Raw genomic sequence first — 110799 nt, 5'->3', positions numbered from 1 at the left:
TTCCGCCTCGATGCAGGCGGCGGTGGAGCAGACCTAGGCGATTTACTTGACGGCGCCGGCGGCAACGATACCATCCACGGCGGCAGTGGTAACGACACCATCTATGGCGGCGCCGGAGTGGATAGGCTCGAAGGCGGCGCAGACAGCGACATCTACTATGTCGACGGCAGCGACACAGTAATCGAGAGCACGGCTAATACCGGCCAGGACGAGGTTCGCGCAACGGAGTCGTTCACCTTGGGAGCTGGTCAAGCCGTGGAAGTCCTGCGGGCTTGGCCTGCTGACAGCGACACAGCTATCGACCTGACCGGCAATGAGCTCGCGCAGCGTCTGATCGGCAACGCCGGCGCTAACATTCTGAACGGTGGCGGTGGTGCGGACACGCTCGAGGGTGGTGCTGGCGACGACACCTATGTGGTTGACGGCGGCGACATCATTGTCGAAACGAATGACGATGGATCCGATACCGGCGGCCTCGATACGGTCCGGACTTCGTTGAACAACTATACGCTCGGTACGAACCTAGAAAATCTGGTCCTTCTCGGAACCGCCGCCATCAACGGCAATGGTAATGCCCTTGCCAACAACATCACCGGCAACGATGCGGCGAACTCCCTCTCCGGCGCTGAGGGCGTCGACACGCTCATTGGCGGAAGCGGTGCCGATACGCTCGATGGTGGAGATGGAGACGACAGCCTGGAAGGCGGGCTCGGGGATGACACCTACATCATCGATCAGAATGATGTCATCGGCGAGGAGGCCGGGGAAGGGATCGACACGATCAGGGCCACGCAGAGCTACACGCTCGGCGCCCATCTTGAGAACCTGACGCTTCTCGGCAGTGCCACGACTGGCACCGGCAACACTCTCGACAACATCATCGTCGGCAATGATGACGCCAACACCCTCGATGGCGTTTCCGGTCAGGATACGCTCGAAGGCGGCAAAGGCAGCGACATCTACTATGTTGATGGCAACGACACCGTGGTCGAGAGCGGCGCCGACAACGGTCAGGACCAAGTCCATACCTCAGGGTCTTTCAACCTGGGCATTGGTCAAGCCGTGGAACTGCTCGTGGCGACTGGCACAGATGACATCGATCTGACCGGCAATGCATTGGAGCAGACTCTCATCGGCAATGAGGGCGACAACCGCCTTGAGGGCCGTGGTGGTAGGGATACGCTCAAGGGTGGGGATGGTGACGACACCTATGTGGTGGACGGGAACGACGAGATCAGCGAGACGAATGCGCTTGGGGGCCCGACGAGCGGAATCGATACGGTCGTGACCACAACCACCTATGGCCTGTTCGCAAACCTGGAGAACCTGAGTCTTGAAGGGGGCGCGGCCATTGACGGCCTCGGCAACGAGCTGGCCAATCGCATCACCGGCAATAACGCGGCAAACTCCCTCCATGGAGAAGAGAACATCGACACCCTCATTGGTGGTGCTGGCGCCGATACGCTCAATGGCGGAACCGGAGCCGATGACCTGCAGGGCGGCAGCGGAAACGACACGTACCGGATCGACGATCCGAACGACGGGATCACCGAAGGTGCTGGCGGCGACATCGACACGCTCATCTCGAGCGTATCCTATACGCTTGCCGGAACCGCCCATGTGGAGATCCTCAGGGCTGACGGCACTGCCGCGATCAGCCTCACAGGCAACGGCTTCGCCAATACGTTCCACGGCAACGGCGCCAACAACACGTTCGATGGCAGAGGCGGTCAGGATAAGGTTGTCTTCACCGGTCAACGATCCGATTACGAGATCACGCTCAAAGACGAGGTTCTCACGATCAAGGACAAGCGCACCAATGGCGACGGCACCGACACGGTTACCGGAGCCGAGATCTTCAAGTTCTCCGACGGAGAGATAAGCTTTCAGAACATCCTCAATAATGCACCAAGCGCAATTAATCTGAATGGTGACGTGGTCGAGGAGAACAGCAAGACAGGGGATCGCATTGCCAAGCTCTCGGTCACGGATGAAGCCACTGACAAGCATCAATTCGCCCTCGACGACAATGCAGGCGGCCGGTTCTCGCTCGATGCGGATGGCACGCTCAGGGTGGCCAACGGCGTGCTGCTGGACTACGAGCAGGCGCAGAAGCACACGATTGCGGTGACCGTTACAGACTCGCTTGGTAAGAAGCATACCCAGCGCATCGATGTGACGGTTGGCGACTCGCAGGCGGAGCAAGCTGTCGGAAGTGCTCTCGCGGACGTCATCAAAGGCGGATACGGCAACGACATGCTGTCCGGCGTCGGCGGCGATGACGTGCTCAGCTCAGGCATCGGCAACGACCGGCTCATCGGTGGCCTCGGCAAGGATGCGCTGACCGGCGGCACCGGTCGAGACGTGTTCGTGTTCGACGATCGGGATACGGGCTCGTCCAAGACGAAAGCCGACACCATCACCGACTTCTCGGGCCGGCAGGGCGACAGGCTCGACCTGAAGCTGGTGGATGCCAACATGAGCAAGCGCGGCGACCAGAAGTTCAGCTTCATCGGCAAAAACGCCTTCAGCAAGGCCGGCGAGGTTCGTTACGAGAAGACCAAGAAGGACACTTACGTCTACCTGAACACGGATAACGACAAGGCGGCGGAAGCCGTCATCAAACTCAAGGGCAGCCTCGACCTGCAGAAGGGCTGGTTCGTGCTCTAGGGCTTTTTCGGCGACGTCGATCCGGTTCGCCGTCAGGAGATAGGGAGATGTCCCCACGCAGGCGGGAACATCCCTAGAGTTGCGATCCCTGCCCTTAAAGCAGGGCCCATCACACTGAGGCGGGCCTCCCATCGGGAGGCCCGTTGTGTTAGGCCAAGCCCTGAACAGGGGATTGCTCATGCGCACCTTCGAAGACCTGCCGGTCGGCTTCGCTCAAACCCTCGGGCCCCTTCATGTGTCGAAGGAGGACATCCTGGCCTTCGCACGGGAATACGATGCCCAGCCCTTCCATGTGGACGAGGCCGCCGCCAAGGACAGCTTCATCGGCACCCTGATCGCCTCGGGCTGGCACACCTGCAGCCTCAACATGCGCCTCGTGGCCGAAGGCTTGCTTCTGGATGCCTCCTCGATGGGTGCACCGGGGATCGAGGAGGTCAAATGGGTGAAGCCCGTCCTGCCGGGCGACACCTTGCGCTCCCGCATGACGGTTCTGGAAAGCCGGCCGTCCAAGAGCAGGCCGACCCTGGGTCTTGTGCGCTTTCACTTCGACATGATCAATCAGGCGGACGAGACCGTGCTGACCCAGACCAACTGGGTGATGTTCGCAACCCGCGACGCCGAGCCCTTCACGGGCGAGGATCGCACCATGTCGGCCGCTACGGATGCCCTACCCGCCTCCATGCCGCAGCGGGAGGCTCCGCCCGTCTCCGTCAACCCCTATTTCGAGGACCTCGTCATCGGCGAGACCGAGGAGCTGGGCGCCTACACCTTCCTGCCCGACGACATCATCGGCTTTGCCAGGCAGTTCGACCCGCAGCCGTTTCACGTGGATGCGGAGGCCGCCAAGCACAGCCTGTTCGGGGGGCTCTGCGCCTCGGGATGGCATACGGCGAGCGTGTGGATGAAGCATATGGTCGGCTACCGCGACCGCATCCGCGCCCATGCCCTAGCCCGCGGCGAACGGCCCGCCCGGCTCGGCCCTTCGCCGGGCTTCAGCAACCTGAAATGGCTGAAGCCTGTTTATGCGGGCGACACGATCACCTACCGCACCACCGTGACGGCCAAGCGCGCCTCCGCCTCGCGCCCAGGCTGGGGACTGGTGTTCCACCACAACACCGGCACGAACCAGCACGGCGAGGAGGTCTTTTCCTTCGACGGCATGGTGTTTTGGGAGCGGCGGGACTGAGCCGATCTTGGTCTGTTGTTCCCGGCGGCCGCAGGCCGGGGATGATCACCTCTGGACTCAATGCCCCTCGAAGCTCACGAGGCTGCGCACCTCGACGCCGAGGTCGCGCAGCTTCCGGGCACCGCCGAGATCCGGCAGGTCGATGATGAAGCAGGCGGCCACGATGTTGGCGCCCATCTGGCGCAGGAGCTGGGTGGCGGCGACCGCCGTGCCGCCGGTGGCGATGAGATCGTCCACGAGGACTACGCGCTCGCCCTGCCCGATGGCATCCGTGTGGATTTCCATTTCGTCGACGCCGTATTCGAGCGAATAGGCGATCCGAACCGTCTCGTGGGGCAGCTTGCCCTTCTTGCGGATCGGCACGAAGCCGGACGAGAGCTGGTGGGCGATGGCCCCGCCCAGGATGAACCCGCGAGCCTCGATGCCCGCCACCTTGTCGATGCGCCCGCCCGCGAAGGGATGAACGAGCTCGTCCACGGAGCGCCGGAAGGCCCGCGCGTCGCCGAGCAGGGTCGTGATGTCCCGGAAGACGATGCCGGGCTTCGGGTAATCCGGGATCGAGCGGATCGCAGCCTTCAAGTCGGTGAGGAGACGCTGGTCCATGGGTTCAAGCCTGCCTGAGTATTGATTGAAGATGGGTCTGTAGGGGCTGTGAGCGCAACTAGCCAGCGATCACCTTTTCAAAGGTTAAGCACCCGACCGGCCACCGCGTCCAACTTCTTCAGCAATTCGGGATCCTGCGCCGAAGGGGCAGTCATGATGGCGCCGTCGAGGGCCCGGTCGGACCGGACGGGGCATGGCTCATGCTCGGCCGGGAAGCTCTTGGCAACGCGGGCGATCAGGCGAGCGACCTTGGCGGCGTTCTGCTGCGCCACGGCGACGACGGCTGCCACGTCCACGTCCTCGTGGTCGGGATGCCAGCAATCGTAATCCGTCACCATGGCGATGGTCGCATAGGTGATCTCGGCCTCGCGGGCGAGCTTGGCCTCCGGCATCGCGGTCATGCCGATCACGTCGTAGCCGAGATGCTTGTAGGTGATCGACTCGGCATAGGTGGAAAATTGCGGGCCTTCGATGCACACCAGCGTGCCGCCCAGGGTGAACGGAATGCCCTCCGCCACGGCCGCGCTGGCGATGCGCTCCTGCAGCAGTGGGCCGACCGGGTGTGCCATGGGCACGTGGGCGACGCAGCCCCGGCCGAAGAAGGAGTTCTCACGCCTGTGGGTGCGGTCGACGTATTGGTCCACCAGCACGAAGAAGCCCGGATGGTACTCGTTCTTGAAGGAGCCGCAGGCGGAAACCGAGATCAGATCGGTGACGCCGGCCCGCTTCATCACGTCGATATTGGCCCTGTAGTTGATGTCTGAGGGCGATAGACGATGTCCGCGCCCATGGCGGGGCAGGAACGCAATGGGGGTGTCGCCGATGCGGCCGACGCGCAGCACGTCCGAGGGCTCGCCCCAGGGAGAGGCGACCCGCTCCTCGCGCATGTCCTCAAGCCCAGGGAGGTCGTAGACTCCCGATCCGCCGATAATGCCCAGAACCGCCTTCGTCATTTCGCCCTCGCCTGCCGGGTTCTCTCGGTTTCTCTTAGACGAGGAAGGGCCTGGCCCCAAGCCTCCCCTGGCCCCAAGCCTCCCCCGGTCCCACCATAAATCCGCGCTCCGGCCTCAGCCCAGCGGGATCGAAGCGATCTGGTCCGTCTCGAGGCAGGGGAAGAGCGTCTCGCGAACCAGCCTGATGCGCGACACCGGCGCCGTGATGGAAACGGGCAGGCTCTCGATGCGTTCGACCGCCTCCTTCGGGATTCGGGCCTTCGTCCGGTATCGTGCCAGGGTCGAGTGGATCAGATCGTAGATGAGCGGCTTGTGACCCGGAGGCGGGGGGATATCGCTGACGATCCTGCTGCGGATGGCTTCGATGAGATCTGTTTCGTCCGTTGCCGTCACGATGATGGCGGTATCGGTGACCTTGAGGCGGGAGAAGCGCAGCTCCAGGGGCCGGCGGCCGCGGCACAGTTCCTCCAGGAGGTTTTGGCTGGGCTGGGAGATGCGCCGCCAATAGGCCTCCTTGTCGAAATCTCCCTTCACGGGAACCAGCGGATAGACGGTCACATGCAGCCCGTGCTTGGGCCCCACATGCAAGGGCTCCGGCCACGCATCGGCAATGGCGCGCTGCACGCTCTCGAAGGCGTCCCGGGTTTCGGGATCCAGGCTGGGCTGGACATGATAGGCGAGACAGGGCTGGGCCCAGATGTCATCGGGGATCGTCTGCAACATGGCACCCACATAGGGCTGGCGTCACAGGGTGTCACCCGAAAAGAAAAAGGCCCCGGAGCGGGGCCTTGATCGTTTTACGGATTGTGGGTCATCGGAGGCGTGGCGTGGCCTTCGACCTCGCCACCCACGCGAGCCCAGATCTTCTTCTTGGTGAAGTAGAGCAGGCCTGCCAGAACGAGCAGGAACAGGATGACCTGGAAGCCGAGGCGCTTGCGGGCCTCGAGGTGCGGCTCCGCCGTCCAGGTGAGGAACGCCGTCACGTCGCGGGCATACTGGTCGACCGTCTCCGGCACCTGCGGCTGGCCGGCCTCGTTCTTCGGATACTCGACCTGACCGTCGCTCAGGGGCTTGGGCATCGCGATCACGTGGCCCGGATAGTACTCGTTGTAGTGGCCGCCGGCCGGAACCTGGAAGCCCTGCGGGGGCTCATGGTAGCCGTTGAGCAGGGCCACGAGGTAATCCGCGCCGTTCTCCGAATACTGACGGAACACGTCGGTGATGAACCAGGGGAAGCCGCGCTCGTAGGTGCGGGCCTTGGCCATCAGGGACAGGTCCGGCGGAGCCTTGCCGCCGTTTGCCGCCGCCGCCGCGTTCTCGTTGGGGAACGGGGACGGGAAGCGGTCGGCCGCGCGGCCGGGACGCTCGAACATGTCGCCCGCGTCGTTCGGGCCGTCCTGGATCTTGTATTCCGCCGCAAGCGCGCGAACCTGTGCCTCGGAGAATTCCGGGCCACCGGGCTGCGACAGGTTGCGGAAGGCGATGTAGCTCAGGCCGTGGCAGGAGGCGCAAACCTCCCGGTAAACTTTGAAGCCGCGCTGGAGCTGAGCCCGGTCGAAGGTGCCGAACGGGCCCTGGAAGCTCCACTTGAGCTGCGGCGGGACCGGGGTCTCGCCGGCGGCAAAAGCCGGAGCGGAGAGACCCAGGAGGGCAGCGGCGATGAGAAGAGTACGCTTCATCATAATGGTGTTCCTCAACGCTCGCTCTTAGCCCTTGGACTGCGGCTCGGCATTGGCGCCGGCCGGAATGCCGGCTCCGCCCTTCTGCACGCCCATGACGGATTCGAGGATCGAATTCGGCAGCGGCAGCGGACGCTCGACGAAGCCGAGCACCGGCAGCACGATCAGGAAGTGGGCGAAGTAGTAGACGGTGCAGATCTGGGCCGCGAGGGTGTAGTAGCCCTCCGCCGGCTTCGAGCCCAGCCATCCGAGCAGCACGCAGACGGCCACGAAGACCCAGAAGAACTGCTTGTAGAGCGGACGGTAGGCGGTGGAGCGCACCTTCGAGGTATCGAGCCAGGGCATGAAGACCCAGATTATGATGGCCGAGAACATCGCGATGACGCCGCCGAGCTTGTCCGGAATGGCGCGCAGGATGGCGTAGAAGGGCAGGAAGTACCACTCGGGCACGATATGCGCGGGGGTCACGGCAGGATTCGCCGGGATGTAGTTGTCCGCATGGCCGAGATAATTCGGGATGTAGAACACCCACCAGGCGAAGAAGATCATGAACACGACGACGGCGAAGATGTCCTTGATCGTGGCGTAGGGAGTGAACGGAACCGCGTCCTTGCCCGACTTGATCGGAATGCCGGTCGGGTTGTTCTGGCCCGGCACGTGCAGAGCCCAGATGTGCAGGATCACGACCCCCAGGGTCATGAAGGGCAGCAGGTAGTGCAGGGAGAAGAAGCGGTTCAGCGTCGGGTTGCCGACGGCGTAACCACCCCACAGGAAGCTCACGATGGTCTCGCCCACGAGCGGGATCGCCGAGAACAGGTTGGTGATCACGGTGGCGCCCCAGAAGCTCATCTGGCCCCAGGGAAGCACGTAGCCCATGAAGGCCGTCGACATCATGAGGATGAAGATGATCACGCCGAGGATGTACAGAACCTCACGGGGCGCCTTGTAGGAGCCGTAGTAGAAGTTCCGGAAGATGTGGAGGTAGACGGCGATGAAGAACATCGACGCGCCGTTGGCGTGCAGATACCGCAGCAGCCAGCCGTAGTTCACGTCGCGCATGATGTGCTCGACGGACTGGAAGGCCAGGTCGGCATTCGGCGTGTAGTACATGGCCAGGAACACGCCCGTCACGATCTGGGAGACGAGCATGAAGACCAGGATGGCGCCGAAGGTCCAGAAATAGGTCAGGTTCCGCGGCACCGGAAAGGCGATGAACGAGGAATGGACGAGACCTGCGATCGGCAGACGGCTCTCGAACCATTTGCCGAAGGCGCTCTGGGGAACGTAGGTGGTGGGATGTTGGCTCATGGATGTCGCCTGATCGCGGATGGTTACGCCGTGGCTTCTTCTTGACCGATAATGATCTTTGTATCGGACACGAAGGTATAGGAGGGGATCGGCAGGTTGGTCGGAGCCGGGCCGCCGCGGACGCGACCGGACGTATCGAAGACCGAGCCGTGGCAGGGGCAGAACCAGCCCTTGTATTCACCCTGCTGGCCCAGCGGCACGCAGCCCAGATGAGTGCAGTTGCCGTAGACGACGAGCCACTGGGCCTTGCCGTCCTTCACGCGCTCGGCGTCGGACTGGGGATCGCGCAGGGATGCAACATTCACATCTCCGGCAGACTTGACCTCGTCCGGGGTGCGGTGCCGGATGAAGATCAGCCTGCCGCGCCAGAAGACCTTGACGATCTGGCCTTCGGCGATCGGCGTCAGGTCGACCTCGACGGGAGCGCCGGCCGCCACCGTCGCCGCATCCGGCGCCAGGGACTGAACAAAGGGCCATACCAAGGTTGCCCCGCCGACAGCGGCAGCAGCGCCCGTGGCGATGTAAAGGAAATCTCGCCGTGTCGGCTCAGCGACATGAGTGGTGGTCTCGGCCACTTGGCTCTCCAGCATTGATCAAAAACGAGAACCGCGCGTCGGCAATGCCTTGGTAACCCAGACATTCGGCGCACAAGCTCCGATATGGAACGCGTCTACGCGCGCGCAATGCGACTGGGAGTCGCCGCGCGGTGGCTCTTTGGCACGGTCAAGCCCGCCTGTCCATAGCCGGATTGGAGTTGTTCCAGCCTGTGGCTCAAATTGCCGCTCCATCGCGGACGGCAGGACACCGGGGCTCAAGCCGCATAAGGGGTTGCGCCGGTCCTGCAGGGGAAGCGAACGCTCCCTTGACGGGAAGGCATATTGCCCCGATGACGGATTGCATGCCCCGACTTGCCATCTATCAGCCGGACATTCCGCAGAACACCGGCACCATGCTGCGGCTGGCCGCCTGCCTCGGCGTGCCGGTGGAGATCATCGAACCTGCGGCCTTCGACGTGTCCGACAGGAACCTTCGCCGCTCAGGCATGGATTATCTCAACCATGCGGCGATCGCCCGCCACATCTCCTGGCGCAGCTTCGAGGCCTGGCGCCAGGATGCCGGGGGCCGGCTGGTGCTGGCCACCACCAAGGGCGCGATCCCCTATGCGGACTTCGCCTATGAGCCTCAGGACATCATCCTGGTCGGGCGCGAATCCGCAGGGGTCCCGGACGAGGTCCACCAGGTGGCCGACGCGAGGGTCTTCATCCCCATGCAGGAGGGCATGCGGTCCCTCAACGTGGCGGTCACGGCCGCCATGATCCTCGGGGAGGCCCTGCGGCAGACCCGTTCGTTCCCCGCCCCAGCCCGTTCACAGATTTGACGCGAGACCATCATGACCGATCAAGACGCCGTCGAACGCCTGCAAAAAGAGGCGCCTGTCTGGTTTGCTCTCCTGCGCGACCGGATCTGCGCCGCCTTCGAGGCGCTGGAGGATGAGGTGACGGCTCCCCTCCCCCCGGAAGCCCAGGAGCCCGGCCGGTTCGAGCGCACCCCCTGGGAGCGCAAGGACCAAAGCGGCAATCCCGGCGGCGGGGGTGTCATGTCCATGATGCGGGGCCGGGTGTTCGAGAAGGTAGGCGTCCACGTCTCGACGGTGCATGGGGAGTTCGCGCCGGAGTTCCGCGGCCAGATCCCGGGCTCCGATCAGGACCCGCGCTTCTGGGCAGGCGGGATCTCGCTGATCGCCCATCCCTGGAATCCGAACGTTCCAACGGTCCACATGAACACCCGCTTCGTGGTGACCACCAAGCCGTGGTTCGGCGGCGGCGCGGACCTCACCCCCGTGCTCGACCGGAGGCGCACCCAGGACGATCCTGACACCGTCGCCTTCCACGGCGCCATGGAGGAGGCTTGCCGGGCTCATGCGCCGGAGGGCTCCTACGACCGTTATAAGAAGTGGTGCGACGAGTACTTCTTCTTGAAGCACCGCAACGAGCCGCGGGGCATCGGCGGCATCTTCTACGACTATCACTGGACGGGAAACCCTGACGAGGACTTCACCTTCACCCGCAACGTGGGCGAGGCCTTCCTCAAGATCTATCCGGATATCGTTCGGCGTAACGCCCCCAAGCCCTGGACGGAGGTGGACCGGATCGAGCAGCAGGTCCGCCGCGGACGTTACGTGGAGTTCAACCTGCTCTACGACCGGGGCACCATCTTCGGCCTGAAGACCGGAGGCAACATCGCCTCGATCCTCTCCTCCATGCCGCCGACGGTGAGGTGGCCATGAGAGGCCACGCTGTCACCCGACGCTGCCCCGCGTCCGGGATGGCGCCTTGAGGAGAACCTAAGCCTGCTCCAGAACCCGCCGGAGCAGTTCCCCTGCGTAGCCTTCATCCATCCGGCAGCCTTCCGCCAGCCAGGCCTGACGGGCCCGGGCGAGCAACTCGCCCACTTTAGGGCCTTTTGGAACCCCACTCTCAAGGAGATCGGCTCCCCGCAAGGGAAAGACCGGCAGAGGCTCGGCACCCTTGCGGAAAAGCTCGAGCGCCTCCCGAGCCTCCTCATGGACGATGGGCAATGGCTCCCTGGTCGTTGCCGCCAAAACGATGCCGAGAAGCTCAGGCCCATGCTCCGCCACGAGGCGGCGGATGGCCAAGGCGTTCAATGGCAGCCCCCATGTCTTGATAAGGCCGAGAAGCCGCCCATAGGCGGCGAGCTTCTTGTGCTCGTCGTTGGAGAGCCTCAGATGTTCCCGCAGCCGGTCTGCGTCCTCTGCGACCATCACCGCGAGCGCCGCCAAGCGCCAGACCGGCACAGGCCCGGTCTCGTCATCGGCGGCCACCCGGCTGAGGCGGCCGAATTCGGCCGCGCCGCCCAGAAGCCAGGTGAGGAAGCCGTGGTCGGCCAGAACCCCGATCGTGTCCTCTGCCCGGCGGGCCACGAGCAGCCTCATCAGCTCATGCCGAACTCTCTCCTTCGAGAGGATCGCAAGGCCGTGCCGCTCGGCGCCGGAGGCGGCAAGCCCCTCCGGGTCGGGATCGCCTTGCGCATATTCCGCATGGAAGCGGAAGAAGCGCATGATCCTCAAGTAATCCTCGCGGATGCGGGTGCGCGCCTCGCCGATGAAGCGCACGCGCCGGGCCGCCAGATCCGCCATGCCGTCGGTGTAGTCGTGGAGCCGCCCGTCGAGGCCGAGCGACAGGGCGTTGATGGTGAAGTCGCGCCGCTTGGCGTCGAGCACGAAGTCGCGGCCGAAATGCACCACCGCATGACGCCCGTCCGTTTCCACGTCCTCGCGCAGGGTGGTGATCTCGAAGGGCTCCCCGGCGACGATCACCGTGATCGTGCCATGCTCGATGCCGGTCGGAACGGCCTTGAAGCCGGCAGCCCTGGCCCGCTCCACCGTGGCTTCGGGAAGCATGGTGGTGGTGCAATCCACCTCCGTCACCGGCCGGCCCAGCAGGGCATTGCGCACGGCGCCGCCCACGATGCGGGTCTCTTCCCCGCCGCCATTGAAGGCCTCCAGAAGGCGGCGGAGTTGGGGGCGCTCGAGAAGGCTTGCGAGAGCCTGTCGGTCGAGGATGTCCATTACTCGAAGTGCCCTGGAATGACCCGTCCGTTTTCGACGCGCGTCGGCACGTATGCGCCGGTCTCATGCTCCGCCAGAAGGGCGGTGGCCACGAGGGACATGACGACGAAGCTCAAGCCCGCAATGGTGAGCCAGGTGGATTGGTCGCTCCAATGAGACCAGATCAGCGGATTGCGGCGGCGGATGACGAGATAAAGCGCAAAGAGAACGAAGGGCAGGAGGAACAGCGCCAAACCCTGAATGATCGCCCGTGTCATGGCGTGTAGAGCCTCTCGTACAGATTGCGGATGATGCCCGCCGTCACGCCCCAGATGTAGCGCCCCTCATAGGGCATTGCATAGTAGCGGCGAAGCCTGCCCTTCCATTCGCGGGAATGGAGCTCGTGGCGGGCCGGGTCCATGAGAAAACTGAGCGGCACCTCGAAGGTATCGGCGACCTCGTCCGCGTTCAGGTCGAGCGTGTAGGACGGGGAGACCCGCGCGACCACCGGCATCACCAGGTAGTTCGTGGTGGACAAGTACGCATCGAGATATCCGAGCAGGCCGATGAAGCGCCTGTCCAGGCCGATCTCCTCCTGGGCCTCGCGGCAGGCCGCCGCCAGGATGGAGGGATCCGTCGGATCGACCCGCCCGCCCGGAAAGGCGATCTGCCCCGAATGCTGGCGCAGCTGCGAGGAACGCTCGGTCAGGAGCAGGGTCGGCTGCTCGCGCATGACCACCGGGACCAGAACCGCCGCGGGCTTGGGCTGCAGGGGATGGGCGAGAGGCACATCGTCGAGGCTGTGGTCGCCGCGCGGATTGGCCAGGGCCTCGTCGGGATCCGGGGGCTCGGGCCGCAGGCGTTCCGCTGCCAGCGTCAGGAAATCCGGCATGTCGTGGAGGGCAAGCCGCATCAACGCTCGCCCAGCTCGGAGATGGAAGCGATGTGGAAGAACATGCCGTTTGATGTGACGCCGAAAGTGGCAGCACCTTCCACGTGCGTTTCCTCGCCCAACGCGATCAGATCGAGCGCAAGCGTGCGCGTCACCAGGGCCCAAAGTTCCCCCCGGACCTTCACATAAGGCTTCACGCCCCCATGGGCATCCTTGTCGAAGCGCAGCGGATGCTCCGGGCCAACCTGGACCAGATCGTCCACATTGGTGCGAAAGGCGATCTGGCGATCCCTTCCGTCACCTTCAACGGCCATTTCGACCGCCAGGAAAGGCGCGTCGTCGACGGCGATCCCGACCCTTTCGACGGGGGTGACGAGCACATGGCGCTCCGGGTCCTTGCGCAGGACCGTCGAGAACAGCCGGACGAGGGCGGGCCTGTTGATGGGCGAGCCCATGTAATGCCACGTGCCGTCGGCCGCGATGCGCATGTCGATCTCGCCGCAATAGGGCGGGTTCCAGCGCTCCACCGGCGGCGGCCCTTTTTGCTTGGCGTCGGCACCGAGCGCCTCCGTCAGGCGGGCCAGGGCGCTTCCAGGATGTGGGATTGAGGAATCGGTCATGACGCAAGCGTGAACACTATTTTCTAAATTGAGGATCGACGAACGGCGGGCAATTGCTACTTCCTAGAGAATAGAGTCCCTGGCTGTATCGTCCACTCCATATCGATCAAGTGCTGCGGCGCATCGACCCTTGCTTATCGACGCGGATCAAAGGCAGACTAGCTACCGGGGGCAATTGCGAAGAAGAGGGAGAATGACCTCATGACGGCCAGCATTGCTCAAGCGCCTACCGCCCTGGACGACGCGATCATCCGCAACGCGGAGGCAACGCTTGAGACTGTAGGCCGCGCCCGGGAGGCCATTCACACGGTCATCTTCGGCCAGGAGGACGTGGTCGACCTGACGCTCATCACGCTTCTCGCCGGCGGTCACGGGCTTCTCGTGGGCGTTCCGGGCCTGGCGAAGACCAAGCTCGTCGACACGCTCGGCACCGTGCTCGGGCTCGACGCCCGCCGCATCCAGTTCACCCCCGACCTGATGCCCTCCGACATCCTGGGCTCCGAGATTCTGGACGAGGGCGCCGACCGCCGCCGCTCCTTCCGCTTCGTGAAAGGCCCCGTCTTCGCCCAGCTTCTCATGGCGGACGAGATCAACCGTGCGAGCCCGCGTACCCAGTCGGCCCTGCTGCAGGCCATGCAGGAGCACCATGTGTCCGTGGGCGGCGAGCGGCACGACCTGCCCCAGCCCTTCCACGTGCTGGCAACCCAGAACCCCGTCGAGCAGGAGGGCACCTATCCGCTGCCCGAAGCCCAGCTCGACCGCTTTCTCCTTGAGATCGACGTGGGCTATCCGACCCGCGAAGCCGAGCGGCGCATCCTGATCGAGACCACGGGCGCGGAGGACCGCAAGCCCGTGACCGTGATGAATGCCGAGGCGCTCATGAACGCCCAGCGCCTGGTGCGCCGCCTGCCGGTCGGCGAAAGCGTGGTCGACGCGATCCTCGACCTCGTGCGCTCGGCCCGCCCAGAAGGCGACCGGGTGGACGGCGTCACCGACAAGGTCCTCTGGGGACCGGGCCCCCGCGCGAGCCAAGCCCTGATGCTGGCGGTGCGCGCCCGCGCGCTCATCGAAGGCCGCGTGGCGCCCTCGCTGGCCGATGTGGTGGCGCTGGCCGAGCCGGTGCTCAAGCACCGCATGGCGCTCACCTTCTCCGCCCGCGCCGATGGAGAAACGCTCAAGGGCGTCATCGGCCGGCTCACCTCGCGGCTGGCAGGCTAGGATTTTACATATGGCCCGTACCCGGGTCCTCCCCGAAAGCGCCCGCTCGCCGGGCCGCGTTGAGACGGAGAGCGCGCTCTCCCTGGCCAGCCGGATGCCGCGTCTCGTGCTGGAAGCCCGACGCGTCGCCGCAAATCTCGCCCACGGCATCCATGGCCGCCGCCGCGCCGGCACCGGCGAAAGCTTCTGGCAGTTCCGGCCCTTCGTGACCGGAGAGGCCGCGCAGCGCATCGACTGGCGCCGCTCGGGCCGGGACGACCGGCTCTATGTGCGCGAGCGGGAATGGGAAACCGCCCAGACCATCTGGTTCTGGATCGACCGCTCCGCCTCCATGGGCTACGCCTCGGACCTGGCGCAGGCTCCCAAGATCGAACGGGCCATCGTGCTCGGCTTTGCTCTCGCCGACACCTTCGTCGAGGCGGGGGAGCGGGTGGGGATGCTGGGCCTCATGGCGCCTCGCGCCACCCGGCGGATCGCGGAAACCATGGCCCAGACCCTGGTGGCCGACCGCACGTCCCTCGAGGAGAGCCTGCCCCCGCAGGCTCCCGTGGCGCCCCAGCACGAAGCCATCCTGGTCAGCGATTTTCTCTCTCCCGTGCGTGACATCGCCGCCATGGTCGAGGGCATCTCGTCCCGCGGGGCGCGAGGGCACCTCGTGATGATCGTCGATCCCGTCGAGGAGACCTTCCCGTTCCAGGGACAGGCGGTTCTGCACGATCTCGAAGACGGGGTTTCCCTGAGGATCGGCGACGCGGCGTCCTGGGGGCGCGCGTATCGGGCGCGCATCGAGCAGCACCGGGCGGAGCTCCAGGAACTGGCCCGCCGCCGCGGCTGGACGCTCACGATCCACCGGACCGACCGGCCTGCCAGCGAGGCGGCGCTTCGCATCATGACCCTCGTTTCCACCTCCCGCGGCACCAACACGGGAGCGCGCTAGGTCATGCTGGGCCTTCCCCTCACCTTCGCCGTCCCGCTCGTCCTGACGGCGCTCGCGGCCCTTCCGGCCATCTGGCTCCTGCTGCGCATCACGCCGCCGCAGCCCAAGCGGGTGGACTTCCCGCCCCTCAAGATCCTGGCCGACCTCCGGCCCGAGCAGGAGATGCCCGCCCGCACCCCCTGGTGGCTGCTGCTGCTCCGGCTGCTGCTGGCGGCGTTCCTGATCCTCGCCGCCGCGGGCCCGATCTGGAATCCCCTGGCGGAAGACAACAACCGCTCGCCGCTTCTCATCATCCTGGACAACGGCTTTGCCGCAGCCCACGACTGGCGCGACCGCATGAACCTCGCCTCCGAGCGGATCGAAGCGGCGGGACGCGACGGCCGCACCGTCGCCCTCATGGCAACGGCGGAAGTGCCTGCCGCCATCGAACCGGCGAGCCCGGCCGCCGCCCTGGAGCGCCTGCGCTCCCTGAAACCTCTGCCGCACCTGCAGGACCGTCAGGTCCACCTGGATTCCGTCAGGCGTTTTCTGGAATCCACGCCCGATGCCAACATCGTCTGGATCAGCGACGGGGTCGCGGGCGTTGACGGGCAAGGCTTCATCGATGGTTTGGCGCAGATGGCGAGCGGGCAGCGGATCACCGTTCTCAAAGCGGAGCGCGCTCCGGCCCTGGCCATCGCGGGCGTGGAGAACGCCAGCGGCCAGCTCAACGTCAGGCTCGTGCGGCCGGAGCCGAACGGGCGCGATGCGGGCCTCGTCCGCGCGCTCGACCTGAAGAGCCTGCCGCTGGCGGACATGCGCTTCTCCTTCGACCCGAACGCCACCGAGACCACGGTCGCCTTCGATCTGCCCACCGAGATCCGCAACGCCATCGCGCGCATCGAGATCATCGGGGAAGGCTCGGCCGGCGCAGTCCATCTTCTCGACGAACGCGGCAAGCGCCGCCGGGTCGGCCTCGTGTTCGGCGGCACCTCGGAACAGGCCCAGCCGCTCCTGTCGCCGCTCTACTACATCGAGCGGGCCCTTGCGCCCTATTCGGAGATCCGCACGGGCCGGGGCGGCGTCGCCGATGCGGTGAACCAGCTCATCGACGAGCAGGTTTCCATCCTGGTTCTGGCCGATGTGGGCGGGCTCGACCGGGAAACCCTCGGCAAGGTGTCCGCCTTCGTCGAACAGGGCGGGATGCTGCTGCGCTTTGCAGGCTCGAGGCTTGCGGCCGGCAACGACGATCTCGTGCCGGTGCGCCTGCGCCGCGGCGGACGCAGCCTGGGCGGAACTCTCTCCTGGGACACGCCGAAGACCTTCGCGGCCTTTACCCGCGAAAGCCCCTTCTTCGGCCTCGCCGTTCCGGAGGAAATCGGCATCCGCCGCCAGATCCTGGCCGAGCCGGACGGCGACCTGCCGGCCAAGACCTGGGCGTCGCTGGCCGACGGCACGCCCATCGTCACGGCGGACAAGCGCGGCGACGGGCTGGTCGTGCTCTTTCACGTGACCGCCGACACCACCTGGTCGAACCTGCCCCTGTCGGGCCTCTTCGTCGACATGCTGCGCCGAACCACCGCCCTTGCCGGTGCGTCGACCGACACGAACGCGGAGGCGCGCAACGCGGAGAACGAGACTGTGGCCCCACGACTGACGCTTGACGGCTACGGCATCTACATCTCGCCCCCGGCCACCGCCCGCGCGGTGACGCGCACCTATACGGAGCGGGCGCGCCTGGAGCATCCGCCGGGCTTCTACGGTCCGGTGGATTCGAGCCTTGCGGTCAACGCTCTCCTACAGAGCGACCGGCTGGCGCCCTTGAACTACGCCTCGCTCAATCCCCGGATCGCGCCGCTTGCCGGGGCGCAGACCATCGACCTGCGCATGCCGCTCTTCATGCTGGCCCTGCTGCTTCTCGTGGCCGACACCCTTGCGTCCCTCTGGCTGGGCGGCCATCTGGCGAACCTCTCCGGGCGCCTGCGCCGGGCAGGCGCTGCAGCCGCCATCGCGCTCACGGCGTTCCTGCTCTTCAACCCTGTCACGGATGCGAGCGCGCAGGACCGCCGGTCCTCCATGGCCATCGAGAGCGCCAATCCCGCTCTCGTGACGCGCCTGGCTTACGTGGTCACGGGAGACGCACAGGTCGACGAGACGAGCAAGGCGGGCCTGACCGGCCTGACGCAGGTTCTGGGCCAGCGCACGGCCCTGTCCCCGGGCGAGCCCATCGGCATCGATCCGGCCCGGGACGAGGTTGCCTTCTACCCGCTGATCTATTGGCCCATCGTGGCCAACCGGCCGATGCCGCCCGAGGCTGCCATCCGCCGCCTCGACGCCTTCATGAAGGGCGGCGGCACCGTGATCTTCGACACGCGCGACGCCTTCGGGAGCCGCCCCGACGGAGCCATGAGCGCCGAGGGCCAATACCTGCGCCGGATGCTGGCCGGACTCGACATCCCCGAGATCGAGCCCGTTCCTGCCGACCACGTGCTGACGAAAACCTTCTACATCCTCGACACATTCCCGGGCCGCTATGCCACGGGGCAGACCTGGGTCGAGGCCCTGCCGCCGCAGGCCGAGGGCGAGGAGAGCCGGCCGGCGCGCTCCGGCGACGGCGTCTCCCCGATCATCATCACGTCCAACGATCTCGCGGCCGCCTGGGCGGTGGGAGCGCGGGGCGAGTGGCTTTATCCCATCGTCGGCAGCGACCAGCGGCAGCGGGAGTTCTCGTATCGCAGCGGCGTCAACATCGTCATGTACGCGCTGACCGGCAACTACAAGGCCGATCAGGTGCATGTGCCGGCCCTGCTCGAACGGCTCGGGCAGTAGGCATGGGCATTTTCAAACAAGACTGGCTTTCGGTGGCTCGGGCCGAAGCAGGGTTTGTGATTCCCGGCCGAAGCGAAGCGAAGGTGAAGGGAATCCACGATCAGGCTCAGCGCTATAGATCCCCTTCCCTTGCTGCGCTCGCCGGGGATGACACCCCAAGTTCAACCTGAGCCACGCGCAGGAGATCGGTTTGCTTTCGATCAGTTTCTCACCGCTCATCCCCGATTACGCCCTCTGGGCGCTCGGCGCCGTCGTGGCCCTGCTGGCGATCCTGGCGCTCGCCTCCCGCGGACCCGTGGCGATCCTCCGGGCCGTGGCGCTTGGCCTCGTTCTCCTGGCGCTGGCCAATCCGGCGCTGGTGCAGGAGGACCGGGAAAAGGTGAAGGACATCGTGGCGGTGGTCATCGACCGCTCCAGCTCCCAAACGCTCGGCGACCGCTCCCCCATGACCGATCAGGTGCGGGCCGAGCTGGAGCGCCGCTTCGGGTCGCTGGCCGATGTGGATCCTCGCTTCATCAACGCGGACGACGGCAGCGGCGACGACGGGACGCGGCTGTTCGCGGCCCTGTCCAACGGGCTTGCGGACGTGCCGCCGGACCGGCTGGCCGGCGTGATCTTCGTGACCGACGGCGTGGTCCACGACATTCCGCCCTCCGTGGAGGGCCTTGGCTTCAAGGCGCCGCTTCATGCTCTCATCACGGGACGGCCTGACGAGCGCGACCGGCAGATCAAGCTGCTGGAGGCTCCGCGCTTCGGCATCGTCGGCAAGGATCAGACCATCCGGGCTCAGGTGATGGAGCGCGGCGGCACGGGCTCGGCGCTCCTGACGGTGCGCCGGGACGGTCAGGTGCTCAGCCGCCAGCAGGTGCGGGCCGACACCCCCTTCTCGCTTCAGGTGCGCATCGAGCATGGCGGCACCAACGTGGTCGAGCTGGAAGTCGAAGGCCTGCCCAACGAGCTGACCCAGGCCAACAACCGGGCCGTCGTTCCCATCGAGGGCATCCGCGAGAAGCTGCGCGTCCTCCTGGTTTCGGGCGAGCCGCATGCGGGCGAGCGCACCTGGCGCAATCTCCTGAAATCGGATGCCAATGTGGACCTCGTCCACTTCACGATCCTGCGTCCGCCGGAGAAGCAGGACGGCACGCCGATCAACGAGCTCTCGCTGATCGCCTTCCCGACCCGCGAGCTGTTCCAGCAGAAGATCAAGGAATTCGACCTGATCATCTTCGACCGCTACGCCAACCAGAGCATCCTGCCCTCCAGCTATTTCGAGAACATCGTGCGCTATGTGCGCGAAGGCGGCGCGATCCTCGTGGCGGCGGGCCCGGAATTCGCAAGCTACGGCAGCCTCGCCCAGACGCGCCTTGCCCCCATCATCCCCGGCCAGCCCAACGGCAGCATCATTGAGCAGCCCTACAAGGCCGAGATCACCGACACGGGCGAGCGCCACCCGGTCACCCGCGACCTTCCGGGCTCCGAGCAATCGCCCCCGGCCTGGGGCGAGTGGCTGCGCATCATCGGCTCCCAGGTGCAATCGGGCTCGACCCTGATGTCGGGCGCCAACGAGTTGCCGCTCCTCGTGCTGCGGCGGGAGGACAAGGGTCGCGTGGCGCTCCTGCTCTCCGATCATGCCTGGCTCTGGGCGCGCGGCTATCAGGAGGGCGGGCCCCATCTCGACCTCCTGCGCCGGCTCGCCCATTGGCTCATGAAGGAGCCTGCCCTCGAAGAGGAGGCGCTGCGCGCCAGCGCTCAAGGCAGGGACATCCGCATCGAGCGGCAGACCATGCAGGAGACGGCCGCGCCTGCGACCCTCGTGGCGCCGAGCGGGGCCGAGAGCAGCATCCCGCTCAACGAGACGCGCCCCGGCCTGTTCACGGCTCAGGTAGCAAGCCGCGAGCTTGGGCTGCACACGGTGCGCTCGGGCGATCTCATCACCTTCGTGAGCATCGGACCGGCGAACCCGCGCGAGCTGATGGAGGTGTTCAGCAACACGGAGGCGCTCGCCCCTATCGCCGAGGCCACAGGCGGATCCGTGCGGCGGGTGGCGATGGCGGGCGATCAGAGCATCACGGTGCCGCGCTTGCTCGCGGTGCATTCCGGCACGCGCTTCTCCGGCGGCGACTGGATCGGCATCAAGCCCAGCGACAGCGCCATCGTGCGCGGCGTCTCGGTCTTCCCGATGGCGCTGGGTTTCGTGGGGCTTGTGCTCCTGATCGGCTCGACGCTCGCCGCCTGGCTGATCGAGGGACGGCGCAGGGCGTAAAGCACTTCCGAATGTCGGGCACGCGCGTGTTTCCCTCCCGCTAGCGAGGGTGGGGCCAGCCGCAGAGCTGATTCCAGCTATTCGCTTGAAACGGGCAGCGGGCTCACCAGACCTCTCGCCCGGGACAGCGCGCCCTCGGCCAGTTCCAGAGCCAGGAAGCGGGCGGGGTTAACCGGGCCCGGCAGCTGCAATTGCTGCGGCGGGATGCGCTTGAAGCCGAAGCGGCTGTAATAGGGCTCGTCGCCCACGAGCAGGACCAGGGTGTGCCCCTTCGCCCTGGCGGCATCGAGGGAGCGCCCCATGAGGGCCGCGCCGATGCCGCGGCTCTCGAAGGCGGGCTCGACGGTCAGCGGACCCAGCATCAGGGCAGGCTCCTCACCCGCCATCACGGGGGTCAGGCGAACCGAGCCCACGAGCAGGGTGCCCACCATTGCGGTAAACGACAGATCGAGCAGGTGGGACGCCCCTTCCCTCAGGCGGGAGGCCGTGCGGGCAAAGCGGCCCGGGCCGAAGGCGCGCTCGTGCAGGCGCTCGATGGCCTCGGAATCGATGGGTTGCTCGGTGCGGATCAGGAGCGAGAGCTCGGTCATGAAGGAACTCAGACGTAAGACGAGAAAGACAAGGGCGGCGGGACGAATGTCAGCCGTGTCGTCGTCGCTGGGTCCGGGTGATGCTCATGGGCTCGAGGTTTCCTTGGATGCTCCTGGCCATAGCAGCGCCGGGAACGCGGCGCAAACCCTTCTCACCAGTTCACGGACGGAGGCTGCCCTTCGAGGATCTCGGCGAGCCTGCGGCGGGTCGCCGACGTGGTTCCTTCCGGAAGCCGGTCCAAGGGGAAGAAGCCCGCCTCGGCGATCTCCTGATCCGGCTGCTTGACCTCCAGCACCGTGAAGCGCCGGATCACGTAAACCAGCACGTGGTCGCGCCGGGAGATCCTTCGGTTGAAGAACACGCCCACGAGAGCCGGAGCCTCGTCCATGGCGATGCAGGCTTCCTCGCGCAGCTCGCGGTCGAGGGCCTCCAGAGCCGTCTCGCCGGTTTCCACCCCGCCTCCGGGCAGGTGCCAGCCGGGAACATAGGTGTGCCTGATCAGGAAAACCCGGTTGTGCTCATCGAGCACAGCGCCGCGGACGCCAAGGGTCATGCCGCGCGAGAAGCGCCAATAGGTGTGGAGCCCCCAGGAGAGGAGGCGCGATGTCTTGCGCGGCGAGGTGTCAGACATCGGTCGAAGCAATCACAGCCAGGTTACGGGAACGTGAACGTAAGCATTCATGCACTGCATAGCTGTTGCACCAAATTGGCGCGTGACCCGCATTATACAAAGGTCTAACAAAGGGCCAACCAAAGGTGTTCCAATGTTTCTCGCGTTCATTCTCTCCCGCCTCAACCGCTCGGCCCGCTTTTCCTGGACTCCGGCCCTCAACCTTGAGGACCGTTCGGTCTACTCGACCCTGATCCCGGGTACGCAGTACTGAGCATCCGCCCACGCCCTCCCGTCTCCAATGGAGGGCTGGCCAAAGAGGCAGATCCTGCTTAGAATTATTCTAAACAGGATCTGCCATGAAGTCTCTGTCCGAACTGTCCGAGCGCGATGTCGTTGCCCTGGCGATTGCCAGCGAAGAAGAAGACTCGCGGATCTACCAGCATTTCGCCGATCGGCTCCGTCCCGACTTTCCGGCCTCCGCCGAAATCTTCGACGGGATGGCCGAGGAGGAGCGCGAGCACCGCAACTCCCTTTATGGCTTCTACCGCTCCCGTTTCGGGGAGCACCTCCCTCCCATCCGCCGGGAGGACGTGCGCGGCTTCCTGAAGCGCCGTGCCGTCTGGTGGAGCCCCCATCTCGATCTCGACAGGATGCGCCGCGAGGCGGAAGTGATGGAGCTGCAGGCGGCAAGCTTCTACGAGAAGGCCGCCCAGCAGACCCTCGACGTTTCCATGCGGGAGCTTTTCACGAAGCTCGCGGAGGTCGAGCGCGGCCACGAACGCAAGGCGGGCGAACTGCACGCGGCCCATCTGACGGACAACGCGGAAGCCGCCGAGGAGCATGCGCGCCGCAGGCTCTTCGTGCTGCAATACGTGCAGCCGGGCCTCGCCGGCCTGATCGACGGATCGGTCTCGACCCTCGCTCCCTTGTTTGCCGCCGCCTTCGCCACCCAGAACAACTGGGAGACCTTTCTGGTCGGCCTTGCGGCCTCGGTCGGCGCGGGGATCAGCATGGGCCTGACCGAGGCCCTGTCCGACGACGGGGAGATCACGGGCCGCGGCTCCCCCTGGCTGCGCGGTCTGGTGTGCGGCCTCATGACGGCAGCCGGCGGCATCGGCCATACCCTGCCCTATCTGGTGCCCGACTCCTGGCCCAACGCCTTCATGCTGGCGACCGGGATCGCCGCCGTCGTGGTTGCCGTCGAGTTGGTCGCCATCTCGTGGATTCGGACCCGGTACATGGAAACTCCGTTCTGGAGCGCCACCTATCAGGTGGTCGTCGGAGGCGTTCTGGTGCTACTGGCCGGTATCTTCATCGGCAGCGCTTGACGGAGCGGGCGGCGCGCACGAACTCTCGCTTCCACTCGCAACAATCGGCAGCCATGTTCCGCATCGCTCATCTGACGGACCCCCATGTGGGCCCTCTCCCCCGCCCCCGCCTGAAGCAGCTTTTGAGCAAGCGCCTGACCGGTTGGTACAACTGGCATCGCAACCGGCATGATCTTCACGACATGGAGATCCTGGCGGATCTGGTGGCCGACATTCACGCTCAAAAGCCCGACCACATCGCCTGCACGGGCGACACCTGCAACATCGGTCTGCCCGACGAGTGGAAGACCTCGCGGGTTTTCATGGAAGTGCTGGGCGATCCGGCCCGCGTCACCTTCGTGCCCGGCAATCACGATGCCTATGTTCGCGGCTCCCTCGAAGGCCTGCTGAAAGAACTGGCTCCCTGGACGCGCGGCGACAACGGCACCGAGGCCGTCTTCCCTTATCTGCGCCGGTACGGAAATGTGGCGATCGTGGGCCTGTCCTCCGCCATCCCGACCCTTCCGTTCGTGGCAACGGGTCGGGTCGGCTCGAAGCAGATGAAGGCCGTGGAGCAGATCCTTGGCGATCTCGGGCGGGATCCCTCATGCTTTCGCGTCGTGCTGATCCACCACCCGCCCCATGTGGGCGGCGCGGAGTCCGGCCGCAATCTCACCGACGCCCGCCGGTTCGAGGCCATGATCGGACGGGTCGGGGCGGAACTCGTGCTTCACGGCCACAACCATGTCGGCTCGCTGGCCCATCTCGACGGCCCGCGAGGGCCCGTGCCGGTTATCGGCGCCCCATCGGCGTCGGCCCGGGGCGGAACGCTGACGCACAAGGCAGGCTATCATCTCTTCACGATCGGCCAGGATGAAACAGGCTTCTTCCTTAAAGCCGAACTGCGCGGATTGCGGCCGGACGGCACCGTGGGCGGCATGGGGATGCTGTCCCTCGGGCGGATCAGGCAACCTGAAGAAAAGTCTTGAGCACCGCTCTGCTGAAGATCGCCAAGCTTAGATCAGGGACGAAAGGTCAAGCTTGCGTTCCGACAAGACAGATGGAAGATTAAACCTATCCTATGTTAGCTTCCTAAGCTCGGATGCACATGGCGGAAACCATGGTTTTGTGCCCATTCCAGTCCCGTCAAGCACATATATTCTTCTTTTCTGGAACCGCTTAGATCGCTTCTCGTTGAAGGGATGCTGCAGCCACCCATGAACTTTGCAAGCCTGTTGAGCTTCGAGCGGTGTTCTGCGACCCGAAAACAGGAGTTCATCTCATGAAGAAATATGTAGCCCTTGCGGCCCTGCTTGCATCCGTTTCGGCCGCTCCGGCCTATGCCCAGATGATGGCCCCGGCTGGAGGCGCCATGGTCCTGGACAGCCGGACCTATCGCATGATGGCAGCCCAGTCCGATGCCTTCGAGATTGCCTCGAGCCAGCTCGCTCTCGAACGTTCCCGCAATCCGGCGGTCCGTCGTTACGCCCAGAACATGATCCAGGATCATGCCATGACGAGCCAGGCCCTCAACGGCGGCCGCGCGGTCTATTCCGCATCCGGTGAGTTCATCGGCGGCTCCTTGAGCGGCACTCTTGCCGGCGCCGGCATCGGCGCCCTGGTCGGCGGCCCCGTGGGTGCGGCCGTGGGCGCCGGCATCGGCGCAACGGCAGGCGCGACGGCGGGTGCCGCATCGAGCGGTTCCCCGAGCGCGGCCGGCGGCACGGCCACGGGCGCTCTGGCAGGAGCCGGCGTCGGCGCCCTGGTCGGCGGACCGGTGGGTGCGGCCGTCGGCGCGGGCATCGGCGCGACGACGGGCTCCGCCGCCGGCGCTGCGAGCGACGTGCAGGCAACGGGTTCGGTCACCCCGATCCGTCTCGGCGTTCCGCTGAGCCCGGAAAAGACCGCCATGCTGAACCAGCTCGCCTCCACCTCGGGACCGCAGTTCGACCGTCTCTACGGTCAGGCCCAGCGCATGTCTCACCAGGAGGCCCTGGCTCTGCATTCGACCTATGCTCAGGCCGGCAACGAGCCGTCGCTTCGCCAGTTCGCGGCTTCAGTGGTTCCCCACATCGAGCATCACCTTGAAGACTCCCAGCGTCTTCCGGGCGGCACGGTGAGCCGCCGTCGCCGCTAAGCGACTTCAGCTCACAGCGTCTTTGCGGCGGGTCCTTTCGGGCCCGCCGTTTTCATTGCGGCAGGACGCTTGCAACGACCTTGCCGGGATTGAGGATGTTCTGCGGATCGAGCGCCCGTTTGAGGCTGCGCATGAGGTCGAGGGCGACCGGATCCTTGTAGAGGACCAACTCGTCGCGCTTGATGAGGCCGATCCCGTGCTCCGCCGAGATGGAGCCGTTCATCCCATGCACGATGTCGTGCACGATCCGGTTGAAGCGCTCCCAATGCGCCAGGAAGGCAGCCTTGTCCATGCCCACCGGCTGGGACAGGTTGAAGTGGATGTTGCCGTCGCCGAAATGCCCGAAGGCGCAGACGCGCACGTCCGGCATCTGTGCCTCGCAGGCTCTCGCCGCGGTCTCGATGAACTCGGCCACCCGCGAGACGGGCACGGCCACATCGTGCTTGATCGAACCGCCTTCGAGCCGCTGCACCTCGGACAGGCTTTCGCGCAAAGCCCAGAGACCCTGGCTTTGTGCATCGCTTGCGCTGATCGCGGCATCCTGCACCAGCCCATCCTCCAGGGCCGTGCCGAGGATCGCCTCCAGCTGCCCCTGAAGGTCCGTGTCCTGCTGCGGCGCGGTGAGCTCGATCAAGCCATAGGCCGCATGGCGCTCCGCAAGCGGGCGAACCGCGCCGGGCCTGTGTTTCAGGACGATCTCGAGCCCGAAATCGGGCATGTACTCGAAGGCGGTGAGATGATCGCCCGCCTGCTCGCGCAATCGCCCGAAGAGCTGAAGCGCCGCGTGCGCGGAGGCGCAGCCGACGAAGGCGGTCACCCGCGCTTTCGGCTCAGGAAAAAGCTTCAGCACCGCCGCCGTGATGATGCCGAGGGTTCCCTCCGAGCCGATGAACAGGTTTTTCAGGTCATAGCCCGTGTTGTCCTTGCGCAAGCCCTTGAGGCCGTCCCAGATCCGGCCGTCGGCCAGCACCACTTCGAGGCCGAGCGTCAGCTCCCGCATGTTGCCGTAGCGCAGGACGGCGGTGCCCCCCGCATTGGTGGCGAGGTTGCCGCCGATGCGGCACGAGCCCTCGGAGGCGAGAGACAGCGGAAACAGGTATCCGGCGGCGCTCGCCGCATCCTGAACGGCTTTCAGGATGCAGCCGGCTTCGACCGTGATGGTGGCATTCACGGGGTCGAGGTCCCGGATGCGGTCGAGACGGGCCAGGGAGAGCACGATGCCGCCGGAGGGCACGCCGCCGCCGACAAGCCCCGTGTTGCCCCCTTGCGGAACCACGGGCACCCCGGCTCGCGCGCATTCCTGAAGAACGACGGCAACCTCGTCCCGGTCGCGCGGGCGCACCACGGCCAGGGCCTCGCCGCGATAGAGCCCCCGGGTCTCCACGAGGTAGCCTTCGATGTCGCTGCCCAGGGTGAGGACGGAGCCCTCCCCCAACCTCGCCGTCAAGGCTTCAACGAGAGCGGTGTTCTGTGCGGTCATCCCTGGTCCTCGGCTGGAGCCTTCGTTCATTACGGCTTGTGATGGGAACCGCAAGGTGTAGGAAGAAGCAGGACGATCCTGCCCAACCCCCACGTTTCGCGAGCTTCCATGGCCTACGTCATTCCCGCGCCCTCGATCCCCGCCCTTCCCGTTGCCGGCACCGGCGAGCTGTTTCCCGTTCGGCGCGTCTACTGCGTCGGGCGCAACTACGCGGCCCATGCCCGCGAGATGGGCGGCGACCCCACCCGCGAGCCGCCTTTCTTCTTCATGAAGCCGGCCGATGCGCTCCAGCCGGTGGCGCAAGGGGCGACCGCCGACCATCCCTACCCGCCGAAAACCGGCAACTATCATTTCGAGATCGAGATGGTGGTGGCGCTTGCCAAGGGTGGACGGGACATTCCCGTCGAGGGGGCTCTCGACCACGTGTTCGGCTACGCGGTCGGCCTCGACATGACCCGCCGGGACCTGCAGGACGAGGCCAAGCAGCTCCGTCGCCCATGGGAGCTTGGAAAGGCGGCGGACCGCTCGGGTCCGGTCGGGCCGATCCATCCGGCCTCCCAGGTCGGACACCCCTCCGGCGGCTCGATTTCCCTGTCGGTCGACGGCAGCACGAAGCAGACGGCGGACCTGTCGGACATGATCTGGTCGGTGGCGGAGCAGATCGCCTATCTGTCCTCCTATTTCGAGCTTTTCCCCGGCGACGTGATCTTCTCCGGCACCCCGGACGGCGTGGGCGCGGTGGCGAAAGGCCAGACCATGGTCGGGGCCATCGAAGGCCTGGGCGAGATCCGGCTGAGGGTTGTGTAAGGCCTGCCTGCCTCCCCTTGCCTTTTTTGCCGGTTTGACCGTTACTGCGTCACAGCGCGGTCCTCGGGATCGCGATGAAGCCAGGCTCCGGCTCGAACCGGAGCCCATAAACTAAGGGAACGACAATGAAATTCATGAAATCCATCGGCTTGGCTCTTCTCGGTTCGGCGCTTGCCATCGGTGGAGCGGCCGCGCAGGAGAAGACCGTCAAGATCGCCACGGAAGGCGCCTACGCCCCCTGGAACTTCACGGGCGCGGGCGGCAAGCTCGAAGGCTTCGAGATCGATCTGGCCAACGATCTGTGCGGCCGCATGAAGGTCAAGTGCGAGATCGTGGCCCAGGACTGGGACGGCATCATCCCGGCGCTCACGGCCAAGAAGTACGACGCCATCATGGCCGGCATGAGCATCACGGACGAGCGCAAGAAGACCATCGACTTCGCGGGTCCCTACGCCAATTCCCCGAACGGCCTTCTGGTGGCGAAGAACTCGGACCTCGCCAAGATCCCCGGCACGGGCCAGGCTTTCAATCTGGGCTCGCAGCAGGCTGCGGCCGAGAAGGCGATCGAGGCCTACAAGCCCATGCTGAAGGGCAAGACCGTCGGCGTTCAGACCTCGACGATCCACTCCAATTTCGCCGACAAGTACCTGAAGGGCACGGCCGAGATCCGCGAGTACAAGACCACCGAGGCTCATGATCTCGACCTCGCCGCGGGCCGCATCGATGCGGTTCTGGCCGACTCGACCAACATCATCGGCACCCTCGAGAAGCCCGAGTTCAAGGACTACGTCATGGTCGGCCCGTCCATCACCGGCGGCCTGCTCGGCGCCGGCGTGGGCGTGGGCCTGCGCCAGGGCGACACGGAGCTCAAGAAGAGCTTCGACGAAGCGATCCAGGGCGCCATCAAGGACGGCACGATCAAGAAGCTGTCCGAGAAGTGGTTCAAGATCGACACCACCCCGCGCTCCTGATCCTTTTGCACAGCACATTCAAGGCGCAGCTCCGGCTGCGCCTTTTTTGTATGAATCCATCCCAGCTGCGACCGAAATTGCCAGTCTGGCCGCTTTATTCATCATGTTTAGGGCTTGCGCAGGCTTGGCGTTTGAATGTTAGCTCTCAAAGGTGGATGACAGGCTGCGGCCAGCATCCGGACAACAGGATCAGTCAAAACTGACCAAGGGAACGACGATGAAATTGCTCAAGGCTTTAGGTCTCGGCCTGCTTGCCTCTTCTCTCGCCATGGGCGGAGCGGCCGCGCAGGAGAGGACCGTCAAGATCGCCACGGAAGGCGCCTACGCCCCCTGGAACTTCACGGGTGCGGGCGGCAAGCTCGAAGGCTTCGAGATCGATCTGGCCAACGATCTGTGCGGCCGCATGAAGGTCAAGTGCGAGATCGTGGCTCAGGACTGGGACGGCATCATTCCGGCGCTCCAGGCCAAGAAGTACGACGCCATCATGGCCGGCATGAACATCACCGACAAGCGTCTTGAGACGATCAGCTTCTCCCGTCCCTATGCGTCCGGTCTCCATGGCTGGGGCGCGATGAAGGACTCTCCCCTCGCGAAGCTTGCCGGCGAAGGCAGGCGGTTCAGCCTCGACAAGGATGCGGACGCCGCAAAGGCGATGATCGAGCAGTGGAAGCCGCTCCTGAAGGGAAAAACCATCGGGGTCCAGACCGCGACCGTGAACTCCCAGTTCCTGGAAAAGTATCTCAAGGACACCATCACCATCCGTGAATACAAGACCACGGAGCAGCACGACCTCGATCTCTCCGCAGGCCGTGTCGATGCGATCTTCGCGGCCCATTCGTCCCTGAAGGCGACGACGGAGAAGCCGGAGTTCAAGGATATGGTGATCGCCGGCGGCGGAGTGAGCGGCGACGTGCTCGGGCGCGGCGTGGCGGTCGGCCTGCGCAAGGACGATGCCGAGCTCAAAGCCATGTTCGACAAGGCCGTCCAGGCCGCCATCGCGGACGGAACCGTCCAGAAGCTCACGCAGCAATGGTTCAAGGTCGACATGACGCCGCAAAGCTGACAAGAGCGTGCCCATCCGGCGCGGCGACAGCCGCGCCGGATGGGGCCGTGAGCGTGAACGGCACCGGATATGACAGATAGCGGGCTCGTCCTCCGCCGCGCGGAAGGTAGGCCATTCAGGAAAGTTGAGACGCGTGCAGCAGCTGAGCTATTTCGAACTCGTCGGGTTCGGCCCCCAGGGGTGGGGATGGGCTCTTCTCACCGCGACAGGCATGACGATTGCGGTCGCCATATGCGGCTTCCTTGCGGGCTCCGTCGTCGGAACCCTGGTGGCCTGGGGGAAGATCGGGGGTAACGTCGTCATCCGCAGCATAGCCGACGGGTACACCACGGTTCTTCGCGGCATTCCCGATCTGCTCGTCATCTACCTGTTCTATTTCGGGGGCAGCGCGGCGCTCGGCGCCATCGGCAGCCTTTTCGGCGCCGACGGCTTCATCGGAGTGCCAGCCTTCGCCACGGGCGCCATGGCCATTGGGATCGTGTCCGGCGCCTATCAGGCGGAGGTTTTCCGCGGCGCCTACCAGGTGGTCAGCCGCGGCGAGCTGGAAGCCGCCCGCTCGGTCGGCATGCACCGCTGGCTTATGTTCCGCCGCATCATCGCCCCGCAGGTTCTGCGCTACGCCATTCCGGGCCTCGGCAACACCTGGCAGCTCGTGCTGAAGGAATCGGCCTTGATCTCCGTGACGGGCCTCGTCGAGCTCCTGCGCCAGTCGCACATCGCGGCAGGCTCCACGCGCCGCCCCTTCGACTTCTACCTCACGGCGGCGGTGCTCTACCTGCTCATCACCTGGGTTTCGACCTATCTGTTCCAGCGCGCGGAGACCCACTCGCTGCGTGGCATGCGGAGGGCTTCCTGATGGACTTCGCCTTCATGCGGGATGCCTTCCTGACCCTCATGGCCGGGGTTCCGCTGACCCTGAACCTGGCCCTCACGTCCATCGTGTTCGGCGCGATCTTCGCCATGCTGCTGGCCGTGATGCGCATGTCGGGGCTCAAGATCCTCGACTGGCCGGCGCAGGCCTATGTGTTCGTGTTTCGCGGCACCCCGCTGCTCGTGCAGATCTTCCTGATCTATTACGGCCTCGGGCAGTTTCGCCCGACCTTGCAGGAATGGGGCCTGTGGACCTTTTTCCGCGAGCCCTTCTGGTGCGCCGTTCTGGCGCTCACCCTCAACACGGCGGCCTACGGCAGCGAGATCATTCGCGGCGGATTGCAATCCGTGCCGCACAATCAGGTCGAAGCGGCGCGGGCCTGCGGCATGTCGGGCTTTCTGCTCTTCCGGCGCGTCATCTTCCCCATCGCGGTCCGCCAGGCCCTTCCGGCCTATGGCAGCGAGATCATCCTCATGGTGAAGGCCACGTCGCTGGCCTCGATCATCACCATGATGGAAGTGACGGGTCTTGCGGCCAAACTGATCTCGCAGACCTTCCGCGCCGTCGAGGTCTTCATCGTCGCGGGCCTGATCTACCTCGTGCTCAACTTCATCATCACGCGCATCATCATGGCCATCGAATGGTGGCTCTCGCCTCACCTGCGCCGCCCGCCGGCCGTGGAGCCGCGCCTGGAGGCTGCCCATGTCTAACGGAGTTGCATCCTTGTCGCCCCAATCCGCTCCCGCCGTCTCGGTTCACAATCTCCGCAAGAGCTTCGGATCCCTCGAGGTTCTGAAAGGAGTGTCGCTTGAGGCTCGCGAAGGCGACGTGATCTCGATCCTCGGCGCGTCGGGCTCCGGAAAATCGACCATGCTCCGCTGCATCAACATGCTGGAAGTGCCGGATTCCGGCGACATCCGCATCGGCGGCGAGACGATCGGCCTGAAGAAGGGCCGCAAGGGCATGCAGCCGGCGGATCAGGGCCAGGTGGATCGCATCCGCTCCCGCGTCGCCATGGTGTTCCAGAGCTTCAACCTCTGGTCCCACATGACGATCCTGGAGAACGTAATCGAGGCGCCCGTGCACGTGCAGAAGCGCCCGAAGGCGGAATGCATCGCCGAGGCGGAGGAGCTGCTGGCGAAGGTCGGCATCGTCGACAAGCGCAACCAGTACCCCTCGCACCTGTCCGGCGGCCAGCAGCAGCGCGCCGCCATCGCGCGGGCGCTGGCCATGCATCCCAAGGTGATGCTGTTCGATGAGCCGACCTCGGCGCTCGACCCGGAACTCGTCGGCGAAGTGCTCCGCGTCATGCGCTCGCTTGCCGAGGAAGGCCGCACCATGCTGGTGGTGACCCACGAGATGGGGTTCGCCCGCGACGTGTCGAACCGGGTCGTGTTCCTGCACAAGGGCGTTGTGGAGGAGGAAGGGGCTCCGACGGACGTGTTCGGCGCTCCGAAATCCGAGCGCTTCAAGCAGTTCATTTCCAGCCACCGGTAGCCGATAGATCTTGGCGCGTTCGGTGTCATCACCTGCGCTCCGCAGGACGGGGATGGAGATCCACGGTTAAGCGCTGTTCTATGCACTCGCTTCGCTCACCGGGGATGACACATCTGTCGCTGCCGAACGGGAGCCGGATACACGAAGGGCGAGGCGGATGCCGCCTCGCCCTTTCCTTTTAGCGCCCTTCGATCCTTCGGACCGGATGCTGCGAAGGCGGCAGGATGGTGGGGTTTGCACCAGGCCCCGGCGAGCCCGTCACAGGACCGCGCCAGTCATAGGACCTGGGCTGGGGGTGCGAGCGGCCGAGGAGCAGGCTCAGCACGGCCGGCACCGCGAGGATCAGGAGCGAGACGAGGCCCCACACGAACACGACGGCTCCGAGCCCCAGGCTTCTCAGCACCGCAAAAGCCCAGGACAGCCACTCGACGCTCTCGGGATGTCCCGTGACGATGTCGGCATTGCGGGCCGCGACGCCTCCGAAGAAGTCGAGCAGGCCGTAGGCGCCCCAGGCGAACAGCGACCAGACCGCAACGGCGATCCAGGCCATAACCCACAGAAGACGCCTCATGTCAGCGCTCCTCGACCCGGATGGCCGTGCCGTCGATCTCGCGAGGACCGCGCTTGGTGATGCCCAGATGCTCGTGGATGATCCGCAGGTTGCGCTCGTTCGACTTGAAGAAGACGTCGAACAGGTCGCCTGCGAACGGAACGGCGCCGATGGCCGTATCGACGGCCACGTTGCCGATCATCCGGGCGATCTTCCAGCGCGGCAGGCCGAGCTGGCGGGCTTCCCAGATGATGTAGCTTGCCAGAGCGGCCGAGAGCGCATCGCCGATGCCAGGCACGAGGCCGAGCACCGCATCCAGGCCGACGCGGCGATTCAACCCTGGGATGACGAATGCGCTGTCCATGAGCTTTGCCACCATCGTGACACGCGCAATCGCGTCCTCCCGGCGGGGGCCGGCGGCCTTGATGGCTTCGAAAACATCGCTGCGGGCAGTGTTCATTCCAGTCTCCAGACGGCCGGACCATCCCGGCGCGACAAGCCCTGATGTGTGGATCACGAAGCGCGTCCGCAAGAGCTAGCGCATTGTTATGTCGAAACTAATCCAAAATTTCTTCGCTCCGGAAACCTTATGGGCCAAAGCTTTGCCAAGCTATCGCCTTGTTTGGTCCCTCAAGTCCTGTGCGGCGTTGTTGCACAATGCCAAGCTTACTTTAGGTAGCCTGCCCCAGCGTTGAAAAACGCAACCGTCAGTTCACTGACCAATAAGACACGAGTGCCGTTGGGAGGACCATTTCGGCGGCTGCAAACCTGTGGGGGCTCAACACGGGGAGAACCCGATGAGCACTAATTCCCGATTTCGTCCTGCGTCCCGGCTGGCCTTCATGACCGGTGCGCTTCTGCTGGGAATGTCGCCGGCTTCGCTCAGGGCCGGCGATGGTGACGGAGCATTCATCCCTCCGGCTCAATATGTCAGCCTGCCGTCCAACGCCACCGTTACCGATCCCGGCGCCACCGGGAGCCTGCCGGATGCCCGAACCCTCTCGGGCTTCTCGTCCCTTGTGTCGCAAGGAACCATCACGCTGCGCGCAAGCGCCCCGACGAACTGCGTCCCGGGCAATCTGCGCGAGGTCGTTGCAGCCGTTGCGGCCAAGTTCGGACCCGTCAGCGTCGAATCCACCCACCGCAATCGCAGCCGAAACTGGCGCGCCGGCGGTGCCCGTCAGTCCTTGCACCTGTCCTGCCGAGCCATCGACTTCAGGGTTCGGACCCGCACCCGTGGCGTCATGGCCTACCTGCGGTCCCGCCCTGAAGTGGGGGGCCTGAAGATCTATGGGAACGGCATCATCCATATCGACAACGGAGAACGCCGCTCCTGGTGATGATCGTTATCGTTCAACAGAAGCCTGCAGGCGCTGCCTCTCGATGAGGGCACGCCTGCAGGCTTCGCTGGTTGCAGGTGAAGCTGGCGATCTTGCAAAAGCCGCAACAGCATAGCGTGATGTTCGAGACTTTCACCCACCGTCGAATCGAAACGTCCGAGGCCGTCATCAACCTGCGTCACGCAGGAAACGGCCCGCCTGTGCTTCTGCTGCATGGGCATCCGCAAACCCACGTCATGTGGCACCGGGTGGCTCCCCGGCTGGCAGAGCATTACACCGTCGTCTGCGCAGACCTGCGCGGCTATGGCGACAGCTCGAAGCCGCCGACGACCGAGGATCACGAGCCCTATTCCAAACGGGCCATGGCGCGCGATCAGGTGGAGGTGATGCAGGCCCTCGGGTTCGAACGCTTCGCGGTTGTCGGCCACGACCGTGGCGGGCGCTGCGCCTATCGCATGGCGCTCGATCACCCGGAGCGGATCGCCGCCCTCTCGGTCCTGGATATCCTCCCGACCGCCGAGCACTTCCGGCGCACGGACATGGCCTTCGCCATGGGATACTGGCACTGGTTCTTTCTCGCCCAGCCCTACCCCATTCCTGAGCGCATGATCGCGTCGGATCCCGACGTTTTCTACCTTCGCCGGGGACGCTCGCTCTTCGATGAGGCGGCGCTGGCCGAGTACCGGCGCTGCTTTACGGATCCTGGGACGATACACGCCATGTGCGAGGATTACAGGGCCGGCGCGACCATGGATATGCGCCTGGATGAGCGGGATCAGCAGGCAGGCCGGCGGATCGCCTGCCCGGTTCAGGCTCTCTGGGGCCGGCAGAATGGCCTGGAGCGGTGGTACGACGTGCTCGCCGTCTGGCGCGACTGGGCCGACCAAGTGGAAGGACACGGCATCGATTGCGGCCACTATCTCGCCGAAGAAGCGCCGGAGGAGACGCTTGCTGCGCTGGAGCCGTTTCTGGCGAGGGCCTTAAAGGCTTAGGCTGACCGTCCCGGACGGCGGAGACGATCCGGGATCGCGCGTGGAATGAAGCCGGAACCTCCGCTGTCATCCCCGCGCAGGCGAGGCTCCGGAATCACGCCGGTCGCAGGAGATGGCGGCGCGCCCTGCTCTTGTTCTGCACCGTCAGCGGTCATGGATCCCCTTCCCTCGCTGACGCTTGGCCTGAGGATGACAGCGGAGCGCTGACCTGCCGGTTCTGCCCCCGCTGCTCCGCCCTCGGTGTCATTCCCGGCCGCAGCGAAGCGGAGGGGAAGGGAATCCATAGTGTTGAGCCTGATCGTGGATCCCCTTCCCGGCCTTACGGCCGCCGGGGATGACACCATCCTCGTCAGGGCCGCACTTGTTGCGGCCAAGCATGTGTTGAGCAGCGGAAACGCGAGGGTCCTCGCGGCGCTCCGTCCGGGACACCCCTTCAGCTAAATCCGGCCGACGCGCAGCGACAGAGGGAACCGGATCGTTCGCTCCTGCTCCGGGTCTCCCCAGGCCTTCGAAAGATCGCGCTGGAACCTCTCGATCGGCTCGCGCCCCAGGGCCTTCTCGGCGCCTCGCACGGCAGACCATGTGTCCACATAGCCGATGAGATCCGAGGCCCGCCAATGCACCTCGATGGCAAGGGGCGGCGCCTGCAACTCCTCGAACGGAAAGTCGAAGGAGCGGTAGCCCTCCTCCACATGGCGGCGCTCGGGCGGCCAGAACGGCCCGACGATGTCCTTGTAGAAGTGCTGAACCGTCGGATCGATCTCGGGATCGGCCTGCAGCACCCCATAGGTGATGAGAGCCAGGATCGCGCCGGGCTTCCCGACGCGCCGCGCCTCCGCATAGAAGGCGGGAAGGTCGAACCAGTGCGCCGCCTGTGCTGCCGTGATCAAATCGACGCTGATCTCGGGAAGCCCGCTCCGCTCGGCCGGCGCGACGCGATACTCCACCCGCTCATGCGCTTGCGCCTTCTCGATCTGCTGCGCGCTCGCATCGGTGGCGACGACATGGCTGAAGCACCTGCTCAGGAGCACCGACAGCTGGCCCGTGCCGCATCCCACATCGAGCGCGCAGTCGGTGGCCGCGCAGAGGCCTGCCAGATAGTCCACCAGCGTGCGCGGATAGGTGGGCCGGTAGGCCGCGTAGTCGGCCGAGCGGGTCGAGAAGTGGTCCTTGAACGACATGGCCTCTCACCCGGAGAACGGCGCGATCGTGACCCCGTTTGCTTCCAGTTTCGCCCTGACGGTCCGCGCCATGACCACCGCGCTCGGCTCGTCGCCATGAACGCAGATGGTGTCGATCTCGACCGGAATCCGTTTGCCGGAAACTGTCGTGACGGCCTTGTCCTGAACGGCACGCAGGATGCGCTCGGCCGCGAAGTCGGCATCGTGGAGGACGGAGCCGGGCTTCTTGCGGCTGGTGAGGGTGCCGTTGTCCTCATAGGTGCGATCGGCGAAGATCTCGCGCACAACCGGAATGCCGACGCCGTGCGACGCCTTCTCCATCAAGAGACCCGGCATGCACACATTCATGAGGCTTGCATCGACTCCCTTGATGGCGCGGGCAATCGCGAGAGCGAGATCCTCGTCCTCGTTCGCCATGTTGTTGAGAGCCCCGTGCACCTTCACATAAGTGACCTTGTGGCCCGCAAGCGATGCGACGGCCTGCATGGCGCCGATCTGGTAGGCGATCATGCGCTCGATCTCGGCCGGGGTGTCGCCGCGGATCATGCGGCGCCCGAAGCCATGCAGATCGTTGAAGCCGGGATGCGCCCCGACGGCCACGCCCTTGCGCTTCGCGATCTCGGCGGTCCGGAACATGATCGACGGGTCGCCTGCGTGAAATCCGCAGGCGATGTTGGCGGAGGAAACGATGTCGAGCATCGCCTCGTCGTCCCCCATGGGCCAGGGGCCGAAGCCTTCGCCCATGTCGCAGTTCAGATCAACTTTCATGCTCATCACACCAATACCGGTTGCGCCGTCTGCGCGCCTACGTGGAAAACCCGCTTGTATCGCTCGACCTCGGCCTTCGGCCCCATGGCCTTCGTCGGATTGTCCGAGAGCTTCACCGTAGGTTGACCATCGGCCGAAATCACCTTGCAGACGATGGAGATGGGATCGAGGCGCCCTTCGGGGGCAAGGCCGCGGAAGTCGTTGGTCAGAAGCGTTCCCCAGCCGTAGCCGATGCGCATGCGGCCCCGGAAATGCCGGTGGATGTTTTCGATCACGTCCACATCGAGCCCGTCGGAGAAGATGGCGAGCTTCTCCTTCGGGTTCTGCCCACGCCGTCGCCACCATTCGATGGCCTCCTCGCCACCCTCGATGGGGTCCTTGGAGTCGACGCGAATGCCGGTCCAGGCCGGCACCCAATCGGGCGCATTCTGCAGGAAGTTCGTGGTGCCGTAGGTATCCGGCAGGATGACGAGCAGGTTGCCCTCGTAATCCTCCTGCCAGTCGGACAGCACGTTGTAGGGTGCCTGAGCCAGCTTTTCGTCGGAGTTCGCCAGGGCGGCATAGACCATCGGAAGCTCATGGGCGTTGGTGCCCACGGCCTCCACCTCCTGGCGTAGCGCGATGAGGCAGTTGGAGGTGCCGAGGAAAGAGGATCCCAGCCCCTCCATCATCGCCTGCACGCACCAGTCCTGCCACAGGAAGCCGTGCCGGCGGCGCGTGCCGAAATCGGCGATGGACAGATCCGGCAGCGTCTTCAACCGCTCGATCTTTTCCCACACCCGCGTCATGGCGCGGGCATAGAGCACCTGGAGCTCGAACTTGCCCATGCCCCTGAGCACGCCGCGCGAGCGCAGCTCGTTAAGGATCGCAAGCGCCGGGATCTCCCACATGGTTGTCTCGATCCAGGGCCCGTGGAAGGTCAGCACGTACTGGCCGTCCTCCTTCTCCAGCAGGTACTCCGGAAAGCGGAAAGTCTCGAGCCAGTCCATGAATTCCGGCGAGAACATCTGCCGCTTGCCGTAGAATGTGTTGCCCCGCAGCCAGGTGGACTCGCCCCTGGTCAGGGACAGGCTGCGCACATGGTCGAGCTGCTCGCGCAGCTCCCCCACATCGATGATGTCGGCGAGGCGAATGCGGGTCGTGCGGTTATGGATGCCGAAGGTTACCTTCACGTCGCGATGACGGCGAAAGATCGTCTGCGCCATCAAGAGCTTGTAGAAGTCCGTGTCCAGAACGGACCGAACGATCGGGTCGATCTTCCAGGTATGGTTGTAGACCCTGGTCGCGATGTCTGCCATCGCCTACTCCTCGCCACTCAAAGAGGCGCGACAATAACGAAGGGCCAGCCGGGATGAAAGACTGCCGGCTACGATTAAGTGCAAGGCTCACGGCGGCAGAACATCGATTTGGATCGCGGCGTAATAAGCGGCCACATCCGCGATGTCCTCGTCCGACAGCTCTTTCGCTACAATGTTCATGGTTTCGTGCTTGCGGTCGCCGGAGCGGTATTCGGCGAGGCTTTTGACCAGATAGGGCTCGATCTGGCCGGCCAGATTGGGGGCTTCCGGGTTCTTCGACAGGCCGTCGAGGCCATGGCAGGCCTGGCAGGTTGTTATCTTCTGGCGTCCCGCGGCGGCGTCCGCAGCCTGGGCCGGATGGAACCCGAAAACGCCTAAAGGCAATCCCGCCAGAGCCAGGGCATAGATGGTCTTCATGTCGAGCTTTCCAGAGAGGAACGAGCGTGCCGCGCGGCACGCTCGCGAGGAGATGCTTACCGGCCTTCATAGGAAATGCGGTAGATCGCACCGGCCGTATCGTCGGAGACGAGCAGCGATCCGTCGGGCAGCATGGCCACATCCGTGGGACGCCCGAGATATTCCCCGTTTTCGGTCAACCACCCTTCCGCGAAGATCTGGGGCTTGTCCGCGGTTCCGTCCGGCTTGATCGGCGTGAACATCACGCGGGCCCCGATGGGCTTCGTCCGGTTCCAGGACCCGTGCTGAGCCGAGAAGATGCCGCCCTGGTAGGTCTGCGGGAACATCCTGCCCGTGTAGAACATCATGCCGAGATCGGCCGCATGAGCATCGGTTTCGGCCTGGGGCACGATTGCATCTGCGGGCACCTGATCGTCCTTGTACTCGACCGTGCGGACCGTGCCGCCGCCATAATAGGGAAAGCCGAAGTTCTGTCCCATCTCGGCGATCCGGTTGATCTCTCCGGGAGGCTGATCGTCCCCCATGCCGTCGACCTGGTTGTCGGTGAACCACAAGGATTTGTCGGCCGGGTTGAAGTCCATGCCAACCGAGTTGCGAATGCCGGTCGCATAGACCTCGCGGTTCTTGCCGTCCTGATCCATGCGGATGATGCCGCCGATGCCCGCACGCTTGTAGAGATCCATCTTTTCCTTGGGCGGCACGTTGAACGGTTGCCCGAGGGCGACATAGAGCTTGTTGTCCGCCCCGATGCGGCAGACACGGGCCGTATGATTGAAGCTTTCCTCCGTGGGAGGAATGAGATCGCCCTGCTTGGCGACCACGAAGGCGGCAACGTCCGGCCCCTCGTAGAAGAATTCGGCGGCTGGAAACTGCAGCACGCGATTCTGCTCCACCACGTAGAGAATGCCGTCGCGCGAGAAGCAGACGCCGTTCGGGATCTTGAAGGCAACCGATGGGGCGAACTGCTTCACCTCGTCGGCAACGCGATCCTTGTCGCGGTCGGTCACCACATACACGTTGTTCTTGCGGGTTCCGACGAAGACCACCCCGGCGTTGGGGCCGACGGCCATATGGCGCGCATCGGGCACGATGGCATAAAGATCGATCTTGAAACCGGCCGGGAGCTGAACGCGCTCGAGATTGCGCCGGATCGCATCGGCGCGGCGCCCTTCCTGGGCGATGGGCCTCGGCTCGGCCGTTCCGGTGCCCTGGAACGACGAGAGCTTGTCGAGATTGCTGGTCGGAGGCTGGGCTGAGGGCTGAGCAAGGCTCGATGACGCGAATGCAACAATCGACGCGGTGGCAAGCAGGACGAACTTCATCGTTTCCTCCCTTACATTGCCCCCTGGTTTGCTGCGCCGATCGGCTCGGCGTTCCTATGTTTTATTGATTTTCCGCATAATACCCAAGCTTGTGATTCTGAGGAAGAACCAAAACGAGTCAAAGAAAAGGGGCCGCGAAGCGGCCCCTTTTCTTGCCTTCCGCGGCAGAAATCAGCTCAGGTTGACCTTCGCCTGATCGCCCGGCTTCGGCGACTCTCCCGTCACCACGGCTTTGGCATATCCATACAGATGCACCAGGGTGGAGGATGGGCTGTCCCAATACTCGCCTTTCGCCGGATGGACGCGGATCAGAGCAATCTGGGGATCGTCCACGCCCTTGGGGAACCAGGCCCGCAGGGGCTCCGACCACTTCTCCTCGATCTTGGCCTTATCGCGCACGATCTCGGCCTTGCCGGAAACGGACACATAGGTCTGGCTGCCGGGGTCGCTGTAGGCCAGGTTGACCTCGTTGTCGCGCGAGATTTCCGTCATTTTAGGGGATTGGATCTGGGTGAAGAACCAGAGATCCCCATGCTCGTCGGCCTCTTGGCTGTGCATGGGACGGCTGTGGAGGGTCCCATCCGCCTCGACGGTGGTCATCATGGCGATCTTCACATCCTTGATCAGCTCGAAGAGCTTCCCGGCGTTCGGATCGTTGTGGCCGTGTTGGTGCATCGTCGTCTCCTCGATTGTATGACAGGCTCTCGGGATGTGATCGGCGAAGGCAGCCACTCGGCCGGTTGAACCGGCTCCCGAGGGATCGGTTGAACAACGGGTAAGGTCGTTTTTGGTTCGCAATCTTGCGCCGCCCTGAAAGGACCGCCTTAACGAACGCCCCCTCAGCCTATAGATGAGGGGAAAGACAGCGCCTCGATCCAGGAGAGTTGAAAAGTGGCCATCACCCGTGAGCATGTGTTGCAGGCCCTAGCCGCTGTGCCGGTCGATGCGAGCGGGACCAACCTCGTCGCGTCGGGGCGCCTTTCGGATGTGGTGGTGGACGATGCCGGCCGGGTCATGTTCTCGATCACCATAACCCCCTCCGAGGCCGCCGCCATGGAGAGCGTGCGTCAAGCCGCGGTCACGGCCGTCCAGGGCCTGCCGGCCGTCAAGGGTGTCTTTGCGAGCCTGACGGCCGACCGTCCCGGCGGTTCGGGAGCCTCAAGCCCCTCACAGGCTGCGCCCCAGCGCCCCCGATCGGCGGCTCAGCCGAAGAACCAGCGGATTCCCGGCGTGCAGCACGTGATCGCCGTCGCGTCCGGCAAGGGCGGCGTGGGCAAGTCGACGACGGCCTGCAACCTTGCCCTCGGCCTGAAGGCTCTCGGGCTGAAGGTCGGCCTTCTCGATGCCGACATCTATGGGCCCTCCGTTCCCAAGCTCCTCGGCATCCAAGGCAAGCCGCGGCTGCTCGAGAACCGGATCCTGGAGCCGATGGAGGCTTACGGTCTCAAGGTCATGTCCATCGGCTTCCTCGTGGAGGAGGAGGCCGCCATGATCTGGCGCGGCCCCATGGTGATGTCGGCGATCACCCAGATGCTGCGCGAGGTTGCCTGGAGCGACCTCGACGTGCTCGTGGTCGACATGCCGCCGGGCACCGGCGACGCGCAGCTCACCATGGCGCAGGCCACCCCCCTCGCAGGCGCCATCATCGTCTCGACCCCGCAGGATCTCGCCCTCATCGACGCCCGGCGCGGCGTGTCCATGTTCAAGCGGGTGGAGATTCCGATCCTCGGAATCATCGAGAACATGGCGACCTTCGTCTGCCCCCATTGCGGGCAGAGCTCGCACATCTTCGGGCATGGCGGGGCGCGTGACGAGGCCACGCGCCTGGAGGTTCCGTTCCTCGGCGAGGTTCCGCTCACCATGACGATCCGCGAATTGTCCGATGCGGGTCGTCCCGTCGTCGTTGCAAACCCGGAAGGGCCGCATGCCAAGATCTACAAGAATATGGCGCAGCAGGTCTGGAGCTCGCTCACGGGTGGAGCTGTCGCACGGCCGGCGCCGCGCATCGTGATCGAGTGAGCGGCATCGCCATGAGGCCGCCTGCCCTTGGGGTCATCCTGGCGGGAGGGCTCTCCCGGCGCATGGGAGGGGCCGACAAGCCCCTCTTGACCCTCGGCGGCCTCACGCTCCTGGAGCATGTGGCGCAGCGTCTTGCACCCCAGTGCCATGGCCTGATCCTCAACGCCAATGGAGATCCCTCCAGGTTCGAGCGTACAAGCATTCCCATTGTGCCGGATTCGCTGTCAGGGAGGCCGGGTCCCCTGGCCGGCATCTTGGCCGGCCTCGAATGGGCCGCCACACACTGCCGAGGAATTGAATGGATCGTCAGCGTTCCGGCGGATACGCCGTTCATCCCGGAGGACCTTGTTTTGAGGCTGCAGGACGCACGCCGGGAGGCAGGCCTGCCCCTCGCCTGCGCGGTATCGGGCGCCCAAGTTCATCATGCCATCGGCCTGTGGCCCATTCGCCTGCAGCAGGATCTGCGCAGGGCTATCGCAAAGGAAGGGATGCGACGTCTCGGAGGCTGGGCGGCGCTTCATGGCTATGCCGAGGCAGCTTGGAGCGCCGAACCGGTCGATCCATTCTTCAACATCAACACCCCTGAGGAGCTGGCTCAGGCGAAAGCCTTGTTGCGGCAGGAGAAGGTTCAGTGACCGAGCTTGATCTATCGGGGTTGAAATGCCCACTTCCGGTGCTGCGCACGCGTAAGGCGCTTCTCGCGATGACGCCGGGCCAAAGGCTGCGCGTGATCTGCACGGACCCCCTTGCCGGGATCGACGTGCCCAATCTGATCCGGGAAACCGGCGATGTCCTTGAAGAGCAGAACCAGGACCAGACCCGGATCAGCTTCCTTATCCGCAAGGCAGACCAAACGGCATGAAAAAGGCCCGGCGGTCTGCCGGGCCTGCTCTGACCAATCCGGCCGAGCTTAGGTGCTTTTGCGAAGGGAATCCTTGAGGCCGCCGATGGTGTTCTGGATCTTACCCTCGGTCTTATCCACCTTGCCTTCGCTCTCCATCTTCGTGTCGCCTAGGGCCTTGCCGAGGCCCTCTTTCACGCGACCCTTGATGTTCTTCATGCTGCCTTCGCTGCGATCATGATCCATAGCCGCTCTCCTGATTTCAAACATCGATTGCAAGGAAAACGCCCGCCGAGGAAAGAGGTTTCAGGTTAAATGTCCAATTTATTCAAGCCAAGGCATAACTCCGACCACTCTCGCTGAAAAGCCAGATCATAAAGATTATATTCTTCAGAGATCATTGCTACACTCATCCAGCAAACACCAGGATGATTTACTGCTTTTATCATAACCACTGTTATTGGCTTCATGCCTGCTATTCTTCGACATCTTCTGCCATGATTTGTGAACCTGAGATGCTGGAATACAGGTTTTTATCGAACAGCGCATGGACATACCGCTCAGCTGCGCTAGTTCGGAGCATTCCGGAATATAAATGTTATATAGTATTAGAGCGAACGAGCCTCCAGTGTCCGCCGCCACCCGTCCTCCTCAGCGTCCCCCAAAGGGCCCCAGCCGCAGGCCCCCTCATTCACCGGCCGGACACTCGGCGCTCCCGCTGGATCGCATGGCGCTTCTGGCGCACCAGCTCAAGACTCCACTGTCGACGATCAATGCCTTGGCACAAGGCCTGATGCGGCGAGCGGACCGGTTGAGCACCAACGACATACGAGGAAGGGCCGAAAAGATCTGGCGCGCCAGCCTTCGTCTCGACGAGCTGATCGAAACGATCATGTCCTACACCCGGGCCAGCGCCGGCGGGATCGTGCTCAACCCCAGCGAGTTCAATCCGGACGACCTCATCCGTCGGATCTGCCGCGAACAGGGCAATCAGGAACCTGAACGCCCTTTCCATCTCGATATTCAGGATCTTCCGGATTTCATCGTAGGGGATCCCATCCTTCTGGAGCAGGCTTTCGTCATCATCCTGTCGAACGCCATGAAATATTCGCCTCCCGATCAACCGATCGGCATTGCTGCCCGGACGGAGGAGGACATGATCCGAATTACGGTCGTGGATAAAGGGATCGGCGTTTCGGAACGCGACCTGCCCTTCCTGATGCAGCCCTTCTTCCGAGGGCAGAACGCCAAGAATCTGCCTGGGACTGGCCTGGGCCTGAGCCTCGCCTGGCACATCCTCAAGCTCCACGGGGGAGGCCTGGATATCGAAAGCGAAGAGGGCCGCGGAACCAGCGTGACGATCACCCTGCCGGAAACCAACATCACGGGCTTCAGCTACACCATCTGAACGAAGCCCCGGCTGACCCGCTCAAGGGCGAATGAGGATGCAGCGAAAATCGTTCACATTGGTGAGCGTCGGGCCGGTGACGACGAGCCGGCCGAGATGCGCGAAGGCCGTATAGGCATCGTTCCCATCGAGATGGGCCTCCAGGTCGATGCCCTTCGCGCGGGCGCTCTCGAACAGGGTGCCGTCAAACCAGGCGCCCGCATTGTCCTCCGATCCGTCGATCCCATCCGTATCGCAGGCAATGGCGGCGACCCTGCCTTGATCCTTCAGCGCAAGGGCGAGGGACAACAGGAACTCCGCATTGCGGCCGCCACGTCCCTGACCGCGCACCGTCACTGTCGTCTCGCCACCGGACAGCAGGACGCAGGGCGCCTGTGCAGGCTCCCCATGCATGAGGACGGAGCGGGCGATGCCGGCCATCACGCGCCCTACCTCCCGCGCCTCACCCTCAAGGGCATCCCCGAGAATGAGCGGAGTGAGCCCCAGTTCACGAGCCTTCGCGGCCGCGGCGTCCAGCGCCATCTTGGGCGTCGCCAGCATGTGAACCGCTCCGCCGGCCGGCACCTCCCTCACCGCGTTGGACCTGATCGCCTCGACGATAGGGGCCGGCACGGCGATGCCGTATTTCCGCAAGATCGCAAGAGCGGCATCCGGATCGACCGGCTCGGGGATCGTGGGACCGGAGCCGATGCTGGAAGGATCGTCGCCCGGCACATCGGAGATCAGGTAGGTCACGAGCTGCGCCTGGCCTATGCTTGCCGCCAACCGGCCTCCCTTGATGGCGGAGAGCGATTTGCGCACGAGGTTCATCTCGCCGATCGGCGCGCCGGATTTCAGCAGGGCGCGATTGATGGCCTGCTTGTCGGCCAGCGTTACCCCCTCGGCAGGCAGCGACAGGAGCGCCGAGGCTCCGCCGGAGATCAGGCAGACGACGAGATCGTCCGGACCTGCCGTCCGGGCCAGCGCCAGAATGCGCCCCGCCGCCTGCAATCCTGCCTCGTCGGGAACCGGATGCGATGCCTCGACGATCTCGATGGACCGCGCCGGCACCGCGTGCCCGTAACGGGTGACCACGAGGCCCTCGCACGTTCCGCCGTCACGGCCCCAGGCCTCCTCGAAGGCGGCCGCCATGCGGGCCGAGGCTTTGCCCGCGCCGAGGACGATCGTTCGGCCCTTCGGCTTGGGCGGCAGGCATCCGTTGAATTTTCCATCCGGAAGCGCGGCGTTCAGGGCCGTGTCGAACAACATGTGGAGGATTTCGGTGTCGTTTGGCATGGCGCCACTTTACGTGAGAAATCATGGCCGTGAAGACCGGCCTTTGAAGAATGCACACGGAGTCCGTCGAACGCCGGCAAAGCTCCTGGAAGCCGTTACGGGACTGTGCTTAAAGACGTGCCGTTAGCCGTCTCGCTTTATGCCTGCGAAGGATGATGCCCCGATGCTCCGCATAGTCTTGCCCTTACCTTGTCCTTATCCTGGGGACCGGGCATGAAGCCTCTCTCTCAGCTGTCGCTGGATCAGGCACGTGCCATTCGCGTGGTGCTGACCGATATCGATGACACCGTGACGACGGAAGGAATGCTGACGGCAAGCGCCTATGCGGCGCTCGAACGCCTTCACCAAGCCGGCTTTCTGGTCATTCCCGTAACCGGGCGACCGGCGGGCTGGTGCGATCACATCGCCCGCATGTGGCCGGTGGATGCGGTGGTCGGCGAGAACGGCGCCTTCTATTTCCGCTACGACCGCGAGCGGAAGACGATGCGGCAGCATTTCTGGGCCAAGCCCGACGAGCTGAAGCAGAACCGGGCCAAGCTCGATGCCATCGAGCGGGAAGTGCTCGCAACGGTGCCCGGATCGGCGCTTGCCAGCGATCAGGCCTATCGCATTGCGGATCTTGCCGTCGATTTTTGCGAGGATGTGCCTCCTTTGCCGGAAACGGACGTGGACAGGATCGTGGCGGTCTTCGAGCGCGCCGGTGCACAGGCCAAGGTCAGCTCCATCCACGTCAACGGCTGGTTCGGCGACTACAACAAGCTGAGCATGGCCAAGACCCTGCTGGCCGATGTGTTCGGGATCGGATGGGACGAGGCTAAAGCGAGCGTGGTTTATGCAGGCGACTCCCCGAACGACGAGCCGATGTTCGCGGCCTTTCCCTTGAGTGTCGGCGTTGCCAACATCCATGCCTTCGCCCATCGCCTGAAGAGCAAGCCGGCCTACATCACGCAAGGCCACTCCGGCGAGGGGTTCGCGGAGCTGGCAGCCCTGCTGCTGGAGGCGAAGAGCGGGCAGGCCCGCTAGAGCCGGCCGCCCCACTGAATTTTCAAGCATTGAAGCCCGGCAGTAGACCACTGCCGGGCTTCATTGTGGTTGGGTCTACATTCCTGCGAGGCAGACATACTTGATTTCGAGGAAGCCCTCGATGCCGTACTTGGAGCCCTCGCGACCCAGGCCCGACTGCTTCACGCCGCCAAACGGCGCCATCTCGTTGGCAAGGGCTGGGGTGTTCACTCCCACCATCCCGCTCTCCAGCGCCTCCGCCACGCGCCACACGCGAGCCATGTCCTTGGCGTAGAAGTACGAGGCCAGGCCGAATTCCGAGTCGTTGGCCATGGCAATCACCTCCGCCTCATCCTTGAAGGTGATGATGGGCGCCAAGGGCGCAAAGGTCTCTTCCTTCGTCACCTTCATCGCCTGCGTCACGCCCGCCATGACGGTGGGCTCGAAGAACGTGCTGCCCAAGCTGGAGCGCTTGCCGCCCACCAGGAGCCTGCCGCCCTTGGCAAGGGCGTCGGCCACATGCTCCTCCATCTTGGCCACGGCCCGGTCGTCGATCAGCGGCCCCATGGCCACGCCGGCTTCCGTGCCCCGTCCGAGCTTCAGGCTTCCGGCCTTGGCCGCGAGCTTCTCCGCAAAGGCCTCGGCGATGCTCTCCTGCACGTAGATGCGGTTGGCGCAGACGCAGGTCTGGCCGGCATTGCGGAACTTGGAGGCCATCGCCCCGTCCACCGCTGCATCGAGATCCGCATCGTCGAACACGATGAAGGGCGCATTGCCGCCAAGCTCCAGCGACAGGCGCTTGATGCCGTCGCCCGCTTCCTTCATGAGCCAGCGGCCCACATTGGTGGAGCCGGTGAAGGTGATCTTGGCCACCTTCGGGTTGCGGCAGAACTCCTCTCCGATGGGCTTGGCGTCATTGGTGGTGATCACCGAGAAGGCGCCTTTGGGCACCCCTGCCCGTTCGGCCAGCACCGCCAGCGCCAAGGCGGAGAGCGGTGTCTGGGCTGCGGGCTTGAGCACCATGGTGCAGCCCGCGGCGAGCGCAGGCCCCACTTTCCGGGTGATCATGCCATTGGGAAAGTTCCAGGGCGTGATGGCCGCGCACACGCCGACCGGCTGCTTGAGCACCACGATGCGCTGGCCAGGGTTGGCGCCGGGAATGACGTCGCCGTCGATGCGCTTGGCTTCCTCGGCGAACCACTCGATGTAGGCGGCATTCGAGATCACCTCGCCCTTGGCCTCAGCCAGCGGCTTGCCCTGCTCGGTGGTGAGGATGAGGGCGAGGTCGTCGGCGTTCTCGACGATGAGATCATACCAGCGTCGCAGGATCTGGCTGCGCTCCTTGGCGGTGCGCCGGGCCCATTCCTTCTGCACCTCATGGGCCTTGTCGATGGCCTGCCGGGCAATCTCGGGGCCGAGATCCGGCACCTCCAGAATGACGGCGCCGTCGAACGGATCGGTGACCGGGATCGTCTTGCCGTCAGGGGCATCGATCCACTCGCCCGCCGCATAGGCTTGCCCCACCAGCAGGGACGGATCCTTCAGATCGAGAACACGGCGGTCCAAGGGCTTGGCATGTGCAGTCATCGGGAGGCTCCAACCTAGACACTGTGAGGAGGAAAAGCTGGAGGAGATATAAGGGCTGGCTCCAGGCTTGTGAACCGCACCCTCTGCGGGGCAGGATTACCGGCAGAGCAGCCGGGCTTCTGAAAAACCTTAACGCACGATGCCTTAAAATGCGGCAGAATGTTAAGAATATCTGCGACTTAAGGATGACCCCCTTTCACATTGATAAGGGCGAAACTGTCTGTACCTTTCTTGACCATCGCCACGGGTGCTCAGACACTGCGGCTCAAGCAACGGCAGGGTCGATCTGCCTGGACAATAAGGGAAGAAAATCAATGCGAGTCCTCAACAAGCTTCTGTTTGCCCTCAGCTGCACGGTCATGGCGCAGTCAGCTATGGCTCAGCAGGCCTCGGACGGCGTGGTGAAGATCGGCATCCTGAACGACCAGTCCGGCGTCTATGCGGATTTCGGCGGCAAGTCCTCCGTCGAGGCGGCCCGCATGGCGGTGCAGGATTTCGGCGGCAAGGTTCTGGGCGTTCCGGTCGAGATCGTGAGCGCCGACCACCAGAACAAGCCTGACGTGGCGGCCAGCGTCGCCCGGCAGTGGTATGACACGGAAAAGGTCGACTCCATCATGGAGCTGACCACCTCGTCCGTGGCTCTCGCGGTCCAGGGCCTGTCCAAGGACAAGAAGAAGATCACCATGACCACCGGCGCGGCGACGACGGATCTCACGGGCAAGCAATGCTCGCCTTACGGGTTCCATTGGGCCTACGACACCCATGCGCTTGCGGTCGGCACCGGCGGCGCGCTGGTGGAGAACGGCGGCAACAAGTGGTTCTTCCTCACTGCCGACTATGCCTTCGGCTACTCCCTCGAGGAACAGACTTCGAAATTCGTGAAATCGAAGGGCGGCCAAGTTGTTGGCGCCGTTCGTCATCCTTTGTCGGCTTCCGACTACTCGTCCTTCCTGCTGCAGGCGCAAAGCTCCGGCGCCAATGTGGTCGGCATGGCCAATGCGGGCCTCGATACCGCAAACGCCATCAAGCAGGCGGCAGAGTTCGGCATCACCCAGGGCGGCACGCGCCTGGCGGCGCTGCTCTTCACGCTGGCCGAGGTGAAGGGCCTGGGCCTTCAGGCGGCGCAGGGCCTGACGCTCACCGAAGGCTGGTACTGGGATCAGAGCGACGAGAACCGCGCCTTTGCCAAGAAGTTCATGGACAAGACCGGCCGTATGCCGAACATGATCCATGTGGGCACCTATTCCGCCGTGACGCAGTATCTCAAGGCGATCCAGAAGGCCGGAACGGACGCGACCGAGCCGGTTGCCAAGGCCCTGCATGAAATGCCGGTTCAGGACGTCTTCGCCAAGAACGGCAAGGTGCTGCCCAACGGCCGCATGGTGTACGACATGTATCTCTTCCAGGTGAAGAAGCCGGGAGAAAGCAAGAGCGAATGGGACATGTACACCCAGCTCGCCAAGATCCCGGGCGACACCGCCTACATGAAGGCTGCGGACAGCGGCTGCCAGGTCACGCAGTAAGCTTGCGCGACAACAGGGTGGGGGCGGCATAAGCTGTCCCCACCATCCGTTTGCTTCCTGGCGATAGCAGGTGCGAGCACTTCGCGCTCACCTGCTATCGCCTCCTCATTGCAAGAGAGTGTCGGCCTTAAATATGGTCAGTACCCAACCAATTCTGAGCGCCACCGGGCTTACGATGGAGTTTCGCGGCTTCCTGGCCGTGAAGGATGTGACCCTTTCCGTCAACGAAGGAACGATCCACGCGCTGATCGGCCCGAACGGCGCCGGCAAGACGACCGTTTTCAACCTGCTCACGAAATTTCTCACCCCGACCCGTGGGCAGATCACGTTCAAGGGCTCGGACATCACGGGGCTGAAGCCCGCCGAAGTCGCCCGCCTGGGCCTGGTGCGCTCCTTCCAGATCTCGGCAGTGTTCCCCCATTTGACGGTGCTCGACAATGTGCGCGTGGCGCTGCAGCGCCCGTCCGGCCTTGCGACGCAGTTCTGGCGTTCCTCCAGCACGCTGTCTTCGCTGGATGAGCGGGCCCTGGAGCTGATCGATGCGGTCAATCTCTCGTCCTATAGGGATCTGCCGGCCACTGAACTGTCCTACGGCCGAAAGAGAGCGCTCGAGATTGCAACGACGCTCGCGCTCGACCCTGCCATGTTGCTCCTCGACGAGCCCATGGCCGGCATGGGGCACGAGGACATCGGCCGAATCTCCGATCTGATCCGGCGCATTGCCAAGAACCGCACGGTGCTGATGGTCGAGCACAATCTGAACGTCGTTTCCGACCTTTGCGACCGCGTCACCGTTCTGGCGCGCGGCGAGATTCTCTCCGACGGAACTTACGAAAAAGTCAGCCAGGATCCGCGCGTGCGTGAAGCCTATATGGGAACCGAGCATGAGTAGCGCTCCCCTTCTCGAAGTCCGCGGGCTCAATGCCTGGTACGGCGAGAGCCACGTCCTCCATGGTGTCGATCTCGACATCCGCGAGGGCGAAACCGTCACCTTGCTCGGCCGCAACGGCGCCGGCAAAACCACGACATTGAGGGCGATCATGGGCATCCTGCGCCGGCGCGAGGGTGTCATTCGCCTGCGCGGCAAGGACATTTTGGGCCTGCCGCTCCACAGGGTGGCCCAGGCCGGGATCGGCTATGTGCCCGAGGAGCGTGGAATCTTTGCCAGCCTGAACGTTTCCGAAAACCTGATGCTCCCGCCGACGGTGTCGGATGGGGGCATGAGCGTGGACGAGATCTACACCCTGTTTCCCAATCTCTACGAGCGGCGCTCCAGCCAAGGTACGAAGCTGTCGGGAGGCGAGCAGCAGATGCTGGCCATTGCCCGCGTGCTGCGCACCGGCGCCCGGTTCATTCTTCTCGACGAGCCCACCGAAGGCTTGGCTCCGGTGATCGTCCAACGCATCGGCGACGTGCTGGTGGCCCTGAAGAAGCGCGGCATGACCATTCTGCTCGTGGAGCAGAACTTCCGCTTTGCGAAAAAGGTTGCCGACCGCTTCTACCTGATGGAAGACGGGCGCATGGTGAACTCGTTCCCTGGGCATGAGCTCGACGCGCGCATGGACGAACTCCACGAAGTTCTTGGGGTGTAGAGGATCATGAGTACCATTTTCGGCGTTCCCGCCCCTGCCCTCTACGGCCAGATTCTCATCGGCCTCATCAACGGCTCCTTCTACGCCATGCTGAGCCTCGGGCTTGCGGTGATCTTCGGCCTTCTGCGGGTCATCAACTTCGCCCATGGCGCCCAGTACATGCTCGGCGCCTTCGCCGCCTATCTGCTGCTGACCTATACGGGCATAGGCTACTGGCCGGCTCTCGTTCTGGCGCCCCTCATCGTCGGCGCCATCGCCGTGCTGATCGAGCGTTTCATGCTGAGCCGTCTCTACGGCATAGACCCGCTTTACGGCCTCCTGCTGACCTTCGGCCTCGCCCTCATTCTGGAAGGTGCGTTCCGCCACTGGTTCGGCGCGGCAGGCCAACCCTATGCGGCCCCCCCGCAACTGACGGGAGCCCTCAACCTGGGCTTCATGTTCATGCCGATCTATCGCGGCTGGGTGGTTGTCGCCTCTCTTGTCGTGTGCATCGGCACCTGGCTTCTCATCGAGAAGACGCGCCTTGGTGCCTATCTCAGGTCGGCAACGGAAAACGCAACGCTTGTGCAAGCCTTCGGCGTGAACGTTCCGCTGCTCCTGACCCTCACCTACGGGTTGGGCGCAGCCCTTGCGGCACTTGCGGGCGTTCTGGCGGCGCCGATCTACCAGGTGAGCCCGCTCATGGGCACGAACCTGATCATCATCGTCTTTGCCGTGGTCGTCGTGGGCGGCATGGGCTCGATCCTAGGCGCCATCGTCACCGGCTACATGCTCGGCGTGCTCGAAGGATTGACGAAAGTGTTCTATCCGGAAGCGTCCAGCATTGTTATCTTCGTGGTCATGGCCATAGTTCTGCTCGTCAGGCCGGCCGGCCTCTTCGGGCGGGAGGAGTAATATCATGGCTGTCGGAACCCAATATCTCGCGGAACAGCCCAGGCTCCGCACGTCCTCCATGGTGCTGGGCCTCATCGCCATCGCGGCGCTGCTGGCGGCTCCCTTCTTTTTCTACCCCGTCATGCTGATGAGCGTGCTGTGCTTTGCGCTCTTTGCCTGCGCGTTCAATCTGCTCATCGGCTATGTCGGGCTTCTGTCGTTCGGCCATGCCGCCTTCTTCGGCGGAGCCGCCTATTTCACGGCCCACGCGGCCAAGGTGTGGGGCCTGGAGCCCCTCACCAGCATCCTGATCGGCGTTGCCGGGGCCGCCGTCATGGGCCTCATCATCGGCTTCGTGGCCATCCGGCGTCAGGGCATTTATTTTGCCATGATCACCTTGGCGCTGTCCCAGATGTTCGCCTTCATCTGCCTGCAGGTGCCCTTCACCCATGGCGAGGACGGCATCCAGGGCGTGCCGCGAGGGAATCTTCTCGGCTTGATCGACCTGAACCAGCCCTTGGCGATGTATTACGTCACGCTCGCCATCTTCCTGTTCGGCTTCTTCGCCATCTGGCGCATCGTGAACTCGCCGTTCGGCAACATCCTGAAGGCGATCCGCGAGAACGAAAGACGGGCGGTCTCGCTGGGCTACCGGGTGGACCGTTACAAGCTCGGCGCGTTCGTCATGTCGGCGGCCCTGGCGGGTCTTGCCGGCGGCACCAAGGCCATCGTGTTCCAGTTCGCGACGCTCACCGACGTGCAGTGGCAGATGTCCGGCGAGGTGATCCTGATGACGCTTCTCGGCGGCATCGGCACGATGATCGGACCCATCGTTGGAGCAGGCCTCGTCATCGCCCTGCAGAACTACCTGGCCGCCTCCGATTTCCCCGTGACGGTGCTGATCGGCATCATCTTCGTGATCTGCGTCCTGCTGTTCCGCCGCGGGATCGTCGGAGAAATCATTGAGCTCATGAGGCGTAAATCCAAAGACGCCTCGTAGGACGCAAGCACCGTAGACCCTGCTGGCGCTTATCACGTCGAGCGCCGGCTCATTTGATTGAGCCGCACCATGTCAGGCAGCAATACAGTCGATTACATCATCGTCGGTGCAGGTTCGGCAGGATGCGTTCTGGCGAACCGTCTTTCGCGGGATCCGCAGAATCAAGTCTGCCTTCTCGAGGCTGGCGGGAAGGACAACTGGATCTGGTTCCACATTCCGGTCGGCTATCTCTTCGCGATCGGGAACCCTCGCGCCGACTGGCTGTTCAAGACCGAGGCCGAAGAGGGCCTCAACGGTCGTGTGCTGAACTACCCTCGCGGGAAGGTTCTGGGCGGCTCCTCCGCGATCAACGCCATGATCTATATGCGCGGTCAGCGCGAGGACTACGACAACTGGCGCCAGTTGGGTCTCGAAGGCTGGGGCTGGGATGATGTGAAGCCCATCTTCCGCCAACACCTCGACCATTACCTCGGCGACGGCGAGCACCATGGTGCGGGCGGGGAATGGCGTGTCGAGGCGCCTCGTGTCCGCTGGGAGCTCTTGGATACCTTCATCGAGGCCGCCGTCGAGGCAGGCCTCCCCCGTGTCAGCGACTTCAACACGGGCAGCAACGAAGGCATCTCCTACTTCCACGTCAATCAGAAGAACGGGCGGCGCTGGTCGGCAGCGCGCGGTTTCCTCAGACCTGCTCTGTCGCGCGCCAACCTCAAGGTCGAGACCCACGCCCATGCCACGCGCATCCTCTTCGACGGCAAGCGCGCGACCGGCGTGGAATTTCTGCAGAACGGCACCTTGCATCGCATCACAGCCCGGAAGGAAGTGATCCTCTCCGCAGGGGCTGTTGTGTCGCCACAGCTCCTGCAGCTCTCCGGCATCGGAGATGCCGCTCTGCTGCAGCAACATGGCATCGATGTCGTCCACCACCTTCCCGGCGTGGGCGAGAACCTGCAGGATCATCTGCAGCTGCGCCCGATCTATCGGGTTCAGGGTGTCCGCACCCTCAACGAGGACTATCGCTCCCTGTTCAAGAAGGGCCGCATGGCGGTGGAATACGCCCTCTTCAGGCGCGGCCCTCTGACCATGGCACCGTCTCAGCTGGGAGCCTTCACCCGGTCCTCACCGGACTACGCTACCCCGAACCTCCAGTTCCACATTCAGCCCCTGTCCCTAGACAAGTTCGGTGAGGATCCGCACCCCTTCCCGGCATTCACGGCCAGCGTGTGCAATCTGCGGCCTGCCAGCCGCGGTACGGTCAGGATCCGCAGCCACAACGCGAGCGATCCTCCAGCCATCCGTCCGAATTATCTGTCGGCAGAGGAGGATCAGCGCGTCGCGGTTGATGCCCTGCGGATCGTTCGGCACATCGTCTCGATGCCCGCTCTACAGAAGTATCATCCCGAGGAATACAAGCCGGGTGCGCACCTGACGACGGATGAGGAGTTGCTCCACGGCGCTCGCGATATCGGCACCACGATCTTTCATCCGGTCGGCACGGCCAAGATGGGCCGCGACAGCGATCCCATGGCCGTGACGGATGCTCGCCTGCGCGTTCACGGCATCGAGGGTCTTCGCGTGATCGACGCCTCGGTCATGCCGGCGATCACGAGCGGCAACACCAATTCGCCGACCCTGATGATCGCCGAGAAGGGAGCGGCGATGATCCTTGAAGATCAGTTGCGGGCTCAGGCGCCTGCAGCGCGTTCGGCGTAAGTTTGGACGTGAGAGGGTTGCCGCAAGAAAGTAGGAGCCCACGGGCTCCTACAGATACCGGAATCGATCCTGGAAGGAAGAATTAGCCGGCAGGAGGCGTTTGCCGGCTAGCCGGCAAATGGCTCGAGGCCCATATAGCGGCCTGCGTCCGGTTCTTTGCTTGAATCTTCCGCAGAATGGCTTTGACATGCACTTTGACGGTCGCTTCCGTGATGTCGAACTTACGAGCAATGATCTTGTTCGAGTCCCCATCCATAAGGCAGCGAAGGATGACCGTCTCGCGAACGGACAGACCCTTGGTAGGCGCAGCCATCTCATGAGGCTCATCGGAGGCAGCCTCGTCCTTGCTCTCGCTGATCTGAGCCCTCTGATCCTGCAAAAGCTCGAGAATGGCACCTGGGAAGATTGCCTCTCCCAGCATGACGAGATCCAGCGATTTTACGAGAACCTCGCAGGAGATCGACTTCTTCAGGTAAGCATCCGCGCCGGCGTGAAAGGCTTCAAGCACTTGCTTGAGGTCGTATTGCTCCACCAGCATGATCACTTTCGCGGATGGGATCGTCTCTTTCAGCTTACGAGCCTGACAGCATGTCTCTTGGTGATCGCGTGTTGCATCGATGATCAGCACGACATTGCCGCCGCCATGGGCCTGCCTGGATATAGTCTCGTCGAGGGCGCCAGTGGCAGGTGATGGGGAATAAACCGTATCGGCCAGGATTCGTCTCAGGCCTTCTCTGAGCAGGGCATTCGGCTCAACCAGGAACGTCTTGATGGAAGCGGCGCTCGAAACCTCTCCTGAGAGCGGGTCGGTTGAGCGGGCGAGCTCCATGTATCGTGAATATGCGACGTCTTTAGACGAGGATGCACCTGGGTGAGGCAGACTATCAAGATCGTAGGTTTTCCGCATTGCAGATGCCTTTCTGGTCTTGATTCGATGATGCAGTTGGTAGAATTAACATAAAATTAGCTTATAGTCTTATCGAAGGCAATGATTACCCATTCAATTTGTTTTAATATTCTTTAACCGACGCATACACTACGTTATAAAGTTAAATACTGATCATCATTGAGCTTGCTGACTGACTATGGAGTCTTTCCGCGCCAGCCACTCTGCCACTCCCGCTCATGCGTTGCGAGAAAGCACGAGCGGCTCTGGAGGGGCCAGGTGGTCCTTGTCCGATCTATGAAGTGCGCCGATTTCGCCTGCGTGACGATGTCAGCCTATAAGGCTCTCATCAACGCATTCCCCTGGGCCGAAAGTTTCTCGCTCGACTGCGCCGAGGACATATCCGTGCCGCCCGCAGACAGGTGATTGACCGCCCACATTGCGGCTTGGGTTCGGTTGGCGACCCTGATCTTTCGAAGAATTGCCTTGATGTGCACTTTGACGGTTGCTTCAGCTACATCAAGTTTACGTGCAATGACTTTGTTCGGCGCACCTTGCATCAGGCAATGAAGAATCTCTGCTTCCCGTGTCGACAAGGTCCGAATAGGCGAGTCCTGTCCCTCCGCAGGCGGAGGTGTTGGCAGGGACGATACCTTGATTGCCGATGTCTCTTTGGATGGATCGACCTCCTCACTGAAGGTCGAGATTGCAGCGAGAAATGCTGCGGAAGGAAAAACAACCTCACCGAGCACGACAAGATCAAGATACTTGATCAAAGCCTCGCAGCCTGTTGTCGCGAGGCAGTATCCATCCGCGCCTGACTGGAAGGCCGACTTCATGTCTTCCAAGTCGAAACCGTCTGAGAGCACGACGATGCGAGCATGCGGATACTGCTGCTTCAGCGCCCAGACATTCTCCGCCAAACCATCGGGAAAAAGGTTGGTGTCGATGATGAGAAGCAGGGGAGACGTTACCTCCCATTGATCCTGCCTTACTCTCGTCAGGTCCTCGGGATGCAACTTGAAGCGTGTGCTCGAGAGAATGTGCTTCAATCCCTCCCTGAGCATAGCGTTCTTGCAGCCTAAGACTGTTGTGACCGGCAGGAGGTTTGACATCAGCGGGAACCTTTCGCAGAGGTTACCTCAAATTGTACAAATTAACGTCTTTTTCACCATCTCTAAAAAAGAGGTATGCACCTATGCTTAGGAGGTAGGCACGAGGCGCCTCGAGCTGGAGATCTCGCGGCCATAGCTTGGAGCCAAGGCCAGTAATCCAACGCCGTCTTACACATAGTACTATGTCATTGAGCGCAATATGATGTCGATCAGATAGCCGATGATTGTCTAAGAACCGCAAGCAAGATGCATCAGGGACACTCCCGAGCACCCGGCAATTCTGATATAAGCTGGCAAAGCTTGGGTTTAACTCTAATCCCTATGAGCGGGCATTCGCGCCTGTGATGACGCGATGCCATGCTGGGTTCTGCCGATCTTTTCTCGCGGAGCAGCGATTGTTCAGAGCCGAATGAACACAGCCTATGCGCAAACATAAGCATGGTTTTGAGGCTGCTTGGTCCGGCAGTTGAATCAGCGAGCGCACGCACTCAAGACTTCGCCCTGAACCCTCCTCGACCGGTCTAGAGCTGTTTCCCTTTCCATGGAATCAGCTCTCTTCTTGGCTGTGCCGCATTTTCAACGGTGAACCGGATCCACTTCACCTGAAAATGCTCTAGAAACCTCAAGGAGGGATCAGTTCTCCAACTTAGGGCAGCTTATTTGACGTTGGTTCCGGCAGCCGGCTGCTCCACCGTTTCAGCCACGGAGCTTGCGGCTGGCGCCGTCATGGAACTCAAGGCCACAGCGGCCAGAGGAAAGCCGCTCTCCTGCGCGCTGCTCATGAGTTCGATGGCTTTGTTCAGGTCGGCAGCAACACCGGTGCCGGACTTATACATGAGCCCCAGGCGGTACTTGGCCTCAGGAAGTCCTGCGCTCGCAGCCTGCTCCAGAAGGCTCACGGTTCGCTCCGGCGACGCAGCAACGCCAATGCCCTCCAAATAGGCATGCGCCAAACCGACCATCGCCTCGCTGTTGCCTGCAGCTGCAGCCTTCTCGAGCCCCGCGACGATCTCGGAGGTGAGTTCACCCGTGGGACGCAGAGCCAGGAAACGCGAGAGGCTCTGGCCGGCCGCGACATTGTCCTTGTCCTGCGCTGCGAGGCTGTACCACCGGACAGCCTGCCGCTGATCCTCTACTTTGTTGCTGCCGGCAAGCAGATTGGCGAGGTGAGTTGCAGCGCCGCTGTCGCCTCGCTCGGCAGCCACCTTGATTAGGTGGCTTGCCGCCTGGCGGTCTTGAATCCCACGCGTTCCGCGTTCCAGATCGAGCGCGACCTGGTATGCGATGCTCGGCTTGAGCTGCGCGGCGCGCTCGAAAAACCGAAGGGCGGATGTCATGTCGGAGGAACCTTCTGTTCCCAGAGCAAGAGCCCAGCCGATGTCAAGGAGAGTGCTTCGCTGGCGGCCCTCGTTCACGCCCTCGATCCATTTCAGAGCGGCATTCTCGTCGCGCTCCAAGCCGCGGCCCGTACCAAAACCGTAGGCGACGTGAGCCATGGCGCGCTCATGGCCGACCCGCGCGGCCCAGAGATACCACTCCGCCGCCTTTTTCGTATCGACAGGCACACCATCGCCGCGGTCATACATTCCGGCGACTGCAAGCACCGAGCTCGAAGCGCCCCGAAGTGCCTCGAAGCGGAACCTGCGCTCGAGCTTGGCGCGATCGTCGGCGCCCAGGACGATCTGGTTACGTGCCATGATCTTGGCGATCAGGCGCGTCGCCTCGCGATCGCCGCGCGACGATGCGATCTTGGCAGCATCAAGCCCGGTGACAAAGGCCGGTGTATCCATCTCGGCTGTCAGAGCAGCCTGCCCTAACCGAAGAAGCCGAGCCGTCGACATGGCGCGAAGCTGCGCCTGCGTGGGAGGGGTGGGAGCTTGCGCGGCTGCAGGCGCTGGCCGCGCAGCGGCGCCCTGGCTTGGAGCAGCCATCACAGAAAACGATGTGCCCGTGACAAGGCAGCTCAGGAGCAGGATATGAAGTGTTTTGTTCATTTTGTATCTCCTATGCACCCAAGGCAGGCGGACATAGTCAGCACGTCACCTAAATCGATCACCGCAAGCATCACTTTCGAGCGGCCCCTTCGGCAGTCTTCAGCCATTCCTGCGCAGCGCTGGCATTGACCTCTGTTCCAAAGCCTAAAGTCATGGCGAGGCTGAGGTTGTACATGGCCTCCGCATCGCCGGCCTGTGCCGCGCGCTGCAGCCATTCCGTGCTGGCACGGGCCGAAAGCTCGACCCCATAACCCGAAGCATAAGCACGGGAGAGCTCCTTCATGGCTCCCGTATCCCCTGCATCCGCAGCTTTCCTCAACCAGGCAGCACCCGCTTCAGGCTGCGCAGGAACGCCGAAACCGAGCTGCAGGCTGCGGCCATATTCACGCATGCCGGGCGCGAACCCTCTTTCTGCACTCTCTTTGAGGATCGCAAGCGCTTCCGCTCCTTCATTGCCGGGAACTGCGGCAATCCGGGAAAGGTCGGCAGCCACGCTGGCATCGCCACTGCGCAAGGCCTTGGACAGCCATCCGATGGCAGCGCTGGTGTTATGCTCACCCACTTGCCCGGACACATACCCACGCCCGAGATAGCGCATAGCCTCAACCCGTCCCGCATCGGCAGAAAGCTTGATGTAATCGACAGCCTCCTGCTTGCTTGTCGTGCCACCCACGCCTTCGACCATCACCCGGCCGATCAGGAACAGGACCGCAGGATCCCGGGCACCGGACTGAACCTCATTCTGCGCCCGCTTCAGCCACGAGCTGGCGCGCTCGACGCCCGCTGTCTTGTGGTAGGCCTGCGAGAGGTCGATCATGTCCCTTGCCGTACACACCGGCAGCGCCTCTGCTCGAGCGAGCCAGCGTGCCGCTTCAGCATCGTCCTTTGTTGATGAGGCAAGGGTGATGGCCGCCCGGGTGTTGCCCGCATCGGCAGCAGCCTTTCTCCACTCCAGGGCAGTCTTGCCCGTCGGTTGAAGCTGCTCCCCTGACTGCTCAGCCAGAGCCAGCATGGCCACGGAGTTTCCTGAGGTTGCCACTTTGTGCAGAAGCTGGATCCCCCTTGCGGCCTCCGTGCTCTGGCCGCGCTTTCCGACCAGCAGACGACCGAGCTCGAGTTGAGCTGCAGCATCGTTTTCCTGGGCAGCCTCCTCGAGAAGCTTGCGAGCCGCGATCTCATCGCGCGCTTCGCCCTCGGCGTTCATCAGCTTGCGGGCCAGCAGCACCAGAGCACGAGAACGTCCTTCTCCCGGCATCAGCGCAGCCGCGCGCCAGCGCTCCGCTGCCTTCTCGTCGACTGCTACGCCGTGCCCTGCGCGATAGGCATCGGAGAGCAGGATCATGCTCTCACGGTCGCCGCGCTCCGCAGCCTGGAGCAAGGCCGCCGTCATCCGTTGAGCTGCAGCCGGATCGCTTGTCCCTTGTGATGCAAGAGCATTGATGCTGCGTGCATGGCCTGCCTCGGCCGCACGCTCCAGCCAGGCCTTGGCTTGGGCGGAATCCTGGGGCACCACCGCACTGCATGTATAAAGATCGGCGAGCAGGCCCATGGCTTCGGGATTGCTGCGTCCGGCAGCTTCCTTCAGAAGCCGCATGGGCTCCTCGGATTGGCTTGCGGCCTGCGGATGCGCAAGCAAGAGTTTCGCCATGTCCGTGAGGGATCCGATGTCGCCTCTATCGGCAGCCCGGCGATAGAAGGTCAGGGCAGCCTTGATGTCCGGCTGACCGTCGATCCCGGAGGCGTGCAACCGCGCAAGCCCGACAAGGATGCTGGTCGTATGGCCTGGCAGGGCACTGGCTCTGGTCAGCGCATCAGCCGCCTTGGAAAGGTTCTGAGCCTCACCGAACTCGCCGCGATAGTGTCTTGCGAGCAGCTTGTAGGCTTCAGGATCGGCATTGGCGCCAGCCCGTTCGAGCCACACCACAGCCTTTCCCACATCCTTCGGCGCGCGATCCCCGAGCAGCAGACGCTCGCCCAGCACGGCCATTGCGCGGGGCTCGCCTGCCTCCGCGGCCCGCGTAAGATGCCCGATGATGATGTCTGGAGCAGCTTTGGCCCGACCTTCCAGATAAATCTCTGCCAATGCCAGATCGGCCTTGGGATCGCCCTGGCGGGCCGCCGCCTCGAACCATTTCATGGCCTCCGTCAGGCCGCCGGGCACGAGAGAGTCATCGCTCAGGATCGAGGCGATTTCAAAGAGGGCACGGCATTTTCCCTGCCCCAACTCTCCATAAAGAGTCTGCAAACCTAAATTGACGAGATCGCTTGTCGCGGCTTGAGGCACGTCGCCGATCCGTCCGCTCCGCTGGAGCCGAGCCAAGCCGATGATGCCGTCCACGTTGCCGGCAGCGGAAGCCGCTCGAAGCAGGCGTTCGGCTTCCGCCACGTTCGCTGTGCTGATCTGGCCCTGCTCATGAAGCTTGGCGAGCAGAACCGATGCGTCCATGTTCAGCATCGATACGGCAGTGGCCAAGTGGTACGCGGCCCGTTCCGGATCGACGGGCCCGGCAACCGGCTCGAGCAGGAGCTTGCCGAGACGGAAATGAGCCCGGCCTCTCCCGGCCCAAGCCCGGTCGGCCAGATCCTCAAGGAGCCTGCGCGCCGCGACAGGATCCCGCGCGACACCGGACCCTCCTTCGGAGTAAAGCACCGCGGCGTCGTACATCTCGTCCGGATCGGGAACGGGTTGGGATTTGTCCCATTTGCTCCAATCGCGCGTCAACTTAGGCTGGGGCAGCGGCGTGCAAATCTTGCTGAAATCCGCGCTAGGCGCCAAAGACCGGGTCAGCGGCACCTGAGCGTGAACCGGAGCGGCAAACATCATAAGTGCTGTTGCTACGGCTGCAGCACATACTCCCGGCATCCGCGGTGCAGTCTTGTTCAAGTTCGTGCCATTGCTGCGGATGAGGGTCTTCATCATCAAGCTCCGATCTTCCTTCGTACGTCCTGCATCCTGCCGTCCCGTCTCGCTCATTGTGCTCAAGTCCGATCAGCCTGGGCCGGATGCCACGACGGCTTGCTTTCCAAGCGCTTTCACAGCCTGCGGATGACCGGCTTGCGCGGCCTTCTCGAGCCACTCACGAGCAGCCAGCTCGTCTTTTTCCGATCCTGCCTGCTTATGCCGGAGCGCCAAGCGATACATGGCGGCAGGATGGCCGCTTTGCGCTGCCTGCTTGAGCCAGCGATCGGATTCACGCGAGTTCGGCTTCGCGCCGAGATCGTGCAGACGATAGAGCTCGAACATCGCATCCCGTGAGCCGACATTGGCTGCCCGCTCGAGCCAGGTTCGGGCGAGGGCTGGATCCGTCTGAGTGCCGACACCCTTCATCAAGGCCCGTGCCACCTCGATCATCGCAGGAGGCGATCCGGCCTCCGCCGCGCGAAGATAGGAGGCGAACGCACCTTCTGCATCGACAGTCGCACCCAAACCGGACAGTTTCGCGCTGCCGAGATGAACGTTTGCCTCGATCAACCCGGTTTCACCGGCCTGCGAAAGCCAATGTTCGGACATCTTGCTGTCGCGGGGCAGTCCGCCACCATACAGGTAGGCCGTACCGAGGCGCACTTGACCTTCGGGATCTCCCTGGCGAGCGGCCTGGGCGTAGAATTCTGCAGCCATACGACGATCCCGCGTCACGCCCTCGCCGCGAGCATAAGCATCCCCGAGTGCGAGCTGAACCTTGGTGTCGCCCGGTTCATCGCTGTAGATCTCACGATAGAGCGCCACGGCCCGAGCAGGATCGCGCTCGAGGGCGGTGCCATCGCGATAGGCCTTCGCGAGGATGAAGCGGGCTCCGTCGTGCCCGAGTTGAACGGCGCGTCGAAGCAGGGCTTCAGCGCGCACTCCATCGCGTTTCACGCCCGTTCCTTCCAGAAGAGCGGTCGCAAATGCCGCCATGGCCTCCGCATTGTTCTTCCGAACCAGGGCTTCCAGCGTGGAGGAGCCGTGCTGGATGGAGCCGGCATCGGGCAGCTTCAGGTATGCCAGCGCGATCCGGCTGGCCTGCCCGTCATCGTTGGCCATCACCTTCTCGGCCGTTGCAAGCCAGCGGCGCGCTGCACTCTGCTGCTCGGCAGTCGGCTGAACGGAAAGATACAACTCCGCGAGATGGAGAGCTGCCTCTGCGCTGCCGCTTTCCGCAGCTTTCCGGAGCGCCGCCTCGGCCAGTGGGCGCTCGCCACGGGCGAGATAGAGTTTCGCAAGAGCAATCGGCGCGCGGGCATCACCGGCCCGTACAGCCTTCTCGAGCGCTTCCCGGGCCAGATTGAAATGCCCTGGCCCTCCGGCGCGTGAATAGAGATCGCTCAGTTCGACCATGGCAGCGCCGCTGCCCGCGGCAGCCGCTCGACTGAACCAAGTTGCGGCAAGCGCCTGATCCTGCGGGACTCCCCTGCCCTCGTTGAACATCTTGCCGAGCCGGACCATCGCAATGGCGCTGTTGGCTTCGGCCGCCTTGCGATACCACTCCAGGGAGCGTTGCGCCTCCATCCCGGAGGAATGGGCGGCATAAAGGTCGCCAAGGCGGATATAGGCGGTCGGAGATCCGCTCTCGGCTGCCTTCTGGTACCAGCGCATGGCGTCTGCTTGAGATTGAGCGATGCCATTGCCCAGGAACAGGGCGTCGCCCATAGCAACCGCGGCCTTGACATGACCCCGATCGGCCGCGCTCCGAAGCCGCTCAATCGCGGTCTTTCGCGTGTCATCCGTCGCTGCGTCTCGGTAGGTCAGGGCCGAGCGCGCAAATTCGTACAATGCTGCCGTGTTGTCGCTGGCCGCAGCCCTGTCAAAGAGTTTGAGCGCGACCGGCACGTCACGGTTGATGAGAACCCCGTCGCGAAGATGTCGGCCCAATGCGATGAGAGCGGTTGCGTCGTTGTCCACGTGCTGGAGCGCCTCGGTGAGCAGCCCCTTCGCCGCTTCGCGCCCGTCAAGGCCGTACTGACTGCGAATCTCCGCTGCGAGAACCAAGGCGCGCGGCGCCTTGGTTTCGATAGCCCGATCAAGCCAAAGGTCGGCCGATTTGGCCGGCACGCTCAGCGCAGCCCCATTGTACGGATCTTCCGCGAGGATCATGGCCGCCTCGATGGAGCCGCGTTGCGCCGCCTTTTCGAAGGCAGCCCGAGCCTCTTGCGGCTGGCGCAGGGCCGATCTCGGATCGAGGCGCAAACGTCCCAGACGAAGAGCTGCTTCGCCATCCCCCAGATCGGAAGCACGCTGATACCACTCGACGGCAACGCTCAGGCGCTCGGGCCCCTCGCTCGTCGCACGGTAATGATCGGCCAGGGTTCTTGCGGCCTCGGATGATCCCTGCCTTGCTTCTTGGAAGAGGATCCGCAAGCCCTGCGTTGCGAAGACGCTTGCTTTCGCGGGGTCGCTCTCGAGGCGGGCCAAAGCAAGACCGGCAGGGCCATGTTCCGACCGCAGGGCAATCTGGTAAAGATTCTTGGCGCCTTCGATATCCCGCTTGCCGCCAATGCCGGCCTCCATCAGGCCCGCCAGAACGAAAGCCGCCTCATGGTTCTGCATGGCGGCCGCACGCCGCAGCAATTCGGCAGCCCGCTCCACCGACGCAGGTCCTTTGTCGCGCGCCAACAGCAGCTTTGCCCGTCGAAGGGCGGCAGACGGCCAATGCGCGCCGGGAATCGCCAAAGCCTGCTCGTAAAGGCGTTCAGCCTCGTCCAGCTGTGGCCGCTTGAGCGGATTCGTCTCGCTCACGGGCAGCCCATCCTGGAGGAGCTGGGCTCTCTCGACGAGAGCGGCAGGATCATTGCGCTGCCGTAACTGCTCGACCTTCTCCACGGCAGCGCGGAAAACGCTCCTCTGATCGGCCTCCGCCGTGCTCTGCGACCAGGCCGTCGACGCCGTCAGGAGAGCCGCCGACGCGAGAGTGGAAGCGAGCCATAGACTGATCCGCATCATTAGCGTCCCCAAAAGCATGTGGCGTTGCCGCCGACGAATTCATCGATGAGCGGACGATCGGAGCGGAGATTGCGCACGAACAGCGCCTTGAGCCGCTTGGTCGCGAGGCCGGGTCGATCCCGCGCCACCACGGGCTCAGCCCAAGCCATGTAGTGACGGCCATGGCTGCGCTTTGCCAGGAAGCCCATATCCTGGCGGCGGAAGTCCTGCTCGCCGCCCGGAATGTAGTTCTCGGACGCGTAGGCCATGACGACATTAGGCTCGACGATGCCGTTCAGCAGATACGAGACGATGCGGTCGAAGTTCACCTCGTTTTCACGATGACCGTAGAGGTCCGCTCCACGGGTCGCGGCAACCTCCGCCATTACGGCGAGGCTCGTCAGCGACTGGCGCATGTACCACAGGGCGCGGGCGCCGCGTCGCGTCTCCAGAGAAAGACTTCCGTCCGGGCGCGCCTCCTTCAAGACGGTGCGATAGCGGTCGTAGCCCTTGGCATACAGGGATTCGTCCCCAGTGACCGCACCCCAGGTCATCAGCACGCTGTCGGCCAGGTAGCGGTGGTTGTTGCGATCGACGACGCCGTCGAAGGTTCGATCGATCTTGCGCACAAGAGGGTCGATCCAGCCCGTGATGAGGCGCCTCTGGCCCTCGTCCAGCCCACGCTGCAGCACCGAATAGCCCACTATGGTCGGCAGCAGCACACGCTTGAGGGCATAATATGCGTCGTTCTCAACCGCCGTGTTCTCGAACGCCTTGGCCTTGGCCCAAGCAAGCAGCAGATCCCGCAGAGACGTCTCCGACGCCGTGTCTCCGGCAAGCGTTCGGCCGGTCATCACCATCACGGCCCATGCGTAATCGTTGGCAGCGCCGTCCGTGCCGTATCCTTCTGTCGCCTTGAGGCCGTCAATCGGCTTCAGGCTGCCCCACGATGGGTCGCGAGGTATGGCCAAGCAGGCGGCCCGTACGCTGGTCAGCGCCGGTTGCGCCAGGGCGGCACGACGGAGCTCCACATCGAAGAGGCCATGCACCTTCGCCTGGGCATAAGCAGGACCTGCGGCGACAAGGTTCAGGAGCAGGAATGCGAGAACGTGTTTCATGCTGCCCCTATGTGCCCTGGGATGTGCTGGAGAACGCCCGCTGCTGCACACTTCCATCCGTTCCAGTGCAGTCGGAGCCGCCTTGGGAGTTGAAGACATGAAGATCGGCGCCGTCCTGGAAGAAGCCCTGTTCCCGCAGACGGCATGCAACGATTGGCTTGGTGGGTCGGCAGGTGCTGGCAATGAGGACATCTGAGCGAGATGTAAGGCGCAAAACCTGTCCTTCCAGCCCACGAACGTCTCCACCGAGCAGACGGCGCGACTGCTTGACGAACTGGTTGGAGAACATCGCAAGCCCTGACACGCCCTGCGTGTTGATGCCGACGCCATTGGCGGAGAACCGATTGTGCCGGAGGGAGAGGCTGGTCACCGGGGCATAGGACCCGGCATCGGCATCTCGCTGCTCGCCTGCTTTTGCGTCGGCAAGATTGGCGATGTAGGCGCTGACGCCGGAGTTTGCATTCTCCTCGATTCTGTTGCCGTAGGCTCCGACGTCGATGCTGTTGCGCACCTTCAAGCCATCGCGCCTGTTTCCGACGAGATGGTTGTCGGTCAGAATGTTACAGGAGCTCTCGAAGACCGTGATACCATCCTGCGCGTTGCCGAAAGAGCTGTTGAGGTGGAGAACGTTGTTGGTGCTGTAGCGATCCAGGACGATGCCGGAACCCGCGTTGTCGAACGACAGGTTACCGGCAACCCAGTGATCGTCCACCTCGCGGGATATGGTGATCCCATGCCTCAGCTGAGTGCCGTAGACCGTGTTGTAGGCAATCGTGAGGCCCTTCGAACGGTCATGGGAATCCACGGCATAGACGATGCTGTCCCGGTACTCGTTGCCGACGACCTGAACGTCTTTTGCCTCATAGGCATGAAAGCCGAGGTAGAAGTTACGGAAGACATTGTCGACGACGATCCCCGTGGGCTGAGCCTGATCGCGCAGATCCGCAACCCGATCCGGTCCCGACGAGTAGGTGAAGCCATAAGACTTCGCATTGTCATACCCCATGGCAGTGAGCACGGAGGATGCCACATTGGTACGGCCGTCGCCAAACGTCAGAAGGAATGGGCGGAACCGGTCCAATCTATCCTTGTCCGACCAGGAAGGTTGCCCAGCCTTCTCGTCATAACCCACGATCTCCGCATCCACGACGTGAAGCTCGCCCGCATTGACGATGAACGCACCGGCATCCGCGCTCAACCGATAGGCTGTTGCGTCCAGGCGAGAGAGAAGCAGTGTAGCGCCCGGAGCGACAAAGATTGGAGCTCGCACGGTGACGAGGCCACGATCATACGTGATCAGGTCACGCGCATCGCTGCCCTGGAGCTGGCGAGCAACCATGCCGAGGGTCGCGACGCCGCTCTGGACGACGACGATCCGTGGAGACGGCAGGCCTTGGTAGCGGATTGCTTGTTCAAGACGGGTTGCACCGTCCTCTCCGTCATCGAGGAATTTGGAAATGTAAGGGTTGTGATTGGCAAAAGTGCTCCCCACCACGGCGCCGCTCGGCCATGGTGCTTTCGCACGAACATCATCGGCTTTCGCGAAGGTCCGAGGTGCCCGGATGCGATCTCCTGCGGCTGGCCCCGATTCCAATCTGACCATCGTGAGCCCGCGGCGGGTCTGGATTTCCTGGGAGGACTCGCCTGTTTCGCTGGCGTTCTGCGCCGCGATCTCTGCCTCTGCATCGCTCGGCTCAACTTTCGACGGAGTCAGGAGATAGCCGGCGCGAGCCTGGGCTAAATTCCGGAAGGCCGCACCTCTGGATCGATCGTCCTGGATCGAACGAATGAGATCTGCGGCCGCGATAACTCCATTGGGAAGAGCAGCCAGTTCGGTTGATAAATCGGCCTTGTCCTGATCGTTCGTCAGCTTGCCGAAGCTGCGCTTCAGCAGTGCATCCGGCATATCGCCGCGCTTACTCTGCTCCACCGCGTCCTTTGCTTCGGCGCTGACGATGAGCTCCTCGGCACGGACACGCATCATCTCATCGGCAATGCGCTGCTTGACTTCATTGGCCTGAGCTTTATTGCCCGCCTCCGCCAGCAGCTTCACAATGCTCAGGAACGCCTTGTCTCGCAACGAGGGCTCTTGACCATCGGCGGTCCGGGCCAACTCACCGATCGCACGGTTGCCGATATCGCCATTCCGCTTTTGCCAAGCCAGGCGGGCGATTTCGGTCCATGCCTCAACCTTGAATTCAGGGTTCTCGATACGCTCGGCCACGGACACCGCCTGCGCAAAATCGCCCGACGTGGAGTGGCTTCGTACAACACCGGAAAGAACGCGGCCCAGATCTTCGGCATTCGTGAGTTCGGACGTGAGATGCATTGCGCTGGCGACGTCGCCAGCTTTTGCCTTCGTCCGTCCGATCCCGCTCAATGCGTGTGAGCGGTGGTCCTTCTCCTGGATCCGAGGCAACAGAGCCTCCGCATCGGCCAAGCGCTCCTTGTCCGCCAGGCGCTTTGCAAGATCGCTCAGAGCAGACGATGTTTCGGACCCGGCTTCCATACGTTCGGCAAAGCGCAATGCGTGATCAAAGCGTTCCGCCCGCGTCAGCGCCCGCACCACATCGGGAAGGAGCGCCTTCTGGACCGCCTCCTTGGACGACTCCACGCTTTTCAGGCTTGTCGAGAACAGTTGATCGGCCATGCCGCCATAGCCGGACCGCGCGAGCTCGGTGGCAAGCGCCAGCTGAACGGAAACGCGAGCAGGGCCGTCCTGCATACGCTCAACGATCTCGGCGGCCTGAAGCGGCGTTCCCCGGGATATATGCTCCTTCACTATACCCGCGATGGCCTTGTTCTGTTTGGAGGAGTCAAAGGATCCTTGTGCTGCCGCAAGGGCCACGTCGAAGGCCTGCTGCTTGCCGGCAGCCGTGACCAAGTCGGAGAGCAGTTCGTCCCGCTCGCCGCTGTCCGACAGGGCAAGTGCCAGCTGGATGCTTCCCGGCAGGTCAGCGGCAGCCAGACGCCGCCGAGCTTCCGCCTTCAACTTGGCATCGGCAACCTTCTCCCATGGCGTTCCCTTGAGTTGATCCCGCGCTAGATCGTGGCGCGCATAGGCCCGGTCACGGGTGCGGGGGATCAGACCGATGGACCTGTTGGCCAGAGCAACCCCGGTCGGGCCCAAGCCGGATGCCAGGCGAGCCACCGCATTGTAGGCGCCGGCCTGTTCGCCGATCTCCGGAATCGTTGCTGCAACATCGAGAGCCAGGGATGCATACCTCAAAGCCCGGTCCTGAACGCCAAGCTTGCCGTAAGCGTGCGCGAGTTCCAGATAGGCCGCCGCGCGGTAGGCGGGCGACCTCTGCTCGCTTGCGATCTGGTGCAGGTTGACGCCGGCCTCGATCCGTTCGGCGCCCGCCTGGGGGCCGGTGAAATCGCCGAGGGAGGACTGCAGGAGCATCGACCCCAACATGTCGTGGTCCAAGCCATCGTCGCTCAGCCGGCTCAGCTCTGCTCGTGCACCGTCCCGCAATTCAGAGGAGCCGGAGGTGCTCTGGTTTGCGAACTTCTCAATCAGTTTAACCCGGGCCCGCGCAGTCTGGTAGAACCCAGCCTTCTGCTTGGCGTTGAGTCCTCCCTGCTCAGCGGAAAGGAATGCCTGGCGTGCTTCGTCGGCAAGCCGGGAGACCTCGTTCGCCTCCTGTGCCATGGCGCTGGATCCCAGCGCCATGGACAGAAAGAGGGCCGCTATGCGCAAGCCGCGACGACCGTCAGATCGTGACGATACGGTCATACTGATCCTCCAGACGCACGATGTCGTCTTCGCCGAGATAGGTGCCGCACTGAACTTCGATCAGATGCAGTTCCTCATCGCCGATGTTCTCCAGCCGGTGGACGTCGCCCTTCGGGATATAGACGGACTGGTTCGCGGTCATGACGGAGACATTGTCACCGACCGTCACGCGCGCGGTTCCCGACACAACCGTCCAATGCTCGGAGCGATGGTGGTGATACTGCAGCGAGAGGCGGCCCGCCACATCAACGATGATGTGCTTGACCTGGAAGCTCTCTCCGACGCGCAGCGACTCGTAAGATCCCCACGGACGGCGGACCTTGCGGTGCAGGCTCGCCTCAGGCCGCTTTGCGGCAGCAAGCTCCGCAGCCAACCGGCCGACGTTCTGCGCCTGGTCCAGCGATCCCACAAGAACGGCGTCGGCAGTATCGATCACGACCACCTTCTCGACGCCCATGACGGCCACCAGTCGAGAGTTTCCATGGACGTAGCTGTCGCGAACGTCCTGGAGGATCGTGTCGCCGCGCAGAACGTTGCCGTTTCCGTCCTTGGCACCGACATCCCAGAGCGCCGACCACGATCCAAGGTCACGCCACTCAGGCGCGACAGGCACGCAGACGAGACGCTCGCTGCGCTCCATGACCGCATAGTCGATGGAGATCACGGGCGCCGTGTCGAACTCCGCCGCCAGTCGAATGGTATCATTGCCACGCTGTGAATTGGAAAGGGCGCGACGGGCGCAGGCGAGCACCTCAGGAGCATACCGCTCCAGCTCCTCGAGGATCGTGCGGGCGGTGAACATGAAGATCCCGCTGTTCCAGAGGTGCTTGCCGCCGGCGACCAGGGTCTCCGCATCGGCCCGCTTAGGCTTCTCGACGAAACCCGACACCTTGAAGCTCGACTCGTTGAAGGCTTCGCCCGTCTCGATGTAGCCGAACCCGGTCTCGGGGTGAGTGGGGCGAATGCCGAAGAGCACGATCTGGCCCTGCCGCGCTGCGGCCGCTGCCTGCGCCACAGCCTGGGAGAACACCTCGGACTGCTCGATCAGGTGATCGCTGGGAGCCACGAGCATCAGCCGGTCAGGATCTTCTTCGGCGATCAGAGCGGCCGCGGCTGCGATTGCCGGACCTGTGCTGCGAACGCAGGGCTCGACGAGCAGACGGGCCGTGCCCGCACTCAGCTGGCCGATTTCACGCAGCGCCAGATCGCGGTGGTTGGTGTTCACGATGATCAGCGGCTCAGCATAGAGATCCGTGCGGAACCGTTCGACCGTCTGCTGAAACAGGCTGGTATCGCCAGAAAGCGCATGGAATTGCTTCGGCTCACTGGAACGCGAGACTGGCCAGAGACGGGTGCCCGATCCACCGCACATCAAAACCGGAATGATGTTATCCATTGTCGATCTCCAAATTTGTTGATTGAATTTTCCGGATAATCCCCGGAATGGATCATTGCTCGGACGTGACTCCAGCCAGGCGGCTCCCAGTGGTGGTTCCAGGCTCTTTGGCCTTCTTGGGCGCGTTCGCCACATCACTGTTTCCGCCGAAAACGGAGGCAATCCGATTACCGGCCCAGTTCATCGCAGCCTGAAGCTTATTGGCTGCCGCTGCAATGGACGATCCCGAGAAGGTATCGAAAACAACGGACACGGGCTGGCCTATGGTCGATGTTTCCAAATCTCTCCCAGGAGCCAACTTCACGAAGAACCGGCCGACCGAAGCATTGTCGTCCGGCAGGGTTGGAAGACGCTCGATCTGAGAGCCGCGGACGCGGGTACCGTCCGCATACTCGATCGTGGCACTTGCTCCACGGTAGAACCGAAGAACCTGATCCTGGGGAATGCTGGCAGCCACGTAAGGCGTGCTGGTCTTCTCGCGGAGGGCAAGAACCGGCATGCCCTCGCGAACGAAGTTCGATGCGCGGCTGTAACGCGTCTGCACCAGGCAGTTGCATGGGCTGTCGATCACGACACTGCTGCCCTGCGGCCCCTGAATGGTCAGGAGCGGCTCGCCTGCCTTGACCTCATTGCCGGTCGCAACAAAGGTCAGCTGCCCGTTGGAAGGAGCCGGCACATTCACGAGATCGGCGGTGATCTGGGCGGTTTGCGCCGGGATGAGGTACATCCTTTCGAAAACACCCATGCCGACGAAGCCGAGGAGGAGCAACGTTGCCGCGCCGATTCCCACATAGCCTGCAACGCTGCGCCCATGATGCGCGACATTGGCCATGAACCCCACGGGCTGGGGACGTTGAGGAACCTCGCGGGTCTTTCCTTCATTCCGACGCGAGACGACGTCCAGAATGTCGCCGGCCTCCACCACTTCTCCGGAGAGATAGGCATCGAGAATGAAACGAAGAAGGTTGTGCTGGCGCGGAGAAACGTCAACGAACCGAAGCCCGATCCGGCTGTGCTCCTCAGCGATGTAGCGAACCTCGGCGTTGATCGGCAGCGTCAGCTCATAGCCGCTGAACGGGAAGACGAGGGTAAGATCGAGCACGCGCCCAGGCTGGACGGACAAGGAACCGGCTCGCAGGCCAAGCCCACCCACCGACACGTCGACCACCGAGATCTGCGTTCCGTTATGAATGCATCTTACCGGAAGCCGGTAGCGAGGGTGTTGCCTTTGAACTTCGGCTTCATGCGTGATCTTCGTCATCGAACGGTCTCCAGGTCGGCATCGCTAGTGTTATGGAAAAAAGAGAAAGGCTCGCGGTGTCGGAAGCACATTCATGCCCCAGGCCAGCACAGTGACGAACGCCGCAAGCGAAAGGCTGTGCATGTAGGCTGACATGAAGTTGCTCGCGATCAGAGGGCGCTTTGCAGCTTTCGTCGCAGAAGTCGTCTTCTGTCTTGTCCACTTCTGACGATCCAGGCGGAACGTCACGTGGACTTTGACGAGCGATCCGAAGATCTGATTGAAGTAGAGAAGGAAGGGATAGAAGACCGATACCCGTGGACGCGAGGCCAACAGAGAGAGTGTCAGCACATATCGCGATGTGAGGATCCACAAGGCATATAGAAGCAACGCATATCCACTGACAAAGATCCCGGCGAGCAACGCAACCACGAACCCGACGATGGACGTCCACATGGACATGCGCTGGTCCAGAATGGCCCACCAGGTGAACAGCCCGATCCGCCGCGGTCCGAGGGCCAGGGCCCGTGAGTTCGTGCGCAACATGTTGCCGAACCACCGAACCATCAGCATCGCAGCCGCCGATACGAAGTTCTCCGATGGCGGATCCTCGACGGTCAGCACGACGATGTCGGGCACGTAGAGCATCTTGTAGCCGTTGCGGAGAAGCCAGAACCAGCTCGACTTGTCGTCGCCGGTGAGAAACTTGAAGCGCCCGAGACGCCAGTGATCGATGTAGTCGAGCTCTACCTGTCTTATGAACTCCGGATTGCAGATGATGCTCGCCCGGAACATCGCCATACGGCCGGTCAGAGTGAGGACGCGCTCGGAATAGCCCATGGACGACATGAGGGTGTGACGCTGGGCAAAGCGCAGAGCATACCACTCCTGGAAGATGCGGCTGCCGCGCACTTCGCTCAGCTCGTCCGTCGTCAGTGCGCCCACGGCCGGGTCGAGCTGAAAGAATCCGGCGCATTTTTGAATGAGATCAGGCGGCACGATGCTGTCGCCGTCGATGACGGCAACCACGTCGTTGTCCGCCGGCGTGCGGCGCGCGATGGCTCTGAAGCCATAGGCGAGCGCATCGCGCTTCCCCGTTCCGGCGATCCTGACGACGACCAGGTCGACCTTGTCCTGATCGCCGCAGATTGCGTGAAACAGAGCCTTCACGAGCCGTTGGTCGCCGGCCTCGACAACGGACGCGACGATCGTGGCCTTGCCTGGCGCGGCAAGGGCAGCCTCGAAGGCGGCCTTGTAGACGCGCGTGGTGACGGCACTATCGATGCGGAACGTCGTCACCAGCAGGAAGGCGTTGGGCGGATCCTGCTTGATGACCGCGCTGGCGGCTTGGCGCATGCGCGGGAAGACCGACTTGCGAAAGATGAGCGCACGGATGAAGTGCAGAAGCCCCCATCCGTAGCGCCACATCGCAAGGAAGCCGATGGTCCCGACTACGCCGGCGCTGACGGAGGCATATGCCTCCGTCGGGAGTGCGGCAGCGAAAGCTGCCACAGCCACGACATAGAGGATATGAGCCCCAACCGACTCGGAGAGCCGGATGCTGCTGGAATTACCAGCAGATTCCTTGATAAAGGTCACCTGAGCACCTTGCCTGGTCGATACGGACGAGATCAATGAGAGGCCGGTCATCACTGACGACGTCCATGAGCCGCTTGGCTTCATCGCGATTGCCGAGCACGAAGACTTCCGCGTGATCAACGACCTCGTTGATGTCTGTCGTCAGCAGCGATGCGAGGTGAGGCAGGTGAGCCTTCACGAACTGGAGGTTCGCCCCGGTCAGCTTGGAGACCTGAATGTTCGGGTCATAGATGCGGATGTCGTATCCGCGGCCGAAAAGACGCTCGGCGAGTTCCACCAGCGGGCTCTCACGCAGGTCGTCCGTCTCCGGCTTGAAGCTCAAGCCGATGATGCCGATCCGGCGCTTGCCGGTCGCGGCGACCATGGAGTAGGCACGGCGCAGCTGCTCTTCGTTTGCCTGCATCGTGGCGTCCAGGATGGGCGTCGGCACATCCAGCTTACGGGCAGCGAAGCGCAGTGCACGGAGATCCTTGGGCAGGCAGGAGCCGCCGAAGGCAAATCCGGGCTTGAGGTAGGCCTTGGAAATGTTCAGGCGGTTGTCGGCGCAAAGGACGTCCATGACGGCGTGACCGTCGATGCCGGCCTCTTTGCAGATGTTGCCGATCTCGTTGGCGAAGCTGATCTTGAGCGCGTGCCAAGCGTTGTTGGTGTACTTCACCGCCTCCGCCGTGCGGATCGACACGACCCGGGGCTCGACCTTGAAGATCTTGTGGATCTCGAGAAGACGATCCACCGTCATCTGGTCATGACGTCCAAAGATGATTGCGCCCGGATCGTAGTAATCGGCAATTGCGGTGCTTTCCCGCAGGAACTCCGGATAGTATGCAACACCGAAGCCCACGCCGGCCTGCCGGCCCGAAGCACGCTCCAGCGCCGGCAGAACGATGCTTTCCATCGTGCCCGGCAGGATGGTCGAGCGCATGACCACGGAGTGGAAGGAGTTCTTCTCCCGGATTGCCGCGCCGATCTGCTCGGCGGCGGCCGTGACATAGGCCGTGTCGAGCGAGCCGTTGGAACGCGACGGAGTTCCGACGCAGACGAAGGAGATATCGGTCCCGTTTACGGCCTCGCGCACATCGCTGGTCGCGGTGAGGCGCTTGTTGCGGATCCCGCTCTGGATGAAGTCGCTCAGCCCAGGCTCGACAATCGGGCTGATGCCCGCATTGAGAGGCTCGACCTTTTGAGGGTTTGGATCGACTGCAATGACGTTATGGCCGTCATTGGCTAAGCATGCCGCCGAAACAGCTCCTACGTAGCCAATTCCAAAAACACTAATTTGCATTAGGCTGTTCCTGCTGAATGACAGTGAAATCGAGGCGCGAATGCTAAAAGGCGCCGGGTACAGCCCAATAAATACTACTGCTCCATTTAAAAGCTCGTCACTATTTCGGCTGGAGAGATACCCCCTAGGGATAAGCAAAGCATTACTCCTTCTAAAGGCCAGATTTAGCTCAAAAGAGCCCCTGTTCCCTCTTGAAGGCCCTCTTGTCCGAAGAGCCGGCACTGGACCGAGCAAGACGAGCAGCCGATCTGCGCGTGAAGAGTTCGCTTCCTGTTTAGCGTCCGATGCTCCAGCCATCCACCCGACACGCAACACAATCCAGGAACGGAAAACCGCGATCCGCTACGGCGTGTACGAGGGAGACACGATCACCCATGTGTTTGCAGCCAACAGGCGTGACCTTGATACATTTCTACCTCTTTCGGAGGCAGCTTAATCCAAGCGCTCCTAATCCTTTCGGTCCCGGGTTTGCAGGGCAGGCTCAGCCCCCCGCACGGCACCGAACATGCAACTTGGTTCATCGGTCATGGAGCAGCGGCGCTGGCGGCACTCACCTGAAGTGCAGGAGGTCGGATCGCGAGGTTCCTTTGCAGCAACGTCGTCGAGAGCGTCACTTGATATCATGACTCTTGCGCAGACAAGAGAATACAGTCCGGGAATTGCGTGTACTGCCCCTGAAGCGCGCCGCAAATTCAGGCTTATTTTCCATTTTTATGGAGAGCCGATCGGCGGCTGACACGATGTTGCCTTATTTTCCCAACACAGATCAAATCGCTCATGGGGCGATGCATAAGTGTTCGATTCAACACCATGAGACATTCGATATCTTGTTAAGCAAATAGATAAAAGCGTCATATAACTTTCTGGTCTGTCTCTTACGAGTAAAACAAGAGCGGCCAACACCAATCAAGAAGCCTCCATACTGAGGCTCGACTACTTTTGGGGCTTACATCGATGGCTTTGAATCCTGCGGCCGATCCAAGCGGCAATTTTGACTTGTCCAACTGGAAAATCACCCTTCCGGTGGATCAGAACGGCACCGTCATCGGCACGGCCTTTGAAATAAAAAGCCTCAGCGGCTATCAGGATTCAAAGTATTTCTACACTAGTTCCGATGGAGCCATGGTTTTCAGGGCGGCCGTTGATGGAGCAACAACAAGCGGCTCGAAATACGCTCGCTCCGAACTCCGTGAGATGAACGGCTCCGACCGTGCCGCTTGGAGCATCAAGCAGGGCGGCTCCATGTCGGCAACCCTGGAAATCGACGAAGCTCCCATCCGTCACGATGGCTCCAACGGTCGCATCGTGGTTGGGCAGATCCACGGTCAGGACGCGGAGCTGACCCGGCTGTACTGGGAGAACGGTACCGTCTACTTCGTGAACGACCATGGAGGTTCGACCGGACAGGAAACCGCCTTTCGGCTGAAGAACAGCGCCGGCAAGACACCGGACATTTCACTCAACGAGAAATTTTCCTATACCATTTCCGCTTCGGCCAATCGGCTGAAGGTCAGCGTTTACGCCGATGGCGAGGTCTATACGGCCACCGACACCATCAACAGTTTCTGGAACACCGACGCCTTCTACTTCAAGGCTGGTACTTATCTTGGCGTGAATGAAACGCAGGGCACCGGCTATGGCCAGACCTCGTTTTATGCCCTTAAGTTCGATCACGCCGGCACTGCTTCCGAGCAGAGCACGCTGCCGAAAACGGTCAAGACGGTTCTCGGCACCAACAGCAGCAATAAGCTGACGGGCTCAAGCCATAACGACAGGATCGACGGCAAAAGCGGCAACGACACGTTATGGGGCAAGGGCGGCAAGGACATTCTTGTCGGCGGGTCCGGCAGGGACGCTTTCACCTTCGACCTCAAACCCAGCGCGAAGAACGTCGATCTGATTCTGGATTTCAGCGTCAGGAACGACACGATCCGGCTCAACGATCTGGCGTTCGACACGCTTGATCACGGCAAGCTTGCGTCAAGCAGCTTCGTCATCGGCGACAGAGCTTTGGATGGCGACGACCGGATCATCTACAACAGAAAGACCGGCGCGCTGCTGTACGATGCCGATGGATCGGGCGACGGCAAGGCAATCAAGTTCGCCACCATCGATGAGAAACTGAAGATGACGGCAGCAGACTTCGTCGTCATCTAGCTCACTTCACGGCATCCTTGCCCAAAGAACTCCGCTCGGGCGAAAGGCGCAGACGCCTTCACCCGAGCGACGACTAAGGCACGTGGCGCTATAATTGCCCGTGCCTGGGATCCTCCGGCTAGCGCTTCCTCTGCGCGCGCCTTGACAGCATGTTCAACGCTTCGATCAGCGCCGAGAACGCCATCGCTGCATAGATGTAGCCCTTGGGCACATGGGCCCCGAAGCCTTCCGCGATCAGCGTCATGCCGATCATCATGAGGAAGCCGAGGGCCAGCATGACCACCGTCGGATTGGCCTGAATGAACCGCGCGAGAGGATCGGCCGCCAGCAACATGACCGCCACCGCAACGACGACGGCGATCACCATGATCGGCACGTGATCGGTCATGCCGACAGCCGTGATGATGCTGTCGATGGAGAAGACCAGATCCAGGAGCAGGATCTGCACGATTGCCGCCCCAAAGGTCATCCCTGCCTTTTGTCCCTCGAACATATCAGGTCCCGGGTCGGGGTCGACGTTGTGATGGATCTCCTTGGTAGCCTTCCAGACCAGGAAGAGGCCGCCTGCGATCAGGATCAGGTCCCTCCAGGAGAAACCATGGCCGAAGGCCGTAAAAAGCGGCTCGGTCAGCTGCACGATGATGGCAATCGTTCCAAGCAGGCCGAGGCGAAGAACGAGGGCAAGGCCAATGCCGATCCGGCGGGCCTTTGCCTGCTGATGAGCAGGCAGCTTGTTGGTCAGAATCGAAATGAAGATGAGGTTGTCGATGCCGAGTACAACTTCCATGATGACGAGGGTCGCCAATGCGACCCAAGCTGTAGGATCCGCAGCCAAGGCGTAGATCTGATCCATGAGGCTCCCCCTGTAAATTCACCCCTTATGTTTGCTTACGGTGAAGCTTCTGCAAGGAGCGTGCCGCATTCTCTGGGGAGAGGCACCTGAAAGCCACGGCATGGGAGTACGGTTCCTCTGCTTCGAGCCTGAGCCATTCGCTTGGGCAAAGCCTGTGCTTTCAAAGGCTTATTCCGTCTTCCCTGCCGCGACACTGAAACCATGGAACCAGGAACAGCGGGAGAAGCGTTCCCCTTTCAGGATGTTGTGGAGGCATGTCATGGCAGGAGGATCGGGACGGTGGCTGTTGACCGCCTCACTCTTGAGTATCCTTGCAAGCCCCTCTGCGAGCCTTGCACAGGCAGAGCGTGCCTGGGTCGACCCGCCGCCTGAGACAGGCTCTCAAACGCCGACCCCCGCCCCCTCCGCTGCGCCGCCGTCATCTCCGCCGCCTCCGCAGGCTGCTGCCCCCGATCCGGCTCCTGCCGCCCCCCAGCAGGCCTCGACGGCCCCCTCTGCAGAGGCGGGCGAGGAGAAGAAGGATGTAGCGCCCCCCTCCCCTGCGGCGGCGCGCAAGCCTGGCTCCGAGAACCCGGCGAAGCAAAAAGCTGCTGCCGAGCGCAAAGTTCGCAGCAGCCCGCCTCGCCAAGCCAGTTCGCCCGTACGGAGCCGGAGGGAGGAGCAAAGCGCGCGGCGGCGCGAACCTGCAACGGAAGCATCGCGGGAAGCATCGCGGGCAGAGCCCCGCAGCAGGATCGAGCGGCGCGCCAGGATCACGCGCAATGGCAGGATCCAGGAGGAAGGCGGATCAGACCTCCAGCTCATGAGGCTGCGAACCATTCAGCTCCCGGACGGTCGACGCATCGATATTCTGACCCGCCCTGATCAGGACATCGCATCCGAGCTGCCGGACGGATATTGACGGATCGGCTCCGCTCCTTGGATTCCACGACGATGCTTACTTGATCTGCTGCTCGATTGCGCCGCGATCCATTTGATGCAGCCCCTTCGCTCCATCTCCAACGCGCATGGCGGTGTCCGCGGCGTGGCGGCGGATATCCAGCCAAAGACGCTGCTCGCGCTGAGCATCTGCCAGGGCACGATGCACGGCAGGACCGAGCTCATCGTCCCTGCGCTGAGCCTGCGCAAGGATGTCCCGCATGAGATCCCTTTGGAGCTTAGCCGAAACATTACCGGCCTGCAGTGCTTCGCGCATAGCCCGCCGGTGGGCTGCGTCGGTGTCCTCAAGGCGCAGCGCATGGCGGGGCAGGCCCGCCGTACGCAGCAGCTTGCTCAGCCACTTGCCATCCCAGGACGGAGCCGTTGCGTAGAGTGCGGCCCCTGTCAGAACCAGGACCATCCGTTGAGCGACTTCCTCAAGCGGCGTCCCCTCCGCGACCAGTTGCTTGCGGGAAATGCCGTGCACGGCTTCGGCTTTGGCGTCCCAATCGTTCCATGACGCAGCAGGCCTGATGAGATGGCTCTCCTCCTCGCCGGTTGCGAAAACCCAGGCGACCTCGATGGGGTAGCCATGCTTTCCCAGGGAAGAAGCTTCGAAATCAAGAAAAGCGATATGCGGCAGATCGGTCATCGAGGATCGGCTCCACAGGTGAGCGTTCAGGGGCCTCTTGAGAACTCGTTCCATCCCTCGCAGCCTGTGGGCGAACAGACGTGCCGAAGCGTGGACTATGAAGGCGTCTCCTCCGAGAGCCGCGCGTGAACGGCCTCGAGCAGGACATCGTCGGACATGCTCTTCTCCCAGTCTCCGGGGAGTTCGAGCCGGACCGACTTTGCGCCGCCGCTTGGCGTGCAAACCACATGAACACGATCGGAGGAGCCCTCCACCCGCGCGGCCTCTGTCTTCTCGGGATCGTTGCCGAGGCCGGCGAAAGCCTGGATGCAGGACCAAACGACGCCTTCTGCGTCGGTGACTTCACGCGCCATGTCTCGTGCTCTCCATGCGGTGTACGTTTCCGATGCGGCGATCCTCGGGCCGCGTTGCACAGGTCTGATCCGAGCATCCCTGTGGTCACGGCGCAACGAGAACGGCGACATCACGGGCTTCATGTACGATCTTCAGCCCGGCCGTTAACGCTCGAGCCATCGGTAAGGCTCCGCAGCAGGACACCGGCGCGGCTGCCTGCAATCAGGATGGTGCCCAGCGGCATCCGAGGGCCCGCGAGCAGCCCCGGAGGAGGAGCCTGGACCCGATTGCCGATCCGGCTTCATGCCTTGCGTCTTGACAGGATCGCACGACGGGCGGAGCCTCTTCCGGTCCTGCAGAGACACTGCTCCACCTGGAGAGAACCATGGCCAAGAACGTCAAGGAACTGCTGGCGGAAGCGAACGCCGCCGTACCCAGGCTTTCCCCGGATGAGGCCGTCGAGAAGATGAGATCCGGCGATGTGCTCGTCGTGGACGTGCGCGACCCGACGGAGGTTCAGCAGACGGGCAGGCTCAAGGGTGCGGTGAACGTCTCGCGCGGCATGCTGGAGTTCCGGGCCGACCCTGAGAGCCAGTACCACAATCCGGCCTTTCAGAAGGACAAGGTCATCCTTCTGCATTGTGCATCGGGCGGCCGCTCCGCCCTGGCGGGCAAGACCCTTCAGGACATGGGCTACACGGCGGTCTTCAACATCGGAGGCTTCAAGGATTTGGCGGAAGCCGGAATCGATACGGAGCCTGCCTGACCTCGAGCCGTCACCGAGCGGTCTCGAGGGCCCTGTCTGAGATCGCTCGATGATGCAGGCAAGCCGCCTTGTCTGGCGCTGCCTATTGCGGGCTTGCCAAGGTGAAGACCGAAGTGCGCGATGGAGATACGGACCCCGTCGACACGGGATCGCTCACCCCGGTTCGAAGCGCCCGGAGCAGCCCTTTCCGCTTCGCTTCGTAGTAATAGCCCCCCGCATACAGGGATACGGCGCGGTCGGGATTGCCGCCTGCCACCCGGTAGGCATTCGCCAGATAAGGGACCGCATACGTCAGATTGGTGTTGGCATCGAGGAGGCCCGATGCCGGCCCCGCATACCCCATGCCTCTCGCCGTTGCGTAGCGGATCTGCATCAGGCCCAGATTTCCTCGGCTGGAAGCCCGTGGATTGTAGCCGCTCTCCCGCCGGATCACTCGGTGCACCAATGCCTCCGGAACCCCGTGAACCCGGGCATGCTGCACCACAAGCGCATCGATGGTGGCCCGGTCGGACGCGATGGCGGGCCCGGCACAGGCAGCCGCAACACAGGCCAGAGCAAAACGAGAAATCATTGGCATCCCCTTTGTTTGGAGGGGATGCTCACAAGCAATCGTGGCAAGAGGGCGTCAGCTTGGCCTTAAGGACCCTCGGAGGGGCCCGTTTGGGTCCATTCTCATGGGTTGCGGCGCATCGGGCCATAGATGCATTATCGATGAGCCGATGACCGCTTCCTCCATGCTGGCAAGACCTGAAGCGATGTGCTGCCTCATTACAGATTATCATAATGCGTCTTACTGGGTGAGGCATGACGCCGGCACCCTCACGTTCGATCTCGGGCGCCCATGCCTTCCTTTGGAAGGGCTGCTGCTGCGCCACGAGGCTCGATCCGCAGCCTTCATCACAGCCCATAATCCAGGCAGCAACATCATGCCTGAGAGCGTCAACCGGAGGGCTCAGGAGAGGCTTCGGCAGGAACTGGAGCCCCTAGGCCTCCTGTTCGAGGGGATCGGCGCCGGGGCGGATTGGCCGGACGAGCCTAGTTTTCTGGTTCTGGGGATTGGGCTGGAAGAAGCCAAATCCGTCGGTCTCCGCTACGGCCTGAACGCCATTATCTGGGTTGAGGGCAACACCCTGCAAATCGTGCGGCTCACCCAACCAGAGGCAGCGCGCGCCTGAACCTCGGAGCCATCCGTCCCCGGCGCGGGCCCTGGAACTAGTCCTGCGCATGCACGGCCTCCGCCGCAGTCCATAGCCCCAGAATCATGTCCGGATCGGTAATCCTCAAAAGCTCGTCGGAGGTGAGGCCTATGGATGCGCCATACCGGAGAATCTTCTCCCGATCGGCCTCGAAGGTGTCCTTGTCGGCCCATTCCGGTCGCGCATCGATCAAAGCGTTCATCATCCTCCAGATCCTATGAGAATGAGACTGGCCAACCATCATCGCCCTCCACGCCGGAAACCGTCTTCTGCATTGATGCCCGACAATATAGAACGAATGATGAACGGCAAAACAGGCCTGAAATTCCACCAGGGGTGGATTAACATACATTACGTAATGTTATCATCAAGAGAGCAGGAAAACTGCGCGAGAGATCTGCTCTCCACAGAACCATGACCGCTCGGCAGCCTAAGTTTCTCTACGTATTGTCTTGCTCTGCTTGCGTCGTCTATAGAAACAAGCTTGCCACCGAGCGTTGCGCGGCCGAATGAAACGTCTGTTCTCAGCAGTCCATCTAAACCTGATAGCAGGCATCATCGCCCTGGGCATCCTGGGGGTTTCGGCCCATACCCTGTGGGTGGACCACCAGGACACGTGGCAGTCGGCGGAAAAGTCTTCCCGGAACATCCTGACCGCCATCGGGCGCAGCCTCGACAGGGATTTCGATCTTTTGGACCTTTCCCTGAAGGGCGCCATCGAGGGTCTCGATCATCTCGCCTTCAGGCAGCTCCCGCCCGATCTCCAGTACAGGATGCTTTTCGATCGCTCCGTCTCGGCCTCCTTCATGGGGTCGCTGCTGGTTGTCGACAGAACCGGCAACCTCGTCGCCGATGCGGGCCCGATCATTGCCCAGCGCTCTCTCAATGTTGCCGATCAGGAGTACTTCAAGGCTCACAGGGAGAACCATCACCTCGGACTGCACGTGAGCCGCCCCTTCAAAAGCACGACCGGAGGCGGCGAGCTGAGCATCGGCATCAGCCGGAGGCTTTCCGATCCGGCGGGGCACTTCGCAGGCATCACGATGGGGTCGATCTCCCTGCCCAACCTGAACCAGCTGTTCAGGGATCTAAGCCTTGGCCAGCAGGGGGCGATCAACCTGTTTCGGACCGACGGCATCCTGCTGACGCGACACCCTTTCGACGAAAGCCAGGTCAATCAGGACTTTGCGGGCTCTCCCCATGTTCAACGCCTGCTGGGGGCAAAATCGGGCACCTTCGAGTCGGTGTCGCCCATCGACGGGGTCCGCCGCCTCATCTCCTTCGAGAAGCTGGACAGATACCCCCTGGTTCTCACCGTTGCGCTCTCGGTGGACGAAATCTTCGCCGGCTGGCAGCGAAAAGCCCTCGTCCTGAGCCTCATGACGGTTATCCTCTGCTTTGCCGTCGTCGGCCTGACGATCCTTTTCCAGCGCGAGCTCAACCGCCGCACGAAAGCCGAGACCAAGCTGAGACGGATCGCCAGAACCGATGATCTGACGGGCCTGCCCAACCGTCGCGCGTTTCGTGAAACGTTCGAGCGCGAATGGCGTCACGCGATCCGCTCGGGCTCGCCGCTCTCCCTGCTGTACATCGACGCGGATTTCTTCAAGAAGTTCAATGATCAGTACGGTCATGGCAGGGGCGACGAGGTGCTCCGCCAGATAGCCGCCACGTTGGATGCCAACATTCGCCGCCCGCGTGACATCGCAGCCCGATACGGCGGAGAAGAATTCGTCGTCGTCCTTCCCGAGACCGATCCCAATGGCGCTCAGATCATCGCGGAGAACATCCGGCAGGCGATCCTGGCGATGGGCATCGTGCATGACGGGAGCCCTCATCGGCGCGTGACGGTCAGCATCGGGATCGCTTCGGCCACACCGTCCCGCAGCAGCGAAAGAGCCATCCTGCAGGAGGTTGCGGACAAGGCCCTCTACCAAGCCAAGGCGGCAGGCCGCAACTGCGTTCGCGGCCCCAACGATGCCGCCGCACACTCGCACGGCCCCATCCTGCCGCATGCAGCAGCCTGATGAAGCCGGAGACGAGCCAAACACGTCACGGATAAGGGCGAGCGGTCCGAAAGAAGAGCGCCTCTCCTGGGCCTCTCATACGAAGCCTCAGGCGCCTTGCGATCGATCTGCGATGATTGATGAAGTCCTCAGGCCTCACAGGACTGGGATGGTAGCGGAGGTCCGATACAGCCTTTCCCCCATGACGAGAATCCCTTGATTCCTTTCAGATCGGACTGATGAAGGCATCAGTTGCAGTCCCATGCCAGCAAGCACCGATAACGTGCAGGCAACGAGTTGTGCCCACAATTCACAGGCAAAGATATTATGGTTAATGAGCGCCTAACTGCCTCTTTCTCAGCCGAATCGCTGCGTCCAATCGGGAGCGGCGGCAGGTTGGGAGGCGGCGATGGAGAGCGAGGTCGGCATTGGCAAGCGGCATCCGAGTGTCCCCGACGCAGAACTGTTGCGCCGAATAGCGCATGACATGCGTTCCCTCTATGCCGATGTGATCAGGCAACCCCTGCCCAGCAACATCGAGGACGCCCTGTCGCGCATTGACCGGGAGCAGCGCGGTGCCACGTGTCAGAGGCAGCAGGTTGGGGCCGAAAGCCTCGGCTGATGGCTCAGTCAGATACTGGCCAGAAGCGCGAGTGCCAGGAAAACAGACCCCACAAGGACCGCAGCACCGGTCCATGCAACCCCTCGCGGACGGCTGTGGAAGTTAACTGCCTGGGGTACTGCCATCCCCTGCATCCTATGGCTAAGGAATACTGTGGCCTCATGGCAATTTAATCAAAGAACCGAAGAGCGTATCGGGAGCAAAGGGAGTGCTACAAAAGAGTCGGATCAGGTTGGGTGACCTTCCGTGTCCTCGATCCCAGGCGACGGCTCGACCGGTATCTGCTGATCCGGCACCCTCGCACTCTGGGTTAGGTCGCGCTCCCCATTCTGGTGGGTGGGTTGCCGGTTTCATCAGGCGCTGTTCGTCTGCTGCTCTTTGGGCAACCCATTATCCCGATGGCGGTTGAGATCATCTTCCAGCATGTCTCGAAGTCGGATCAGGGTGTCGCGATGTCGGACCTCGATCTTTGGCGAGCTTACCCTCCCGTGGATCAACCTTAACAACGAAATAATGTCGGCCTCGGGCATGATCCAGCGGCGCGTCCTCTGTTGCATAAATGACCTCCAGATTGTTTTGACCGGGATGTGGGGTAGTGAGCTTGGGCGACTTGTGACCAATCCACGAACAAGATGACTGGCTTTCGCCAAGACAGCACCCTCTTACCACCCCATCGTTAGCTTCTGGTCACTTGCTCAACTGCAAAGCTCCGGTGCCTCTGCCCTGAGCCGGGGAGCAGATGGTTCAGCAGAGCCTTCTCGGGTGGTGGCCTGAAAGAGATAGAAGCCGTTGTAGCGCACACCAGCACGGGCTGCTCTGTCCTGAAAGCCAGATGGCGCAACATCTTGGCTACGGAGAACCCGCTCGAAGGCCCATGCATCAACATCGATAAATCCGGGAACCGGACGGTCTTCAGGCACTGCACAGAAGAGCTTCGGTCGTTGCTTGTTGCGGAAGAGGTTGTATGCACACTCCCGCAGGATCGGGTCTGCTACTGCCAAGGCGTGGATCATTGTCATGGCATTTTCCCCTACCGGCCTCATGTGCTCCCTTCTTACAGAGAGACTCGCACGTCTGCGCCAGCACATGATCTGGACCTAAGCTCGATTCGGAGCACTACGTCAGTCGGGTTTCCAACACACGCTCAGAAAAGGTCGAGCTTCCGTGGGGCGTCCCTGTAAATTATCTAAGCTTTGCTTTGAAGATGCTACTGGAAATAGACGATGTGGGTGGTTCAGGAGGTCCTGGGCCTGTTGATCCACACCACGGCAGTAGATTATACTTTGGGAAAGTATTTTGCTGCTTTGGCTTATGGGGCGGACAGAGGCTATTGGGCTTCTGGGTTAGGATGCTGCGTTGATCCCGCTCCAGCTTTGAGGAGGGTGCCATGCAATCCACGTTCCATATTGGCCAGCTTGTTCGCCTTCAGGCACCTCATGCTCAGGGCGAGAGTCGGACCTACTGCATCACTGGGGTTCTCACCGTCGCCCATGAGGGCACCTCGGCTTACCTCATCAAAAACATCACCGGAGCGGAGCGCGTGGTGAAGCCGCAGGACATCAAAGCAGCTTCGGCTGATGCGGTGCCATAAGGAGGCCAACCAACCTGCCCGGTCAGCGATAACCTCATCCTACCCCTGATTTGCCTATAGCTCCGGTCGAAACTGAGCGTCATCCTCGGGGTCGGACGAAAGGATGCTCATCATGCGCAAGACAGCCATTGCCGCAGCGGGTGTGTTTTTGATCAGCGGGCTCGCGGTGCTGGCTCAGCAGGGTGACCCGATCACCCAGCGCCAGAACCTGATGAAGAACAATCAGGAGCAGTTGCGTTTGTTGACCGGGATGTCGCGAGGACAGGTGCCGTTCAACGCAGCAACCGCCCAAGCGGCTCTCCAACGGATCGAGCAGAACGCCCAGCAAACCCCTGCGCTGTTCCCGGCAGGATCGCAGCAGGGCAAGACCGCCGCTCTTCCGGTGATCTGGGAGCGCAAAGCCGACTTCGATGCTCGTGCGGCCAAGCTCCAACAGGATGCCAGGGCGGCTCAGACCGGGATCACGGATCAGGCCAGTCTGCAAGCTGTGGTCCAACGGGTGGGACAGAACTGCGGCGGCTGTCACGAGACCTACCGCAGGAAGGATAGCTGATAAAAAAGACCAGGGGCTTGAGGCGAACAGAACCCTTCTCTGGGAGGGGTCGCAATGTGGTATCCCAAGGTTCCGTGGCTACTCTCCGTTCTTGTGACCGGGCTCCTGACCGTTGCCCCTGCGTGGCATCGCGCGCCGACCGACGTTGATCTGGCCCTTGTTCTGGCGGTTGATGTCTCGACCTCCATGGACCCTGACGAGCAGAACCTGCAAAGACAGGGCTATGTGGAGGCGTTCCGCTCGCCCCTGGTTCATCATGCGATTTATACTGGCATGCTCGGGCGGATCGCGGTCACCTATGTGGAATGGGCCGGGGCTCATACTCCAGGCTACCAGAGTGTCATCATACCCTGGACCATCTTGGAAAGCCCTAAGGACGCTATCGCCTTTGCTAACGGGTTGGCCCGTGCTCCCAGTCACCGTGTACCGGGTACGTCCATCTCAAAAGCCATTGACTTCAGCATGGCTCTCCTCTCGTCCGGTGACTTCCGCGCAAGGCGGCGGGTGATCGACATCTCAGGTGATGGCTCGAACAACCAGGGAGGTTTGGTCACGGAGGCGCGCGACAAGGCCATTGCGCGGGGTGTGACCATCAACGGCCTCCCGATCATGCTCAAGGAGCCTGAGCGGGGAGAAAATGCGACCCTGGACGCGTATTACCGTGATTGTGTGATTGGAGGCTCAAACGCGTTCATGATCCCGGTGCGCGAGCGCAAACAGTTCCTGATGGAAACCAGGGCCAAGATCGTCCGCGAGATTGCAGATGCGGCTGGACCGGGTTCTCTGGCCCACTCTGTCGGAGGGCGACCGCTGACCGAGTGCGACACCAGTGAGAGCGTCTGGGACGATTTCGCGCCAGACCCTCATGCACCAGGGATCGGCTCTGGGCACGACCTGTAGGAGCTTATGCTTCAGTGCTGGCTCTCGTCGGAGGGTTGATCAGCAAGCCTCTTGATCTCGAACACCACCGCAGTGACAAAGGCTGAAACGACCAAGAAGGTCATAAGTGTCGTGAACGCCCCGTCCTGAACGCCTGGGTTCATCCCGACCAGTGGGATCAGGAGCAAGGCGGGGATGCCAAGGGTGATGGCGGCAAGGAGGTAGAGCGGGTTGGCGTCCTCCTCTGACGTGAGTGCCCGTTGTGAACGGCGGGTTGATTGCGCCTGGGTCCAGACCTTGATGCGGCCTGAGAGACCCTTCACCCACTCTGAGATGCCATGGAGGCGCGGGTTCACTGTCTCTATGGCTGGTAACGTCATGGTGCAATCCTCTGGTGAGCAAACCACAGGAGTCTGACAGCCAAGCCCACGCTTCGCAAGCAACGAGGCGCTCGATCCCAGCCATTAACCATCAGAATTCTGAAAAGCGGGTGAAGGAACCCGGACCCCACGCTGTGGTTGGCTCGAGAGACTCAGGCACTGACGGAGGCGGTCTATGATCTGTCCATTCTGCAAGCAAGAGGTCGATGAGCCCTGCCAGAACACAGTAGAGATGCAGCGGCGAGCCAACCAAATTGAGCGATGCAATTACGCTCTCAAAAGCTTAAAAGGCATCGTATTCGGCTAACCGTGGCGGTTGGTATAGCGGCGCTTTTTGGTGAGCTTCTTCTGCCCTTCGAGCGTCTTGGCTGGGGCAATCACCTCCTTGTGGCGGCGGGTGTGCTTCTTGAACGATGGCCTCACACGCGATTTACCAGCCATGGCCCGTATTCCTTGCATCAACGATCAAACAACAATGGGTGGGTACGTTTCCCGAGTAACCAATCAGACCCGGACGCTATTCTTGGAATTCTCGTGTCGGACGAGCCGTTCCACAAGCTCTGCCAGCCGAGCCGGAAGTGGAGCCTCGACCGGTCCGTAGGCTACCCGGAGCCGTTCCCCAAGCTGCTGAAGGTCATACGCATCCACTGGCTCGTTCGCAGGAGTGTCGGTGGGGAGACGAAACATGACTGTCTGCGCGTCAGTGGGAAGCAAGGCTTGTTGCATTGAGACACTCTCGCTGACGGCACGAATGGCCGCTGAATACCCCTATGACCTCGCCCTCGTTCAGGGTCTCGTATATGCAATGCAGCGGGAACTTTGTGGCAATTGTACGAACCGCGTATCAGGCTTCGACTCTGACAACACACTTCTACTACCTTTGAGTAGACTTCTGGTTGCTTGCTCAGTCGCAATGTTCCGCTGTGTCGGCCCCTTAAACTACAGTTCACACGCGGCTGATCGTCTGATGAAAGTTCGTGCTTTAAGAACTCGTTTAGTCGGGCACCCTATTGTTGACGACCAGCGACGATGATCGCTTAGCCTCTGGGACTGGAGCATGGCTCGGGAGTTCCCACGCATGAGCAAGACCGACAAGCGCCATTCCACCTCCCGAGCGGGCCTCCTGCATACAGACCCGCGTACCATCTCGGCTGTCCGAGACAAGCTCGGTGAGGAGCTTCGTGCGATGTACGGACGGCTTGCAGATGAGCCTCTTCCTGACCGCCTCCTCAAGCTCGTGTGGCAGTTAGATCAGCCTCATTCCAAGGGGAAGCCATGACACTGCCCCCAGACCTTCACGACGGCCTTCTCCAGTCTATTCCCTCGATGAGGGCTTTTGCCATCTCCCTCACCGGCAACATCGATCAGGCTGACGACTTGGTGCAGGAGGCGATGGTACGTGGGCTGACTTACATCAATCAGTTCCAACCCGGCACAAACATCCAAGCTTGGCTTTTCACCATCCTGCGCAACCAGTTTCACACATTTTATCGGAAGAGACGACGGGAAGTGGAAGACCCCGATGGCGGTATCGCAGCCCGCCTTGCCGTCCCTCCCGAGCAAGATGGACGCGTTGATGTGGAAGACCTCAAGGCTGCTTTAGCCCAACTGCCCGTCGTTCAACGGGAGGCTCTTCTGCTCGTGGGGCCACAGGGGTTCTCATACGAGGAGGCTGCTGCAATCTGCGGAGCACGGATTGGAACCATCAAGAGCCGGGTCAACCGTGCCCGGACCCGACTGGCTGAACTGCTCGGCATCGAAAGCCCGGACGACATAGGAGCAGATCGGGTTGTGAAAGCCACGATCTTCAACGAGACCTACACCCGGTAACAGCCTCCCGGCCCAGCACCTCATCATCTTCGTCGCGGATCGTAGTAGTTGATAAAATTTTGGACCATATGGTGCTGAATGGGAGCACCTCATCCTCAATAGGTATGCGAGGTCGTTCGAGGCTCAGATCAGAAGATGGTAAACTCCTGCTGCTCGTCTGAAGCGGCGAGCAGGGAGGGAAAGATGCCAACCTTCATCGGTTATGGACGGTTCACCCGTGAGGCCATGCAAGGCATGTTGCAGACCCCCGAAGATCGCACCGGGCCAGTCTCGAAACTGTTCGAGGCAATGGGTGGGCGGTTGATCTCGTGGCATATGACACCCGGCTGTGACTTCGATTGGCTGCTGTTTGCGGAAGCTCCTGACGAGGAAGTTGTGGTCGCAGCCGGTCTCGTGGCCACGGGAGGTGGCGGCGTACAGGATATCAAGGTAGCCCGTGCGCTGAGCGGCCCAGAGACGATGGCGCTGTTCCAGAAGGGTGGTGAGGCGGCTCGCAGCTTCAAGTCAGCGGGTCAACCCGCCCCATCAGAACGGCTGAGGGGCAATTAGTCAAAGCAGAGCCATTGATCAGGGTAGCTCCATTACTCGCACCAGACGGACTGCCCTGATCTGTTCTCAGAGGTGTTTGAACTCACATGAAGGGGTAATGACGGTCGGGTAGTCGTTAGTCGGAGCGGTGTTATGCTGATCTTGCCCGCTCATTGGAAGGAGGAAGATCATGCGAAGCCTCTGTTTGCTTACTGCTATCTGCCTGTGCGGAACGGTCCCTGCCTTGGCGCAAGACAAGGCCACCATTCAGAGCCTGAATGACAAGTTTGCTCAAGCCTTCAATGCAGGTGACGTAGCAGCCGTCGCGGCTCTCTACACGGATGATGCCGTCATCCTGCCGCCTGGAGGCGAGATGATGAGGGGCACCAGCGCCGTTCAGGCATTCTGGAAGGGTGCTGCGGAGCAGCTTGGCAATGGTAAGCTCACAACAGTTGAAGTAAAGCCGCTTGGGAGCGACAGAGCCCTTGAGATTGGTACCTTCTCGTTCCAGACAAAAGCATCGCAGCCACAGGACATCACTGGCAAATATGTAGTGGTCTGGGAAAAGGTCGGAAGTGATTGGAAGCTCGCAACCGATATCTGGAATACCAACAAGTAGCACAGACCCCCGTTCTGCCGTTCCCAGTGAAACTTAGCTTTTGAAGCATCGCGCATTGCGCTTCAGGCTGGACACCGCGTCCGCCCAGCGGCACAATCTGTCCTGAAATTGCACCGAGGGTCCCATGGATCGCCAGGAGCACAGGGTCGAGCGGCGGCTTGCGGCGATCTTCGCGGCGGATGTGGCAGGTTATGTGCGCCTGATGGGCCAAGACGAGGTCGGGACACTCCGCAGCCTGACCGCCCACCGGCAGATTATGGACCAGCTAATCGCCGAGCATGGCGGGCGGATTGCCAACACAGCCGGGGATAGTGTCTTGGCCGAGTTCCCCAGTGCCGTAGATGCGGTCCAGTGTGCCGTAGAGATACAACACGCCCTTTCGCAAGCTAACCACGACATCCCGGAGGGGCACCGTCTGGAATTTCGGATTGGCATTCATGTCGGTGATGTCATGGTTCAAGGTGGCGATCTGCTCGGAGACGGGGTGAATGTTGCCGCCCGGTTGGAGAGTCTCGCTGAACCAGGAACTGTTTACATCTCTGATGCCACCCACATGTATGTTCGCCGCCTACCAACCCTCGGCTTTGATGATCTCGGACCGCAGGAGATCAAGAGCATAGACGAACGAGTGCGCGTCTACCGTGTTGCGGCTTCACCTTCAGCCCCCTTGACCTCAGCACAAGCAGCAAGGCCAGCAAAGGTCCTTTCCCTTCCTGACAAGCCGTCCATTGCTGTGCTGCCTTTCATGAACATGAGCCCTGACCCTGAACAGGCGTTCTTCGCGGATGGCATGACCGAAGACATCATCACCGGTCTCTCGCGCTTGAAGTGGCTGTTCGTCATTGCTCGCAACTCTACGTTGGCTTACCAGTCCAGGGCAGTGGATGTTCGTCAGGTTGGTCAGGACCTCGGCGTTCGCTATGTGCTCGAAGGTGGTGTCAGGGTGTCAGGCCGCCGCATGCGCATCACCAGCCAGTTGGTCGAGGCGGCAAGTGGCAGACACATCTGGGCTGAACGCTACGACAGACAGCTTGACGATGTGTTTGCGGTTCAAGACGAGATCACATCAAGCGTCGTTGCTGCTATCGAGCCGCACTTGTATGCCGAGGAAGGTGCTCGTGTAGCAAGCCAATCTCCTGACCACATCAGCACATGGGGTCTCGTTGTCCGCTCGATTACGTTGATCAGCAAGCTCGGACGCAAGGAGAATGAGGAGGCGCAATCTCTTCTCGAACGAGCCATTACGATAGAGCCTACCTATGCGAAGGCTCCTGCAATCTTAAGCTGGGCTTTGTGGTGGGCAGGGTACAACTACTGGCTTCCGGACTGGGATCAAAGTGCTGCCGAGGCCCAACGCTATGCGGAACAGGCGCTGGCTCTTGACGCAAGCGAACCGTGGGCTCGCATGATGTTGGGCCTGTGTGTCAGCGCCGATGGTCAGCACGAACGCGCCCTGCCGGACCTTGAAGCTGCCCTGCGGGTCAACCCGAGTTTTGCGTTGGCCCACACGATCTATGGATGGGCACTGGCTCGGGCTGGACGGTTCGATGATGCCGTCTTGGGGACGCAGATGGCTCTTCGCCTCAGCCCTGCGGACACCTTCCTAAGCTTCTATGAATTCTTCCACGGCTTTACGCTCCTGGTCAGTGGCCGTTTTAAGGATGCGCTTCCCTACCTTCGCAGAGGCATTGTCGCCTTTCCGAACGTCCCGACCCATTTCGCTCCGTTGATTAGCTGCCACGGTCATCTTGGATTGTTAGACCAGACAGAGGCGCTTTTGGCACACCGGAACTCTTTTGCTGCACCGCCGCTCACGGTAAGCTTGGTCCGAAACATGCTGCGGAAATTTGCGTATGGCCCAATCATCGCGGAGGGTTTGATCAAGGCCGGTGTCCCTGAGAGTTGATCAATCAAGGCGTACCGAAATGGCGCAAAATTCGCGCCAGCAGCCTACCGCGCGCGAGGACGGCTGGCCTGAGTATCTGTCAGCAGGTTTCCGAACTCTCCGCCGAGCATGGTGGAAGTTCACTCGTTATAAAAGGGGTGAGTTGAGGTTCATGTTGACAGCGGGATTCCATGGTCGCGTTCATTGACTTGACGGTGCCCTAACGCTCTGGCAGCGTTCTGAGAAACAACGTCAGAACAAAGACCTACGCCAACCATGATCAAGTCCGAACTGGTCCAGAAGCTCGCTGAGCAGAACCCGCATCTGTATTCGCGTGACATAGAGAAGGTCGTGAACGCGATTCTCGGCACCATCGGCGATGCGCTCGCACAAGAGGATCGGGTTGAGCTTCGTGGCTTTGGCACGTTCACGGTGAAGAAGCGTGGTGCTCGCACGGGCCGCAACCCAAAGACCGGTGATCCCGTTGCGGTGGTCGAGAAATCTGTACCCGCCTTCAAAACGGGCAAGGAAATGCGCCGCCGACTTAATCCTACGTCACCGGGTCGGGCGAACAGGCGATCCGCTGCTGTGCTCTCGTGACCATTAAGGGCGAGAAGGACGATGTTACTGGACGTGATCAAACGGTTAGGGATTTCGGCTTTCTTCATGTGGGCTCATGTCGATCCGATATGAGCCCGCTCAGTGTACCGAACTTCAATAGAAGGCAGAAGGTGCTTCCTGCGGGAACGAATGCTCCCTTACAGGAACCTTAACCGCATTTCGAATGTCCCGGAATGGCTGGTTTAGCCGACCGAAGCTGGATCGGTCCGTTCGATGGGCTCTGCCGGGTGAATCGATGAGATCGCATGTTTGTAAACGACCTGGGTGCCACTCCCTCGCACGAGGAGGATGGTGAAGTTATCGAACTGTCTGATCTGGCCTTGCAGCTTGATCCCGTTGACGAGAAACATAGTCACATCAAGTTTGTTGTCGCGCAGATGCTTGAGAAACGCATCCTGAATCGTTGCAGCAGATTGTGCGGACACGCTGTACCCCTTCTGCCAGCATCCTTGGCGGGCCGCTTTTTTCAGTGCTCAGCAGCACCGGCATGATTGTCAATCAGGCGAACCGGCACGTCCTGTAGAATGCTCAGACACGACCTTGGACGATTGCGACTGGGGTAAACCGCTCAACTTCAACCATCCTTGTGCCTTGAGGGACCTCTTGATCCGCAGAGCCTCGTATTCCGCCTGTCTGCTCCTCCAGACGAAGGCTGAGCCGCTCGATTTCGATATCCGTTATTGGTGGCCCGTGCTCGGCGATCATCTCGGCAAGGTCCTCCGGGAGAGCATCAAGCTGCTCCTGGAGGAGGAAAAGCGCGGCACGGATGGTACTCAACTCCCGTTCGTCAACGACAAGGGCGAGTTTCTTCATGGGGTAGTATCGGCCTCTAAGCTTACCCTTTTATGCTATGACTATGTACGGCAGAAACAAGGCAGGTTTCCTGTGTATGGAGGCAAAGTTACGGCTCCCTAACGTGCCCAAGGAACTTCGTCCTGGACAGTCTCCTCTGTTATGGTTGGGTAACTTCCCCTGCGGAACCCGCCGAGTAACCCATCAATGCCCGAACCCCGCTCGGCCCGTCTTGCCGTTCTAATCGATGCTGACAACGCTTCTCCACGGATCGCTAATGGTCTCTTCGGGAAGATTGGCAAGCTCGGAGAGGCCAGTGTCCGCCGAATCTATGGTGACTTCTCAGGTTCCCGCTTGAAACCATGGGCGGATATCCTGGCAAAACATGCAGTCATCCCACAGCAGCAGTTCTCTTATACCACCGGCAAAAACGGGTCCGACATTGCCCTCGTAATCGACGCCATGGACCTTCTGTACTCTGGCCAATTCACTGGCTTCTGTCTTGTCTCGTCCGACAGCGACTTTACGCGTCTCGCCCTTCGCATCCGAGAACAGGGTGTTGATGTCTTCGATGGCAATGGTGCGCTCGGCTTTTCCTTTAGCCGGAATAATGACAACGGGCCGGTCTATGGGGAGCGGCTCGTGACCCTCATCTCGTCCTCCCTCTATGCCGAGGCGACGGGCGGACCATGGGTGGCCCCACCCAGCTACAGCCAGGAGGTTGCTGCCGTACCACCTTCCACTCGCCCAGCACCAACTCCCATCGCCCCTGCACCCAAGGCAGAGGAAGAAGACAAACTTTCCTCTGGAACCGGTTACTTCGTCACGAACTCCGGTCACATCGTGACCAACCATCATGTCGTGAAGAGTTGCTCAACCATTGCCGTCTTCTCAGGCGACCAACCTGCTGCCGAAGGTCGGCTGATTGGGAGCGATGAGACAAACGACCTTGCGGTTCTCAAGACTGACCTCAAGCTAACGAAGGTCGCCAACATCCGGATCGGAGCGCGGCTTGGCGATCCCATCGCTGTGTTCGGGTACCCTCTGTCCCAGGTGCTCGCAAGTTCCGGAAACTTCACCCTTGGCAATATCACGGCACTCGCCGGAATGCGCGACGACACGCGCCACCTTCAGATATCTGCGCCGGTCCAAGCTGGAAACAGCGGAGGTCCACTTCTTGACGCCAGCGGGAATCTTGTCGGGACTATTATCTCGAAGCTCAATGCCATGAGGGTCGTCCAGGCCACGGGTGATATGCCCCAGAACGTGAACTTCGCGATCAAGTCTTCGGTGGTCGCGAGCTTCCTTGAGAGCCGGGGCATTTCTTACGAGACGAACGCCACTTCGAATGCCCTTGCTCCAGCCGATCTGGCCGACCATGCGAAAGCTCTGAGTGTGATGATCCTCTGTAAGTAAAGCTCAGCCTACCAGGAGCGGCAAGCATGAGGTGCTATGATGGTGCTCGAACTGAGCAAGGAGCGGTTGGGTGTTCTCCGACGTGCTCTCGAAGCAAGAGCCCGTGACATGCAAATGCGCTTGGGGAGCGACCCTGGCGATGAGGGCTTCCGGCGAGAGGCTACACTCTCAATCCAGCTTCTGCGACAGGTTGAGGCTCTGGAACGGCAAGCTGGCCACCGCGTGTGGGGCATCGGGAACATCGAGTCAATGCCGGAAGACAACGAGAACTGAGCCGGATCAACTGGTGCGCCGACCTTCCTTTCGTCGGCTGTCTAAATTGATCTGCCCCACCAGGGATCACGTATGGGCGGGGTGTTCCTCGACAAGGGTTTCGATCAAGCGCAACAGTTCCTGCTGTTCTGGACCGGTGCCGCGACTCAGGAAGGCCGCGATGTCCTCATGCTCCACGTGCCCTCCAGACGCTACATTGGCTTCGTGGTGGATGAACACAGCCCCTGAAGGGTCGCCGATCAGGTACCAGCGGTCGCCGCTTGGGCTTTCGTAGAGCTTACGCGCTTTCTTCATGGGAGGCTCCTGTCGGATCGACGTTGTGCGTCCACTGTAGCGCATTTCAGCAAAAAGCAGGAGGCGTTCTCGGCGTTAGCCTAAGCTGCAAGAGATTGGCGACACTGCGTTCGCCAGCGTTCGTTGAGAAGCTCTACATAGGGTTGTCGCCTCTCATGATGCTCTAAGATGATGCTGAACTTTCTGCCTTGCCTCGGGTCGTGCGCAAGATTGCTATTATCGATTTTCAGCAGATCAACTTCGTGGGAGAAGTCAATTTTCCAGATGATATTGATGATCGCCCGAATCTCTTTGGTCAGAGTTCCGCAGTATGCAGCATCCCGAAACTCGCTGTCTCTATACGCCATTCGTCCTGCCTCGGAATCACTATCAAGGTCGAAGGATCGATGTACGTTACCAGAGCGAGTAATGCTGCAAAAAACAGTGCATACCTACCGGATTCATTGGAGGTATCCCTTTGGCTGTAAAGCACGAAGGAACTTCATATAAACTCTGATAACGCACGGAGTTGTTTGAACAAATGAGCCTTCCGCCGCTCGCAAGCAACCTCCTGCATGTGACTGGCAAGCCGAGGTGCGCGCTAAGGCTTCCCACCCATCCCCAGGACGAGCTTTCTCCTGGACGGCGGTAGATCAGGCGGTCTCGTCGGACGATGTCGCAAAATTAGTTGCTGGATTCCGAGCCTATGGGAGCTTCGATGGGTAACTTCTTATCGGAGACGCCTATGCCGCCGCGACTCGACAAGATCACGCTGAGGCCAAACCCTGTAACTGGGCCACTGCTGGTAACGTCCCTCGGACTGGATCGCGCGCATCCCGGATATCTCAGATACCTGACAACGGCGTCTACCTTGAAGAGGCAAGCTAACTTCGTCGCTCTCATGGTTCTTGAGGATATCGGACCTGACTATCTCGCCTCTCGGTTCAGAGCCGTTGGACTGGTTGACGACACTATTGCCTCAGACTGTTCGGCGCAGATCGCACAGGTGCTCATTACGGCGAGAGCACAGGACATCTGCGGATGTGATGTCCTATTCGGCACGGCATCCTCAACAGCCTTGCGTGTTCTACACCGCATCGGCAATGAACCGCTCTCGGCAAATGGGTATCGTGCCCTGATCGACTTGATCTTTAATCCTGAACACCGAGAACGAGGACGAATCTTCAGCCAAGAATGCCCAGTATCAGAGACCACCATCAAAGCCGCTTTACGGTTGCCCATACTCCTTGTACGACCCGAGGTTCTGACCCGCCTCAAGTCAGTTGAGCAAATCGACGAACTCAGCGCCGCCTTTGACCTGATCTTTCCGCTCTTACCAGGCGCAATCCAGAGCGACGCATGGCAATCGTTGGAGGCCCTCAGTCCGAGTACAAGTTTGAGGAGTTGGCTCCGAAAGCTCGTTGAGAAAATCCCCAGGTACCCGGTCTCGGGTCCAATCAGCGATGATGCAGAAATGACGTTCCTGAGTTCTCCGCGAGCAATGGCCGACACAGGAAGACGCCTCCAGAACTGTTTGGCTACGCTGCTCTCTCAGCCGCTCCTGAACCGGTACGTTTACTATCTTTGGCACAAACCTGAATGTGTAGTCGAGCTTCGATGCTTGAGCAGAGGCTACTTCGTTCTCAAAGGCGTTCACACCACGGGTCATGGGACCGTAGATGCCGTAACTCTGATGCACATCAGGAAGAAATTCGAAAGCACCGGAAAGGTCCTCGTCGGGGCTGAAAACGCTGAAGCCAGAAAGGCCAATCGAGCAGCCAAATTGCTCGATGTTTGGGGACGAGGGTTGCCCAATCTTGATGACGACGAAGTGTTCGATCTTATAGACATAGAAGATACGGTGGAGATCACGACGGCATCAACCACATCTACGGTCAGCTAATGTCATCACCTACCGTTCGTGGAGCCCTTATTGGCGGCATCGTAGGTATCGTCCTGCACCTGATCGTCCGGTTCATTCTGGGCAATCTGGTGTGGATCGCCGATGGCCGTGCTGCTCATTTGGGTTCTTGCTAAGTGTTCTCCTAACAACCCAAAGGAGGTCTCGAAGCGAGCGGTACTCAACAGCTTCGACCCCAGTTCGATCTTGGTCTTCGATGCACGGGGAGTAACACCCTCTTACTCGACCTACGTCGAGGCAATTTCCGCGACCGTCCGGAATACCGGCAAAGCTCGAATATACGATCTACGGCTGTACTGTTCCTTTAAGCCTTCGCCGCCGCGTAGCCCTTCCGTAGCGGAAGCGTCGTGGGACATCGACCGTGTCTACACGAGCTACCACTATGGCTACATCAATCCTGGCACCACGGTCACCATTCACCTCATTCCAGAACCTAATGGTTACCTGAACGAGGCTGATCCCAACTCCTTCAAATGTGAGAGTCGCTTCGAGGTCGAAAAGAGTGATCTCCTGAAGGAGCAACCGTAGCATGGCCGAGGCCGTTGGCATGCTCGCTGCCTTGGGATTGCTCCTGACGCTTATTGCCGTCCTTATCTACGGTGTGGGTTGGCTGGTCGTTGCAACGCCTTTCATGCGGTTGTGTTTGATTTCAGTCGTTGGCATCCTGGCTCTCCGGGTGGTGCTCCTTCCTTTCGACTTCCTGACGATCTGGTGGACTGGCGAATACCCGGAGGTGGTTCTTGCCGATGAGCTAAAAGCCAAGACTCACGTCACCCTCTCGACGAGAATTAGCCCAACACGACGCTCAGGTAAGTTCACGCTCCTGGCGCAAGGATCGCTCACGAACGACTCTGATCGGATGATTGAGAGTATCTCCATTTGGTGCCGAGTTCCGAAACTCGGCTTCGGAGACAGCGAGGTTGTGGCTCGTAGGGTCGCCGTTACGGTTTCCCCAAAGGAGACGAAGAGCTTCTCGGGTGAGATAACCTCCGATATCACGGGCATAGCTAAGACCGGGCATGTCGCGCTGCAAGTGCCCGATCAGCATTTCTGCTTGTTAGATCAGGTCTACGGAGGTACGTAGGTTATTCCCTCAGATCGGCTCCTCCGAGCAAACGATAAATACCTCGATAACAATACGAGGTAACAAGACGATGCTTATTCCTGAGTTCTTAGCGAAACTCGCTGCTCTTAAGGCGAAGACACAAATCCCCGCCAATATGCCAGTTCACATCGTCGATGCTGTTGGCCTTTCCGAAGAACGCCTGGGCTATCCTCGCTTCCCTCAGGAGCTTACTGCTCGTCGCGAATGGATTGCCGAGAACTGCTATGGAGCGGTCGAGATCGAACCTATCCGTGATGCCCAGATGCGCCTTGTTGGAAGACGCTTCATATTCGCCAACCTCAACGATGCCACATACTACAAGTTACGTTGGAGTGGAGAGGTTCGCTAAGAGCTACGAGGATGGTAGGTTTACGGAGAGTCGCCATATTGGCCAGTTCTGTCCTAAAGTGAAAAGCCCCGGATTGCTCCGGGGCTTGTTACCTTAGATGACGTAGAAGTCCTTGTAGGTCAGAGTTAGACCTTTGTTCACTGTCGCAATCTGGACCAGTTGGCTGGAACCAGTTCCATCCACATCATAGTAGATCGCGCCTGTCTTCTTGTTGTGGATGATGTGGTCATCCTTATCGTGGGCCTTGGTACCCGAGTAGAAGAAGCTGCTCTTCAAGAGTGCGGGTTTGGTTGAGGAACCCGCCTTTCCAAGCGCCTTGAAGATTGCGTTCTCCAGGTAGATCGAATCGTCCCTCACATTGAAGTCAACGATCTTGTCGATGTTAGTCGTCTTGTTTGGCTTGGAGTTGAAGACGAAGTAGTCCTTTCCTGCGCCACCGGTAAGCTGATCTTTTCCGGCATCGCCGTAAAGACGATCATTCCCTATGCCGCCTGAGACCTGATCGTTACCGATGCCGCCGTAGACCCAATCGTTTCCGGCCCCTCCCGAGACTTGATCATTGCCGCCGCCGCCGTAGAGCTTCTCAGCCGCGTCTAAGCCAAGGATCATGTCACTGCCAGAGGTAGTAGGAGCAACCACAGGAGGCTGAGGAGTGGGCGGCTGCGGATTTGGAGACTGGGTGACGGGGACGAGACTATCGAGCGTAACGAGGCCGTCCCGGAAGTGGAGTGCTTCTATCCCAGAAATTAGATCGATTCCATCGTCACCATCGTTGGCCCAAACGTCTGTGACATTTACCGTTCCATCTGCGTTCTTACTGATCATATAGTCGTGGCGACCGCCCAAGTAATCGGCGACATCATAGCCGGAACCACCATCCAGCGTATCGTTGCCCATGCTACCGGTTAGGAGGTCATTGTCTGCGTCTCCAGCAATAACATCATCACCGAAGCTGCCGTCGATGGTGTCATCACCCGCGCCGCCACTGATCGCATTATTCGCACCACCGCCCCAAATTTTGTTGGCAAGGCCGTTACCGGTGGCACTTTGATACGAAAGGGTAACCTCAAGCCCATCTGTAAGCCAAAGGTCCTCGACCTCAGCAGCAAGGAGGTAATAGGCCGCATGGGAGTAGACTTCGTCCATGCCGCCATTGCTTCCCTCGACAACAACATCACTCGCCTCATCGATACTATAGGCGTCGTTGCCTTTCCCTCCGACCAAGGTGTCGCGTCCTGCACCGCCACTAAGTTGGTCGTTACCGTTCCCCGTGGTGATGACGTTATTCAAATCATTACCAAGTATGTAAACGCCACCCTCGCCAATAAACTTAGCATTTTCTATGTTAGCTGCTACCACGAAATTGTAGCCGTATGGATTGCTAACATATTCGATGGTATCGATGCCTTCATTAGCATTCTCTACCACGACTTCAGAGCCTCTTATGCGATATACATCGTCGCCTTTTCCGCCCACAAGACGGTCAAACTGCTCCATGTCACCTTGGCCACCGTCGAGCGTATCGTTTCCTGCGCCACCAATGATGGTGTTATTCAAGTTGTTACCTGTGCCACTAAAGTTTCCATCACCTACGAATTCAAGCTTTTCAATTGCATTGTCGTAGAAAATTGGAAAGGAAATGCCTATGCCGCCGGGGATAGGCGAGGGCGTATAGACGAAGTCTGTGGAAGGCACAGGATTTGCTAAGGTATATGAATTCAGCACCGTTTGGACGGTGTCGGTGCCGCCCTGTTCCCTAATCATGTCTCCAACATCATCGACGACATGAATGTCGTCTCCAAAGCCACCAACGAGGATATCTATCGCCATCTTTTCTGCCCCACAATTGAGCCATTTTTGGCTCATTTACGCCACAACAGACGATAACCGGTCAGTAGAGTGCAATCAGATTATGGACTCGGTGGATACAAGTTTTCTGAGTGTTGTAGTTTAGAGACATGAGCAGAACGAATGACCTCTCCTATTAACCAATTCGATTTTACCGGGCGGTAAGCGTCTCTGATCAGCCTTCCGGAAACCTTCTTCCAAACTCTTTGACGAATTCCTGACCTGTTCGACCCTCAAATGACAGTTTGGGAGAGTTTGGATGGCGACCGTTTACTGACTTGGGAAACGAGGTGCCGAGACATACAAGATCAGGTCTGTTGCTTAGACGGGAGTTCAGACAGCCTACGCGTACCCTGTACAAGAGCGTCGCCCGATGAGCCACATCTCTCTAACTCGAAGTCAGACTCTTCAGTACCCGATACACGGATGCTCGTCCGATCCCGAGGCGCTGGGCGATAGCAGTAGCTCCATGACCCTCGTCCCGTAGCTGACGAATCTCGTCTGGTTTGATTGTCGGCGGACGGCCTTGGTAGGTCCGCTCATGCTTGGGTTTCGTGCTGTCGATTTCCTTGATGCGGCGGATGGCTTCGACCTGTCGCTCTCGTCGTAGGTTAGTCTCCAGTTCCGCAAACACGCCCAGGAGGTCCAGCATGCATTTTCCAAGAGGCGTTGACGTGTCGATAGGCTGCTCGGTCGCCTTCAAGGCGACGCCCTTTGACTTGAACACTCGCAGGATATCCTGGAGGTCCGCAATCGACCGTGCGATTCGATCTACACGCGTCACGTAGATCGTGTCGCCGTCTCTGACGAAATCGAGCAGGGTCTGTAACTCGACGCGACCTTCACGGGTCGTCGCACTTTTCTTCTCGGAGCGAATGACAGAGCAACCTGCTGCACGGAGTGCATCAATCTGAACATCGAGACTTTGAGATGCGTGAGATACTCTCGCGTAACCGTAGACTGCCATAACGACCTCAAGTGTCTTGTTTGGGTGTCATCACGGTAGATCGAGTCTCAAATCCCGCAACCAATTCATACGAGACGCTTTCGACAGGTCAGGAGCGTCTCGGAAGAGTGTCTTGCCAGAGGTTACTCACTTAAGACAGTGGGATAGCGTTCCGAGGTCTGAACCGAAGGCACCGCCACGTCACAGAGTACCGCAGTCAAATAGGACAATCGTTGCTATATTCGGAGTGTAAGAAAGGCGCTGCCTCGGTCTTGGAACCCGAGGCGTCGATAAAGGACCTCTGCTCGGTTCCCGGCAACCACCTCAAGGTGCATAGCAGCACAACCCGCATCCCGTGCGAAGCTGATCAACGCGTTCATGACGGAGCGCCCGAGACCATGACCTCGTTCAGAGGGGATGATGTAGAAATCATCCAAGAACACATCACGCCCACCTAACTCGACCGAATAGCCAAAGCACAGCACTGCATAGCCGATCACATCGGAAGTGCTCTCGATCTTGAACACGAGGCCATGAGTCTGGTCAGCGAAAAGGTGCCCAAGGGCGCGCTCGCCTTGATAGCTGAGGGGGTGACCATCCTCCGCATGGAAAGCACGTGCTAAGCTGAGGATGGCAGTCGCGTCCATTGCATCGGCGATGGAGAGACGATGACCGAGGGCATCCAGTGCCGGGGGATGTGACGGGCTCATGATGGTATCATCTTACAATCGATCTCGTAGTAGGATACAGACCTGAACTGCTACGTTCGCACGAACATGACATTGAGCAGGTGGGTTGCCCACCGCCGCCGATAGCAGCAGGACTTTCAGTCCGATCTGTGATATAGAAGGAGCTACTGGCCTAAGCTACAGATTGCGTGATCTTCCACAACTTCGGGAGGTTACAATGCTTCTCAAGCATGTCTTCCTGCTCGCTGTGAGCTACCTGCTTTCCTTGTCCCTGAGCCATGCTGCTGATTTGGTGAAGTTCGAGAGTGCCAAGGTGCCGGTTAGCGAGTTCCAGCAGAAACGGGCACAAGCCAGGGGCGAGGTTCTTCAGCCCCCACGCGGCGACGAGGTACAGGCACACATCGTCAAGCCAACTGCCAGTGGTCCCCATCCGGTCATCATCTACCTGCACGACTGTGGTGGGTTAGCTCCCGAGGTGAAATCGAGCGCTTTCGATGCTCGAAGCATTGTGGCTGAATCTTCGCGCGAGGCATTCTGGACCAAGCGCCTCCTGTCTTGGGGCTATGCGGTGGTGCTGGTGGATAGCCACACAACGCGCAGCATCAAGGACACCTGTGCCGATGGGAAGATGAGCACTAATCGTGTTGCTGATGCCTATGGGGCTCTCGCCTATGTTGCAAGACAACCTTGGGCGGACCCGCAGCGCATCGGCCTTCTGGGCTTCCAAACCGGTGACCACTGGCGGGTTCCTGCACTTGGAGACACCACCGCCTTTGTGATCGGGCCTGAGCGGTTCAAGGCGGCTGTGGCCTTCGTCTATTCTCCACTTTGTGGCCTGAAGTCAGGCATGGCGGCTCCAACCCTCGTTATCAATGGAATCTCTGTTCCAGAGAAGGCCGAGACATGCCCTCGCTCGACCGCACAGCAATCCGAGGGTGGAGCGCCAGCCGAAGAAAGAGTTGCGCCGAACCTCTTTAAGGAATTTTGAGCCCAACTCAGCCATGCCGGATAAGGCAACTTTTGCGGAATGGCTCAAGTCAGAACCCGAGAGTGCTGAGATGGCAGCGGTTCAGGTGAGGGATTTCTTTGCTCAGCATCTCAGGCCATAGATGACTGTTAGGGCAAAACGACTTCAGGGACGATGGCGTCGTGAACATAGCGGACTGTGGCGAACATAAGCCTTATGCGTCCTCGGTCACTACAACCTTCCAGGGATTATGAGTTCTCTCAGTCCCGCTCAAGCTTTTGGCCTATGTGCAAGTAACCGGGGCTGTATTGGGCTTGTTCCTGAAGGCGCTTCAAATCATTGATGATCAAGGTCTTGCCGCGCGAGGTGATCAGCCCATCGGCTCGAAGGTCTTGGAGTACCCTATTGATGTGGACGGTGCTCGTTCCGAACGCGTCCCCCAACTCCTCCTGCGTGATCGGCAATTCATAGCTGTCCTCATTCATCAGACCCGCTGGTTGAAGTCGATCCCGCAACTCGCAGAGAAAGTGTGCAAGGCGCTCGCGAGCCTCCATGTGCCCAAGCGTGGTCAGCCACGCCCGATGCACAGCACCATCAACAAGTGTGCTGAGCCACAGCACCCGTGTCAGGTATGGGTAGTTCTTCGTGATCTCCTTCAGATCACTGTGGGGGACCTGAGCCACGTGCAGGTGGTCATCGCAGCAACCCCATCGTCCATTGGCTTAAGCAGGAAGCAGTGTAGGTCCGCAAAGTCGCCGGGAACGTGAAAGGCGGTGATCTGTCGCCGTCCATCAGGCGAATGGTTGTGACGAATAGCGAAACCTTCAAGGATGAGGCTGCTGTGGGCGGGGCTGCTGCCCTCCTGCACGATGCTCTCGCGGGGCTGATAGATCACTGTCTGAGAGGTGATCTGCTGGATTACCTGCTTCTCCTCCTCAGAGAGAGGGCCGTGCTGTTCCAGCTTCTGAACCAAGGGATAGTACATGCTGCCTCCTGCCAAGCTCAGAGGTTGGGCACCGACTTAGAGGTCGAGTGGAACACATCAAGCAGGGCCTTGTACAGGCGGGGTGGCAGAGCCTCGATGAAGGGGATCGTCATCAACTCCCGACCGGCTTCATCTGTGATGACGATTGCATCATCCAGCGGATTGTCGGTTCCACGTTTGATGGCTTCGGCCAGAATGTCTCTGATACCCTGGATAGCCTCAGCCCGAGCCGCATCAAGATCGCGAAGCTCAACTCCTTCAGGGTCTTGGATAAGCCGGTCGCCTTGTCGAATATGGCGATAATATCGGGACATACGCCCCAACAATCGAGGCCATTCAATGTTCCTTGTTCAAGCCGCAGCAACCGCTTTCAAGGCTTCGCAGTGTCGTCAAATGCCAATATAAACATAAATCAATGACAGACAATCACTTGTGTGGGACAGTAATTTCATCATCAGCAACCGATCTCAGGCGCTGATGGCCGAGAGATACGTGCGCTTCCGCCTGTAACTCAGGGAAGCATGATCATGCGCTCGTCTATTCGTCCCGGCTACAATCCGCTCATCCGCAAGCTGGAGAGCATCTTCACACTGACTGACGACGAGCGACAGGCTCTCGAACATCTTCCGATGCAGACGACCGCCATCAAGGAGGGTCAGGACATCGTGCGCGAGGGGGATCGTCTCTCCCGGTCGTGCCTGATCCTGAGCGGTTTTGCCTGTACCTACAAGACAACAGCCCAAGGCAAGCGCCAGATCGTCTCTTTCGTCATCGCTGGTGACATTCCCGACCTACAAAGCCTGCATTTGAAGGTTCTCGACAATAGCTTCAGCACCATCAGCCCGTGCAGTGTAGGGTTCGTCACCCATGACGCCCTGCGTGACCTCTGCACATGCTATCCCCGGATTGCGAGCGCGTTCTGGCGCGAGACCCTCATCGATGCTGCTATCTTCCGGGAATGGGTGATGAATGTCGGACGGCGCGACGCTTACCACCGCATGGCCCATATTCTGTGCGAGTTGATGGTACGCATGAAGGCGGCGGGCCTCGCCGAGGGCCATGTCTGCGATCTGCCGATCACCCAGGTTGAGTTCGCGGATGCGCTCGGCCTAACAACAGTCCACGTTAACCGCGTGTTCCAGCAGCTACGGGGCGACGGCCTGATCGTAACCCAAGGAACAAGGCTGACCATTCCCGATTGGGACAAGCTGAGGGAAGTCGGTGAATTCGACCCGATGTACCTTCATTTAGAACACGCGGAGGCAGCGGCTTGAACTTCAATCGCCACCATTTCGTTGGAGGGGTGCAAAACCCTGCAATTGCTCCTGCGACACAATCTATAATCGCGGTCGGTGCAATGGGCGGCGGCTACTTCCCCCACGTCGAAGCCATCATGATGTAAACCGAGGAATCAATGATCTTCGTTGTCACTGGAGAAGGCGAGAACGGTCCGGTTTCCACCACCTGTGAGACGGCTGTTTCAGCACTTCAGTCGGCGCGTAGGCTGGCTGACGAGGGTATCCGGGATGTTCTGATCGACGCAGGTGGGCAGGAATTCGCAGTGGCTGATTTTAAACGTCTGTTTGTTGAGCCCGGTCCAACCGTATCGTAGGAGCAAGGGCTGGAGCCCAGTCCTATGCGGCAGTCACTGGGAAACAGACCTCGGCGCATGTTCCAGGGGAACCGGGCTCGATCTCGTGACGACCACCAAGCTGGGCAACAAACGATCTGATCAGGCGCTGACCCAGGCCGGTGGATGATGGCGAGGAGGCGCTTTCGCGACTGGCGGACAGACCTACACCATCATCTCTCACGGCAAGGCAGTATTCATCGCCCTTGCGCGTGAACGTCACTCCAACCCTCCCGTCCCGATCCTCCGGGAAGGCGTATTTGAGCGCGTTGACAAGAAGCTCGTTGATGATCAACCCAACCGAGACCGCCTGAGTGAGTGGGATCGGGTGACTTTCAGCTTCGATTTCGAGGCGAATAGGACGAAGGCCGATCAGTGCCGATTCCAGATCGCGACAGAGTTCCTCGATGAACGAGCGACTGTCGGCTAACACGGCACCCTCGAACCGTACCAGACGCCGCTGCACCTTGGCCATGACGCTGACGCGCTCGGCGGCGGTCATGAAATCTTCCCGCGTAGGTTCTTTGGCGCTACGGGCTTGGAGATGAAGCAGCGAGATCACCGTATGCAAGTTGTTCATGATCCGGTGGTTTGTCTCGATCAGAAGCTCAGCCTTATCGGACTCTGAGGCGCGGGTAACATCGTGTGCTCGCTTCAGTTGCCGATAGGCGGCATGCTGGGCCTCAATGATGATTGTGATGGCCACCCCGATCACCACAAACAAGCACCAGCCGAGAAACTGGCCAGGGTCCTTGATGGCGAAGCTGCCGAGGGGCTCCAGGAAGAAAAAGGCTGACAGAACGGCGCTTAGCACCGTCGCGACGAGGCCGCTGCCTTGGTTGAACAGTACAGCCGAGAGGATGATGGCAGGAAAGAACAGAAGAAAAGGAAAGTCCTTCAGTGCATCAGAGAAGGTTTGCCTGAGAGCAAATGCCAATAGAACCAGGATCGCTGTCGCGCTGTAGCGAGCAACCCACGGTAGATGCCGAAGAGACCACGTTTTCTCATACAACTCTCTCATCGTAGGGAGGCTAATTAACTGAGTATAGCTATGGTTCCCTGACTTGTAGCTTTAAGCTGGGTCCTCTGTAGGGCGAAATCTTAACACCTCGTGGTGACGCGTGATCAGACACCGGGCTCAACCCGACGCTTTGGCAATGACAAGCCTCCCACATCGTTGGCACAGTTTGTGGAGCACTGATCGTCGTCAGGAGTCGCCCTTAGCCTTCAACTCATCCTGTAATGCAATCAGGCGCTGAGCGAAGGGTTCGCGCTGTTCACTGTGCTGCACCCGCAGCTTTTCCAGCAAGTGGTACTGGAGGGTAGCACCTAAGTTGCTTTTGCTGAGTTCCTTGCACTTACGCTCATAGGCGAGATCGATGTCAATCAGCACATCGATCAGAGCTTGCGGTGTGAGTGGAAGTCCTGAAGGCTCTGGCTGGCCCTGTAGCTCCTCACTCGTCTCGTTAGCACAAAGCGCTGCCGAATCGGTCACCTTCATCCCCTGAGCCGTCACGTCGAGCAAAGTCCCGTTAGAGGAGGCACAGGGTCGGTGTCTGTCTGATACCCGACTCAAGCGGAAGCGTTCATCCCGCAGGTGATGAGCCTTCCGTCAGTTCATGGACCAGTCTTATGACCGCTGCCATCCGGTTGGGCTTTTTGACAAATCGAGCATCTGGAGCCACCCCGGTGAACCCGGATGGCAACGCCCCAGAAGTGACGATCACCGAAATGTTCGGGTGTAACGTCTGGGCGATCTGAGCAAGATCGAAGCCATTGAGGAGACCCGGCATGGTCACGTCCGTGAACACGACACCGATGTCATCCTTGGCTTGAAGGATGGTCACGGCGTAATCGGCGGAAGGAGCCTCGATAACCTCGAAGCCTTCATGCTCCCGGAATTCCACCGCTACGGTTCTCCCAGCCGGTTGATCCCCGACCACGAGGATCAGTTTTCGTTCAGAGGATACCCTGCGCTCGGTCATAGGTCGGGGCATAGGGTAGCCCCTCCTAAAGGTCAAAGCTGACCATCGGGTGCGACCAACGAAAAGAGGCAGGAGACCATGAGTGATCTCCTGCCAGTCAGAGGGAACCAATGCAATGAAGCTTCAAGAGAACTCTCGCCACTCTGTCCGCTGTCAAACAATGATCAACCTCGAAGACTGTTCCGATCCCAAGGTATAATCTTGTTGAATTTCTCCATCGCTTTAAATCTGTGTTTATGTTAAGAGTATTTACATAGGCACAGATCAGACTTTTGAAGCAAAAATAGACTTAAACTGGCTTTTTACTTTGACGACAGCGGAAAAGTCCCGAATTCTCTTGGGCTGACCGGACGAGGGAGGCCAGCAGGATGGGACAGGGCTCGGAAGGCACTCGCGTTGCGTTGATCGTCGAGGACGACAAGGAGCTTAGGGCTCTGGCAGTTGCGCTGTTGGAGGAGACAGACCTCCAGGTTGTCGAAGCTTCCAGCGCCGAGGAGGCGTTGCAGTACCTGCGCTACAACGCAGGGGACGTTGCCTTTCTTTTCTCTGACGTGCGGCTACCATCCCTCATGGATGGCGTGGACCTTGCACGGACGGTTCGGCTGAAGTGGCCCTGGATCAAAACGGTCCTGACTTCGGGTGCGCCGCTTGAGGAGGACCTCGATAAAGCTCTGAGACAGGTCCGGTTCATGCCAAAGCCATGGAGGGCTTTGGAGGTCCTGATGGAGGCCGAGAAGGCGGTCAAATCGAGCGATTTCGAGGAGACTGCTCTTCGTAGTCACGCCGAAGTGTTTGGAGCACTACGCGCCTGAACTCATCAAACAGGCGACGTAAGTGTATGGAATCCGCCTCGCATAATCGTGTCGGGGCACCATGATGCTTGTGTCACCTCAAGTCGGTCTCCAGCAATGACACACCTATCTATGACAGAGATAGGCAGCAAACCTATGGCTATGTGTGATTTTTCGAATGGTGGACTCGCAATGTGAGCATGATTACTGCAAGTCTAATCAAGTAATTTATACTGGCGGGAGGCAAGGATCGGAACCAGCCTTAGCGGTTCTCGTTGAAAGGCAAACGAGAGATGCCAGGATGACCACTCCCTCCATCACCGCTGACGAGTTTCGTGCCGCTACCCCAAGCCTTCGGGCGTTTGCCATGTCTTTGTGCGGCAACAGGGATGAGGCTGATGATCTGGTTCAAGACACGCTTCTTAGAGCGTGGGCGAAGATGGACCGGTTTGAGCGCGGTACCAACCTCAACGCGTGGCTTTTCACGATCCTGCGCAATATCTTCTTTTCTGCCCGTCGCAAGAGGGGCAAAGAGGTGGAGGATGCAGACGGCTCCTACGCAAGTCGTCTCACCTCGATCCCAGAGCAGGAAGCGCGCCTTGACCTGGAGGACCTCCAGGGGGCGCTGATGATGTTGTCGGCAGATCAACGTGAAGCGTTGCTCCTGGTTGGGGTTGAAGGGTTCTCATACGAGCAAGCCGCAGCGATTTGCGGGTGCGTGGTTGGCACGATCAAGAGCCGGGTCAATCGTGCTCGCACCCGGTTGGCTGCTCTTTTGTATGTCGAGAGCGAGAGTGACCTTGGAGCCGACAAGATCGTGCTGGCTGTGTTGCCGATGGCCGCAGAGCCTATCCCACAGTCTGCACCGTAGTACCCCTATGCTGGTGGAGATCGAGCGCGAGTTCTTGGTCGCCAAGGGTGGACCAAGCGTGAATCAGAGGACGAAGGAGGGCTACTTTAGGTTCAATATGGGTCAGGAGCGTATCGGGCTAATCGTGAGCTACCCGCACTAAGGCTTGCCGCCTTTCGTCGTCAAATGTTCCGTAGCCCAAAGCGCGGCTTGGGTTCGATTGGCAGCGCCGACCTTGCGCAAGATTGCTTTCACGTGAACCTTGATCGTCGCCTCAGCAACATCAAGCCTCTTTGCAATGACCTTGTTAGGCTCACCACGCATCAGGCTGCGCAGTATCTCGGCCTCTCGGGGAGAGAGTCTGTGTATCCCCGCATCGTGTAGCAATGGCGCTGCCATGGGGCTGTCCTGATCCGGCTTAGTGTTCGAAGTCATTTCGCTGAGCATTGAGAGGACCAGCGCCATCGGCACAATCTTCTCGCCGGTCATCACCAACTCAAGCGATTTGATCAGAACCTCACGGTTGCCCGTGGTCAGACAGAAGCCATCGGCTCCCACTTCAATCCCGAGCCGAACAAAGCT

112 protein-coding genes and 1 pseudogene (1 of these 113 only partly in view) are annotated in these 110799 nt (G+C 61.5%); 56 read left to right on the top strand and 57 right to left on the bottom strand.

Features of this window, described 5'->3' with window-relative positions; all coding sequences use genetic code 11:
- Together JKG68_RS10175 and JKG68_RS10170 are read left to right on the top strand one after the other, a co-directional pair.
- Window positions 1-2670, top strand: the 3' portion of a protein-coding gene (locus tag JKG68_RS10175) for a PQQ-dependent sugar dehydrogenase (protein WP_202058907.1). 1218 nt of this gene lie to the left of the window's left edge; only the last 2670 of its 3888 coding nucleotides appear in the window; the start codon falls outside the window, past its left edge; the stop codon is at window positions 2668-2670.
- Window positions 2671-2848: 178 nt separating this feature from the next.
- Window positions 2849-3856, top strand: a complete 1008-nt coding sequence (locus JKG68_RS10170) for a MaoC family dehydratase (protein WP_202058905.1) — start codon at window positions 2849-2851, stop codon at window positions 3854-3856.
- A 57-nt stretch (window positions 3857-3913) separates the two neighbouring features.
- Here JKG68_RS10170 and JKG68_RS10165 read toward each other — a convergent pair whose 3' ends face one another.
- The 6 genes from JKG68_RS10165 to petA all read right to left on the bottom strand — a co-directional run bounded on the left by JKG68_RS10165 (window position 3914) and on the right by petA (window position 8989).
- Window positions 3914-4459: an adenine phosphoribosyltransferase gene (locus JKG68_RS10165; RefSeq protein WP_202058903.1), complete on the bottom strand. Its 546-nt coding sequence runs from the start codon at window positions 4457-4459 to the stop codon at window positions 3914-3916.
- Window positions 4460-4536: 77 nt separating this feature from the next.
- Complete coding sequence (locus tag JKG68_RS10160) at window positions 4537-5412, bottom strand: S-methyl-5'-thioadenosine phosphorylase (RefSeq protein WP_202058901.1); 876 nt, start codon at window positions 5410-5412, stop codon at window positions 4537-4539.
- Window positions 5413-5526: 114 nt separating this feature from the next.
- On the bottom strand, window positions 5527-6135 hold the full coding sequence (locus JKG68_RS10155) for a 2'-5' RNA ligase family protein (protein ID WP_202058899.1): 609 nt from the start codon (window positions 6133-6135) through the stop codon (window positions 5527-5529).
- 74 nt (window positions 6136-6209) lie between these two features.
- On the bottom strand, window positions 6210-7094 hold the full coding sequence (locus JKG68_RS10150; RefSeq protein ID WP_202058897.1) for a cytochrome c1: 885 nt from the start codon (window positions 7092-7094) through the stop codon (window positions 6210-6212).
- Window positions 7095-7118: 24 nt separating this feature from the next.
- Complete coding sequence (locus tag JKG68_RS10145; protein ID WP_202058895.1) at window positions 7119-8399, bottom strand: cytochrome b; 1281 nt, start codon at window positions 8397-8399, stop codon at window positions 7119-7121.
- Between the two features lie 23 nt (window positions 8400-8422).
- Window positions 8423-8989: a ubiquinol-cytochrome c reductase iron-sulfur subunit gene (gene petA / locus JKG68_RS10140; RefSeq protein ID WP_202058893.1), complete on the bottom strand. Its 567-nt coding sequence runs from the start codon at window positions 8987-8989 to the stop codon at window positions 8423-8425.
- Between the two features lie 308 nt (window positions 8990-9297).
- Here petA and JKG68_RS10135 point away from each other — a divergent pair, with 308 nt between their 5' ends.
- Both JKG68_RS10135 and hemF read left to right on the top strand, forming a co-directional pair.
- Window positions 9298-9777, top strand: coding sequence for a tRNA (cytidine(34)-2'-O)-methyltransferase (locus JKG68_RS10135; RefSeq protein ID WP_202058892.1), 480 nt, complete (start codon window positions 9298-9300; stop codon window positions 9775-9777).
- Between the two features lie 12 nt (window positions 9778-9789).
- Complete coding sequence (gene hemF / locus JKG68_RS10130) at window positions 9790-10686, top strand: oxygen-dependent coproporphyrinogen oxidase (RefSeq protein WP_202058890.1); 897 nt, start codon at window positions 9790-9792, stop codon at window positions 10684-10686.
- Window positions 10687-10743: 57 nt separating this feature from the next.
- Here hemF and JKG68_RS10125 read toward each other — a convergent pair whose 3' ends face one another.
- Genes JKG68_RS10125 through JKG68_RS10110 form a run of 4 tightly spaced genes read right to left on the bottom strand, consistent with a single transcriptional unit; the run spans window position 10744 to window position 13479 of the window.
- A complete protein-coding gene (locus JKG68_RS10125; protein ID WP_202058887.1) occupies window positions 10744-11988 on the bottom strand; it encodes a CCA tRNA nucleotidyltransferase in 1245 nt (414 codons plus the stop codon).
- Window positions 11988-12245, bottom strand: coding sequence for a DUF6111 family protein (locus JKG68_RS10120; RefSeq protein ID WP_202058885.1), 258 nt, complete (start codon window positions 12243-12245; stop codon window positions 11988-11990). Before JKG68_RS10120 ends, JKG68_RS10125 begins: the two co-directional genes overlap by 1 nt.
- Window positions 12242-12880 (bottom strand): CoA pyrophosphatase, encoded by a 639-nt coding sequence (locus JKG68_RS10115; protein WP_202058883.1) that lies wholly within the window; start codon window positions 12878-12880, stop codon window positions 12242-12244. The genes JKG68_RS10120 and JKG68_RS10115 overlap by 4 nt, the downstream gene beginning before the upstream one ends.
- Window positions 12880-13479 carry a DUF1285 domain-containing protein gene (locus JKG68_RS10110; protein ID WP_202058881.1) on the bottom strand — a complete coding sequence of 200 codons (600 nt, stop codon included), beginning with the start codon at window positions 13477-13479 and terminating at the stop codon, window positions 12880-12882. Before JKG68_RS10110 ends, JKG68_RS10115 begins: the two co-directional genes overlap by 1 nt.
- Window positions 13480-13680: 201 nt before the next feature.
- Between JKG68_RS10110 and JKG68_RS10105 the strand changes: the two genes are divergently transcribed.
- The 4 genes from JKG68_RS10105 (at window position 13681) to JKG68_RS10090 (ending at window position 20705) form a co-directional block, all read left to right on the top strand.
- Window positions 13681-14697, top strand: coding sequence for an AAA family ATPase (locus tag JKG68_RS10105; protein ID WP_202058879.1), 1017 nt, complete (start codon window positions 13681-13683; stop codon window positions 14695-14697).
- 10 nt (window positions 14698-14707) lie between these two features.
- Window positions 14708-15634: a DUF58 domain-containing protein gene (locus JKG68_RS10100; protein WP_202058877.1), complete on the top strand. Its 927-nt coding sequence runs from the start codon at window positions 14708-14710 to the stop codon at window positions 15632-15634.
- Window positions 15635-15637: 3 nt separating this feature from the next.
- Window positions 15638-18442 (top strand): DUF4159 domain-containing protein, encoded by a 2805-nt coding sequence (locus JKG68_RS10095; protein WP_202058875.1) that lies wholly within the window; start codon window positions 15638-15640, stop codon window positions 18440-18442.
- Between the two features lie 190 nt (window positions 18443-18632).
- Window positions 18633-20705 (top strand): hypothetical protein, encoded by a 2073-nt coding sequence (locus JKG68_RS10090; RefSeq protein WP_202058873.1) that lies wholly within the window; start codon window positions 18633-18635, stop codon window positions 20703-20705.
- Between the two features lie 77 nt (window positions 20706-20782).
- On the opposite strand, the gene JKG68_RS10085 is transcribed toward JKG68_RS10090, so the two are convergent.
- Window positions 20783-21295 (bottom strand): GNAT family N-acetyltransferase, encoded by a 513-nt coding sequence (locus JKG68_RS10085; RefSeq protein WP_202058871.1) that lies wholly within the window; start codon window positions 21293-21295, stop codon window positions 20783-20785.
- Between the two features lie 152 nt (window positions 21296-21447).
- Window positions 21448-21927, bottom strand: a complete 480-nt coding sequence (locus JKG68_RS10080) for an NUDIX domain-containing protein (protein WP_202058869.1) — start codon at window positions 21925-21927, stop codon at window positions 21448-21450.
- Window positions 21928-22265: 338 nt separating this feature from the next.
- On the opposite strand from JKG68_RS10080, the gene mbfA reads away from it, so the two are divergent.
- The 3 genes from mbfA to JKG68_RS10065 all read left to right on the top strand — a co-directional run bounded on the left by mbfA (window position 22266) and on the right by JKG68_RS10065 (window position 25353).
- Window positions 22266-23237, top strand: a complete 972-nt coding sequence (gene mbfA, locus JKG68_RS10075) for an iron exporter MbfA (protein WP_202058867.1) — start codon at window positions 22266-22268, stop codon at window positions 23235-23237.
- Window positions 23238-23290: 53 nt separating this feature from the next.
- Window positions 23291-24205 (top strand): metallophosphoesterase family protein, encoded by a 915-nt coding sequence (locus JKG68_RS10070; RefSeq protein ID WP_202058865.1) that lies wholly within the window; start codon window positions 23291-23293, stop codon window positions 24203-24205.
- A gap of 293 nt (window positions 24206-24498) precedes the next feature.
- Entirely contained in the window at window positions 24499-25353 is an 855-nt protein-coding gene (locus JKG68_RS10065) for a DUF4142 domain-containing protein (protein ID WP_202058863.1), read from the top strand.
- A 52-nt stretch (window positions 25354-25405) separates the two neighbouring features.
- Here JKG68_RS10065 and JKG68_RS10060 read toward each other — a convergent pair whose 3' ends face one another.
- Complete coding sequence (locus JKG68_RS10060; RefSeq protein WP_202058861.1) at window positions 25406-26833, bottom strand: FAD-binding oxidoreductase; 1428 nt, start codon at window positions 26831-26833, stop codon at window positions 25406-25408.
- 108 nt (window positions 26834-26941) lie between these two features.
- On the opposite strand from JKG68_RS10060, the gene JKG68_RS10055 reads away from it, so the two are divergent.
- From JKG68_RS10055 to JKG68_RS10030, 6 genes are all read left to right on the top strand, one after another.
- Complete coding sequence (locus JKG68_RS10055) at window positions 26942-27640, top strand: fumarylacetoacetate hydrolase family protein (RefSeq protein WP_202058859.1); 699 nt, start codon at window positions 26942-26944, stop codon at window positions 27638-27640.
- Between the two features lie 125 nt (window positions 27641-27765).
- Window positions 27766-28611 carry a lysine/arginine/ornithine ABC transporter substrate-binding protein gene (locus JKG68_RS10050; RefSeq protein ID WP_202058857.1) on the top strand — a complete coding sequence of 282 codons (846 nt, stop codon included), beginning with the start codon at window positions 27766-27768 and terminating at the stop codon, window positions 28609-28611.
- Between the two features lie 217 nt (window positions 28612-28828).
- Window positions 28829-29674, top strand: a complete 846-nt coding sequence (locus JKG68_RS10045; RefSeq protein ID WP_202058855.1) for a lysine/arginine/ornithine ABC transporter substrate-binding protein — start codon at window positions 28829-28831, stop codon at window positions 29672-29674.
- Window positions 29675-29807: 133 nt separating this feature from the next.
- Entirely contained in the window at window positions 29808-30530 is a 723-nt protein-coding gene (locus JKG68_RS10040) for an ABC transporter permease (protein ID WP_202058853.1), read from the top strand.
- Window positions 30530-31255, top strand: a complete 726-nt coding sequence (locus JKG68_RS10035) for an ABC transporter permease (RefSeq protein ID WP_202058851.1) — start codon at window positions 30530-30532, stop codon at window positions 31253-31255. The genes JKG68_RS10040 and JKG68_RS10035 overlap by 1 nt, the downstream gene beginning before the upstream one ends.
- Window positions 31248-32042, top strand: coding sequence for an ABC transporter ATP-binding protein (locus tag JKG68_RS10030; protein WP_202058849.1), 795 nt, complete (start codon window positions 31248-31250; stop codon window positions 32040-32042). The genes JKG68_RS10035 and JKG68_RS10030 overlap by 8 nt, the downstream gene beginning before the upstream one ends.
- A 178-nt stretch (window positions 32043-32220) precedes the next feature.
- Here the strand turns inward: JKG68_RS10030 and JKG68_RS10025 are convergent, their stop codons facing one another.
- The gene (locus JKG68_RS10025; RefSeq protein ID WP_202058847.1) at window positions 32221-32613 is read right to left on the bottom strand and encodes a hypothetical protein; all 393 of its coding nucleotides are present in this window, start codon (window positions 32611-32613) and stop codon (window positions 32221-32223) included.
- A 1-nt stretch (window position 32614) separates the two neighbouring features.
- Complete coding sequence (locus tag JKG68_RS10020) at window positions 32615-33052, bottom strand: DUF4112 domain-containing protein (protein WP_202058845.1); 438 nt, start codon at window positions 33050-33052, stop codon at window positions 32615-32617.
- A gap of 337 nt (window positions 33053-33389) precedes the next feature.
- Between JKG68_RS10020 and JKG68_RS10015 the strand changes: the two genes are divergently transcribed.
- On the top strand, window positions 33390-33932 hold the full coding sequence (locus tag JKG68_RS10015; protein ID WP_202058843.1) for a YcbK family protein: 543 nt from the start codon (window positions 33390-33392) through the stop codon (window positions 33930-33932).
- 119 nt (window positions 33933-34051) lie between these two features.
- On the top strand, window positions 34052-34924 hold the full coding sequence (locus JKG68_RS10010; RefSeq protein ID WP_202058842.1) for an alpha/beta fold hydrolase: 873 nt from the start codon (window positions 34052-34054) through the stop codon (window positions 34922-34924).
- A 437-nt stretch (window positions 34925-35361) separates the two neighbouring features.
- On the opposite strand, the gene JKG68_RS10005 is transcribed toward JKG68_RS10010, so the two are convergent.
- The 6 genes from JKG68_RS10005 to JKG68_RS09980 all read right to left on the bottom strand — a co-directional run bounded on the left by JKG68_RS10005 (window position 35362) and on the right by JKG68_RS09980 (window position 40585).
- Complete coding sequence (locus JKG68_RS10005) at window positions 35362-36105, bottom strand: class I SAM-dependent methyltransferase (RefSeq protein WP_202058840.1); 744 nt, start codon at window positions 36103-36105, stop codon at window positions 35362-35364.
- 6 nt (window positions 36106-36111) lie between these two features.
- On the bottom strand, window positions 36112-36873 hold the full coding sequence (locus JKG68_RS10000) for a LamB/YcsF family protein (protein WP_202058838.1): 762 nt from the start codon (window positions 36871-36873) through the stop codon (window positions 36112-36114).
- A 5-nt stretch (window positions 36874-36878) separates the two neighbouring features.
- A complete protein-coding gene (pncB, locus tag JKG68_RS09995) occupies window positions 36879-38171 on the bottom strand; it encodes a nicotinate phosphoribosyltransferase (RefSeq protein WP_202058836.1) in 1293 nt (430 codons plus the stop codon).
- Window positions 38172-38258: 87 nt separating this feature from the next.
- Window positions 38259-38588: a c-type cytochrome gene (locus JKG68_RS09990; protein ID WP_202058834.1), complete on the bottom strand. Its 330-nt coding sequence runs from the start codon at window positions 38586-38588 to the stop codon at window positions 38259-38261.
- A 56-nt stretch (window positions 38589-38644) separates the two neighbouring features.
- The gene (locus JKG68_RS09985; RefSeq protein ID WP_202058832.1) at window positions 38645-39910 is read right to left on the bottom strand and encodes a PQQ-dependent sugar dehydrogenase; all 1266 of its coding nucleotides are present in this window, start codon (window positions 39908-39910) and stop codon (window positions 38645-38647) included.
- 171 nt (window positions 39911-40081) lie between these two features.
- Window positions 40082-40585 carry a pyridoxamine 5'-phosphate oxidase family protein gene (locus JKG68_RS09980; protein ID WP_202058830.1) on the bottom strand — a complete coding sequence of 168 codons (504 nt, stop codon included), beginning with the start codon at window positions 40583-40585 and terminating at the stop codon, window positions 40082-40084.
- 216 nt (window positions 40586-40801) lie between these two features.
- On the opposite strand from JKG68_RS09980, the gene JKG68_RS09975 reads away from it, so the two are divergent.
- Genes JKG68_RS09975 through JKG68_RS09965 form a run of 3 tightly spaced genes read left to right on the top strand, consistent with a single transcriptional unit; the run spans window position 40802 to window position 42791 of the window.
- Complete coding sequence (locus JKG68_RS09975; protein WP_202058828.1) at window positions 40802-41929, top strand: Mrp/NBP35 family ATP-binding protein; 1128 nt, start codon at window positions 40802-40804, stop codon at window positions 41927-41929.
- A gap of 11 nt (window positions 41930-41940) precedes the next feature.
- A complete protein-coding gene (gene mobA, locus JKG68_RS09970; RefSeq protein ID WP_202058825.1) occupies window positions 41941-42564 on the top strand; it encodes a molybdenum cofactor guanylyltransferase MobA in 624 nt (207 codons plus the stop codon).
- On the top strand, window positions 42561-42791 hold the full coding sequence (locus JKG68_RS09965; RefSeq protein WP_202058823.1) for a sulfurtransferase TusA family protein: 231 nt from the start codon (window positions 42561-42563) through the stop codon (window positions 42789-42791). Before mobA ends, JKG68_RS09965 begins: the two co-directional genes overlap by 4 nt.
- 48 nt (window positions 42792-42839) lie before the next feature.
- Here the strand turns inward: JKG68_RS09965 and JKG68_RS09960 are convergent, their stop codons facing one another.
- The gene (locus tag JKG68_RS09960) at window positions 42840-43016 is read right to left on the bottom strand and encodes a CsbD family protein (protein WP_202058821.1); all 177 of its coding nucleotides are present in this window, start codon (window positions 43014-43016) and stop codon (window positions 42840-42842) included.
- A gap of 481 nt (window positions 43017-43497) precedes the next feature.
- On the opposite strand from JKG68_RS09960, the gene JKG68_RS09955 reads away from it, so the two are divergent.
- Entirely contained in the window at window positions 43498-44178 is a 681-nt protein-coding gene (locus tag JKG68_RS09955) for a sensor histidine kinase (RefSeq protein WP_202058820.1), read from the top strand.
- 21 nt (window positions 44179-44199) lie between these two features.
- Here JKG68_RS09955 and JKG68_RS09950 read toward each other — a convergent pair whose 3' ends face one another.
- Window positions 44200-45453 carry a glycerate kinase type-2 family protein gene (locus JKG68_RS09950; RefSeq protein WP_202058818.1) on the bottom strand — a complete coding sequence of 418 codons (1254 nt, stop codon included), beginning with the start codon at window positions 45451-45453 and terminating at the stop codon, window positions 44200-44202.
- Window positions 45454-45666: 213 nt separating this feature from the next.
- Here JKG68_RS09950 and JKG68_RS09945 point away from each other — a divergent pair, with 213 nt between their 5' ends.
- Window positions 45667-46476, top strand: coding sequence for an HAD family hydrolase (locus tag JKG68_RS09945; RefSeq protein WP_202058816.1), 810 nt, complete (start codon window positions 45667-45669; stop codon window positions 46474-46476).
- Window positions 46477-46551: 75 nt separating this feature from the next.
- Here JKG68_RS09945 and JKG68_RS09940 read toward each other — a convergent pair whose 3' ends face one another.
- Window positions 46552-48042, bottom strand: a complete 1491-nt coding sequence (locus tag JKG68_RS09940) for an NAD-dependent succinate-semialdehyde dehydrogenase (RefSeq protein WP_202058814.1) — start codon at window positions 48040-48042, stop codon at window positions 46552-46554.
- 359 nt (window positions 48043-48401) lie between these two features.
- Here JKG68_RS09940 and JKG68_RS09935 point away from each other — a divergent pair, with 359 nt between their 5' ends.
- The 6 genes from JKG68_RS09935 to JKG68_RS09910 all read left to right on the top strand — a co-directional run bounded on the left by JKG68_RS09935 (window position 48402) and on the right by JKG68_RS09910 (window position 54740).
- Entirely contained in the window at window positions 48402-49565 is a 1164-nt protein-coding gene (locus JKG68_RS09935; protein ID WP_202059013.1) for an ABC transporter substrate-binding protein, read from the top strand.
- A 133-nt stretch (window positions 49566-49698) separates the two neighbouring features.
- Entirely contained in the window at window positions 49699-50457 is a 759-nt protein-coding gene (locus JKG68_RS09930; protein WP_202058812.1) for an ABC transporter ATP-binding protein, read from the top strand.
- Window positions 50450-51157 (top strand): ABC transporter ATP-binding protein, encoded by a 708-nt coding sequence (locus JKG68_RS09925; RefSeq protein ID WP_202058810.1) that lies wholly within the window; start codon window positions 50450-50452, stop codon window positions 51155-51157. Before JKG68_RS09930 ends, JKG68_RS09925 begins: the two co-directional genes overlap by 8 nt.
- A 6-nt stretch (window positions 51158-51163) precedes the next feature.
- The gene (locus JKG68_RS09920; RefSeq protein ID WP_202058808.1) at window positions 51164-52051 is read left to right on the top strand and encodes a branched-chain amino acid ABC transporter permease; all 888 of its coding nucleotides are present in this window, start codon (window positions 51164-51166) and stop codon (window positions 52049-52051) included.
- A 4-nt stretch (window positions 52052-52055) separates the two neighbouring features.
- Window positions 52056-53030, top strand: coding sequence for a branched-chain amino acid ABC transporter permease (locus tag JKG68_RS09915; protein WP_202058806.1), 975 nt, complete (start codon window positions 52056-52058; stop codon window positions 53028-53030).
- A gap of 69 nt (window positions 53031-53099) precedes the next feature.
- Entirely contained in the window at window positions 53100-54740 is a 1641-nt protein-coding gene (locus tag JKG68_RS09910) for a GMC family oxidoreductase (RefSeq protein WP_202058804.1), read from the top strand.
- Between the two features lie 82 nt (window positions 54741-54822).
- Here JKG68_RS09910 and JKG68_RS09905 read toward each other — a convergent pair whose 3' ends face one another.
- The 11 genes from JKG68_RS09905 to JKG68_RS09855 all read right to left on the bottom strand — a co-directional run bounded on the left by JKG68_RS09905 (window position 54823) and on the right by JKG68_RS09855 (window position 75008).
- Entirely contained in the window at window positions 54823-55569 is a 747-nt protein-coding gene (locus JKG68_RS09905) for a response regulator transcription factor (RefSeq protein WP_202058802.1), read from the bottom strand.
- 392 nt (window positions 55570-55961) lie between these two features.
- Complete coding sequence (locus JKG68_RS33350) at window positions 55962-56741, bottom strand: LuxR C-terminal-related transcriptional regulator (RefSeq protein WP_246515276.1); 780 nt, start codon at window positions 56739-56741, stop codon at window positions 55962-55964.
- A 656-nt stretch (window positions 56742-57397) separates the two neighbouring features.
- On the bottom strand, window positions 57398-58735 hold the full coding sequence (locus JKG68_RS09895; RefSeq protein ID WP_202058800.1) for a tetratricopeptide repeat protein: 1338 nt from the start codon (window positions 58733-58735) through the stop codon (window positions 57398-57400).
- A gap of 70 nt (window positions 58736-58805) precedes the next feature.
- Window positions 58806-61655: a tetratricopeptide repeat protein gene (locus JKG68_RS09890; RefSeq protein ID WP_202058798.1), complete on the bottom strand. Its 2850-nt coding sequence runs from the start codon at window positions 61653-61655 to the stop codon at window positions 58806-58808.
- Between the two features lie 69 nt (window positions 61656-61724).
- Window positions 61725-64655: a tetratricopeptide repeat protein gene (locus JKG68_RS09885; protein WP_202058796.1), complete on the bottom strand. Its 2931-nt coding sequence runs from the start codon at window positions 64653-64655 to the stop codon at window positions 61725-61727.
- On the bottom strand, window positions 64655-65752 hold the full coding sequence (locus JKG68_RS09880; RefSeq protein WP_202058794.1) for an alginate lyase family protein: 1098 nt from the start codon (window positions 65750-65752) through the stop codon (window positions 64655-64657). The genes JKG68_RS09885 and JKG68_RS09880 overlap by 1 nt, the downstream gene beginning before the upstream one ends.
- A 7-nt stretch (window positions 65753-65759) precedes the next feature.
- Complete coding sequence (locus JKG68_RS09875) at window positions 65760-69491, bottom strand: right-handed parallel beta-helix repeat-containing protein (protein ID WP_202058792.1); 3732 nt, start codon at window positions 69489-69491, stop codon at window positions 65760-65762.
- On the bottom strand, window positions 69469-70887 hold the full coding sequence (locus tag JKG68_RS09870) for a mannose-1-phosphate guanylyltransferase/mannose-6-phosphate isomerase (RefSeq protein WP_202058790.1): 1419 nt from the start codon (window positions 70885-70887) through the stop codon (window positions 69469-69471). Before JKG68_RS09870 ends, JKG68_RS09875 begins: the two co-directional genes overlap by 23 nt.
- 52 nt (window positions 70888-70939) lie before the next feature.
- The gene (locus tag JKG68_RS09865) at window positions 70940-72148 is read right to left on the bottom strand and encodes a PilZ domain-containing protein (RefSeq protein ID WP_202058788.1); all 1209 of its coding nucleotides are present in this window, start codon (window positions 72146-72148) and stop codon (window positions 70940-70942) included.
- Window positions 72149-72178: 30 nt separating this feature from the next.
- Complete coding sequence (locus JKG68_RS09860) at window positions 72179-73726, bottom strand: glycosyltransferase (RefSeq protein ID WP_312890767.1); 1548 nt, start codon at window positions 73724-73726, stop codon at window positions 72179-72181.
- Window positions 73698-75008: a nucleotide sugar dehydrogenase gene (locus tag JKG68_RS09855; RefSeq protein WP_202058784.1), complete on the bottom strand. Its 1311-nt coding sequence runs from the start codon at window positions 75006-75008 to the stop codon at window positions 73698-73700. Before JKG68_RS09855 ends, JKG68_RS09860 begins: the two co-directional genes overlap by 29 nt.
- A 960-nt stretch (window positions 75009-75968) precedes the next feature.
- Between JKG68_RS09855 and JKG68_RS09850 the strand changes: the two genes are divergently transcribed.
- Window positions 75969-77165: a polysaccharide lyase family 7 protein gene (locus tag JKG68_RS09850; protein WP_202058782.1), complete on the top strand. Its 1197-nt coding sequence runs from the start codon at window positions 75969-75971 to the stop codon at window positions 77163-77165.
- 118 nt (window positions 77166-77283) lie between these two features.
- Here JKG68_RS09850 and JKG68_RS09845 read toward each other — a convergent pair whose 3' ends face one another.
- Entirely contained in the window at window positions 77284-78018 is a 735-nt protein-coding gene (locus JKG68_RS09845; protein ID WP_202058780.1) for a TerC family protein, read from the bottom strand.
- Window positions 78019-78277: 259 nt separating this feature from the next.
- Here JKG68_RS09845 and JKG68_RS09840 point away from each other — a divergent pair, with 259 nt between their 5' ends.
- The gene (locus tag JKG68_RS09840; RefSeq protein WP_202058778.1) at window positions 78278-78919 is read left to right on the top strand and encodes a hypothetical protein; all 642 of its coding nucleotides are present in this window, start codon (window positions 78278-78280) and stop codon (window positions 78917-78919) included.
- A gap of 36 nt (window positions 78920-78955) precedes the next feature.
- Here JKG68_RS09840 and JKG68_RS09835 read toward each other — a convergent pair whose 3' ends face one another.
- Together JKG68_RS09835 and JKG68_RS09830 are read right to left on the bottom strand one after the other, a co-directional pair.
- Window positions 78956-79588, bottom strand: a complete 633-nt coding sequence (locus tag JKG68_RS09835) for a 3'-5' exonuclease (protein WP_202058776.1) — start codon at window positions 79586-79588, stop codon at window positions 78956-78958.
- A 95-nt stretch (window positions 79589-79683) separates the two neighbouring features.
- Window positions 79684-79941, bottom strand: coding sequence for a hypothetical protein (locus tag JKG68_RS09830; RefSeq protein ID WP_202058774.1), 258 nt, complete (start codon window positions 79939-79941; stop codon window positions 79684-79686).
- Between JKG68_RS09830 and JKG68_RS09825 the strand changes: the two genes are divergently transcribed.
- Window positions 79940-80089 (top strand): hypothetical protein, encoded by a 150-nt coding sequence (locus JKG68_RS09825; RefSeq protein WP_202058772.1) that lies wholly within the window; start codon window positions 79940-79942, stop codon window positions 80087-80089. The genes JKG68_RS09830 and JKG68_RS09825 overlap by 2 nt on opposite strands.
- Window positions 80090-80306: 217 nt before the next feature.
- A complete protein-coding gene (locus tag JKG68_RS09820) occupies window positions 80307-80687 on the top strand; it encodes a rhodanese-like domain-containing protein (protein WP_202058770.1) in 381 nt (126 codons plus the stop codon).
- 82 nt (window positions 80688-80769) lie between these two features.
- Here the strand turns inward: JKG68_RS09820 and JKG68_RS09815 are convergent, their stop codons facing one another.
- Window positions 80770-81255: a transglycosylase SLT domain-containing protein gene (locus tag JKG68_RS09815; RefSeq protein ID WP_376773130.1), complete on the bottom strand. Its 486-nt coding sequence runs from the start codon at window positions 81253-81255 to the stop codon at window positions 80770-80772.
- A gap of 151 nt (window positions 81256-81406) precedes the next feature.
- On the opposite strand from JKG68_RS09815, the gene JKG68_RS09810 reads away from it, so the two are divergent.
- Window positions 81407-81862: a DUF3293 domain-containing protein gene (locus tag JKG68_RS09810; RefSeq protein WP_202058766.1), complete on the top strand. Its 456-nt coding sequence runs from the start codon at window positions 81407-81409 to the stop codon at window positions 81860-81862.
- Window positions 81863-81899: 37 nt separating this feature from the next.
- Here the strand turns inward: JKG68_RS09810 and JKG68_RS09805 are convergent, their stop codons facing one another.
- Complete coding sequence (locus JKG68_RS09805) at window positions 81900-82088, bottom strand: hypothetical protein (protein WP_202058764.1); 189 nt, start codon at window positions 82086-82088, stop codon at window positions 81900-81902.
- 304 nt (window positions 82089-82392) lie between these two features.
- Between JKG68_RS09805 and JKG68_RS09800 the strand changes: the two genes are divergently transcribed.
- The gene (locus JKG68_RS09800) at window positions 82393-83910 is read left to right on the top strand and encodes a sensor domain-containing diguanylate cyclase (RefSeq protein WP_202058762.1); all 1518 of its coding nucleotides are present in this window, start codon (window positions 82393-82395) and stop codon (window positions 83908-83910) included.
- A gap of 388 nt (window positions 83911-84298) precedes the next feature.
- On the top strand, window positions 84299-84511 hold the full coding sequence (locus tag JKG68_RS09795; RefSeq protein WP_202058760.1) for a hypothetical protein: 213 nt from the start codon (window positions 84299-84301) through the stop codon (window positions 84509-84511).
- A 353-nt stretch (window positions 84512-84864) separates the two neighbouring features.
- Here JKG68_RS09795 and JKG68_RS09790 read toward each other — a convergent pair whose 3' ends face one another.
- Together JKG68_RS09790 and JKG68_RS09785 are read right to left on the bottom strand one after the other, a co-directional pair.
- Entirely contained in the window at window positions 84865-85068 is a 204-nt protein-coding gene (locus tag JKG68_RS09790) for a hypothetical protein (protein WP_202058758.1), read from the bottom strand.
- A gap of 138 nt (window positions 85069-85206) precedes the next feature.
- Window positions 85207-85530: a hypothetical protein gene (locus tag JKG68_RS09785; RefSeq protein WP_202058756.1), complete on the bottom strand. Its 324-nt coding sequence runs from the start codon at window positions 85528-85530 to the stop codon at window positions 85207-85209.
- A gap of 368 nt (window positions 85531-85898) precedes the next feature.
- Here JKG68_RS09785 and JKG68_RS09780 point away from each other — a divergent pair, with 368 nt between their 5' ends.
- The 3 genes from JKG68_RS09780 to JKG68_RS09770 all read left to right on the top strand — a co-directional run bounded on the left by JKG68_RS09780 (window position 85899) and on the right by JKG68_RS09770 (window position 87555).
- Window positions 85899-86102, top strand: coding sequence for a hypothetical protein (locus tag JKG68_RS09780; protein WP_202058754.1), 204 nt, complete (start codon window positions 85899-85901; stop codon window positions 86100-86102).
- Window positions 86103-86214: 112 nt separating this feature from the next.
- On the top strand, window positions 86215-86655 hold the full coding sequence (locus JKG68_RS09775; protein WP_202058752.1) for a c-type cytochrome: 441 nt from the start codon (window positions 86215-86217) through the stop codon (window positions 86653-86655).
- Between the two features lie 54 nt (window positions 86656-86709).
- Complete coding sequence (locus JKG68_RS09770; RefSeq protein ID WP_202058749.1) at window positions 86710-87555, top strand: DUF1194 domain-containing protein; 846 nt, start codon at window positions 86710-86712, stop codon at window positions 87553-87555.
- Window positions 87556-87566: 11 nt separating this feature from the next.
- Here the strand turns inward: JKG68_RS09770 and JKG68_RS09765 are convergent, their stop codons facing one another.
- Window positions 87567-87914 (bottom strand): hypothetical protein, encoded by a 348-nt coding sequence (locus tag JKG68_RS09765; RefSeq protein ID WP_202058747.1) that lies wholly within the window; start codon window positions 87912-87914, stop codon window positions 87567-87569.
- Between the two features lie 303 nt (window positions 87915-88217).
- On the bottom strand, window positions 88218-88355 hold the full coding sequence (locus JKG68_RS09760; RefSeq protein WP_202058745.1) for a hypothetical protein: 138 nt from the start codon (window positions 88353-88355) through the stop codon (window positions 88218-88220).
- A 616-nt stretch (window positions 88356-88971) separates the two neighbouring features.
- Between JKG68_RS09760 and JKG68_RS34680 the strand changes: the two genes are divergently transcribed.
- The 6 genes from JKG68_RS34680 (at window position 88972) to JKG68_RS09730 (ending at window position 93376) form a co-directional block, all read left to right on the top strand.
- The gene (locus JKG68_RS34680) at window positions 88972-89193 is read left to right on the top strand and encodes a NepR family anti-sigma factor (RefSeq protein ID WP_376773127.1); all 222 of its coding nucleotides are present in this window, start codon (window positions 88972-88974) and stop codon (window positions 89191-89193) included.
- A complete protein-coding gene (locus JKG68_RS09750) occupies window positions 89190-89744 on the top strand; it encodes a sigma-70 family RNA polymerase sigma factor (RefSeq protein ID WP_202058741.1) in 555 nt (184 codons plus the stop codon). The genes JKG68_RS34680 and JKG68_RS09750 overlap by 4 nt, the downstream gene beginning before the upstream one ends.
- Window positions 89745-89927: 183 nt before the next feature.
- A complete protein-coding gene (locus JKG68_RS09745; RefSeq protein ID WP_202058739.1) occupies window positions 89928-90293 on the top strand; it encodes a GYD domain-containing protein in 366 nt (121 codons plus the stop codon).
- 223 nt (window positions 90294-90516) lie between these two features.
- Entirely contained in the window at window positions 90517-90891 is a 375-nt protein-coding gene (locus JKG68_RS09740) for a YybH family protein (protein ID WP_246515275.1), read from the top strand.
- A gap of 124 nt (window positions 90892-91015) precedes the next feature.
- On the top strand, window positions 91016-92797 hold the full coding sequence (locus JKG68_RS09735) for an adenylate/guanylate cyclase domain-containing protein (protein ID WP_202058735.1): 1782 nt from the start codon (window positions 91016-91018) through the stop codon (window positions 92795-92797).
- Between the two features lie 255 nt (window positions 92798-93052).
- A complete protein-coding gene (locus JKG68_RS09730) occupies window positions 93053-93376 on the top strand; it encodes an integration host factor subunit beta (RefSeq protein WP_202058733.1) in 324 nt (107 codons plus the stop codon).
- Window positions 93377-93579: 203 nt separating this feature from the next.
- Here the strand turns inward: JKG68_RS09730 and hfq are convergent, their stop codons facing one another.
- Together hfq and JKG68_RS09720 are read right to left on the bottom strand one after the other, a co-directional pair.
- On the bottom strand, window positions 93580-93822 hold the full coding sequence (gene hfq / locus JKG68_RS09725) for an RNA chaperone Hfq (RefSeq protein WP_202058731.1): 243 nt from the start codon (window positions 93820-93822) through the stop codon (window positions 93580-93582).
- Between the two features lie 103 nt (window positions 93823-93925).
- Window positions 93926-94210 (bottom strand): hypothetical protein, encoded by a 285-nt coding sequence (locus tag JKG68_RS09720; RefSeq protein WP_202058729.1) that lies wholly within the window; start codon window positions 94208-94210, stop codon window positions 93926-93928.
- Between the two features lie 186 nt (window positions 94211-94396).
- Between JKG68_RS09720 and JKG68_RS33345 the strand changes: the two are divergent.
- Together JKG68_RS33345 and JKG68_RS33340 are read left to right on the top strand one after the other, a co-directional pair.
- Window positions 94397-94759, top strand: a pseudogene (locus tag JKG68_RS33345) (NYN domain-containing protein); the annotation flags it as partial.
- A 72-nt stretch (window positions 94760-94831) separates the two neighbouring features.
- The gene (locus JKG68_RS33340) at window positions 94832-95605 is read left to right on the top strand and encodes a S1C family serine protease (protein ID WP_312890770.1); all 774 of its coding nucleotides are present in this window, start codon (window positions 94832-94834) and stop codon (window positions 95603-95605) included.
- A 339-nt stretch (window positions 95606-95944) separates the two neighbouring features.
- Here JKG68_RS33340 and JKG68_RS09710 read toward each other — a convergent pair whose 3' ends face one another.
- Complete coding sequence (locus tag JKG68_RS09710) at window positions 95945-96172, bottom strand: hypothetical protein (protein WP_202058725.1); 228 nt, start codon at window positions 96170-96172, stop codon at window positions 95945-95947.
- Window positions 96173-96896: 724 nt separating this feature from the next.
- Between JKG68_RS09710 and JKG68_RS09705 the strand changes: the two genes are divergently transcribed.
- The 3 genes from JKG68_RS09705 (at window position 96897) to JKG68_RS09695 (ending at window position 99526) form a co-directional block, all read left to right on the top strand.
- On the top strand, window positions 96897-98054 hold the full coding sequence (locus JKG68_RS09705) for a hypothetical protein (RefSeq protein ID WP_202058723.1): 1158 nt from the start codon (window positions 96897-96899) through the stop codon (window positions 98052-98054).
- A 547-nt stretch (window positions 98055-98601) separates the two neighbouring features.
- Window positions 98602-99156: a hypothetical protein gene (locus JKG68_RS09700; RefSeq protein WP_202058721.1), complete on the top strand. Its 555-nt coding sequence runs from the start codon at window positions 98602-98604 to the stop codon at window positions 99154-99156.
- A 70-nt stretch (window positions 99157-99226) separates the two neighbouring features.
- On the top strand, window positions 99227-99526 hold the full coding sequence (locus tag JKG68_RS09695) for a hypothetical protein (protein ID WP_202058719.1): 300 nt from the start codon (window positions 99227-99229) through the stop codon (window positions 99524-99526).
- Between the two features lie 93 nt (window positions 99527-99619).
- Here JKG68_RS09695 and JKG68_RS09690 read toward each other — a convergent pair whose 3' ends face one another.
- The 3 genes from JKG68_RS09690 to JKG68_RS09680 form a co-directional block, all read right to left on the bottom strand.
- Entirely contained in the window at window positions 99620-101392 is a 1773-nt protein-coding gene (locus JKG68_RS09690) for a calcium-binding protein (RefSeq protein WP_202058717.1), read from the bottom strand.
- A 370-nt stretch (window positions 101393-101762) separates the two neighbouring features.
- On the bottom strand, window positions 101763-102341 hold the full coding sequence (locus tag JKG68_RS09685; RefSeq protein WP_202058715.1) for a recombinase family protein: 579 nt from the start codon (window positions 102339-102341) through the stop codon (window positions 101763-101765).
- Between the two features lie 215 nt (window positions 102342-102556).
- Entirely contained in the window at window positions 102557-103030 is a 474-nt protein-coding gene (locus JKG68_RS09680) for a GNAT family N-acetyltransferase (RefSeq protein ID WP_202058713.1), read from the bottom strand.
- A gap of 196 nt (window positions 103031-103226) precedes the next feature.
- Between JKG68_RS09680 and JKG68_RS09675 the strand changes: the two genes are divergently transcribed.
- Window positions 103227-103997, top strand: a complete 771-nt coding sequence (locus JKG68_RS09675) for a dienelactone hydrolase family protein (RefSeq protein WP_202058710.1) — start codon at window positions 103227-103229, stop codon at window positions 103995-103997.
- 239 nt (window positions 103998-104236) lie between these two features.
- On the opposite strand, the gene JKG68_RS34510 is transcribed toward JKG68_RS09675, so the two are convergent.
- Genes JKG68_RS34510 through JKG68_RS34675 form a run of 3 tightly spaced genes read right to left on the bottom strand, consistent with a single transcriptional unit; the run spans window position 104237 to window position 105275 of the window.
- A complete protein-coding gene (locus tag JKG68_RS34510; protein ID WP_202058709.1) occupies window positions 104237-104659 on the bottom strand; it encodes a Crp/Fnr family transcriptional regulator in 423 nt (140 codons plus the stop codon).
- Window positions 104632-104961, bottom strand: coding sequence for a cyclic nucleotide-binding domain-containing protein (locus JKG68_RS09665; protein WP_202058707.1), 330 nt, complete (start codon window positions 104959-104961; stop codon window positions 104632-104634). Before JKG68_RS09665 ends, JKG68_RS34510 begins: the two co-directional genes overlap by 28 nt.
- A gap of 17 nt (window positions 104962-104978) precedes the next feature.
- The gene (locus tag JKG68_RS34675; protein WP_376773129.1) at window positions 104979-105275 is read right to left on the bottom strand and encodes a DUF6894 family protein; all 297 of its coding nucleotides are present in this window, start codon (window positions 105273-105275) and stop codon (window positions 104979-104981) included.
- A 213-nt stretch (window positions 105276-105488) separates the two neighbouring features.
- Between JKG68_RS34675 and JKG68_RS09655 the strand changes: the two genes are divergently transcribed.
- Together JKG68_RS09655 and JKG68_RS09650 are read left to right on the top strand one after the other, a co-directional pair.
- On the top strand, window positions 105489-106235 hold the full coding sequence (locus tag JKG68_RS09655; protein ID WP_202058703.1) for a Crp/Fnr family transcriptional regulator: 747 nt from the start codon (window positions 105489-105491) through the stop codon (window positions 106233-106235).
- Window positions 106236-106375: 140 nt separating this feature from the next.
- A complete protein-coding gene (locus JKG68_RS09650) occupies window positions 106376-106573 on the top strand; it encodes a hypothetical protein (protein ID WP_202058701.1) in 198 nt (65 codons plus the stop codon).
- Window positions 106574-106595: 22 nt separating this feature from the next.
- On the opposite strand, the gene JKG68_RS09645 is transcribed toward JKG68_RS09650, so the two are convergent.
- The 3 genes from JKG68_RS09645 to JKG68_RS09635 form a co-directional block, all read right to left on the bottom strand.
- A complete protein-coding gene (locus tag JKG68_RS09645; RefSeq protein WP_202058698.1) occupies window positions 106596-107603 on the bottom strand; it encodes a sensor histidine kinase in 1008 nt (335 codons plus the stop codon).
- A gap of 195 nt (window positions 107604-107798) precedes the next feature.
- Complete coding sequence (locus JKG68_RS09640) at window positions 107799-108086, bottom strand: hypothetical protein (RefSeq protein WP_202058696.1); 288 nt, start codon at window positions 108084-108086, stop codon at window positions 107799-107801.
- Between the two features lie 91 nt (window positions 108087-108177).
- Complete coding sequence (locus JKG68_RS09635; RefSeq protein ID WP_246515274.1) at window positions 108178-108588, bottom strand: response regulator; 411 nt, start codon at window positions 108586-108588, stop codon at window positions 108178-108180.
- Window positions 108589-108944: 356 nt separating this feature from the next.
- Here JKG68_RS09635 and JKG68_RS09630 point away from each other — a divergent pair, with 356 nt between their 5' ends.
- Entirely contained in the window at window positions 108945-109388 is a 444-nt protein-coding gene (locus tag JKG68_RS09630) for a response regulator (protein WP_202058694.1), read from the top strand.
- 280 nt (window positions 109389-109668) lie between these two features.
- The gene (locus JKG68_RS09625; protein ID WP_202058692.1) at window positions 109669-110238 is read left to right on the top strand and encodes a sigma-70 family RNA polymerase sigma factor; all 570 of its coding nucleotides are present in this window, start codon (window positions 109669-109671) and stop codon (window positions 110236-110238) included.
- Between the two features lie 138 nt (window positions 110239-110376).
- Here the strand turns inward: JKG68_RS09625 and JKG68_RS09620 are convergent.
- Window positions 110377-110799: LuxR C-terminal-related transcriptional regulator (locus JKG68_RS09620; protein WP_202058690.1), on the bottom strand; the 423-nt coding region annotated here is incomplete at its 5' end.

This window comes from Microvirga aerilata, from assembly GCF_016743775.1.
Lineage (GTDB): Bacteria > Pseudomonadota > Alphaproteobacteria > Rhizobiales > Beijerinckiaceae > Microvirga > Microvirga aerilata.
The sequence above is the reverse complement of the archived record's forward strand: the minus strand, read 5'-3'. Positions and strand labels throughout refer to the sequence as shown.

Bases quoted from the DNA above. Each gene is read 5' to 3' on its own strand.
- JKG68_RS10170 (WP_202058905.1), top strand. From the start codon at position 2,849: ATGCGCACCTTCGAAGACCTGCCGGTCGGCTTCGCTCAAACCCTCGGG.
- JKG68_RS10165 (WP_202058903.1), bottom strand. From the start codon at position 4,459: ATGGACCAGCGTCTCCTCACCGACTTGAAGGCTGCGATCCGCTCGATC.
- JKG68_RS10160 (WP_202058901.1), bottom strand. From the start codon at position 5,412: ATGACGAAGGCGGTTCTGGGCATTATCGGCGGATCGGGAGTCTACGAC.
- JKG68_RS10155 (WP_202058899.1), bottom strand. From the start codon at position 6,135: ATGTTGCAGACGATCCCCGATGACATCTGGGCCCAGCCCTGTCTCGCC.
- JKG68_RS10150 (WP_202058897.1), bottom strand. From the start codon at position 7,094: ATGATGAAGCGTACTCTTCTCATCGCCGCTGCCCTCCTGGGTCTCTCC.
- JKG68_RS10145 (WP_202058895.1), bottom strand. From the start codon at position 8,399: ATGAGCCAACATCCCACCACCTACGTTCCCCAGAGCGCCTTCGGCAAA.
- petA (WP_202058893.1), bottom strand. From the start codon at position 8,989: ATGCTGGAGAGCCAAGTGGCCGAGACCACCACTCATGTCGCTGAGCCG.
- JKG68_RS10135 (WP_202058892.1), top strand. From the start codon at position 9,298: ATGCCCCGACTTGCCATCTATCAGCCGGACATTCCGCAGAACACCGGC.
- hemF (WP_202058890.1), top strand. From the start codon at position 9,790: ATGACCGATCAAGACGCCGTCGAACGCCTGCAAAAAGAGGCGCCTGTC.
- JKG68_RS10125 (WP_202058887.1), bottom strand. From the start codon at position 11,988: ATGGACATCCTCGACCGACAGGCTCTCGCAAGCCTTCTCGAGCGCCCC.
- JKG68_RS10120 (WP_202058885.1), bottom strand. From the start codon at position 12,245: ATGACACGGGCGATCATTCAGGGTTTGGCGCTGTTCCTCCTGCCCTTC.
- JKG68_RS10115 (WP_202058883.1), bottom strand. From the start codon at position 12,880: ATGCGGCTTGCCCTCCACGACATGCCGGATTTCCTGACGCTGGCAGCG.
- JKG68_RS10110 (WP_202058881.1), bottom strand. From the start codon at position 13,479: ATGACCGATTCCTCAATCCCACATCCTGGAAGCGCCCTGGCCCGCCTG.
- JKG68_RS10105 (WP_202058879.1), top strand. From the start codon at position 13,681: ATGACGGCCAGCATTGCTCAAGCGCCTACCGCCCTGGACGACGCGATC.
- JKG68_RS10100 (WP_202058877.1), top strand. From the start codon at position 14,708: ATGGCCCGTACCCGGGTCCTCCCCGAAAGCGCCCGCTCGCCGGGCCGC.
- JKG68_RS10095 (WP_202058875.1), top strand. From the start codon at position 15,638: ATGCTGGGCCTTCCCCTCACCTTCGCCGTCCCGCTCGTCCTGACGGCG.
- JKG68_RS10085 (WP_202058871.1), bottom strand. From the start codon at position 21,295: ATGACCGAGCTCTCGCTCCTGATCCGCACCGAGCAACCCATCGATTCC.
- JKG68_RS10080 (WP_202058869.1), bottom strand. From the start codon at position 21,927: ATGTCTGACACCTCGCCGCGCAAGACATCGCGCCTCCTCTCCTGGGGG.
- mbfA (WP_202058867.1), top strand. From the start codon at position 22,266: ATGAAGTCTCTGTCCGAACTGTCCGAGCGCGATGTCGTTGCCCTGGCG.
- JKG68_RS10070 (WP_202058865.1), top strand. From the start codon at position 23,291: ATGTTCCGCATCGCTCATCTGACGGACCCCCATGTGGGCCCTCTCCCC.
- JKG68_RS10065 (WP_202058863.1), top strand. From the start codon at position 24,499: ATGAAGAAATATGTAGCCCTTGCGGCCCTGCTTGCATCCGTTTCGGCC.
- JKG68_RS10060 (WP_202058861.1), bottom strand. From the start codon at position 26,833: ATGACCGCACAGAACACCGCTCTCGTTGAAGCCTTGACGGCGAGGTTG.
- JKG68_RS10055 (WP_202058859.1), top strand. From the start codon at position 26,942: ATGGCCTACGTCATTCCCGCGCCCTCGATCCCCGCCCTTCCCGTTGCC.
- JKG68_RS10050 (WP_202058857.1), top strand. From the start codon at position 27,766: ATGAAATTCATGAAATCCATCGGCTTGGCTCTTCTCGGTTCGGCGCTT.
- JKG68_RS10045 (WP_202058855.1), top strand. From the start codon at position 28,829: ATGAAATTGCTCAAGGCTTTAGGTCTCGGCCTGCTTGCCTCTTCTCTC.
- JKG68_RS10035 (WP_202058851.1), top strand. From the start codon at position 30,530: ATGGACTTCGCCTTCATGCGGGATGCCTTCCTGACCCTCATGGCCGGG.
- JKG68_RS10030 (WP_202058849.1), top strand. From the start codon at position 31,248: ATGTCTAACGGAGTTGCATCCTTGTCGCCCCAATCCGCTCCCGCCGTC.
- JKG68_RS10025 (WP_202058847.1), bottom strand. From the start codon at position 32,613: ATGAGGCGTCTTCTGTGGGTTATGGCCTGGATCGCCGTTGCGGTCTGG.
- JKG68_RS10020 (WP_202058845.1), bottom strand. From the start codon at position 33,052: ATGAACACTGCCCGCAGCGATGTTTTCGAAGCCATCAAGGCCGCCGGC.
- JKG68_RS10015 (WP_202058843.1), top strand. From the start codon at position 33,390: ATGAGCACTAATTCCCGATTTCGTCCTGCGTCCCGGCTGGCCTTCATG.
- JKG68_RS10010 (WP_202058842.1), top strand. From the start codon at position 34,052: ATGTTCGAGACTTTCACCCACCGTCGAATCGAAACGTCCGAGGCCGTC.
- JKG68_RS10005 (WP_202058840.1), bottom strand. From the start codon at position 36,105: ATGTCGTTCAAGGACCACTTCTCGACCCGCTCGGCCGACTACGCGGCC.
- JKG68_RS10000 (WP_202058838.1), bottom strand. From the start codon at position 36,873: ATGAAAGTTGATCTGAACTGCGACATGGGCGAAGGCTTCGGCCCCTGG.
- pncB (WP_202058836.1), bottom strand. From the start codon at position 38,171: ATGGCAGACATCGCGACCAGGGTCTACAACCATACCTGGAAGATCGAC.
- JKG68_RS09990 (WP_202058834.1), bottom strand. From the start codon at position 38,588: ATGAAGACCATCTATGCCCTGGCTCTGGCGGGATTGCCTTTAGGCGTT.
- JKG68_RS09985 (WP_202058832.1), bottom strand. From the start codon at position 39,910: ATGAAGTTCGTCCTGCTTGCCACCGCGTCGATTGTTGCATTCGCGTCA.
- JKG68_RS09980 (WP_202058830.1), bottom strand. From the start codon at position 40,585: ATGCACCAACACGGCCACAACGATCCGAACGCCGGGAAGCTCTTCGAG.
- mobA (WP_202058825.1), top strand. From the start codon at position 41,941: ATGAGGCCGCCTGCCCTTGGGGTCATCCTGGCGGGAGGGCTCTCCCGG.
- JKG68_RS09960 (WP_202058821.1), bottom strand. From the start codon at position 43,016: ATGGATCATGATCGCAGCGAAGGCAGCATGAAGAACATCAAGGGTCGC.
- JKG68_RS09955 (WP_202058820.1), top strand. From the start codon at position 43,498: ATGGCGCTTCTGGCGCACCAGCTCAAGACTCCACTGTCGACGATCAAT.
- JKG68_RS09950 (WP_202058818.1), bottom strand. From the start codon at position 45,453: ATGCCAAACGACACCGAAATCCTCCACATGTTGTTCGACACGGCCCTG.
- JKG68_RS09945 (WP_202058816.1), top strand. From the start codon at position 45,667: ATGAAGCCTCTCTCTCAGCTGTCGCTGGATCAGGCACGTGCCATTCGC.
- JKG68_RS09940 (WP_202058814.1), bottom strand. From the start codon at position 48,042: ATGACTGCACATGCCAAGCCCTTGGACCGCCGTGTTCTCGATCTGAAG.
- JKG68_RS09935 (WP_202059013.1), top strand. From the start codon at position 48,402: ATGGCGCAGTCAGCTATGGCTCAGCAGGCCTCGGACGGCGTGGTGAAG.
- JKG68_RS09930 (WP_202058812.1), top strand. From the start codon at position 49,699: ATGGTCAGTACCCAACCAATTCTGAGCGCCACCGGGCTTACGATGGAG.
- JKG68_RS09925 (WP_202058810.1), top strand. From the start codon at position 50,450: ATGAGTAGCGCTCCCCTTCTCGAAGTCCGCGGGCTCAATGCCTGGTAC.
- JKG68_RS09920 (WP_202058808.1), top strand. From the start codon at position 51,164: ATGAGTACCATTTTCGGCGTTCCCGCCCCTGCCCTCTACGGCCAGATT.
- JKG68_RS09915 (WP_202058806.1), top strand. From the start codon at position 52,056: ATGGCTGTCGGAACCCAATATCTCGCGGAACAGCCCAGGCTCCGCACG.
- JKG68_RS09910 (WP_202058804.1), top strand. From the start codon at position 53,100: ATGTCAGGCAGCAATACAGTCGATTACATCATCGTCGGTGCAGGTTCG.
- JKG68_RS09905 (WP_202058802.1), bottom strand. From the start codon at position 55,569: ATGGAGCTCGCCCGCTCAACCGACCCGCTCTCAGGAGAGGTTTCGAGC.
- JKG68_RS33350 (WP_246515276.1), bottom strand. From the start codon at position 56,741: ATGTCAAACCTCCTGCCGGTCACAACAGTCTTAGGCTGCAAGAACGCT.
- JKG68_RS09895 (WP_202058800.1), bottom strand. From the start codon at position 58,735: ATGAACAAAACACTTCATATCCTGCTCCTGAGCTGCCTTGTCACGGGC.
- JKG68_RS09890 (WP_202058798.1), bottom strand. From the start codon at position 61,655: ATGATGAAGACCCTCATCCGCAGCAATGGCACGAACTTGAACAAGACT.
- JKG68_RS09885 (WP_202058796.1), bottom strand. From the start codon at position 64,655: ATGATGCGGATCAGTCTATGGCTCGCTTCCACTCTCGCGTCGGCGGCT.
- JKG68_RS09880 (WP_202058794.1), bottom strand. From the start codon at position 65,752: ATGAAACACGTTCTCGCATTCCTGCTCCTGAACCTTGTCGCCGCAGGT.
- JKG68_RS09875 (WP_202058792.1), bottom strand. From the start codon at position 69,491: ATGACCGTATCGTCACGATCTGACGGTCGTCGCGGCTTGCGCATAGCG.
- JKG68_RS09870 (WP_202058790.1), bottom strand. From the start codon at position 70,887: ATGGATAACATCATTCCGGTTTTGATGTGCGGTGGATCGGGCACCCGT.
- JKG68_RS09865 (WP_202058788.1), bottom strand. From the start codon at position 72,148: ATGACGAAGATCACGCATGAAGCCGAAGTTCAAAGGCAACACCCTCGC.
- JKG68_RS09855 (WP_202058784.1), bottom strand. From the start codon at position 75,008: ATGCAAATTAGTGTTTTTGGAATTGGCTACGTAGGAGCTGTTTCGGCG.
- JKG68_RS09845 (WP_202058780.1), bottom strand. From the start codon at position 78,018: ATGGATCAGATCTACGCCTTGGCTGCGGATCCTACAGCTTGGGTCGCA.
- JKG68_RS09840 (WP_202058778.1), top strand. From the start codon at position 78,278: ATGGCAGGAGGATCGGGACGGTGGCTGTTGACCGCCTCACTCTTGAGT.
- JKG68_RS09835 (WP_202058776.1), bottom strand. From the start codon at position 79,588: ATGACCGATCTGCCGCATATCGCTTTTCTTGATTTCGAAGCTTCTTCC.
- JKG68_RS09825 (WP_202058772.1), top strand. From the start codon at position 79,940: ATGTCTCGTGCTCTCCATGCGGTGTACGTTTCCGATGCGGCGATCCTC.
- JKG68_RS09830 (WP_202058774.1), bottom strand. From the start codon at position 79,941: ATGGCGCGTGAAGTCACCGACGCAGAAGGCGTCGTTTGGTCCTGCATC.
- JKG68_RS09820 (WP_202058770.1), top strand. From the start codon at position 80,307: ATGGCCAAGAACGTCAAGGAACTGCTGGCGGAAGCGAACGCCGCCGTA.
- JKG68_RS09810 (WP_202058766.1), top strand. From the start codon at position 81,407: ATGACCGCTTCCTCCATGCTGGCAAGACCTGAAGCGATGTGCTGCCTC.
- JKG68_RS09805 (WP_202058764.1), bottom strand. From the start codon at position 82,088: ATGATGAACGCTTTGATCGATGCGCGACCGGAATGGGCCGACAAGGAC.
- JKG68_RS09800 (WP_202058762.1), top strand. From the start codon at position 82,393: ATGAAACGTCTGTTCTCAGCAGTCCATCTAAACCTGATAGCAGGCATC.
- JKG68_RS09795 (WP_202058760.1), top strand. From the start codon at position 84,299: ATGGAGAGCGAGGTCGGCATTGGCAAGCGGCATCCGAGTGTCCCCGAC.
- JKG68_RS09790 (WP_202058758.1), bottom strand. From the start codon at position 85,068: ATGCAACAGAGGACGCGCCGCTGGATCATGCCCGAGGCCGACATTATT.
- JKG68_RS09785 (WP_202058756.1), bottom strand. From the start codon at position 85,530: ATGACAATGATCCACGCCTTGGCAGTAGCAGACCCGATCCTGCGGGAG.
- JKG68_RS09780 (WP_202058754.1), top strand. From the start codon at position 85,899: ATGCAATCCACGTTCCATATTGGCCAGCTTGTTCGCCTTCAGGCACCT.
- JKG68_RS09775 (WP_202058752.1), top strand. From the start codon at position 86,215: ATGCGCAAGACAGCCATTGCCGCAGCGGGTGTGTTTTTGATCAGCGGG.
- JKG68_RS09770 (WP_202058749.1), top strand. From the start codon at position 86,710: ATGTGGTATCCCAAGGTTCCGTGGCTACTCTCCGTTCTTGTGACCGGG.
- JKG68_RS09765 (WP_202058747.1), bottom strand. From the start codon at position 87,914: ATGACGTTACCAGCCATAGAGACAGTGAACCCGCGCCTCCATGGCATC.
- JKG68_RS09760 (WP_202058745.1), bottom strand. From the start codon at position 88,355: ATGGCTGGTAAATCGCGTGTGAGGCCATCGTTCAAGAAGCACACCCGC.
- JKG68_RS34680 (WP_376773127.1), top strand. From the start codon at position 88,972: ATGGCTCGGGAGTTCCCACGCATGAGCAAGACCGACAAGCGCCATTCC.
- JKG68_RS09750 (WP_202058741.1), top strand. From the start codon at position 89,190: ATGACACTGCCCCCAGACCTTCACGACGGCCTTCTCCAGTCTATTCCC.
- JKG68_RS09745 (WP_202058739.1), top strand. From the start codon at position 89,928: ATGCCAACCTTCATCGGTTATGGACGGTTCACCCGTGAGGCCATGCAA.
- JKG68_RS09735 (WP_202058735.1), top strand. From the start codon at position 91,016: ATGGATCGCCAGGAGCACAGGGTCGAGCGGCGGCTTGCGGCGATCTTC.
- JKG68_RS09730 (WP_202058733.1), top strand. From the start codon at position 93,053: ATGATCAAGTCCGAACTGGTCCAGAAGCTCGCTGAGCAGAACCCGCAT.
- JKG68_RS09720 (WP_202058729.1), bottom strand. From the start codon at position 94,210: ATGAAGAAACTCGCCCTTGTCGTTGACGAACGGGAGTTGAGTACCATC.
- JKG68_RS09710 (WP_202058725.1), bottom strand. From the start codon at position 96,172: ATGAAGAAAGCGCGTAAGCTCTACGAAAGCCCAAGCGGCGACCGCTGG.
- JKG68_RS09705 (WP_202058723.1), top strand. From the start codon at position 96,897: ATGCCGCCGCGACTCGACAAGATCACGCTGAGGCCAAACCCTGTAACT.
- JKG68_RS09700 (WP_202058721.1), top strand. From the start codon at position 98,602: ATGGCCGAGGCCGTTGGCATGCTCGCTGCCTTGGGATTGCTCCTGACG.
- JKG68_RS09695 (WP_202058719.1), top strand. From the start codon at position 99,227: ATGCTTATTCCTGAGTTCTTAGCGAAACTCGCTGCTCTTAAGGCGAAG.
- JKG68_RS09690 (WP_202058717.1), bottom strand. From the start codon at position 101,392: ATGAGCCAAAAATGGCTCAATTGTGGGGCAGAAAAGATGGCGATAGAT.
- JKG68_RS09685 (WP_202058715.1), bottom strand. From the start codon at position 102,341: ATGGCAGTCTACGGTTACGCGAGAGTATCTCACGCATCTCAAAGTCTC.
- JKG68_RS09680 (WP_202058713.1), bottom strand. From the start codon at position 103,030: ATGAGCCCGTCACATCCCCCGGCACTGGATGCCCTCGGTCATCGTCTC.
- JKG68_RS09675 (WP_202058710.1), top strand. From the start codon at position 103,227: ATGCTTCTCAAGCATGTCTTCCTGCTCGCTGTGAGCTACCTGCTTTCC.
- JKG68_RS09665 (WP_202058707.1), bottom strand. From the start codon at position 104,961: ATGTACTATCCCTTGGTTCAGAAGCTGGAACAGCACGGCCCTCTCTCT.
- JKG68_RS34675 (WP_376773129.1), bottom strand. From the start codon at position 105,275: ATGTCCCGATATTATCGCCATATTCGACAAGGCGACCGGCTTATCCAA.
- JKG68_RS09655 (WP_202058703.1), top strand. From the start codon at position 105,489: ATGCGCTCGTCTATTCGTCCCGGCTACAATCCGCTCATCCGCAAGCTG.
- JKG68_RS09650 (WP_202058701.1), top strand. From the start codon at position 106,376: ATGATCTTCGTTGTCACTGGAGAAGGCGAGAACGGTCCGGTTTCCACC.
- JKG68_RS09635 (WP_246515274.1), bottom strand. From the start codon at position 108,588: ATGCCCCGACCTATGACCGAGCGCAGGGTATCCTCTGAACGAAAACTG.
- JKG68_RS09630 (WP_202058694.1), top strand. From the start codon at position 108,945: ATGGGACAGGGCTCGGAAGGCACTCGCGTTGCGTTGATCGTCGAGGAC.
- JKG68_RS09625 (WP_202058692.1), top strand. From the start codon at position 109,669: ATGACCACTCCCTCCATCACCGCTGACGAGTTTCGTGCCGCTACCCCA.